97 protein-coding genes, 1 tRNA gene and 4 pseudogenes (1 of these 102 running past the window's edge) are annotated in these 115,343 nt (G+C 69.5%); 52 read left to right on the forward strand and 50 right to left on the reverse strand.

Annotated elements, in window-relative coordinates; genetic code table 11:
- On the reverse strand, nt 1-264 hold a 264-nt coding region (locus BJ998_RS48370; RefSeq protein ID WP_312890703.1), incomplete at its 3' end, for a helix-turn-helix domain-containing protein.
- A 175-nt stretch (nt 265-439) separates the two neighbouring features.
- Here BJ998_RS48370 and BJ998_RS45690 point away from each other — a divergent pair.
- From BJ998_RS45690 to BJ998_RS45715, 6 genes are all read left to right on the forward strand, one after another.
- Nucleotides 440-679, forward strand: a complete 240-nt coding sequence (locus tag BJ998_RS45690) for a hypothetical protein (protein WP_184870477.1) — start codon at nt 440-442, stop codon at nt 677-679.
- Between the two features lie 96 nt (nt 680-775).
- Nucleotides 776-1,450, forward strand: coding sequence for a TetR/AcrR family transcriptional regulator (locus BJ998_RS45695; RefSeq protein ID WP_184870478.1), 675 nt, complete (start codon nt 776-778; stop codon nt 1,448-1,450).
- A gap of 81 nt (nt 1,451-1,531) precedes the next feature.
- Nucleotides 1,532-2,785: an erythromycin esterase family protein gene (locus BJ998_RS45700; RefSeq protein WP_184870479.1), complete on the forward strand. Its 1,254-nt coding sequence runs from the start codon at nt 1,532-1,534 to the stop codon at nt 2,783-2,785.
- A gap of 146 nt (nt 2,786-2,931) precedes the next feature.
- Nucleotides 2,932-3,014, forward strand: a tRNA-Leu gene (locus tag BJ998_RS45705).
- A 353-nt stretch (nt 3,015-3,367) separates the two neighbouring features.
- A complete protein-coding gene (locus BJ998_RS45710; RefSeq protein ID WP_184870480.1) occupies nt 3,368-3,583 on the forward strand; it encodes a hypothetical protein in 216 nt (71 codons plus the stop codon).
- A 39-nt stretch (nt 3,584-3,622) separates the two neighbouring features.
- On the forward strand, nt 3,623-3,808 hold the full coding sequence (locus BJ998_RS45715) for a hypothetical protein (protein WP_184870481.1): 186 nt from the start codon (nt 3,623-3,625) through the stop codon (nt 3,806-3,808).
- Nucleotides 3,809-3,834: 26 nt separating this feature from the next.
- Here BJ998_RS45715 and BJ998_RS45720 read toward each other — a convergent pair whose 3' ends face one another.
- From BJ998_RS45720 to BJ998_RS45725, 3 genes are all read right to left on the reverse strand, one after another.
- Entirely contained in the window at nt 3,835-4,539 is a 705-nt protein-coding gene (locus BJ998_RS45720) for a class I SAM-dependent methyltransferase (protein ID WP_312890704.1), read from the reverse strand.
- A gap of 250 nt (nt 4,540-4,789) precedes the next feature.
- Nucleotides 4,790-5,227 carry a transposase gene (locus tag BJ998_RS48375; RefSeq protein WP_312890705.1) on the reverse strand — a complete coding sequence of 146 codons (438 nt, stop codon included), beginning with the start codon at nt 5,225-5,227 and terminating at the stop codon, nt 4,790-4,792.
- Nucleotides 5,160-5,879 (reverse strand): IS630 family transposase, encoded by a 720-nt coding sequence (locus BJ998_RS45725; RefSeq protein WP_246490246.1) that lies wholly within the window; start codon nt 5,877-5,879, stop codon nt 5,160-5,162. Before BJ998_RS45725 ends, BJ998_RS48375 begins: the two co-directional genes overlap by 68 nt.
- Nucleotides 5,880-6,055: 176 nt before the next feature.
- Here BJ998_RS45725 and BJ998_RS45730 point away from each other — a divergent pair.
- Nucleotides 6,056-6,352: pseudogene (locus tag BJ998_RS45730) on the forward strand (transposase); the annotation flags it as partial.
- 434 nt (nt 6,353-6,786) lie between these two features.
- On the opposite strand, the pseudogene BJ998_RS48380 reads toward BJ998_RS45730, so the two are convergent.
- Nucleotides 6,787-6,969: pseudogene (locus tag BJ998_RS48380) on the reverse strand (transposase); the annotation flags it as partial.
- A 212-nt stretch (nt 6,970-7,181) separates the two neighbouring features.
- Between BJ998_RS48380 and BJ998_RS45740 the strand changes: the two are divergent.
- Nucleotides 7,182-8,273, forward strand: coding sequence for an IS701 family transposase (locus BJ998_RS45740; protein WP_184860234.1), 1,092 nt, complete (start codon nt 7,182-7,184; stop codon nt 8,271-8,273).
- Nucleotides 8,274-8,492: 219 nt separating this feature from the next.
- Here the strand turns inward: BJ998_RS45740 and BJ998_RS45745 are convergent, their stop codons facing one another.
- From BJ998_RS45745 to BJ998_RS45800, 12 genes are all read right to left on the reverse strand, one after another.
- Complete coding sequence (locus tag BJ998_RS45745) at nt 8,493-10,121, reverse strand: hypothetical protein (protein ID WP_184870482.1); 1,629 nt, start codon at nt 10,119-10,121, stop codon at nt 8,493-8,495.
- A 155-nt stretch (nt 10,122-10,276) separates the two neighbouring features.
- The gene (locus tag BJ998_RS45750; RefSeq protein ID WP_221339774.1) at nt 10,277-11,455 is read right to left on the reverse strand and encodes a cytochrome P450; all 1,179 of its coding nucleotides are present in this window, start codon (nt 11,453-11,455) and stop codon (nt 10,277-10,279) included.
- Nucleotides 11,456-11,496: 41 nt separating this feature from the next.
- Nucleotides 11,497-12,774, reverse strand: coding sequence for a cation:proton antiporter (locus BJ998_RS45755; RefSeq protein WP_184870483.1), 1,278 nt, complete (start codon nt 12,772-12,774; stop codon nt 11,497-11,499).
- The gene (locus BJ998_RS45760; RefSeq protein WP_184870484.1) at nt 12,771-14,303 is read right to left on the reverse strand and encodes an NAD(P)-binding domain-containing protein; all 1,533 of its coding nucleotides are present in this window, start codon (nt 14,301-14,303) and stop codon (nt 12,771-12,773) included. The genes BJ998_RS45755 and BJ998_RS45760 overlap by 4 nt, the downstream gene beginning before the upstream one ends.
- A gap of 212 nt (nt 14,304-14,515) precedes the next feature.
- Nucleotides 14,516-16,351, reverse strand: a complete 1,836-nt coding sequence (locus tag BJ998_RS45765; protein WP_184870485.1) for a carbamoyltransferase family protein — start codon at nt 16,349-16,351, stop codon at nt 14,516-14,518.
- Nucleotides 16,352-16,515: 164 nt separating this feature from the next.
- The gene (gene pcp, locus BJ998_RS45770; protein ID WP_312890706.1) at nt 16,516-17,196 is read right to left on the reverse strand and encodes a pyroglutamyl-peptidase I; all 681 of its coding nucleotides are present in this window, start codon (nt 17,194-17,196) and stop codon (nt 16,516-16,518) included.
- 70 nt (nt 17,197-17,266) lie between these two features.
- Nucleotides 17,267-18,646 carry an LLM class flavin-dependent oxidoreductase gene (locus tag BJ998_RS45775; RefSeq protein WP_184870486.1) on the reverse strand — a complete coding sequence of 460 codons (1,380 nt, stop codon included), beginning with the start codon at nt 18,644-18,646 and terminating at the stop codon, nt 17,267-17,269.
- A complete protein-coding gene (locus BJ998_RS45780) occupies nt 18,576-20,510 on the reverse strand; it encodes an SGNH/GDSL hydrolase family protein (protein ID WP_184870487.1) in 1,935 nt (644 codons plus the stop codon). The genes BJ998_RS45775 and BJ998_RS45780 overlap by 71 nt, the downstream gene beginning before the upstream one ends.
- Before the next feature lie 39 nt (nt 20,511-20,549).
- Entirely contained in the window at nt 20,550-21,299 is a 750-nt protein-coding gene (locus BJ998_RS45785) for a TylF/MycF/NovP-related O-methyltransferase (protein ID WP_221339776.1), read from the reverse strand.
- Nucleotides 21,300-21,333: 34 nt separating this feature from the next.
- On the reverse strand, nt 21,334-22,536 hold the full coding sequence (locus tag BJ998_RS45790) for an ATP-grasp domain-containing protein (protein WP_184870488.1): 1,203 nt from the start codon (nt 22,534-22,536) through the stop codon (nt 21,334-21,336).
- A 140-nt stretch (nt 22,537-22,676) separates the two neighbouring features.
- The gene (locus tag BJ998_RS45795) at nt 22,677-23,516 is read right to left on the reverse strand and encodes a ParB/RepB/Spo0J family partition protein (protein WP_184870489.1); all 840 of its coding nucleotides are present in this window, start codon (nt 23,514-23,516) and stop codon (nt 22,677-22,679) included.
- 433 nt (nt 23,517-23,949) lie between these two features.
- Nucleotides 23,950-25,260, reverse strand: a complete 1,311-nt coding sequence (locus BJ998_RS45800; protein ID WP_184870490.1) for an MFS transporter — start codon at nt 25,258-25,260, stop codon at nt 23,950-23,952.
- Nucleotides 25,261-25,318: 58 nt separating this feature from the next.
- Between BJ998_RS45800 and BJ998_RS45805 the strand changes: the two genes are divergently transcribed.
- Nucleotides 25,319-26,293: an ArsR/SmtB family transcription factor gene (locus tag BJ998_RS45805; protein WP_184870491.1), complete on the forward strand. Its 975-nt coding sequence runs from the start codon at nt 25,319-25,321 to the stop codon at nt 26,291-26,293.
- A 1,224-nt stretch (nt 26,294-27,517) separates the two neighbouring features.
- Here BJ998_RS45805 and BJ998_RS45810 read toward each other — a convergent pair.
- The 3 genes from BJ998_RS45810 to BJ998_RS45820 all read right to left on the reverse strand — a co-directional run bounded on the left by BJ998_RS45810 (nt 27,518) and on the right by BJ998_RS45820 (nt 29,216).
- Nucleotides 27,518-28,051, reverse strand: coding sequence for a GNAT family N-acetyltransferase (locus tag BJ998_RS45810; RefSeq protein ID WP_184870492.1), 534 nt, complete (start codon nt 28,049-28,051; stop codon nt 27,518-27,520).
- Nucleotides 28,052-28,063: 12 nt separating this feature from the next.
- The gene (locus BJ998_RS45815; RefSeq protein ID WP_184870493.1) at nt 28,064-28,303 is read right to left on the reverse strand and encodes a hypothetical protein; all 240 of its coding nucleotides are present in this window, start codon (nt 28,301-28,303) and stop codon (nt 28,064-28,066) included.
- Nucleotides 28,304-28,631: 328 nt separating this feature from the next.
- Nucleotides 28,632-29,216: a TetR family transcriptional regulator gene (locus BJ998_RS45820; RefSeq protein ID WP_184870494.1), complete on the reverse strand. Its 585-nt coding sequence runs from the start codon at nt 29,214-29,216 to the stop codon at nt 28,632-28,634.
- A gap of 97 nt (nt 29,217-29,313) precedes the next feature.
- On the opposite strand from BJ998_RS45820, the gene BJ998_RS45825 reads away from it, so the two are divergent.
- Both BJ998_RS45825 and BJ998_RS45830 read left to right on the forward strand, forming a co-directional pair.
- Nucleotides 29,314-30,150, forward strand: coding sequence for an SDR family oxidoreductase (locus BJ998_RS45825; protein ID WP_184870495.1), 837 nt, complete (start codon nt 29,314-29,316; stop codon nt 30,148-30,150).
- Between the two features lie 34 nt (nt 30,151-30,184).
- Nucleotides 30,185-31,228 carry an aldo/keto reductase gene (locus tag BJ998_RS45830; protein WP_184870496.1) on the forward strand — a complete coding sequence of 348 codons (1,044 nt, stop codon included), beginning with the start codon at nt 30,185-30,187 and terminating at the stop codon, nt 31,226-31,228.
- Nucleotides 31,229-31,603: 375 nt separating this feature from the next.
- On the opposite strand, the gene BJ998_RS45835 is transcribed toward BJ998_RS45830, so the two are convergent.
- Complete coding sequence (locus BJ998_RS45835) at nt 31,604-32,995, reverse strand: alpha/beta hydrolase (protein WP_184870497.1); 1,392 nt, start codon at nt 32,993-32,995, stop codon at nt 31,604-31,606.
- Between the two features lie 44 nt (nt 32,996-33,039).
- On the opposite strand from BJ998_RS45835, the gene BJ998_RS45840 reads away from it, so the two are divergent.
- Complete coding sequence (locus tag BJ998_RS45840; protein ID WP_184870498.1) at nt 33,040-33,531, forward strand: MarR family winged helix-turn-helix transcriptional regulator; 492 nt, start codon at nt 33,040-33,042, stop codon at nt 33,529-33,531.
- Here BJ998_RS45840 and BJ998_RS45845 read toward each other — a convergent pair.
- Nucleotides 33,509-33,766, reverse strand: coding sequence for an MmoB/DmpM family protein (locus BJ998_RS45845; protein WP_312890708.1), 258 nt, complete (start codon nt 33,764-33,766; stop codon nt 33,509-33,511). The two genes, BJ998_RS45840 and BJ998_RS45845, sit on opposite strands and share 23 nt — an antisense overlap.
- Between BJ998_RS45845 and BJ998_RS45850 the strand changes: the two are divergent.
- Together BJ998_RS45850 and BJ998_RS45855 are read left to right on the forward strand one after the other, a co-directional pair.
- A pseudogene (locus tag BJ998_RS45850) lies at nt 33,728-33,973 on the forward strand (aromatic-ring hydroxylase C-terminal domain-containing protein); the annotation flags it as partial. The gene BJ998_RS45845 and the pseudogene BJ998_RS45850 sit on opposite strands and share 39 nt — an antisense overlap.
- Before the next feature lie 300 nt (nt 33,974-34,273).
- Complete coding sequence (locus BJ998_RS45855) at nt 34,274-36,616, forward strand: ATP-binding protein (protein WP_184870499.1); 2,343 nt, start codon at nt 34,274-34,276, stop codon at nt 36,614-36,616.
- A gap of 319 nt (nt 36,617-36,935) precedes the next feature.
- Here the strand turns inward: BJ998_RS45855 and BJ998_RS45860 are convergent, their stop codons facing one another.
- Nucleotides 36,936-37,973 (reverse strand): glycosyl hydrolase 53 family protein, encoded by a 1,038-nt coding sequence (locus tag BJ998_RS45860; RefSeq protein WP_184870500.1) that lies wholly within the window; start codon nt 37,971-37,973, stop codon nt 36,936-36,938.
- 633 nt (nt 37,974-38,606) lie between these two features.
- Between BJ998_RS45860 and BJ998_RS45865 the strand changes: the two genes are divergently transcribed.
- From BJ998_RS45865 to BJ998_RS45875, 3 genes are all read left to right on the forward strand, one after another.
- A complete protein-coding gene (locus BJ998_RS45865) occupies nt 38,607-39,500 on the forward strand; it encodes an alpha/beta hydrolase family protein (protein ID WP_184870501.1) in 894 nt (297 codons plus the stop codon).
- Between the two features lie 168 nt (nt 39,501-39,668).
- Nucleotides 39,669-41,708, forward strand: a complete 2,040-nt coding sequence (locus BJ998_RS45870; protein ID WP_184870502.1) for a galactosylceramidase — start codon at nt 39,669-39,671, stop codon at nt 41,706-41,708.
- Between the two features lie 55 nt (nt 41,709-41,763).
- Complete coding sequence (locus tag BJ998_RS45875) at nt 41,764-42,963, forward strand: SGNH/GDSL hydrolase family protein (RefSeq protein WP_221339777.1); 1,200 nt, start codon at nt 41,764-41,766, stop codon at nt 42,961-42,963.
- A gap of 183 nt (nt 42,964-43,146) precedes the next feature.
- On the opposite strand, the gene BJ998_RS45880 is transcribed toward BJ998_RS45875, so the two are convergent.
- Nucleotides 43,147-44,115 carry a PaaX family transcriptional regulator gene (locus BJ998_RS45880; RefSeq protein ID WP_221339778.1) on the reverse strand — a complete coding sequence of 323 codons (969 nt, stop codon included), beginning with the start codon at nt 44,113-44,115 and terminating at the stop codon, nt 43,147-43,149.
- Nucleotides 44,116-44,200: 85 nt separating this feature from the next.
- On the opposite strand from BJ998_RS45880, the gene BJ998_RS45885 reads away from it, so the two are divergent.
- The gene (locus BJ998_RS45885; RefSeq protein WP_184870503.1) at nt 44,201-44,419 is read left to right on the forward strand and encodes a DUF3631 domain-containing protein; all 219 of its coding nucleotides are present in this window, start codon (nt 44,201-44,203) and stop codon (nt 44,417-44,419) included.
- Between the two features lie 246 nt (nt 44,420-44,665).
- On the opposite strand, the gene BJ998_RS45890 is transcribed toward BJ998_RS45885, so the two are convergent.
- The 3 genes from BJ998_RS45890 to BJ998_RS45900 form a co-directional block, all read right to left on the reverse strand.
- The gene (locus tag BJ998_RS45890) at nt 44,666-45,922 is read right to left on the reverse strand and encodes an IS701 family transposase (protein ID WP_184857452.1); all 1,257 of its coding nucleotides are present in this window, start codon (nt 45,920-45,922) and stop codon (nt 44,666-44,668) included.
- A 15-nt stretch (nt 45,923-45,937) separates the two neighbouring features.
- Nucleotides 45,938-48,298, reverse strand: coding sequence for an ATP-binding protein (locus tag BJ998_RS45895; protein WP_184870504.1), 2,361 nt, complete (start codon nt 48,296-48,298; stop codon nt 45,938-45,940).
- 196 nt (nt 48,299-48,494) lie between these two features.
- Nucleotides 48,495-48,974 carry an ester cyclase gene (locus BJ998_RS45900; protein WP_184870505.1) on the reverse strand — a complete coding sequence of 160 codons (480 nt, stop codon included), beginning with the start codon at nt 48,972-48,974 and terminating at the stop codon, nt 48,495-48,497.
- Between the two features lie 636 nt (nt 48,975-49,610).
- Between BJ998_RS45900 and BJ998_RS45905 the strand changes: the two genes are divergently transcribed.
- From BJ998_RS45905 to BJ998_RS45920, 4 genes are all read left to right on the forward strand, one after another.
- Nucleotides 49,611-51,965: an ATP-binding protein gene (locus BJ998_RS45905; RefSeq protein WP_184870506.1), complete on the forward strand. Its 2,355-nt coding sequence runs from the start codon at nt 49,611-49,613 to the stop codon at nt 51,963-51,965.
- Nucleotides 51,962-54,088, forward strand: a complete 2,127-nt coding sequence (locus BJ998_RS45910) for an ATP-binding protein (protein ID WP_184870507.1) — start codon at nt 51,962-51,964, stop codon at nt 54,086-54,088. The genes BJ998_RS45905 and BJ998_RS45910 overlap by 4 nt, the downstream gene beginning before the upstream one ends.
- A gap of 273 nt (nt 54,089-54,361) precedes the next feature.
- On the forward strand, nt 54,362-54,877 hold the full coding sequence (locus tag BJ998_RS45915) for a hypothetical protein (protein ID WP_184870508.1): 516 nt from the start codon (nt 54,362-54,364) through the stop codon (nt 54,875-54,877).
- Between the two features lie 111 nt (nt 54,878-54,988).
- The gene (locus BJ998_RS45920; protein WP_184870509.1) at nt 54,989-55,333 is read left to right on the forward strand and encodes an MmcQ/YjbR family DNA-binding protein; all 345 of its coding nucleotides are present in this window, start codon (nt 54,989-54,991) and stop codon (nt 55,331-55,333) included.
- Between the two features lie 92 nt (nt 55,334-55,425).
- Here the strand turns inward: BJ998_RS45920 and BJ998_RS45925 are convergent, their stop codons facing one another.
- Complete coding sequence (locus BJ998_RS45925; RefSeq protein ID WP_184870510.1) at nt 55,426-56,259, reverse strand: PaaX family transcriptional regulator; 834 nt, start codon at nt 56,257-56,259, stop codon at nt 55,426-55,428.
- A gap of 213 nt (nt 56,260-56,472) precedes the next feature.
- Here BJ998_RS45925 and BJ998_RS45930 point away from each other — a divergent pair, with 213 nt between their 5' ends.
- Nucleotides 56,473-57,747: an extracellular catalytic domain type 1 short-chain-length polyhydroxyalkanoate depolymerase gene (locus BJ998_RS45930; protein ID WP_184870511.1), complete on the forward strand. Its 1,275-nt coding sequence runs from the start codon at nt 56,473-56,475 to the stop codon at nt 57,745-57,747.
- Nucleotides 57,748-57,916: 169 nt separating this feature from the next.
- Here the strand turns inward: BJ998_RS45930 and BJ998_RS45935 are convergent, their stop codons facing one another.
- The gene (locus BJ998_RS45935) at nt 57,917-58,639 is read right to left on the reverse strand and encodes a hypothetical protein (RefSeq protein WP_376776088.1); all 723 of its coding nucleotides are present in this window, start codon (nt 58,637-58,639) and stop codon (nt 57,917-57,919) included.
- A gap of 155 nt (nt 58,640-58,794) precedes the next feature.
- Here BJ998_RS45935 and BJ998_RS45940 point away from each other — a divergent pair, with 155 nt between their 5' ends.
- Nucleotides 58,795-59,673, forward strand: coding sequence for a helix-turn-helix domain-containing protein (locus BJ998_RS45940; RefSeq protein WP_184870512.1), 879 nt, complete (start codon nt 58,795-58,797; stop codon nt 59,671-59,673).
- A 145-nt stretch (nt 59,674-59,818) separates the two neighbouring features.
- Here the strand turns inward: BJ998_RS45940 and BJ998_RS45945 are convergent, their stop codons facing one another.
- Nucleotides 59,819-60,319, reverse strand: a complete 501-nt coding sequence (locus BJ998_RS45945; protein WP_184870513.1) for a DUF2231 domain-containing protein — start codon at nt 60,317-60,319, stop codon at nt 59,819-59,821.
- Nucleotides 60,320-60,519: 200 nt separating this feature from the next.
- Here BJ998_RS45945 and BJ998_RS45950 point away from each other — a divergent pair, with 200 nt between their 5' ends.
- From BJ998_RS45950 to BJ998_RS45970, 5 genes are all read left to right on the forward strand, one after another.
- Nucleotides 60,520-61,242, forward strand: coding sequence for a hypothetical protein (locus tag BJ998_RS45950; protein WP_184870514.1), 723 nt, complete (start codon nt 60,520-60,522; stop codon nt 61,240-61,242).
- A complete protein-coding gene (locus BJ998_RS45955; protein ID WP_312890709.1) occupies nt 61,239-61,913 on the forward strand; it encodes a response regulator transcription factor in 675 nt (224 codons plus the stop codon). The genes BJ998_RS45950 and BJ998_RS45955 overlap by 4 nt, the downstream gene beginning before the upstream one ends.
- The gene (locus tag BJ998_RS45960; RefSeq protein ID WP_184870515.1) at nt 61,910-63,097 is read left to right on the forward strand and encodes a sensor histidine kinase; all 1,188 of its coding nucleotides are present in this window, start codon (nt 61,910-61,912) and stop codon (nt 63,095-63,097) included. Before BJ998_RS45955 ends, BJ998_RS45960 begins: the two co-directional genes overlap by 4 nt.
- A gap of 130 nt (nt 63,098-63,227) precedes the next feature.
- Nucleotides 63,228-64,121: a universal stress protein gene (locus tag BJ998_RS48920; protein ID WP_312890710.1), complete on the forward strand. Its 894-nt coding sequence runs from the start codon at nt 63,228-63,230 to the stop codon at nt 64,119-64,121.
- Between the two features lie 6 nt (nt 64,122-64,127).
- Nucleotides 64,128-65,555, forward strand: coding sequence for a bifunctional aminoglycoside phosphotransferase/ATP-binding protein (locus BJ998_RS45970; protein ID WP_184870516.1), 1,428 nt, complete (start codon nt 64,128-64,130; stop codon nt 65,553-65,555).
- An 18-nt stretch (nt 65,556-65,573) separates the two neighbouring features.
- Here BJ998_RS45970 and BJ998_RS45975 read toward each other — a convergent pair whose 3' ends face one another.
- Nucleotides 65,574-65,732: a hypothetical protein gene (locus tag BJ998_RS45975; protein ID WP_184870517.1), complete on the reverse strand. Its 159-nt coding sequence runs from the start codon at nt 65,730-65,732 to the stop codon at nt 65,574-65,576.
- A gap of 175 nt (nt 65,733-65,907) precedes the next feature.
- Between BJ998_RS45975 and phoU the strand changes: the two genes are divergently transcribed.
- Nucleotides 65,908-66,540, forward strand: a complete 633-nt coding sequence (phoU, locus tag BJ998_RS45980) for a phosphate signaling complex protein PhoU (RefSeq protein WP_184870518.1) — start codon at nt 65,908-65,910, stop codon at nt 66,538-66,540.
- Nucleotides 66,541-66,568: 28 nt separating this feature from the next.
- Here phoU and BJ998_RS45985 read toward each other — a convergent pair whose 3' ends face one another.
- Entirely contained in the window at nt 66,569-67,558 is a 990-nt protein-coding gene (locus tag BJ998_RS45985) for a zinc-binding alcohol dehydrogenase family protein (protein ID WP_184870519.1), read from the reverse strand.
- A 77-nt stretch (nt 67,559-67,635) separates the two neighbouring features.
- Nucleotides 67,636-67,881 (reverse strand): DUF1918 domain-containing protein, encoded by a 246-nt coding sequence (locus BJ998_RS45990; RefSeq protein ID WP_184870520.1) that lies wholly within the window; start codon nt 67,879-67,881, stop codon nt 67,636-67,638.
- Nucleotides 67,882-68,149: 268 nt separating this feature from the next.
- On the opposite strand from BJ998_RS45990, the gene BJ998_RS45995 reads away from it, so the two are divergent.
- The 5 genes from BJ998_RS45995 (at nt 68,150) to BJ998_RS46015 (ending at nt 72,697) form a co-directional block, all read left to right on the forward strand.
- Entirely contained in the window at nt 68,150-68,893 is a 744-nt protein-coding gene (locus tag BJ998_RS45995) for a CBS domain-containing protein (RefSeq protein ID WP_184870521.1), read from the forward strand.
- The gene (locus BJ998_RS46000; protein WP_184870522.1) at nt 68,893-69,129 is read left to right on the forward strand and encodes an SHOCT domain-containing protein; all 237 of its coding nucleotides are present in this window, start codon (nt 68,893-68,895) and stop codon (nt 69,127-69,129) included. Before BJ998_RS45995 ends, BJ998_RS46000 begins: the two co-directional genes overlap by 1 nt.
- 10 nt (nt 69,130-69,139) lie before the next feature.
- Complete coding sequence (gene ppsA, locus BJ998_RS46005; RefSeq protein WP_184870523.1) at nt 69,140-71,395, forward strand: phosphoenolpyruvate synthase; 2,256 nt, start codon at nt 69,140-69,142, stop codon at nt 71,393-71,395.
- A 5-nt stretch (nt 71,396-71,400) separates the two neighbouring features.
- Nucleotides 71,401-72,390 carry an Acg family FMN-binding oxidoreductase gene (locus BJ998_RS46010; protein ID WP_184870524.1) on the forward strand — a complete coding sequence of 330 codons (990 nt, stop codon included), beginning with the start codon at nt 71,401-71,403 and terminating at the stop codon, nt 72,388-72,390.
- A gap of 94 nt (nt 72,391-72,484) precedes the next feature.
- Nucleotides 72,485-72,697 carry a hypothetical protein gene (locus BJ998_RS46015; RefSeq protein WP_184870525.1) on the forward strand — a complete coding sequence of 71 codons (213 nt, stop codon included), beginning with the start codon at nt 72,485-72,487 and terminating at the stop codon, nt 72,695-72,697.
- Here BJ998_RS46015 and BJ998_RS46020 read toward each other — a convergent pair.
- Nucleotides 72,658-73,062: a winged helix-turn-helix transcriptional regulator gene (locus BJ998_RS46020; RefSeq protein ID WP_184870526.1), complete on the reverse strand. Its 405-nt coding sequence runs from the start codon at nt 73,060-73,062 to the stop codon at nt 72,658-72,660. The two genes, BJ998_RS46015 and BJ998_RS46020, sit on opposite strands and share 40 nt — an antisense overlap.
- A gap of 99 nt (nt 73,063-73,161) precedes the next feature.
- Here BJ998_RS46020 and BJ998_RS46025 point away from each other — a divergent pair, with 99 nt between their 5' ends.
- A complete protein-coding gene (locus BJ998_RS46025) occupies nt 73,162-73,989 on the forward strand; it encodes an NAD(P)H-binding protein (protein ID WP_184870527.1) in 828 nt (275 codons plus the stop codon).
- 25 nt (nt 73,990-74,014) lie between these two features.
- Here the strand turns inward: BJ998_RS46025 and BJ998_RS46030 are convergent, their stop codons facing one another.
- Both BJ998_RS46030 and BJ998_RS46035 read right to left on the reverse strand, forming a co-directional pair.
- Nucleotides 74,015-76,270 (reverse strand): heavy metal translocating P-type ATPase, encoded by a 2,256-nt coding sequence (locus BJ998_RS46030; RefSeq protein WP_184870528.1) that lies wholly within the window; start codon nt 76,268-76,270, stop codon nt 74,015-74,017.
- A 1-nt stretch (nt 76,271) separates the two neighbouring features.
- Nucleotides 76,272-76,778, reverse strand: a complete 507-nt coding sequence (locus tag BJ998_RS46035) for a universal stress protein (RefSeq protein ID WP_184870529.1) — start codon at nt 76,776-76,778, stop codon at nt 76,272-76,274.
- Nucleotides 76,779-76,987: 209 nt separating this feature from the next.
- Between BJ998_RS46035 and BJ998_RS46040 the strand changes: the two genes are divergently transcribed.
- The 3 genes from BJ998_RS46040 to BJ998_RS46050 are packed head-to-tail and all read left to right on the forward strand — an operon-like array spanning nt 76,988 to nt 80,710.
- Nucleotides 76,988-77,401: a hypothetical protein gene (locus BJ998_RS46040; protein WP_184870530.1), complete on the forward strand. Its 414-nt coding sequence runs from the start codon at nt 76,988-76,990 to the stop codon at nt 77,399-77,401.
- Nucleotides 77,402-77,405: 4 nt separating this feature from the next.
- Nucleotides 77,406-78,110, forward strand: a complete 705-nt coding sequence (locus BJ998_RS46045) for a universal stress protein (protein ID WP_312890711.1) — start codon at nt 77,406-77,408, stop codon at nt 78,108-78,110.
- Complete coding sequence (locus tag BJ998_RS46050) at nt 78,107-80,710, forward strand: cation-translocating P-type ATPase (RefSeq protein WP_184870532.1); 2,604 nt, start codon at nt 78,107-78,109, stop codon at nt 80,708-80,710. The genes BJ998_RS46045 and BJ998_RS46050 overlap by 4 nt, the downstream gene beginning before the upstream one ends.
- Nucleotides 80,711-80,790: 80 nt before the next feature.
- Here BJ998_RS46050 and BJ998_RS46055 read toward each other — a convergent pair whose 3' ends face one another.
- The 5 genes from BJ998_RS46055 to BJ998_RS46075 are packed head-to-tail and all read right to left on the reverse strand — an operon-like array spanning nt 80,791 to nt 83,811.
- Nucleotides 80,791-81,174: a hypothetical protein gene (locus tag BJ998_RS46055; RefSeq protein ID WP_184870533.1), complete on the reverse strand. Its 384-nt coding sequence runs from the start codon at nt 81,172-81,174 to the stop codon at nt 80,791-80,793.
- Between the two features lie 5 nt (nt 81,175-81,179).
- Nucleotides 81,180-82,028: a universal stress protein gene (locus BJ998_RS46060; RefSeq protein ID WP_184870534.1), complete on the reverse strand. Its 849-nt coding sequence runs from the start codon at nt 82,026-82,028 to the stop codon at nt 81,180-81,182.
- Nucleotides 82,025-82,870, reverse strand: coding sequence for a hypothetical protein (locus BJ998_RS46065; protein ID WP_184870535.1), 846 nt, complete (start codon nt 82,868-82,870; stop codon nt 82,025-82,027). Before BJ998_RS46065 ends, BJ998_RS46060 begins: the two co-directional genes overlap by 4 nt.
- Nucleotides 82,867-83,205, reverse strand: coding sequence for a CBS domain-containing protein (locus BJ998_RS46070; RefSeq protein ID WP_184870536.1), 339 nt, complete (start codon nt 83,203-83,205; stop codon nt 82,867-82,869). Before BJ998_RS46070 ends, BJ998_RS46065 begins: the two co-directional genes overlap by 4 nt.
- Before the next feature lie 51 nt (nt 83,206-83,256).
- Complete coding sequence (locus BJ998_RS46075) at nt 83,257-83,811, reverse strand: Rv1733c family protein (protein WP_184870537.1); 555 nt, start codon at nt 83,809-83,811, stop codon at nt 83,257-83,259.
- A 160-nt stretch (nt 83,812-83,971) separates the two neighbouring features.
- Here BJ998_RS46075 and BJ998_RS46080 point away from each other — a divergent pair, with 160 nt between their 5' ends.
- Nucleotides 83,972-85,228 (forward strand): IS701 family transposase, encoded by a 1,257-nt coding sequence (locus tag BJ998_RS46080; protein ID WP_184857452.1) that lies wholly within the window; start codon nt 83,972-83,974, stop codon nt 85,226-85,228.
- Nucleotides 85,229-85,332: 104 nt separating this feature from the next.
- Here BJ998_RS46080 and BJ998_RS46085 read toward each other — a convergent pair whose 3' ends face one another.
- Complete coding sequence (locus tag BJ998_RS46085; protein ID WP_184870538.1) at nt 85,333-85,728, reverse strand: universal stress protein; 396 nt, start codon at nt 85,726-85,728, stop codon at nt 85,333-85,335.
- Nucleotides 85,725-88,265 (reverse strand): cation-translocating P-type ATPase, encoded by a 2,541-nt coding sequence (locus tag BJ998_RS46090; protein ID WP_184870539.1) that lies wholly within the window; start codon nt 88,263-88,265, stop codon nt 85,725-85,727. Before BJ998_RS46090 ends, BJ998_RS46085 begins: the two co-directional genes overlap by 4 nt.
- Before the next feature lie 110 nt (nt 88,266-88,375).
- Here BJ998_RS46090 and BJ998_RS46095 point away from each other — a divergent pair, with 110 nt between their 5' ends.
- The 7 genes from BJ998_RS46095 (at nt 88,376) to BJ998_RS46125 (ending at nt 95,527) form a co-directional block, all read left to right on the forward strand.
- Nucleotides 88,376-89,014 carry a CBS domain-containing protein gene (locus BJ998_RS46095; RefSeq protein ID WP_184870540.1) on the forward strand — a complete coding sequence of 213 codons (639 nt, stop codon included), beginning with the start codon at nt 88,376-88,378 and terminating at the stop codon, nt 89,012-89,014.
- Between the two features lie 44 nt (nt 89,015-89,058).
- Nucleotides 89,059-89,706: a response regulator gene (locus tag BJ998_RS46100; RefSeq protein WP_184870541.1), complete on the forward strand. Its 648-nt coding sequence runs from the start codon at nt 89,059-89,061 to the stop codon at nt 89,704-89,706.
- Between the two features lie 33 nt (nt 89,707-89,739).
- Nucleotides 89,740-90,720: a class I SAM-dependent methyltransferase gene (locus BJ998_RS48925; protein WP_184870542.1), complete on the forward strand. Its 981-nt coding sequence runs from the start codon at nt 89,740-89,742 to the stop codon at nt 90,718-90,720.
- Between the two features lie 163 nt (nt 90,721-90,883).
- Entirely contained in the window at nt 90,884-91,507 is a 624-nt protein-coding gene (locus BJ998_RS46110) for a nitroreductase family protein (protein ID WP_184870543.1), read from the forward strand.
- Nucleotides 91,504-92,280: a universal stress protein gene (locus tag BJ998_RS46115; protein ID WP_184870544.1), complete on the forward strand. Its 777-nt coding sequence runs from the start codon at nt 91,504-91,506 to the stop codon at nt 92,278-92,280. Before BJ998_RS46110 ends, BJ998_RS46115 begins: the two co-directional genes overlap by 4 nt.
- Nucleotides 92,281-92,282: 2 nt before the next feature.
- The gene (locus BJ998_RS46120) at nt 92,283-92,894 is read left to right on the forward strand and encodes a CBS domain-containing protein (RefSeq protein WP_184870545.1); all 612 of its coding nucleotides are present in this window, start codon (nt 92,283-92,285) and stop codon (nt 92,892-92,894) included.
- Nucleotides 92,891-95,527, forward strand: coding sequence for a bifunctional acetate--CoA ligase family protein/GNAT family N-acetyltransferase (locus BJ998_RS46125; protein ID WP_184870546.1), 2,637 nt, complete (start codon nt 92,891-92,893; stop codon nt 95,525-95,527). The genes BJ998_RS46120 and BJ998_RS46125 overlap by 4 nt, the downstream gene beginning before the upstream one ends.
- 210 nt (nt 95,528-95,737) lie before the next feature.
- On the opposite strand, the gene BJ998_RS46130 is transcribed toward BJ998_RS46125, so the two are convergent.
- From BJ998_RS46130 to BJ998_RS46145, 4 genes are all read right to left on the reverse strand, one after another.
- A complete protein-coding gene (locus tag BJ998_RS46130; RefSeq protein ID WP_184870547.1) occupies nt 95,738-96,304 on the reverse strand; it encodes a DoxX family membrane protein in 567 nt (188 codons plus the stop codon).
- 10 nt (nt 96,305-96,314) lie between these two features.
- Nucleotides 96,315-97,319 (reverse strand): acetate/propionate family kinase, encoded by a 1,005-nt coding sequence (locus BJ998_RS46135; protein WP_184870548.1) that lies wholly within the window; start codon nt 97,317-97,319, stop codon nt 96,315-96,317.
- Complete coding sequence (locus BJ998_RS46140; RefSeq protein WP_184870549.1) at nt 97,316-99,688, reverse strand: phosphoketolase family protein; 2,373 nt, start codon at nt 99,686-99,688, stop codon at nt 97,316-97,318. Before BJ998_RS46140 ends, BJ998_RS46135 begins: the two co-directional genes overlap by 4 nt.
- Nucleotides 99,689-99,982: 294 nt before the next feature.
- Entirely contained in the window at nt 99,983-101,887 is a 1,905-nt protein-coding gene (locus BJ998_RS46145; RefSeq protein WP_184870550.1) for a sialidase/neuraminidase family protein, read from the reverse strand.
- Nucleotides 101,888-102,170: 283 nt separating this feature from the next.
- On the opposite strand from BJ998_RS46145, the gene BJ998_RS46150 reads away from it, so the two are divergent.
- Nucleotides 102,171-103,049: a pentapeptide repeat-containing protein gene (locus BJ998_RS46150; RefSeq protein WP_184870551.1), complete on the forward strand. Its 879-nt coding sequence runs from the start codon at nt 102,171-102,173 to the stop codon at nt 103,047-103,049.
- Here BJ998_RS46150 and BJ998_RS46155 read toward each other — a convergent pair.
- Together BJ998_RS46155 and BJ998_RS46160 are read right to left on the reverse strand one after the other, a co-directional pair.
- The gene (locus BJ998_RS46155; protein WP_184870552.1) at nt 103,024-103,683 is read right to left on the reverse strand and encodes an HAD family hydrolase; all 660 of its coding nucleotides are present in this window, start codon (nt 103,681-103,683) and stop codon (nt 103,024-103,026) included. The two genes, BJ998_RS46150 and BJ998_RS46155, sit on opposite strands and share 26 nt — an antisense overlap.
- 88 nt (nt 103,684-103,771) lie before the next feature.
- Nucleotides 103,772-104,335 carry a DUF4232 domain-containing protein gene (locus BJ998_RS46160; protein WP_184870553.1) on the reverse strand — a complete coding sequence of 188 codons (564 nt, stop codon included), beginning with the start codon at nt 104,333-104,335 and terminating at the stop codon, nt 103,772-103,774.
- A gap of 279 nt (nt 104,336-104,614) precedes the next feature.
- Here BJ998_RS46160 and BJ998_RS46165 point away from each other — a divergent pair, with 279 nt between their 5' ends.
- From BJ998_RS46165 to BJ998_RS46175, 3 genes are all read left to right on the forward strand, one after another.
- A complete protein-coding gene (locus BJ998_RS46165) occupies nt 104,615-105,439 on the forward strand; it encodes an alpha/beta fold hydrolase (RefSeq protein ID WP_184870554.1) in 825 nt (274 codons plus the stop codon).
- 301 nt (nt 105,440-105,740) lie between these two features.
- Nucleotides 105,741-108,548: an AfsR/SARP family transcriptional regulator gene (locus tag BJ998_RS46170; RefSeq protein ID WP_184870555.1), complete on the forward strand. Its 2,808-nt coding sequence runs from the start codon at nt 105,741-105,743 to the stop codon at nt 108,546-108,548.
- A 301-nt stretch (nt 108,549-108,849) separates the two neighbouring features.
- Nucleotides 108,850-111,210, forward strand: a complete 2,361-nt coding sequence (locus BJ998_RS46175) for an ATP-binding protein (RefSeq protein WP_184870556.1) — start codon at nt 108,850-108,852, stop codon at nt 111,208-111,210.
- Nucleotides 111,211-111,245: 35 nt separating this feature from the next.
- On the opposite strand, the gene BJ998_RS46180 is transcribed toward BJ998_RS46175, so the two are convergent.
- Nucleotides 111,246-113,918, reverse strand: a complete 2,673-nt coding sequence (locus BJ998_RS46180; protein WP_221339780.1) for a glycoside hydrolase family 9 protein — start codon at nt 113,916-113,918, stop codon at nt 111,246-111,248.
- A 454-nt stretch (nt 113,919-114,372) separates the two neighbouring features.
- Between BJ998_RS46180 and BJ998_RS46185 the strand changes: the two are divergent.
- Nucleotides 114,373-115,343, forward strand: a pseudogene (locus BJ998_RS46185) (glycoside hydrolase family 3 protein); its annotated part runs 841 nt beyond the window's last position; the annotation flags it as partial.

Raw genomic sequence — 115,343 nt, forward strand, 5'->3', positions numbered from 1 at the left:
GTCCAGGAACTGCTCGGCCACCATGTTGGCCACCAGCCGCTGGCACGTGCTCGCCGGCAGCCCCGTCGCCTTGCGGATCTCCAGGAACGTCAGCTCCGGCCGGTCCGGCGCGAACACCTCGATGATCTGCCGGATCTTGCCCAGCACCAGCAGCGGCCGGATCCCCCTCGGCAGCGCCCGCGGCCCGTCGTCCTGCCCGGCCGACGCCAGCTCGTCACCGATGTCGTCGGCGATGTCGTCCTGGTCGTCGAACTCGCTGCTCACGCCGGGATAGTACCGGTTCGCCCGGACCAGCCCCGGCCGAAGTCGAGCGGCACCACCGTGATCGCGTCGCCGACGCCGCGACCCGCACACGCTCGACTTGCGCCCAAAACTCATGCCTGCACTAACAGTTGCTGAGTACAATGATTGCAGGCTCGAGCCGAAGGAGATGAGACGGATGATCTCGGAACGCGTCGTCGAGCAGTACCGATTCTCCTGCGCCCGCTGTGGGTCCAGCACCGTGGACAGCTATCAGGCCCTACTGATCACCGATTCCGAGGGCAACGTCCGCTCGTTCTACAGCCGCGGCGGCTTCCCGTGCGAAGCGCCGGCCGCGGCGGAGACGCTGTGCCCGAGCTGCCACCGCGGACCGGTGCACGTCACGCTCGCCCAGCAGACCATCCTGACCACGAAGTAGGTCGACAACACCTCTGCCATCACCCCACCTCCCCATCGAGGTCAACGCAACACCGTTCTCCCAAACAAGGCAACTGCGTTGCGTTAACCTGTCGAGGTGGCCACATCGAAGTTCCAGCGGGCACGCCGCCCCGAGCACAAGGAGCAGCGGCGCGACGCGATCCTGGCCGCGGCACGGGAGTTGGCCACCCGAGACGGCGTGCGGACGGTCAACCTCGGTGACATCGCCGCCGAGGTAGGCGTGCACAAGTCGGCGCTACTCCGCTACTTCGAGACCCGCGAGGAGATCTACCTCCAGCTGACCGCCGAGGGCTGGACCGAGTGGACCGAGGCACTGCGCAGCGCGTTGGCCGACGCGGACCCCACGCCGGCCGGCGTCTCGGCCGTGATCGCCGAGACACTGACGTCCCGCCCGCTCTTCTGCGACCTGCTCGCGCACGCCCCGCTCAACCTGGAGCGGAACGTCTCCCTCGACACCGTGCGGACGTTCAAGGTCCACACCCTGGGCAAGGTCGACGAGATCAGCCAACTGCTCGGTGACGCCCTGCCCGGACTGGGAAAGGCCGGCGGGTGGCAGGCCGTCGCCGCCATCACCTCGCTGGCCTCGACGTTCTGGCAGGTCTCACACCCGCCGGAGACCCTCGCCCAACTCTATGCGGAGCAGCCGGAGCTCAGCCATTCCCTGACGGACTTCCCCCGACGGCTCGAGGAGCTCACCATCGCCGTGCTCACGGGGCTGGTGGCGGTTCAGGGTGGATCGCCCGCAGCTTGAGGCCGAGATGGTCCTTCCATGCGACGATCGATCGTCAACCTTTGGTTGACTTCAGGTATTCGTCAACCTACGGTTGACGTCATGCCTCACGTACTCCGCACCCTCGATCCCGGCGACGAGGACTTCAGCGACCTGGAGCCCCTCCGGGAGATCATCGGCGACGCCCGTGTCGTCGCCATCGGCGAGAGCACCCACCGGGTTCACGAGTTCTACCAACTGCGGCACCGCTTGACCCGGTTCCTCGTGCGGGAGCTCGGTTTCGGCGCCTTCGTCATGGAGTCCGGCTTCCCCGAGGGGCTTGCCGTCAACGACTGGGTGCTCGGCGGCTCCGGCGACCTGGACTCGCTGCTGCACGACGGCATCACCTACCGCTTCGGCCGCTGCGCCGAGATGCGCGATCACCTGTCGTGGATGCGTTCTCATGGCGGCGTTCGCTTCTACGGCATGGACATTCCCGGTTCCAGTGGCTCCACCGTGCCCGCCATCGAGGCCTGCCTCCCCCTGCTCGACGAGGTCGACCCCGCCTACGCCCACGTCGTGCGTTCCACGCTCCTCCCCCTGTTTTCCTACCTACCCACCGACCGCTCCGGCCGTGCCTGGGTCGCCCCCGCCCTCCAGGCCTACATGGCCCTCGAACCCGCCGTCCGCTACGAGCTCACCGCTCGTATCGCTGCCTTCTCCGCCCGGCTCCACGCCATGCGCGTCGCCTACTCGTCCGCCTCTCGCATGGACTCTTCTCCCACTCGCTCCTCTCACATCGACGCCGCCCTCCACTGCGCCACCCTCGCTCGTCACATGGACGCGTTCCTCGCCGCCATGCCCGAGGGCGCCACCCGCACCTACCCCGGCGCCAACATCCGTGACGCCGCCATGGCCGAGACCATCGAGTGGATCCTCCGCCGGGAGTCCCGCATCATCGTCACCGCCGCCAACGGCCACATCCAGCGCTCGCCGCTTTGGGTTCCTCCCATCATCAACGACCCCCTCACCACCCTCGGGCAGCACCTCTCTGCTTCCCTCGGCCCTTCCCTGGTCGTCATCGGCACCGCTTTCGGCGGTGGGGTCCTCCAACTTCACCGCCCCCTCTTGGACGGCCCTCCCGGCCACACCGAGCTCTTCACCCAGTCCGTCGGCCCTTTCTCCCCTTCCACCCTCGACGGCGCCCTCTCCTCCTTCGGCCTTCCCCTGCACCTCACCGATCTGCGCTCCACCCCCGTTCCCGCCACCCACGTGATGAACGGCCCCCAACCCCAACCCCTCGACCCCAGCGCCGCCTTCGACGCCGTCGTCTACATCGACTCCGTCACCCCTTGGCACGCCTTCCCCACCGCCTAGCCCTCCCCCAGCCGCTCTGCCGATCCATCCCCACGCTTCCCTCCCGCACACCCCCTGACCTGCACAAACCTCGCACCCCACCCCCGATTTGGAATCCACCGAGACGATCATGTACTCTCTCTCCTGTCAGCAAGGCTGACAACCCAGTCCGGGTGGCGGAATGGCAGACGCGCTAGCTTGAGGTGCTAGTGCCCGCAAGGGCGTGGGGGTTCAAGTCCCCCCTCGGACACACGGTTTGCACATGGATCTTGTTCAGTAATTGTCAGTTCAGCTGACTTACCGACCAACGTCCATTTTTTGGGTGTAGCTAGTGCCTCATCAAGGAACGTTGACGTTGTAACCGTGTCGAGCAGGCCCACGTCGACGCCTGGCAGGCCGAGGGGCCTAGCACCCGCGGGATCGCCATCAAATTCCTGCGCTGGGCGATCAACACCAGGCTCGTCGACCCGACGTTGACAATGACACCGCACCGCCGAGGTACCAGCCGCCGCCTGTCCGCCGCTGAGCATGAGCGAGCCTACAGCAGGCCATCGAGCCCGGGAACTCGCTCCTCGTGAGCGCGCCGCGGCCACGCTGGTCCTCGTGTTCGGTCAGCAGATCGAAGACGTCGTGAAGCTGACCTGGCAGGACGTGGACGTGACCGACGAACTCGTCACGGTCCGCCTCGGCGGCGTCCAGATCGCGCTCCCTGATTCCCTCGACCAGCCCTGGCGCGAGCTCGCCGACTCCCCCGCCCACGACCTCACCGCCGCACATCCGAACAGCCCCTGGGTCTTCCGAGGCCGCTACCCCGGCTAGCACCTGAACGCCGCGAGCCCGAGGACCACGCTCCGGGCCGTGGTCGACACCCGAGCAGCCCGGCTGGGCACTCTGCACGAGCTCACGAAGCTCGTACCCGTCGCGATCTTTGCGGAGACGCTCGGCTATCACCCGACGACCATCGAACGCCACTCCATCGCGTCGGGCGCCACCTACGCCCAATACATCGGCGCGCTCACGGTCGGCGCGGATAGCGCGCCGTGATGCGTGTCCGACCGTGAGCCCGTTGTCTATACCTTGCTCGCCACCACCATGTAGTTCTCGGCCTCAGGGTTGAACGTGCTCATTTCCGTCCGAAGTCCGACCCGGTGCAACTCGACTTCGAGTTCGTCGTATCGGTAGGGCCAGCACGACAGCAGTTCCGAGCGGACAAGAACCGACCCAGCCGCATCAACTTGCGCGACCGCAATCTCGATGTGGTGCTCCTCCTCCCAAAGCGGTGCAATCTCCCAGCGGTAGACCACGACGGCATCACGACCGTTCCGGCGGACGAGTCGGTCACTGATGTCCAGTCGGGAACCTCTGGCCCTCACGAGTTCCCACGTGCGGGAAGTGAGCACCAAGCGCCCGCCACGGCGCAGAAGCCGTGACATCGACTCCAGAGCAGCAACCCTGCCTCTCGCGCCCACGGCATGGTGTAGCGAGTTGCCAACGCAGAACACCATGTCGAAGGTGGCGTCATCGAAATGGTCGGGCAACTCTTCCCAGTCCGCCCGCACTGTCCGGACAGATGCCCCGAACTCCCCAGACAACTCCGCAGTCCGACGAACCATCGCTTCGCTGGCGTCAGTTGCGACAACCTGCATACCAAGACCGGCGAGGCCAACCGCCAACTGCCCGGTTCCGCATGAACAATCGAGGACGTGAGCGTTGGACGGCAGGAGACTGAGGACGTCATCGAACGACGCAGCGAACTCGGCCGGAGTCAGCTTCACATCGGAGATGAGCTACTCGTACACCTCGGCAAGCGCGTCATAACCCGTCACAACTACTACCTCCGTCACGCGGCAGACTCACGGTGGCACATCAGTACATCAGCGGAGCAAGTCGGTCCACCAATGGTTTTCGCACGGGCAACCCGTCCGCTCATGCCGCGAACCGAGCGCTACTCCCGGCTGATCAACTCCTGCGCCTACCTTACAGATAGTAGAACACACGTTCGACAAGTGTCGGCCTAGTGCTTCATCAAGCGACGTTGGGTAGGTAATCCGGGCGATGGATCTTGGAGTTGACGGCAAAGCGGCGTTTCGGGTGGCAGTGACGGTTGCGCCAGCGGAGATAGCCGGCGATGGCAGCTTCCTGAGCAGCGTGATTGGGGTAGTCGCTGCCGTCGAGGGTGAAGTAACGGGCCGCGGTGAACTCGCACTCGATCCAGTTCAACCACGACGCGTGGGTGGGCGTGTAGACCAGCTCGATGCCGTTGGCCGCGCACCAGGCCCTGACCTCCACTTTGCCGTGGGGTCCGTAGTTGTCACAGACCAGGTCGAGCTTCCCGGCAGGGAAGCGGCGGCGCAGTTGCTTGCAGAAGTCGAGGAACTGCGGCCAGCGTTTGCGGTCACGGAACCCGGTAGAACATCTGCCCGGTGGCGAGGTCGAGCGCGGCGAACATCTGCCGGACCCCACTGGTGCGGGTGTAGGTAGCGCGCAATCGTGCCGGACAGCCGACGGGAAACCAGCCTCGACCGGGGCGGGGTTGCAGGTTCAGCGGCCCGAACTCGTCGACGCAGATCACCCGCCCGTCGGCGGGCGGGTGATCGTAGAGGTCGAGGATGCGGGTCTTCTTGGCCACGAAGTCCGGGTCCTCGCTGGCTTTCCAGGTCTTCGTCGCCTGCCAGGACACACCCGCCGTGCGCAGGATCTGCCGGACGGTTTCGGCGCTCACCACCAGCCGCGCGTGCTCGGCGAGATACTCGACCAGCTTTGTCAGGCTCCAGGTCGTCAACGGCAATCCGAGCTCGGTCGGTTTGCAGGCGGCGATGCGGCAGATCTGCTCGCGGGCGGCCGGCCCGAACTTACGAGGTCGGCCGCCGCTCCATTTTGGGGACAGTGCCGCGAACCTGGAGTCGTTGAACGCGTGGATCACCTCGCGCACATAGCCTTCGGTCGCGGCGAACATCGCCGCAATCTCCCCCGCGGACCGGCCCTGCATCGAGGCCAGCACAATCCCGGACCGCCGCAGCCGCACCCCGTCCTTCGCTGACCTGGTGATCTTGACCAGCCGCTGCGCTTCTTCGGGCTCCAACGACCGCGTGAACACCTCCGGCTGACGCGCCATCGGCCTCACCTCCGGGGTCAGCCTCGCGATCACTGGCCTGGATGTCACGCGACACGGTTACAACGTCAACGTTCCTTGATGAGGCACTAGTTCGCCAAATATGACAACCTTGTCTGCATGGCATACAAGGACTGCCTGGTTCGCATGAAGCCGTTCGACGATCACGCCAGGACGTCCGGCTCTGGGACAACGTCTGGGCTGAGTTCGTAGCGTTTTTGGCGTTCGATCCGGAGATCCGGCGGGTGATCTGCTCGACCAACGCCATCGAGAGCGTCAACGCCCGCATCCGCCGCGCGGTCAAGGCCCGTGGCCACTTCCCGAACGAGCAGGCCGCCCTGAAGTGTGTCTACATGGCGGTTATGAGCCTGGAGCCGACCGGGACCGGCCGCAAACGGTGGATGATGCGGTGGAAGCCGACCCTGAACGCGTACGAGATCGCCTTCGACGGCCGGCTGGCCGCCGGTCGTAAGTAAGTTCCTTCAACCCGAGTTACACCGCTCGTTTGACACACCCCGACCAGGCCGGCCACCGCCGAAGCGCTGCCATCCAGCGGCGCGTCTCGCGGCATTGCAGTGTCCTCCCTTCGTCGCACCGCTGTCGTCCTTCCCATGTGCCGGGCACCACGCTGGAGGCGCGAGTGGTGGGGAGGGGTGTCGGACGGTTCCCGTGTTCACTGTGTTCCGCTCGGTGGAGGAGGAGCCCGACTCTGCCCCAGCGGCGTCGCCACGAGTACGCCGCAGTCCTTCCTCGTGGCCTCCCGGGAGCTACCGCCTGTTCGCCCCGGAAGTTCCCGCCGCCACAGTCGGCGACGGTGCGCGCCGCGCCCGGCCCACGGTCGACCTGCCGCGACAGGCCAACGGCGAGGGGCTCTCACCCCCACTCGGACACACAACGCATCACGGCGCACGGGCAGGAATTCCCGGGGGATGCCGGTGTAGAGCACGAACAGGATGCCGCACAACACCTTGCGGTCATCCAGTCGAGGACGACCAGGGTGGCGAGGATCGTGCGGCACCACCGGCAACCGCGGCTCGATCCGTGCCCACAACTCGCCGGACACGATGCACGGTGGCTGCTGGCCCTTCCTCACACCTTTCGACAACCCAGGTGATCAACCTATTCCATGATCGGTTTTGTTAGTACTACAGCCGCACGGTGTGATACTTGTCGGCGTGTCGTGTTCACGGAGACCGCCGATGCGTGATCGACTTGGGTGTGCCGGACATGGAGCAGGACCTCACGGCCCTACCGGAGACGAACGCGGACGATCGCCTGGCGCGGTGGCGGGCAGGGTTCGAGGACATGTTCGCGCTGGTCGCAGGCCGGTTCGCACAGGCAGACTCACGCCACCGGGCCAGGATGTACCTGCTGGGCTTGCTGTCGGGCGCCGAGCGCAAGAACTCCTGGACGATCGCCGAGCAGGCCGGTGACCTGGCCCCTGACGGCATGCAGCGCCTGCTGAACTTCTACCGCTGGGACGCCGACGCGGTCCGAGACGACCTGCGGGACTACGTGCTGGACCAGATCACTGATCCCACCGGGGTCGTGGTCGCCGACGAGACCGGATTCCTCAAGAAAGGCACCAAATCCGCCGGTGTCCAACGGCAGTACTCCGGCACCGCCGGTCGGATCGAGAACTGCCAACTCGGCGTGTTCTTGACCTACGTGTCGGCCCGGGGGCGGGCGTTGATCGACCGCGAGCTCTACCTGCCCGCGTCCTGGACCGACGACCGCGAGCGCTGCGCGGAGGCCGGGATCGACGAGGATGTGGAGTTCGCGACCAAGCCCGTGCTGGCCCAACACATGCTGGCTCGCCTGCTGGAGGCGGGAAGGGACATCGACTGGTTCACCGCGGACGAGGCATACGGCGACAATCCCGGCCTGCGAACCTGGCTAGAAGACAACGACATCGACTACGTCATGGCCGTTTCCTGCGATCAGCGCTTCACCACCCCGAAAGGCGCTGTGCGGGCGGATGCGTTGGCTCGCAGCGCACCGCGCAAGGGCTGGCAACGCCTGTCGGCCGGTGAGGGCAGCAAGGGGCGCCGGCTGTATGACTGGCTGCTGCTGGACCCGGGCGCGGACGAGCACCTTCTCGTGGTGCGCCGGTCGATCAGCAAGCCGGACGAGTTGGCGTACTACATCTGCCACACCCGCCGTCCCGTGCCGTTGGCAGAACTTGTCCGGGTCGCCGGCAGTCGTTGGGGTGTCGAGGAAACCTTCCAGTTCGCCAAGAACGAGACCGGCTTGGACCACTACCAGGTCCGCAAGTATCAGGCGTGGTACCGACATGTCACGCTGTCGATGCTGGCCGCCGCGTTCCTGGCCGTGACCGCGTCCGCTGAACGCGACCGCGACGCAAAGGGGGCGTCACAGCCGGCCACGAGTGTTTGATCCCGTTGTCGTGCAACGAGATCAGACGTTTGTGGGCCATCCTGACGCGACCGACGCACCCCCGAGCGCACACTGATCGATGGTCGGACTGGCGGCGACTTCATCAGACCCACGCCCGGCGATGCCACTACCAGCGGCAACACCGCAAACATCACAGCCTGCGGCTGTAGTATTAGGAGCTCCTACAGGACCGTGGACTCGGCGCAGGATGAAAAAGGTTCACTGTCTCGAGGGCCACCTGTCGCGCCGACCGCGTGAAGCCACCTCTACGGTCAACACGGGCGTTTCGGATAGCCGCTCCCATACGCCAGATGCGCCGACGTACAGCTCCTCACGGAACCACACCGAAACCTGTGTGACCGGCCCTTCCGCACGGCGGTAACGGGGAGCATCACCCCACCGGTAGAGATGCCCGCTGGGTGCTCGGAGCCAGTGAAGTCCCCGGGGAAGCGGATTCTTCGGTAGGCCAGCATTCAGCGCGGCCATCATCGTCCGCAGGTAGGCAGCGTGCCGCGCAACGCGGTCCTCGTCCCGGTGCACGATGCCGTAGCGATGCTTGGCTTGGCGCAGGTCGGCCGGGCGCAGTGGCTCACGAAGGAGGACGTCACGGATTGCGACGTCCTCGACACCGCCCAGCGGAAAGGTGATCATCGGTTCGGGCACCAGGGCGTTGCCCACCACTCGCGCGTACTCACGGTCGTGAGGACCGAAGAAGTCGTTGTACAGCCCGAACACTCGACCGTCCGCGGTGTGCGCCCGCCACCAGACCTTCGCGGACAACGGCGTGTCCCACCAGCCAAGGACGTTGGGCCGCCACAACAACCCGGCCACCACCAACATCAGCACCGCCACGGCGCCGAGCCACGTCCAGCCGCCGAAGGCCACCCGTCCGGTGCCGGCGTCGGCGGCCATCGCGCCGGCCAACAGCAGGCCGGTGGCGATGTTCTCCCAGAACAGCAGGCCGGAAGTCAGCGCGACCACGCAGTTGAACAGCAGCGCACCAGCGATGCTGGCCAGGAAGCACCCCAGGTCGGCGAACGCGACCAGGCCGGCCAGCTCCACCACCATGGTGCCGAGGTTCAGCCACACCACGGCGGGCCGCAGGGCACGTACGATCCGGGCGGCCGTGCCTGCTGACAGGAAACGCGCCCACCCCCACGCGTACGCGGTGGCGACAAGCAGGTCGGTTCGGTTGGTCAGGGCCCACGACCACGGACGACGCCCCAGTTTCGCCTTGGCCCAGGCGGCCACCACGTAGTGCGACAGGTACACCGTACCGAGCACCAGGGCGAGACCCGTGGTGCCAGCCGCCGACGATCTGCCGACCAGCTCGGTCAGCGCCGAGTTCGCCAGCGAGAAGCAGTATGTGGCCTTGATCAGCCGGATGTCGACGTTGGCATGGTGCGTCCAGCCGCCGAGGCGTCCACAGACCAGCACGATCGCGGCGAGGCCGAGCGCCGGGAACACCAGCGCGGCCGCGCCGATGATCAACACGACCAGCCGGTCCCTCCGCTGCCAGCGCAGGTCTTGGCCCAGGTCGTAGTCCTGCGTCAGGTGCTTCCACAACATGAGCGCCAGCGCCCCCGTCGGCACCAGCGCCAGCCAGCCGTCCGGCATCCTGCCGAACACGGCGTCCACGGCGGTCAGCACGGCGAGCACCGTGCCGATCGAGAGCCCGCGGCCCAGGGGCACGCAGGCCTCGGGGTACACGCCGTTGAGCGCCTGGCGGGGATATCGGCCGGCGCCAAGGCGCACCGCGCACCAGGCGACCAGCGGGGAGAGCAGCCGGTACACCAGGGCGGTCAGTCCTAGCGCGAGCGCCCCCCACTCGGCGTCCGTCAGCGGCATCGTCTGCCTCCCGTCACGTCCGCGGGGATGGATCGGGGTGGGCCGGATCGCGTCCGGCCCACCCCGCGAGACACGTGTGGATCAACTGTTTCAGTGGTCGTAGCTCATATCGCTGCCCTCCTCTCGCGGATCGACACAACCACGGACGGCCTTGCTCAGTCCGCGGCGAACTCGGGGTGGAAGGTCACCGGCAGAATCCCGATGGTCCGCACGGTGGCCGTCGGCCTGCGGGTCGGCGTGCCGGCCAGGCGCAGCCGGCGCGGCGCACGCAGCAGCCCGACGATCAGTTCACGGATCGCCGCGCGCCCGAACAGCGCGCCGACACACGCATGAGGTCCCCAGCCGAAGCTCAGGTGCTGGTTCGGGGCGCGGTCCAACACGATCCGCTCCGGATCGGTGAACTGGTCGGGGTCACGGTTGGCCGCGGCGAGCAGCGTGAGCACGATGTCGCCGGGCTCGATCACAGTGTCGTCGACGACCATCCGGCACACCGCCACCCGGCTGGTGCCCTGGGCGGGCCCGTCGTAGCGGATGAGCTCATCGACGGCGGTGGGCAGCAACCGCGGGTCGGCACGGATGGCGTCCAACAGGTCGGGCCTGCGCAAGAGGGTGAGCACCACGTTGCCGGCGGTCGCGTAGATAGTGCCGTAGCTGGCGTTGAACATCATTCCGGTGGTGTTGCGGATGTAGTGCTCGGGAACCTGCGCCTGCTGCGCGCGGTTGCGCACGTCCGACAGCACACCCGGCCGGTCCTCGTCGCCCAGCCAGTTCTCCACCAGTTGGTTCAGTCGGTGACGGGCGCTGTCGCCGACCGCGGCGCGCTCGGGCGCCAACCCGGCATCCATCCGGTAGGCGATGCCCTCGGAGATCTCGGCGTACGTCGGCCCGTCCGGTTCGGCCACCCCGATCAGCTCGGAGGTGACGCTCAGCGCGATCGGGGCGGCGACCTCGGTCATCAGGTCGAACGTGTCCCGCTCAGCCAGCCGGTCGAACAGGGACTGCAGGCGGCCCTGCACCCGCTGCGCGATCTGCACCGGTTCCTGGTTGCGGAACGAGCTCATCAGCAGGCTGCGCAGCGGCGCCTGGTGCGGCGGGTCGAGCGACTGCAGGCTCTGCCGGAACTCCGGGACGTCCTCGCCGACCCGTCGCCGGTCCCGCGCGTAGTCCTGGTAGTTCTTCAGCACGTCCCGGCAGTCGCGATACCGCGTCAGCACCCAGGAACGCATGGTGTCGTGCCAGAAGATCGGGCGGTTGGCCCGCAGCTCGGCGTACAGTGGATACGGATCGACCAGCGTCTGGTGGTCCAGCGGGTCGTACACGGGTGCCAGGTCCACGCCTGCGGTCCCTTTCGGTGCGGGGAAACGGTGCGCGGCGGTCAGTTCGCCGAGTTCGTGGCGGTCAGCAGGAACTGGTCGACCTCGGTGGAGCCGCGGCGGGCGTCCCGCCGGTCGAGCCAGCTCAGCAGTGGCGCGGTCATCATGGTGGTGACCAGCGCGACCACCACCAGCACGGTGAACAACGCCGGTGAGACGATGCCGGCCTGGAGACCGACGTTCAGTGCGATCAGCTGCATCAGCCCCCTGGCGTTGATGAGGACGCCGATCCGCACGGCGATCGGCTGGGGCTCACCGACCAGCCGCGCCGCTGCCCAGCAGGCCCCGAACTTTCCCACCACCGCGACCGCGACGCACAACGCCGCGAACGCCAGCAGCGTCGGCTGGGCCAGCAGGGCAAACCGGCTGTTGAGTCCGGAGTAGACGAAGAACAGCGGCAGGAACACGATCCGGCCGACCGGCATGATCTTCGCCACCACCGCGTCGGCCATCTCGCCGCGCGGGAAGCACACGCCGAAGCAGAAGGCACCGAACACCGCGTACAGCCCGATCATGTCGGTGTACCAGGCCGCCGCGAACAGCAGCAGCACGGTGACCAGCACCCGTTTGTCCATGTCGAGCCGAGCGCTGCGCAGCAGCGAGTCGAGCCATCGGCGACCGACCAGCCACAACAACGACACGAGCAGGACACCACCGCCGACGGCCAGCGCAACTGGCGCCGCGCTGTTCGCCCGCAGGCTCACCACGACTGCCAGCAGCGTCCACGCCAGCACGTCGTCCAGTGCCCCGCAGGCGAGGGCGATCGAGCCGAACCTGGTGCCGGCCAGCCGCCGTTCGGTGATGATCCTGGCCATCATGGGAAACGCGGTGATCGCCAGCGCCACGCCGATGAACCCGACGGACACCACCGGCGACACACCCGGTGCGGTCACGTCCGCCCAGCCGGTGCCCAGAACGCCGACGCCGATGCCGAGCACCAGCGGCGCCACGGAGCCGGTGATCGAGATCGCACCGGCCACGCGGGCCGAACCGCGGACCTCGCGCAGGCTGAACTCGTGGCCGACACCGAACATGTAGATCACCAGGCCGATCTGGCCGCCCACGTAGAGCAGCGGCCGGATCGCGTCCGGGAACAGCACGGCCTGCGCGGCCGGCCAGACCAGCCCCAGCAGGGACGGGCCGAGCAGCACGCCGGCGATCATCTCCCCCACCACCGGCGGCTGCCCGAGCCGGCCGACGACCTGCGAAACCGCCCGGCAGGCCAGCAGAATCACGGTCACGGCCAGGAAGAACGCGGTGCCCGTGGCGGCCGTGCTCACGTCGCCACCCGCGTGCCGACCGCATCGGCCAGGAACGCGGTCAGCCCGTCGCCGTCCTGCCAGCGGTTCTCCATGTCGCTGTCCAGGTGGTGGGTCGCGACCAGTTCGCCGGCGCGGTACTGCCGGACCACCGGGTGGAAGAAGCTGGTGACCTCCCCCTCGCTGGCGTGCACGATGCTGCCGTCGAAGGGTTTCTTGCCGACCGGGTGCGGCCCGTACTCGAGGGTCACCGCGAACACCGTGTCGGTCGGTTCGAACGCGCGGTCGGCCAGGTGGCGCAGCGGCATCTCCTCGAAGTGCCGGACGGGGCCGTCGCCCGGCACGACCAGGACGTCGGCGAGTTCGCCGAACTGCTGCCACAGCCCGGACGAGCGGTTGATCCGGGCCAGGACCGACCTGGTCCACCCGGCCGGATCGGCGGCCAGCTCGGTGTGCGGCCAGGTCGTGCCGTGGTAGCGCTCGTCGAGCAGTCGGTACAGCGCCCGCGCGCCGTACCGGTACCCGTGGATGAACCCGTTGGTGGACACCCGATAGTCCAGCTGCTGGGTCAGTGTGCCCGCGAAGAACAGACCGTCCACGGACGTCGACTCGTAGCCGCTGGTCAGCTCCGGGAACCGGTCGTTGATGTCGAGCGCCGGCCGGCAGCCGTCGGCGAAGATCGTGGCGTCGAAACGGAATCCGGCACACACGATCACCCGGTCGTAGTCGACGACGCGAGGGCCCCGGCTGAAGCGGAACCGCACGTGGTAACCGGCGTCGTCCCGGTCTATCCGCTCGACGCCGACGTTGAGAACGGCGTTGCCGCTCTTGAGCTCGTAGGTGTCGAGGAAGTTGTTGTTCACCGCCCGGACATGGCCGACGAAGTGGGTGTCCCAGGCCAGTCGGACCGGCTTAGGACCCGCGATGTGCACGGCCGCGGTGGTGGACACCAGGTTGTCGGCCGTCTCGAAGGCGGAGTTGCCCTTGCCGATGATCAGCACTCGCTGGTTGGTGAACTCCGCGGGGTCGGTGGATACCGTCGAGTACTGCTCGGCGAGCTCGATCCCCCGGATCTCGGGCACGTTGGGCACGCTGAGCCCGGTGGCCACCACGACCCGCCGGCTGCGGCGCCGCGTGCCGTGCTGGTCGGTCAGCACGAATTCGTCGCCGTCGCGGGCGATCTCCCGCACCCGGCAGCCGAACTGGATGTTCAGGTCCAGCCGGCTCGCGTAGTCGGCGAGGTAGCGGACGTAGTCGTCGGCGGCCGGAAAGTATTCCTCGCTGTACTTGGTGAACACCAGGCTCGGGTCGTCGGACAGCAGCGAGTTCCAGTCCATCCGGAGGTTGACCTCAGGATCGTCGCTTCCGGTGAACCGCTTGTTGGAGGAGATCAGCTGCCGGTGCCGGGGGAATTTGGTGAAGAAACCGCCCGGCGCCGCGCCCTCGTCGAGCACCAGGTAGTCGTGCCCGCCGCGGTGCAGCAGATGAGCGAGTTGGAGCCCGGCCGGGCCGGCGCCGACCACAAGGTAGTCGGTCACGTGTTCAGGCATCGTCACTTCGTCCCCGTCCTGTGCCGCCTCGGGAAGATGCGGGAGTCCAGTGGTGGATCAGGTAGCTCGTGGCCCGGTCGTTCCAGGCCCGGTGCAGCGGATCGCGCACCAGTCGGCAAACCAGGCCGACCGGGGTGACCACGGCGTAGTACAGCAGGAAAAGTCCGACTCGAAGCATGTGGATGGTCCTTCGAGAACGAGCGGCGACCCGGTCAGTCCAGCGGAATCTTCGCGCGCCAGTCGGACTGCTCCCGCCACGCCGGCTGATCGGCCTTGCGCAACAGAAAGTCGCCGATTGCGAGTAGATCGATGTCGGTGCGCCGGAAACAGGTCACCGCGTCGTCCGGCGTGTTCACGATCGGTTCGCCGCGAACGTTGAACGAGGTGTTCACCAGCACCGGGCAGCCGGTGCGCTCCTTGAACGCCCTCAGTAGTCGATGATAACGGCCATGTGTCTGCCTGGCCACTGTCTGCACCCGGGCGGACATGTCCACATGCGTGACCGCCGGAAGCACCGACCGCTGCTGGCGCAGCAGATCCAGGCCCGTGCGGCGCGGACCGTCCGGGACCGCGACGCGTTTGTCCTCCGCGACGTCGGCCACCAGCAGCATGTACGGACTGTCCTGGGTGAGCCGGAAGTACGCCCGCGCGTCCTCGGCCGTCACCGACGGGGCGAACGGGCGGAACGACTCCCGAAACTTGATCTTGAGGTTCATCCTCGACTGCATGGTGGGGTCACGCGGGTCGCCGAGGATCGATCGGTTGCCCAGGGCGCGTGGCCCGAACTCCGTCCGCCCCTGGAACCAGCCCACCACCTGCCCGGCGGCCAGCGCGTCGGCCACCACGCGATCCAGCTCGTCCGGCGCGGCTGTCGTGTACACGAGGCCGTGCCCGTCCAGACAGGACCTGATCTCCTCGTCCGAATAGGACGGTCCGAGCAGGGCGCCGGACATCGCGTCCTGCCCGGTGCCCAGGTGCGGTCGGCCCGCACCCCGGCCGACCGCCAGGGCGAGAGCGGCGCCGAGCGCGCCGCCGGCGTCACCGGCGGCCGGCTGCACCCACAACTCGTCGGCGACCCCGAGCCGGGCCAGCCGGCCGTTGGCCACGCAGTTCAGCGCGACGCCACCGGCCAGGCACAGGCGCCGTTCCCCGGACAGCCGGAGCGCAGTTCTGGCCAGCCGCTCCACCACCTCCTCGGTCACCTGCTGAACGGACGCGGCCAGGTCGAACTCGCGTTCGGTGAGCGGGCCCTCGGGCTCCCGCCGCGCACCGCCGAACAGGCGCTCGAAGCCCCGTCCGGTCATCACGTGCCCGTGGAGGTACTCGAAGTACCGCAGGTCCAGCCGGAAGGAGCCGTCCGGCTTGATGTCGATCAGCCGGTCGCGGATCAGCCCAGCGAAGCGGGGTGTGCCGTAGGGCGCCAAGCCCATCAGCTTGTACTCGCCGGAGTCCACCTTGAACCCGCAGAAGTAGGTGAAGGCCGAGTACAACAGGCCAAGCGAGTGCGGGAACCGCAGCTCGGCCAGCGGCCGCAGCGCGCTGCCCCGGCCGTGCCACAACGTCGTGGTCGCCCATTCGCCGACCCCGTCCACGCAGAGCACCGCGGCGGACTCGTACGGACTGGGCAGGAAGGCGGACGCGGCGTGCGACTCGTGGTGACGACGGCAGCTGATGTCGGGCACCGGCCCCAGCCGCAGCGCGCCCAACTCCCGCCGAACCTCGTCGGCCGCCCGCCGCTTCCAGGCCAGCCACGCGGGCAAGGCCGCCCGGAACGGCCGGTAGCCGTGCGGGACGGCGCCCACGAACGTGCTCAGCACACGGCGGAACTTCAGTGCCGGGTCCTCGTAGTAGGCGACCGCCGAGACGTCCCCCAGCTTGGCGCCCGCCTCATCGAGGCAGTACCGCACCGCGCGAGCCGGAAACGCCGAGTCGTGCCGGACCCGGGTGAACCGCTCCTCCTGGGCGGCGGCGATCGGCACGCCGTCCTCGACCAGGGCAGCCGCACTGTCGTGGTAGTAGGCGGAGATGCCGAGAACCAGATCGGTCAACGTGAGCATCCCTCCCGGCCGGCGAGGGCCGTTGGTCGGTCAGTACAGCGGGTACATGGTGCCGTCGTCGTCAGGCGACCGCTTCTTCTTGCGTAGCGCGCGGTTCCGCAGCAGCGCACCGATGATCGGCAGCCTGCGCAGCAGTTTCGCCATGCCCGTCCCTCCTATTTCCGTATTTTCCGCGACAGCCAGGATTTCGACCCGTTCCCCGCGCCGGCCTCGACCGGCAGCCGGTCGTCCCGAAGGTCCTCCAGGGCAGCCGTGATGAGCACCCGCAACGCCTCCGCGGCCGTCGCACTGGCCATCGACGGCCGCTTCTCCCGCTCCGCGGCCTGTGCCGGAGTGAACGGAATATGCACGAAGCCGCCGCGCAGCCGGGGGAACTCGGTGGCGATCAGGTGGGCGAGGCCGTAGGCGATGTGGTTGCACAGAAATGTGCCGGCGGTATGGGAGATCGTCGCCGGAATGCCGGCCTCCTGGATCGCCGCGACACAGCGCTTGATCGGCAGGGTGGTGAAGTACGCGGTGGGGCCGTCCGGCACGATTGGCGTGTCGGTCCGCTGGTTGCCCGCGTTGTCCGCACCGATGGCGTCGTCCAGGTTGATCGCCACCCGCTCGACGGTGATGTCGGGACGGCTGCCGCCCTGGCCGGTGGCGACAACGAGATCGGGCTCCGTCCCCACGATCGCCCTCCGCAGCGCCGTGATGGCGTCACCGAAGACACAGGGCAGCTCGACGGTGTCCAGGTCCGCGCCCGGAGGTGGCTCGGCCACCACCAGCCGAACGGCTTCCAGCGAGGAGCTGAGCACGTTTCGACCGAACGGACCCACCGACGTCAGTAGCACACGAATGACGATCCCCTCCTCTGCTTTCCCTCCGAAGTCCTCATGGACTCCACCGCGGTGTCGCCGGCGATCAACGGATCCCGCTGAGCTCGTACCGGTTGGCCGGCCGTGCGAGCCCGTAGTGATCCCGCACGGTGCGGCCGGCGTACTCCGTCCGGAAGAGTCCACGCTGCTGGAGAACGGGCACTACGTCGTCCACGAAGGACTCCAGACCGGACGGCAGCACCGGCGGCATGACGTTGAACCCATCGGCCGCGCCGGCCGTGAACCATTCCGTGATCACGTCCGCGATCCGAGTCGGCGTGCCCGCGACGGTGAGATGCCCGCGGCCGCCTCCCAGCCTGCCGATCAGCCCGCGCACGGTCAACTTCTCCCGGCGGGCCATCTCGACGATCACCGTGAACCGGCTCTTGCCCCCCTCGACCTGATCCTCGGTCGCGATGTGGTCGGGCAGTTCCTCGTCCAGGCGCAGGTCCTCCGGCGCGACCTTGAGCATCCCTGACAGCTGCTCGATCGCGTACTCCGGACGGATCAGCCGATCGAGTTCGGCGTCCAACGCGTCGGCTTCGGCCTGGGTGCGGCCGATGGTGGGCACGATGCCGGGCAGGATCTTCACCGTGTCCGGGTCACGGCCGAAAGCCGCCGCCCGTGCCTTCATGTCCGCGTAGAACGCCTGCGCGTCGGTGAGCGTCTGCTGCACGGTGAACACCGCGTCCGCGTGCCGGGCCGCGAAATCCCGTCCGTCCTCGGAGGACCCGGCCTGCACCAGCAGTGGATGTCCCTGTGGGCACCGCGGCACGTTCAGCGCCCCCGCGACCTTCACGTACGGGCCCTCGTGCTCCGGCGGATGCAGCCGGCTGTTGTCACCCCAGACGCCGTTCTCCTTGTCGGCCACGATGGTGTCGTCCTGCCAGCTGTCCCACAGCTTCCTGGACACCTCGACGAAGTCGTCGGCGCGGGCGTACCGGACACGGTGACCCGGCAACTCGTCCAGGCCGAAGTTCCGCGCGGCGCCGACGGTGGCGGTGGTGACGATGTTCCAGCCGGCCCGCCCGCCGCTGATGTGGTCGAGCGAGGCGAACCGCCGCGCCAGGTTGAACGGCTCGTTGTACGTGGTCGACGCGGTGGCGATCAGCCCGATGCGTTCGGTCGCGCCGGCCAGCACGGTGAGCAGCAGCGTCGGTTCCAGCGCGCACGTCGGGCGGCGGCCGATGTCGGTCCACAGCCCCGGTTGGTCGGCGAGGAACAGCGAGTCCATCTTGCCCCGCTCCGCCACCCGGGCCAGATGCTTGTAGTGCTCGATGTCGGTGTCCGCGAACGGGTCGCTCTCGTCGAGACGCCAGGCCGCCTCGTGATGACCGACGCTGCTCAGGAACGCGTTAAGGTGCAGTTTCCGATTCACCGATCTCCTCCAGTAGCGCCAGTTCGGTGCGGTACTCGGCGGTGTCATCCGCGCCGCCCGGTTCCAGCGCCGCGTACTTCTCGTGCACCGCCCGCAACCGGGCCATCGTGTCGAGCAGGGCGAGGGCGTGCGTCTCGGTCGTGACGTCCCCGTGCCGCCGGGCGATCACCAGCGCGCAGAACAGCCCTTCGACGATCTTCTCCATCTCCCATTCCGGATAACACATGCCGGGACGGGAATGGGTGCCGAACCGGAAGGCCTCGCGGAGGTACCAGTACTTCACGGTGACGATGCGATCCGCCCGGCAGTCGTTGAAGATCTCCCGCTTCTCGGCCAGCTGGGCTCGCACCTTGGCCAGGATCCGCCGAGCGTGCTCGGGGTCGGTCGCCGGCACGCGCGGCGGGGGCACGGTGAGCCCCGGCAGCAGACGGTGCTGGTAGCGCGTGGAGTCCAGCGGCCACTGCCCGCGCACCGACTCGGGCAGCCCCCCGACGCCCCACTGCTCGGCGGCGTGGGCGTAGTCCCGCAGCAGCCGGTCGAGGTACAACTCGGGGAACCGGCCGACCTCCCAGCCGTGCTCGGGCAACCACGCGCGGAGGTCGTCCCGACAGGTCACCAGCGGATGCCTCGCGGCGAAGCGGAACAGGTTGCGCACGCCGGCCCGCACGCCCTGGTCGGCAGCGGGACGGCCCGGATCCTCCTCGCCGTCCAGCAACGCCGACGCTGCCTTGCGGACCTCCGCGGCGTCCACATCCTGGTCGATTGCGAAGTGCGCCAGCATGGTCGCGGGAAAGTCCAGGCTGGCGTCGGGGCTCGGATGCACGCACACGTAGCCGCTGTCCGGCTCGGCGGTGCCGGCTGCGGGGAGAAGCTGCACCAAGGGCCTGATCACCGAGGCAATCGCGCGATGGGCCGAGGGCGTCGGGTGGCAGTAGTCGACGAAGTCGGCCGCGGTGAGCACTGTGGCCAGATCGACCACGTCGACGTGCGAGTGCCGGGACAGCGCGGCGAGTTCGGCGCGGTAGGCGGACTTGACGCGGTACAGGTTGATGTCCCGCTCGGTGGCCAGCGTCGCATAGTCCTCGGCCTGGTCATGCCTGCCGCGGGCGGACAGCATCCTACCCAGGTTGTGGGCGGCCACCGCGCCGGCCGCGCCCGGGGAGTCGGCCAGTGCCTTGGCGAGGGCCAGCGGCTCCTCGCCTCCGACCGACTCGTCGAGCATCACCGCCAGGTTGTTCACGGCGACGGAGCGAACGGGATCGGACCGGTCCAGCAGTGCTCGGTACTGGCGGACGGCATCGTCGAGCCGGCCACCTTCATGGGCGGCGAGGGCGGCGACCAGTGCCCGCGACCGGTCGGTGGTCCCGGCGAGGCGGTCGGCCACCGCGGTGCGCAGGCCGACCATGCTGAAGAAGGGCCCGTTGGCCCCCATCAGCGCCGCCGGAAAACCGCGATTGGCAATGGGATTGACGACGATCACCCGTGCTCCCCGGCGGCCGGCGACGCGCACGATCGACTCGACGTTGGCGCGGAAGTCCCGTGGTGTGGTCGCCACGTCGGATTCCTCGGGGCGATCACTGAACAGGATGTGGTCGCCGCGCTCGATGGGGGTGAACAGGACCGGCCCTCTTCCCGCGCCGCGCCGGGCGGTGTCCAGCCACCGCCGATAGGTTCCCTTGTAGACGGAACGAGACGCGTCGGTGTTGCCCAGGTAGACGATGACCACGTCCCACCGCCGGCCGGCGAGGCCGCGTCGGTAGTACCTGGCCGCGTCGGCACTGGTGAAGCCGGGCACGGCATGGTTCTCGATCCGATGCTCGCCGCCGAGCAGCCGATGCAGCACGGACGGATACACCGCCTGTGCCGGCCCGAGCCCGGCACTGCACGAATCGCCCAACACCAGCAGCCGCACCACACACCTCCATGCCGTCAGTACCGTGGGACGCCGACCTCAGCCCTCCCAGCGGAGGTAGGTCGTCTTCGCCCGGCCGGGCAGGACGAATCGCACCGCGCCGCGATCCAGCCCCAGCGCGTCGCGCAGCGCCGCGGTCTCCCCCGGCCAGCCCCGGTGCGCGAGCTCGTCGAACGCCAGGATGCTGCCCTTCGTCAGGTAGGGCGTGATGGCGCTCAGCACCTCCTTGGTCGGCGCGTAGAGGTCGACGTCGAAGTAGGCCAGGGCAATCACTGTCTGCTCGTTGGCGTCCAGGTACTCCCGCACGGTCTTCGCGGCGTCACCCGCCACCAGGCGGACCGGCGGCTTGCCGGAACCGTCGCCGGTCCGCGCCGCCAGCACCTCTCGCAGATGGTCGAGGAAGGACGGCGGCAGCGCGAACTTGTCAGGATGCTCGGCCAGGTCCTGGCGGTCCATGTCGGTGGCGCCGGTGAAGCCGCTGAAGGTGTCGAAGCCGACGATCTCCCGATGCGTGTTGTGCGGCTCGTAGATCTCGCGCAGCTCGGCCAGGATCGCCAGGTGCCGCCCCTGCAGGACGCCGAACTCCAGCATCGCGCCGGGGATCTCCATCGCCATCCGGTACAGCGCGTCCATGGCCAGGATGTCCACCAGCGGCCGCCGCCGCAGGTACAGCGCCATCGTGTCGACCAGGTCCTCGGCGTCGATCGGGGAGTCGGCCAGCAACCGCGCCAGCCGGAGCCGAGTCCGCTGGTCGTGGTCCAGCTCGTCGATCGAGTCCATCGCGGTCATACCAGCTCCTCGTTCCGTCGCACCGAAATCCGGCTCACGCGGCGTCCGCCGTGAACGGCGCCCCGGCGTGCATCCGTTCCACCGCAGCCACTACATCGTCGATCGCCCGTTCGCAGTCCTCGACGGAATCGCCGTGCACCGCGGCGAACCCGACGCCGACGGTCGACGCCACCGCCATGTCGCGCATCGGCTCGCCCCGACCGACGCGCATGATCACTGTGTTGACGCCGGGAATCCGGCGGATCTCGTCCGGGTCGACCTGGTTCACCCGGCCCGGAGCAGTGGGCAGGAAGGTCCACCCGTGGGTGAGCTCGCGTTCTCCCGCGCCGCGCGGGATGCGATCGCCGGTGATGACGCGGGCGCTGGCCGCGTACATGTCCACACCGATCACACGCTCGCTCATCATCCCGACGATGCCGCCCGCCGGCCGGCACGCCAGTTCGCTGGCCACAAAGGCGCCGGGACCGCCGAACACCTCGAAGTGGAACACGCCCCGGTCGAGGCCCAACGCACGGAGCGCGCGGCGGGTGAGGTCTGCGGCCTCGGTGTACAGCTCCCGGTGGCGGGCCGGGGTGTAGGTGATGGAGCGGCTCGGCCGGCCGGACTTCGTGCACAGCAACGGCTCGCAGTACCGGGAGACCATGAAGGCCCACAGCTCGTCGCGCTCGACGACGCCGTCGAAGTGCCACTCCGGGCCGTCCACGAACTGCTCGACCAGCACCCTGCCACCGTCGTCCACCGCCGACGCCGCCCGGTGCAGCCCGCCGACGTCCCGTACCACCGAGACGGACTTGCTCGCGCCGCCGGCCAATGGCTTGACCACGAGCGGAAAGTGCAGGTCCGACGCGGCCAACACCCGTTCGGCGTCCAGTCGCGTGCCGATGCCCGTGGGCGCCACGTGCCAGTCGGCGGTGGGAATGCCGGCGAGGTTCCAGGCGGTCTTCTGGACGGCCTTGTCCCGGCAGGCCAGAGCCTGTCGCGGGGACACCGACCTGGCGCCGATCAGATGGCCGAGCACCGCGGTCGCGACCACCGCCCATTCGGTGGTGGTGACGACCGCGTCCACCGGTCGCGGCGGACTGAGGTGGTGCAGGGCCGACCACAGCGAGTCCACCTTCGTATAGGAATCCACCGCACATGCGCGGTCGATCTGGTCACCGAGGTCGAACACGCGCTGCCGGTGCGCGCTCTCGTAGAGCACAGTGATTTCGTGCCCGTCCGCGCGGAGTCCGCGCACCACCTCTTTTCGGGGTCCAACCAGCACGACATGCATGGGTCGCCTCCGATTCGGCCGGATGCCGCGTTCAGCTTGGATTCGATCCAGACTTCGCCGGAAACCGATACTGGCGCAAAGAACCGCCGACCGCCACTGCCCGGTCAGCCGCCCGCCGGCATTTCCCGCGGTGTCTCGTCCGCGTGTTCCGCGATCCTTTCAGCGAACTCCCACCAGGTGTGCGCACAGTGCCGCGCCAGATCGGCCACGGAGTCCGCGCTGTGCCTCGGAACGGTCTCGATCAGTCGGTCCCACTCACGCACCTGAATTGAATGCAGGTCGAGCAGCCGCAGCAGGAATCGCCCGGTCTCGGTCATCCGGAACGACGGATCGTGCCGAAGCATCCGGTAGGTCGCCAGGTAGTCCACATCGACGCGATCCTGGCGCGGCCCGCCGGCCGGGCGGCGTTGCCGGGGCACGAACGGCTGTTCGGCGACGGCGGCGGCCGGCCGGGGAGCCGTGGACTCGCGCCGGGCCGCCCCGGCGGCCGGCATCCGCCTTGGCCGACCGTCGCGGCCGACACGGACCCGGGACTGAGGAATTTCCTCAGTCAGGCGTGCCCGCGCCGCGCCGACGGTCTTCGGGGACAGCCCGACCAGGCCGGCGATCCGCCGGTCCGACCACTCGGGGTGGGCCCGCACCAGCCGGGCGGCCGCCGCCGTGCGGTCGGCCAGGCTGAGCGGACGGCCGTGGGCGATGTTGGCCTGCACCCCCGCGAGGAACGCGGCCTCGTCGTCGCCGTCGAAGAACCGCGCGTCGATCGTCGTGCGCCCCAACTGCCTGGCCGTGTGGAGCCGGTGCAGGCCGTCGATCACCCGCATGGTCCGCCGGTGCACCAGGATCGGCGGCAGCGTGCCGTCCACCTCGGCCAGTGTGCGCGCGTGGTCCGCGTTGATCCCGTCAAGGCGGACGGATTCGCCGACGACCAGCATATCGATTGGCACCACTTGGATGGAATCGCTGTCGAACACCGTCGCAGCACCGTCGGTCAGCCCAAACACACTACGCCCCCCATCCACAGTCCCCCATGTTCGAGAAGATTCCTACGGTGGGACGTCGACCGCCCCACGCATCAGTCGCCGGTGAATTACACCAGCCTTGCCTCCTCGATGTTAATCAACTACCGGTGCATGTCAACCCCATTGTCGGCGCCCACGAATGCGAAACTGTCTACATCATGAAATAGGCTCATTTCGGACCCGAGATCGACGCGGCATCGGATTGCCGCTTAGTCCGGTTTGTCAGTACTACGGCGGGCGCCTTTCGCTGGACCGCACGCACTTCACCCCAGTTCGGCGAGCCGCGGTCGACCGATCGGGGATTTCCGGCCCACCGAGCGGAGCGATCGCCTCGACGGCGTCTTCCCCGTCGAAGCAGTCACGGTCTGCCACCGGATTCGCCGCTCGGGGCCACCGCCGTGGCCGAGGACGGTTCGGGAACGGCCGTCGTGGCCGGCGCGGGCGTGCCCTTTTTCAACTTCTGGCGATCGGTCACGCTGTGCGGCAGCCGCCGGACGGCGGACGATGCAAGCGGCGCCAGTGCCGCCACCGCGTAGAACAAGCCGGCAAACAGTGCCAGCTGGAATCCGCCGAACACGGCGGACAGTGGGCCGACCAGCAGCTGGCCGACCGGAATCGCAATGTAGGACAACAAGTTGTCGAAGGAGGCGACTCGGGACAGCGTCTGTGTCGGCACGTGCTCCTGCAGGGACGTTTCCCAGCTGACGCCCAGAGCGGAGGAGCCGAGACCGCCGACGAAGGCGGCGGCTATCAGCCAGGGGGCGTTCAGCTGCAGGCCGAGTGCGATCAGCGGCAACGCGCCGATGACGCCCGCCAGCAGTCCGAAGCGGAGCAGCCGGCGGACGACCAGCCGGTACATGAGCACACCCATCAGCAGCAGGCCGACACCGCGGGCGCTGAGCACGAAACCCCAGGTCTGCACCCCGCTGAGCTGTTTGGTCAGGTCCGGGCCGAGGATCTGCCAGCTGCCGGTCTGCACCATGTTGACGAAGCAGAACGCGACGGCCACCGCCCACAGCCACGGCGTGCCGCGGAATTGAGTCCAGCCCTCGTGGATGTCCTTGAGGACGTTCGTCTTCCGCCGCGCGGCGACGTGTCCGGACAGCGGGAGCCGCGCCATGCAGACCGCGGCGACCAGGAAGCTCGCCGCGTCGCAGGCGATGGCCGGACCGCTGCCCAGAGCGACCACCAGGAGCCCGGACACGCTCGGGCCGAAGACCTTGGTCGCGTTGCGCATCGTGCCGAGCACCGAGTTCGCCTGCTGCATCTGGCTCTTCTCGACCAGTTCGGGCACGACGCCGCGCAGCGCGGGCTGGGTAAACGCGCTGAGCACGCCGTTGAGCAGCTCCAGCACGGAGACGGCGGCCAGTGAGTAGTGGCCGGTCAGCAGGATCACGGCGACCGCGCCCTGGGTCAGCGCCGAGCCGGCGTTGCTCAGGACGAGGACGGTCCGTCGGGAGAAGCGGTCCGCGGTCACGCCGCCGATGAGCAGGAACACCAGCAGCGGAACCATCCGGGCGACCAGCACGACGCCGAGTTGGGTGGTGCTGTTCGACGCGTCGAGCACGGCGAACGCGAGCGCGACGGGCGCCATGGAACTGCCCAGCAGCGACACCGCCTGCCCGGTGAAGAACCAGAGGAAGGCCGGTCGTTTGAGAGGGGAACTCACTCGAGCGAGTCTGAGGATCACTCGCGGTGAACGCTATGCTTTCGCCTGGAGGCGAAAGATGGTGCTGCTTCGGCTGAGCTCGCAGGCCCTGTCCCGGTCGCGGTTCGCCCTGTCGCCGCTGGCCGAGACGGTGGCGTCGATGATTCTGCTGGCCAAGGCCCAGATGGCCAACCCGTGGCTGGCCGAGTGGCACGACCGGCACCACGCCGACTTCGCCTCCGCCGTCGCCGCCGATCCCTTCGCCGCCGGCCTGGTGCGCCTGCTCAGCTCCACCCGGTGGCTGCCGGCGTTCGCGACCGTTCCGCCGCCGGGCTCCATGCGCACCACCCTGGCCGACGAGCTGCCCGCGGTCGCCGCGGTCGACGACGAGATGGTGCTCGCCGAACTGACCCGCTCGGTCGAGCACAGCTGGGCGACACACGACCTAGCCTGGCTGACCGGGAAGGGCTGGGCGCCCCGGGTCGCGGAGTTGCTGGCCTGGGGCTGGCGGACCTACATCGAGCCCGAGTGGCCGCAGCGGCGGGCGATGCTCGAACGGGACATCACCTACCGTGCCGGACTGCTGGCGACCCACGGCTGGCCGCGCGCGCTGAAACGGATGGGCCGACGCATCGCTTGGGTGGGCCCGGACGCGATCCGGTTCAACACCCAGGACGGCCCGGACCGGGTGGTCGGCGACGACGGCATGCTGTTCGTGCCGGTCAGCCGGTCCAGTGGATCATGGCTGTGCGTGGCGCCGCCGGACCGGCACGCGCTGGTTTACCCGATCCGCGGCTACGCGGCCGAGCAGGCCCAACCCCAGGGCGACGCGCTGGACCGGCTGGTGGGCGCCAACCGGGCCGCCATCCTGCGCAGCCTGGACCAGCCGGCCACCAGCAGTGAGCTGGCCACGAACCTGGAGTTGTCGCTGGGCACCGTCGGCGGCCACATCGCGGTGCTGCGTGATGCCAACCTGATCGCCGGTACCCGAATCGGCAGGTGGGTGATCTATCGGCGCACCGAGACGGGCGACGATCTGGTGGGCAACGCCTGACGGCGCGGTGCACGGTTGAAGCCACTCACGAACATCGCTTCGCTGGCGACCACCCCACCGTGAAACATGCTGTTGCTGGTCAGGAGTGGCCGCCGGGCACTTTCACCCTCATGCCCGCGCGGTGGACCACACGATCAAAGACGACTCAGCGGGCTCTCGGTACCACCCCCGATACCCCCGCGAACTGGCCCAGCACCTCGACCCATCCCTGCGATTCGAACGCCGCAGAGGCGGCGCCCGAGCAGACTGTTCATGGCGCTACGTAGTCACACGCGACCCCAGTTTTGCTGGCTGAGCTGGGAAACGTGCTCGCACCCCCGGCAAGGTATGACCTACGCCCGTCCGGGTGCCGTGCGGTCTGGTTCAGCTTGGATCGAACGCGCAGACTCGCATCTACCGACCCGAGTAGCAGGCGAGCCAATATCAGCCATGAGGTGCAGAAATTGGTCTGGAGTACGCTGTAGTCGACCAAGTTCTCCAACGCTGCTAAGGCAAGCGCGGTTCCAATGGTCGACTCAGCCAAGGTCTCAAAGGCGCCGCTCTTCTACACGGTCGCTGAAGCAGCGCAGGTTCTGTGATGTGACGCAGCCACGCTGTAACGCCGCCCGCCCTGTACGCAGCGAGAACGTCCTTCTGATCGATCGGCTGGTCGACCGATCGATGGTCGCTACTCATCGGAGATCCCCGTGATCTTCGCTCGGCCCAGTCAACCGGGCAGACGAGTTGCTGGTGATCAACGCGACCGCCCCGGCAGGCAGGCCGTGGACGAGTAGCGCGCAGCGGTCACGGTGGAAGTCGTGCAGCGGCCGGCTTCCCTGTACGTCACGGTCGATCGCGGCGAGGTACTCGGCGCCTTTGGCATTGGTGAGACCGTCGATGTGGCTGTGACGGGCCGCGTTGGCGTAGCACAGTCGCTCCGGTCCGCGGGTGATTGCAGCGAGACTCGTCAACCACTGGCGCACAGTTACTTCGGGCGTTGTTCGCCGGAGGTCGGCGCATCGCTTGACGCATGGCGGCCAGCCTACTCAGCATCGGTTGTTCATCCGCGGCATGTGCTCGCGGCCGAAGATGCGGTACGCGCCGGCATTTCAGGTGAGCCGACGAGACGGGTGTTGCAACCGATCGGGTAAACGAAGCCCTGTCACGACCGACTGGGCGTTCTGTCATGCGTGATCGATGGTGCGGTGCCGACGTTGGCGTGCGATCGGCATGTCGGTGGTGTGATCAGCGGTGGATGCGCTCGTCCTGGTCGACGTCGAGATGAATGAAGGTGAAGGTGGCGCCGTCTGGCCTGTGACGACGTTTCTCGGTCCAGTTCTCGCCGACGACCTCGGCCGCGACTTGCTTCCAGAAGCGCGCCGCCGGTGCGTTCTGCTCCAGGAAGGCAATGGCCCAGCGTCCCCGACGTGACCGCAGCAGATCGGTAGCAGCTGCCAACCCTACGCCCTGGCGCCGCAGGGCACGAACGACGAAGAACGCGTGAATGAAGGTGGCCCCGCCATCGAAGGGGCGGACCAGACTGAAACCGGCGAGCTGACCGTCGGAGTAGATCAGGTAGGCATCGTGGTCAGCGTCTGTGAAGAATCGCGACAGTCGCGGGTAGTCGAACAGTCCTGCGTATCCCGGCAGATCTCCCGTCCAGGGTGACAGGTCGTGCCGTTCCAACTGGCCCAGCCGCTCAACCACCGGGCGCGAGGTGGTGTCAGCCAATCGCAGGGTGACGCGGCCGGGCTGAGTCTGGTCGTTGCCGTTCTGCATGCTGCGACCTTGTCAGGTCGCAGCGCTGCTGCCACCCCTTCGCCGCGCCCGCTCATGCCGCTTGGCGTGAGCGAGCACCGCGACTTTGTGTTCGACGAGATCAAGTGCAGGCTCGCCACCAGCCACTTCGAAAAGACCTGGCTGGCCGAGTTGTGGCTGACCTGACAGGAACTGCTGGCGGAAGCCCAGCACGCCACGCGCGGGCAGCTGGAACAGCTCGTCGATGCGCTGCGCCGACGCGGTGCCGCCCACCGGCCCGGTCGTCGCGCTCAGCGCGAACCACGGTCCCCTGCATGGAGACCTGGTTGATGAATCCCGACTGCGAGGCCCGTTCGTGCGGGCGTGGACCCGTGAACTCGGCGTCGGCGACGCGACCGTCAACACGGTGCAAGCTGGCGTCCTTCTCGGTCAGCGGACAGCAGCAGCGTGGTGTCCAGAAGGTTCAACTGGCGACCGCCATTCAGCCGGGGTCGGTGTGCGTGATGAGACCTGCAGGCGGTGAGGCGTGCCGTGATCCGGCCGCTTGTTTCGGCCGTCATCGACGGCCCCGCCTCTCCCGTGACCAGTCGGACGCTGCTGCTCACGATGTCGCGTCGGCCGCCTGGCCGGCGAGCGCGTCGGTCATTGCCGCGACCGCGGTGACGACCGACCGCCGATGCGCGGCGAGCCGGCGGTCGTCGTCCTCGCCCTTGGGATTGCGAATCCTGGGCGAGGTGGTGTTCCAGGCCAGCACGGCGCCCAGGGCGATCATCATCAGATCGGTAGCCACGGTCAGGTCGACGCCGTGGTGCCGGGCGATCTCGGCGGCCTTGGCGACGTGCGAATCCACCTCGGCGTCGGAGGCGTCCGGAAACTCCAGCATCCGCCACTGGCTCAGGCGTTGCAGGCCCGGGTCTGCGACCAGGGCGTCGAACAGGGCGCCGGCATAGCCGGGCAGGTCGTCGGCGGTTATCGGGGCGACGTCGGCCAGCACCCGCAGCCGATCGGCCATCACGGCGTCGAACAACCCTTCCTTGGAGCCGAAGTAGGCGTAGATCCCCTGCTTGTTGGCCGCGGCGGCGGCGGCGATGCGGTCGACCCGCGCGCCGGCCAGACCGACCCGGACGAACTCGTCGTAGGCCGCGGCCAGCAGCCGGGCACGGGTGGCGGCGGAGTCGTAGGTCATGCCAGCAGTTTAAACCAACTAGATGGTTGACATCGAGCTCGGCGACGCCTAGCTTCAGCGTCGTCAAATAAAACAACTAGTTGGATTGAAGGACGACATGGCAGCCAAGACATGGTTCGTCACTGGCGCCTCGGCCGGCATCGGCCGCATGGTCACCGAACAGCTCCTCGCCTCGGGCCACCGGGTCGCCGCCACCGCCCGGCGGCCCGAGGCACTGGACGACCTGGCCGAGAAGTACCCCGAGCAGCTGTGGACGGCGGCCCTGGACGTCACCGACACCGCGGCCCTGCGCGCCGTGGTGGGCCGCGCGGTGGCCGAACTCGGCCGGCTCGACGTCGTCTACTCCAACGCCGGCCGAGGCTCGCTCGGCGCCGCCGAGGAGATGACCGACGAGGCGATCGACGAACAGATCGCCCTCAACATGACCGCGCCGATCCACCTGCTGCGCGCCGTGCTGCCCCAGCTGCGCGCCCAGGGCGGGGGCCGCTTCATCCAGATGTCCACCATGGGCGCGCACATCTCCACGCCCGGCGCGAGCATGTACCACGCCTCGAAGTGGGGCGTCGAAGGCTTCTTCGAGTCGGTGGCGCCCGAGGTCGCCTCGTTCGGTGTCGGCATCACCATGGTCGAGCCCGGCGTCATCCGCACCGCCTTCGGGGCGAACCTGGACATCGCCCCGGCGATGCCCGAGTACGCCGGCACCGCCGCCGGCCGGATGCGCAGCTACGTGGACTCCGTCGACAACGTGACCGCCGACGCCCCCGGCGACCCGGAGAAGGTGGCGGCCGCGATCATCGCCTCCGCCGACGTCTCGCCCGCCCCGCGCCGCCTGGCACTGGGCAGCGACGCCTACTCCGCGATCCGCGCCGCCCTTGCCGCCCGTATCGCCGAACTCGACGCCGGCAAGGCGATCGCCACCTCCGTCGACTTCTGACGACCCGCACCCATCACAATCCGGAGAACAAGCCATGTCCCTGACCGACTTCCGCACGCTGGGCCGCACCGGACTGCGCGTCAGCCCCCTCACCCTTGGCACGATGACCTTCGGCGACCCGTCCTGGGGCGCCGACGAGGCCACCTCGATCGAGATCCTCGATCGCTACCTCGACGCGGGCGGCAACTTCATCGACACCGCCAACCGCTACATGAACGGCGAGTCCGAGCGCGTCATCGGCACTTACCTCGGCAAGCACCCCGGCCTTCGCGACCGGCTCGTCATCGCGACCAAGTTCGCGCTCACCATGGACCCCGACGACCCCAACAACGGTGGCACCGGACGCAAGGCCATCCGCCGGCACGTGGAGGAGTCGCTGGCCCGGCTCGATACCGACTACCTCGACCTGTACTGGCAGCACAACTGGGACCGGCACACCCCGCTCGAGGAGACCATGTCCACATTGGACGACCTGGTGCGCGAGGGCAAGGTGCGCTACGTCGGCCTGTCCGACACCCCGGCGTGGGCAGTCGCGCGCATGGCCACGCTGGCCGAATGGCGGGGCTGGACCCGGATCGCCGCCATCCAGGTCGAGTACAACCTGCTGGAGCGCACCTCCGAGGGCGAACTGTTCGAGGCCGCAAGGGAACTCGGGCTGGGCGTGCTGCCGTGGAGCCCACTGGCCAACGGCATGCTCACCGGCAAGTACACCCGCGACAACCCCAGCCCCGCGGGCTCCGGACGGGGAATGTTCGTCGGCCGGCACCTCAACGACCGCACCTGGAACCTGCTCGACGCGCTCGGTCGGATCGCCGCCGCCCACGACACCACCGTCGCCGCGACGGCACTCGCCTGGGTGCGCCAGCAGCCCATGATCACCTCCACCATCATCGGCGCCCGTACCGTCGACCAGCTCACCGCGAACCTCGCCTCGCTCGACGTCGCGCTGTCACCCGAGGAACTCAGCGAGCTCGACGGCCTGACCGTCCCGGTCCTGAACTTCCCGATGCCGTTCCTGCGCGAACTCGGCATTCCGGCCCAACAAGGCAACACGACGATCAACGGGGTGACCGCGTAACCACGAGACCTGCCGACGGCACGTCTTCCTCGCTGGCGGACATCCGCTCAGCAACCCCAGTTTGGGTTCCCGTTGGGCGAATCGATCGGAAGTGTCGGCAAGCAGACCTCCATGGCAGGCCATCACAAATCGACGGGTACCTGCCCAGGCACGCCACCAGCGGCATGACAGCGCCGGCGCGACCCGGAGTCGGGCAAGATCCTCGAACGAATCCTCGCCTGGCGTCAGCACATCCAATGGCAGTCGGTGAAGCCGTTCAGGGTCGCGATCTTGGCGCTGGTGAGCTCGGCGGGGGTCGGATGCAGCCCGAGGGCGCCGGTGTCGAGCTCGATGCGCAGGCCGATGCCGGCCGTCGGCGAACTGCCATTGCAGTACCTAGGCGATCTGACATTCCTCTTTGGACGGTAACGTGCCGGCCGCGAGATAGGCGTCGATCGCGTTCGCGGCGCACGGCGCGTTGTCCAGCGCGCCATGCCCGTCGGCCGGCGCGACCAGCACCTGGGAGCCAGCGATCCGGGCCGCGAGGTCGGTGGCCCACGAGGACGGATTGATCGGGTCGTCGGCGGTCGCGGTGATGAGCACGGGCGAGGCCGGGGCGAGGTGGCCGGGCACTCGTTCGGCCAGCCCTGCCCCGTCGGGCCAGCCGGTGCAGGACAGCAGTGCGTCCCAGGTCAGGGAAATGCCGCCGGTGTGCGGGGCCGCCGCACGGACCTTCTGGGCGAGGCCAGCCAGCAGGGCGGGATCGCTCGGGTGGTCCGCGCACGTCTGGGCGTGGCTGGCTGTGTACTCGGGGTCGGTGTACGTCAGTGCGACGTAGGGGGCGAGCTCACCGGCGTCGCCGTCCCGCGCGGTGGCGAGTGCGTGCCCGAGGCCGGGCCACGCGAACGGGTAGCCGAGCAGGAACTGCCCGACGGCGATGCGCACCTCGTCACCGGTCAGGCCGGGCGCGCCATGTGCGCCCAGCTCGTCGAGCACGGCTCCGACGTCTCGGCCGGCCAGTGGGCACTGCTCAGGCGTGTGGTCGCACCAGGTGGCGAACCGGCCGAACGCCGCTTCTTCGGCGTGCGCTGTGTCGAGCATCCGTTGCGCGGTCGGCACGAACGGATCGACGGCGGTGTCGAGCACCAACCGACCGGCGTGGGCCGGGTGGCGGGCGGCGTACACGACGCCCAGTTCGGCACCGGTCGCTTGGCCGAGGAAGTCCAGCCGCGGAGCGCCGAGCGCCACGCGCACGGCGTCGAGGTCGTCGGCCTGCTCGACGAGGCCGGTGTGGGCGATCAGCGGGCCGGTGGCGGCGGCGCAACGGAAGTACACCGACGCCCCGTGCGCGGTGATCCGCGCGGTATCCGCTGATGTCGCGGGCAACTCGGGCACCGCGGGGTCGTGTGCGGGCAGGGGGCAGCGCACCGGTGTGCTCCCGCCGAGCCCTCGCGGGTCGGCCAGAACGATGTCGTGCGTGCGGTGGGTCTGCGGCAGCCGGCTCAGATAGTTGTCGCCGTGCCGGAGGAAGAAGTCGATCTGGCTGCCGCCGTAGCCGTCCATCTCTTGGGAGTCGGCGAACACCGGCCCCTGCGAAGACTCGGTGGCGGGAATCCGCAGCAGCGCGAGCGTCGCGCCGGAGGTGGCGATCGTGGCGCACTCGGCGTGGTACTTCAGCGCCTGCGGTTGTGGGCAGGGCACCCAGCTGACATTCGGCGCGGCGGACGCGGGCGCGGGCACCGTGACCAGGGCAAACACGGCTATCGCAACAGTGATCTTTCGGCGCATCGAGGCCTCCATAATGTTTGACGATCAAACACTATACTGGTCGCATGCCCGCCCGCGAAGCGCTGGCCACCGCACTCGGCGCGGCCATGGCCGACCTGCAGGCCGCCATCGACGCCGATGACCAGGCGCTGGCCGACCACCTCGGCGTGCACCGCACCGACCTGCGCTGCCTGGACCTGGTATTCCGGCACGGACCACTGCCGGCCGGTCGGCTGGCGCGGCTGCTCGGGTTGACGCCCGGTTCGGTGACCGCGCTGGTCGACCGGCTGATCAAAGCGGACTACGTGCGCCGGGCCCCGGACCCGACGCACGGCCGACGGGTGCTGATCGTGCCGACCGACCGGGCCGCCCGGGTCGTCACCGAACTGCTGAGGGAGCGGCTCGCTGAGGCCCACGCCGATCTCGTGCACTTCAGCGACGCCGAACTCGACGCCATCGTGCGGTTCCTGCGCTCGGCGACCGAACGGCACGAGCGATCCGCGGCCCATCTGCGCGGGACGGCGATCACCGGTCCTAGTGCTCCCACTTCACGATGATCCGGTCGTCGTCCCACTGCGAGAAGTTGCCCGCGTAGGAGACGATGGCCAGCTGGAACTCGCCGGTCTCCCAGTCGCGGCCGAGCTGCCGCTCCACGGTCTCCCGGTTGATCACGATCTGCCCGGCGGCCTGGAGCTTGACCAGCCCCGGCGGGTGCCGGACGGTGAGCTCGGGGTTGTCCGCGCGAATCGCGGCGACCAGCTGAAGCGGGGGCGCCTCTACGAGCTGATGCACGGCGGCCGCGGGCTGCTGCTCGACCAGACCGGCCGGCTCTCGGTCGCGGGCTGGGCGGATCGGGTCGACCACGTCGTCGACGTGAGCGAGGAACTGGACGTGCCCGCGGCGCTGTTGCGGCCGGACGGCCACGTGGCGTGGGTCGGTGAAGACCAGCAGGACCTGCTTGCCCAGCTGCCACGGGGGTTCGGCGCCGCCGCCAGCTGAACGCGCAGTTGTGGCTCCACATGGCCACGTGCGGCAGTCACAGCAACTCCGCACTGCGGCGCCGAGCAACTCACTGTCTCGCTGGCGTTTAGCGGTCATTGTCGCGACTGCGCCTACCGCTGCCGTTCCCCATACCGGATTGCTGCCACATTCTTGCCTGCAGTTTGTCGGCAGCCATGGCACTTCGTCACGCGCGGAGGTGCGTGCGGAAGGTACGGGTAACGCGACGTGGCCGCAGGTGGACCCGGTGACCGGGTCCGGCTCGCGGCCTGGATGACACCTGCGAACGTGGGATCTGTGATGTCGGGCATCAGGCCGCGGCGGCACGCGGGCAACCTTCCCGCCGAGGCGACGAGTTTCGTGGACCGCCGCCGGGAGATCTCCGAGACGAAACGGCTGCTGTCCGCGGCCCGGCTGTTGACGTTGACCGGGGCGGGTGGGGTGGGCAAGACCCGGCTGGCGCTGCGGGTGGCGGCCGGGGTGCGGCGGGCCTTCGTCGATGGCGTGTGGCTGGTCGAGCTGGCCGCCCTGCAGGACCACACGCTGGTGGAGCAGACGGTCGCGGACAGCGTGGGGCTGCAGGATCAGTCCGCGCGGTCGCCACTGGACGTGTTGGTGGGCTACCTGCGGGACAGGCAGGTGCTGCTGGTGCTGGACAACTGCGAGCACCTGGCGGACCGCTGCGCGGGGCTGGCGGACGAGCTGCTTGCGGCGGCTCCGGGACTGCGGATCCTGGCCACCAGCCGCCACGCGCTGTCCACGCCGGGCGAACACATCCTGGCGGTGCCGCCGCTGCCGGTGCCGGACCCACAACGCTCACCCCACCCTCGGAAACTGCTTCAGAACGAGGCAATCCGCCTGTTCGCCGAGCGCGCGGCGGCGGTGCGGCCCGAGTTCAGGGTCACCGCTGACAACCACGAGACGATCGCGCGGATCTGCCGTCGGCTGGACGGACTGCCGTTGGCGATCGAGTTGGCCGCCGCAAGGCTGCGGGTGCTCTCCCCCGAGCAGATCCAGCACCGGCTGGACGACCGCTTCCGTCTCCTGCGCGTCAACACCGGCTCGGTGCCGCCCCGTCACCAGACGTTACGAGCCGTGGTCGACTGGAGCTACGAGCTGTGCTCGCCGGCCGAGCAGACGCTGTGGGCTCGGGTGTCGGTGTTCGCCGGCGGGTTCGACCTGGAAGCGGTGGAAGCGGTGTGCGCCGGGAACGGCGTCGACTCCGACCAGGTACTCGATCTGCTGGCCGGGTTGGTGGACAAGTCGATCCTGATCCGGCAGGGCCAGGATGACGCTGCCCGGGCGCGGTATCAGCTGTTGGACACCCTCCGCCACTACGGGCGGGACGTGCTGCGGGCGGCCGGGGCGGAGGCCGTGCTGCGTCGGCGGCACCGGGACTACTACCTGGGGCTGGCCGAACGGGGCGAGGCCGAGTGGTTCGGCCCGACCCAGCTGGAAGTGGCCGCCCGGACCCGGCGCGAGCACGCGAACCTGCGGCTGGCCCTGGCGTACTGCCTGGCCACCCCGGGCGAGTCCCGGGTCGGGCTGCGGCTGGCCGCGGCCCTGCATTTCTACTGGCGTTGTGGCTTCGTGGCCGAGGGCCGCCACTGGCTGGACCGAGCACTGGCCCTGCACGCCCAGCCGGACAGAGCGCGGGCCGCCGCGCTGTGGAGCAACACCAGCGTCGCTCTCCGGCAGGGAAACCTCCCAGCCGCCACGGCGATGGCGCAGGAGTGTCAGGACTGGGCCCAGCTGCACGGTGACCAAGCCATGCTGGCGTACGCCGTCTCGATGCTGGGAAACGCCGCATGGCTGGGCGGTGACCTACCGCGTGGGCGAGTGCTGTTGGAGGATGCGATGGCACGCTTCGACGCCCTTGGTGAACTGAACAGCACGGTGGTCATGGCCCATGTCATGCTGTCCGCGCTAGCCGTTTTCCAGGGGGACCTCGCCCGCGCCGTCGAGGTCTGCCGGCGGGGCCTGGAACTCTGTGAACGGCAGGGCGAACAGTGGGTGCGGGCCTACACACTCGGCGTTCTGGCTCTCGTCGAATGGACACGGGGCGAGCTGACGCGGGCGAGCACGCTCGCACGAGAAGCCCTGCGGGTCATGCACATCTTCAACGACATCTTCGGCACGGCGTTGCTGGTGGAGCAGCTGGCCTGGATCGCCGGCACAGCCGGCGAGGGCGAGCGAGCCGCCGTGCTGCTCGGCGCGGCGCGGCAACTGTGGCCCCTGCTCGGCGGCCAACCCCTGCACGGCTCTACCCAGCATCTTGCCGCGCACAAGGCGTGCGAGCGGCAGGCCCGCCGCGCCCTTGGCGACCGTGCCTTCCAGACCGCCTTCAACCGTGGCACCGACCTCGACCTGGATCAGACCATCGCCTACGCCCTCGGCGAGAAATCCACATCCTCGGACCCAGCCCCCACGCATACCGTGGAGACACCGTTGACCCGCCGGGAGCAGCAGGTCGCCGAACTCGTCGCCGAGGGACTGTCCAACAAGGACATCGCCGCCCGATTGGTGATCGCCCAACGCACCGCCGAAGGCCACGTCGAACACATCCTGGCCAAACTCGGCTTCACCACACGCATCCAACTCGCCGCATGGGTCATCCACCAGCGAGAAACCCGAGACCAGTGATGGCCGGGACCGGACCGGGTCGGCCGGTGGGCAACCTGCCGGAGTTCTCCTTGCCCCGGGCGAGGTGGCGCGCGCCTACGCCCACGTCAACATTCCGGAGGTCAGTGACGCCGTCGTGCACGGTCCGGAGGAATTCCCGGTCGGAAGCCACGTGCACGCACGAAGTTTCCGACCGGGCGGCCACTCGCGATGACACTTCGCTGCGTGTCGAAGCAGCAGTGACCAACGACTGGCCGCATCAGCGGCTAGCCAGGCGCGCAGCACGTGTACCGCGCCAAAAGTCGAGGAGATGTCGCCGAAACACGCTATCGACGTTGCTTCACCCGGCTGCGAAACCGTTCATGATCGCGGTGGGTTCGCGATTGGTGGAGTTCCAGGCGCCCATGTTGTAGCCGTTGAACGGCGAGTAGCTCTGGGGCTCCCAGTACAGCAACCCCTGTCCGCCGCTGCTTTTCAGCGCGGTCAGGAAGTTCTTCAGCGTGGTCTCGGTGCCCGACGGATTGCTCACCGGCCCGCCGAACTCCACCTGCATGTACGGCTTGCCGTAGGCGTTCGAGACCGACTTCATGTCGTTCACCAGTCCGGCCGCGGCACTGGCACTGCCGTAGGAGGAGAAGCCGTTCATGTCCCACTTGCCGCCGTGGGAGCTGTAGGCCTTGAAGAAGCTGGCCACCGACGAGTGCTGCGGTGAGGCCAAGTGGATCATCACGATGGCGTTGGGGAAGACCTGTTTCACCGCGTCGTGCGCGGCGTTGAGCAAGCCGGTCATCTGCGCGGGGTTGGAGACGCTGCCGACCGGGTGGCAGATTCCCGAGTTGATCTCGTTGCCGATCTGCACCCAGGTGGGGGTCACGCCCCTGCTCTTGATGACGTTCATGCTGCTGTCGACGTAGCTGGCGATGGCGCTGCGCAGCTGGCTGTAGCTCATCCGCGCCCACGCCGCCGGCGTAGGCTGATGTCCCTCGTCCGCCCAGGTGTCGCTGAAGTGGTAGTCGATGCTCAGCGCCATGCCGGCGTCCCGCACGCGCACCGCCATCGCAGCGGTCTCGCTGATGCTGCAATGCCCGCTGACCGGATCGGACGACGGGTTCACAAACGTGCGCAGCCGGATCGCCGACAGGCCGTAGCCCTTGAGGATGGTGAGGATGTCCTGGCGCACACCGCTGGCGTTGCGCCAGTAGTAACCGTGGGCCTCCATCTGCGGCACCCAGCTGATGTCCGCGCCCTTGTGGAAAGCGCTTTCCGCCTCGGCTGCGCCGGCCGACTGCCCTGCGGTCAGGGCGCCGAGTGCCAGCGCACCCGCGCCCGCCGCGGTGGTCCGGAGAAAGGATCGCCTGCTAACCGGCAGCTCGCCCATGAGTGCTCCTCACTGTGAAAGCACCAGGGAGTACAGCAAGCTGTCCACCAACACGGCAAAGGTCCCGGCAGCAATCAGCGTTCACCACCACGCAGGCGCTCCTCGCCTCACGCCCATGAGCTGCGGCAACGCCGGTGCATGCACATACGGTTCCCCAGCCCGCCAACGACTGAAACTTTCAACCAGCCGCACTCTGGACCGAAAGCGATCCGTCGACGGCGGCAACCACGTGCTCAACCCCAGCATCGAAGCTGACCGGGTCTCGCGGAGTTCGATGGCCGGCTGGACCAACTCGTCCAACGTCGCCAACCACTCCGGCGGGCACACCAGCCGCTGGTCGAAGGCGGTTTACAGCACCCAGGGCGGTCTGTACCCTCGGTCACCGCAGATAACCGCACATAGACCGATCGTCTTGGCAATTGATATATCTTGTTGGCGGTGCCTCGGGTCCTCAGGCCGGCAGGCAGCGTCACCGACCGTCGCCGGCCCGGCCCGCGACACCGCGCCTCGCGGGTCGTTCGCAGGACGGCCGACACCACCTCCCGCATCACCAGCGTGCCCGCACGCGGCCGTGGTCGGGAGGAACCCTGACGTTCAGGAAAGCCTTAGCCTTGCGATTTCAAGGAGATCATCATGGCGATGAGCCGACGTGCCCTCCTGAGGGCGAGCCTGGCCGGAGCGGCGGCCGTGGGAGGCCTCTCCCTCGTCAGGCCCTGGGAAGCGGGCGCCGCCACCGTCAGTGGCCAGCAAAGCGCGCCGACCACACCGTTCGCGGTGGGCGTGCGTCAGTACAACTGGACGCGCGGCTCCCGCCGGATAACGACCTACGTGTACTACCCGGCCACCGGCAAACCAGGCGGCAACCCGGTCACCAACGCACCGGTCGCCCCGGGTGTCTTCCCGATCTACAACTTCACCCACGGCTGGAACAGCAGCCCGCAGAACTCCCTCTTCCTCATCAAGCCTCTCGCCGCGGCGGGCTTCATCGTCCCGGCGCCGTACTTCCAGCACAACTTCGCCGACGTCAACAACGGCAACGAGTCCAGGGACGTCTCGGAGATCCTCACCCGGACTCTCGCGCTCAACACCGCCAGCGACCCCCTCGCCGGCCACATCAACACCACGGTCGGTGTCGGCGTATCGGGCCACTCCCTGGGTGGCATGATCACCGATGGCCTCCTGACCTCCTGGCCGGACAGCCGCATCGTCTCCGCCAACCCGCAGTCGTGCCAGCGAATGGGCGCACCGAGCAGCACGGTCCATGCCAAGGTCCTGTTCGTCCACGGCGACAAGGACACGACCGTCAGCTACTCGTCAGCTCGGCAGGCGTACGGCGAGATGCCCGCGCCCAAAGCCTTCCTCACCTTCCTCGGCGGGACCCACACCAGCTTCTGGAGCGACAACCGGTTCCCCACCACCGTCGTGGACTGGGCGCGCTGGGGCATGTACGGCGACACCGCCGCCCTCAACCGCCTGCCCAGCGACGCGATGTCCGCCAAGACGAAGTGGGAGTTCGTCCCTCGCTAGGACGAGCAGCTACGCCGAGGGCGCGCGAGGACGCCTCGGTAACCCCGATGGCCTCAGTGCGGATCCCCGGCATCGGCGGCGCGCTGGTCACCACCAACGGCGACCGGCGCGCCGCCGTACACATCTGGAGTACCGCTCACCAATCCAACCTCACGCCAGGAGCACAGCATGGATCGGTTCTACGGGCGGCGTAGGCGCTGGCACCGCCGCCTCGTCCTATCGACCGTTCTCACCCTCGTCGCGTCGGTACTCGCGGTGGCCTCCGCCACGCCCGCTCAGGCCGCCACGACGACAACGATCGACGGCAGGGCGACCGGCCGGGTGTTCGACGGCGTCGGCGCGATCAGCGGTGGGGGCGGCAACAGCCGACTGCTGTTCGACTACCCGGAGCCACAGCGCAGCCAGGTCCTCGACTACCTGTTCGCCCCGGGCTACGGCGCCGCGGTGCAGTTGCTGAAGGTGGAGGTCGGTGGGGACACGAACTCCACGAGCGGCGCGGAGCCAAGCCACGAGCACACCCGGGGCGTGATCGACTGTAACCGCGGCTACGAGTGGTGGCTGATGGAGCAGGCCAAGGCGCGTAACCCGAACATCAGGCTGGCGGCGTTGTCCTGGGGCGCGCCGGGCTGGGTCGGCAACGGCAACTTCTGGTCCACTGACATGATCGATTACCTGACCGCGTGGCTGAACTGCGCCAAGGGCCATGGATTGACCATTGACTACCTGGGCGGGTGGAACGAACGCGGCTACGTCAAGAGCTGGTACGAGAACCTGAAGAACACGTTGAACGCCAAAGGGTACGGCAACGTGAAGGTGGTCGCCGACGACGCGTCCAACAACTGGAACGTGGCCAACGATGTGGTCTCCGACGCTGCCTTCGCCCGCTCGGTGGACGTCATCGGCATCCACTACATCTGCGGGTACCGGTCGGCGCAGACCACCTGCCCCAGCTCCAGCAACGCCCGTGCGTCCGGCAAGGTCATCTGGGCCAGTGAGAACGGATCGGACGACTACAACACCGGCGCCCAGGCGCTGGCGCGGGGCATCAACCGTGGCTACATCGACGGGAAGGCGACCGCGTACCTCAACTGGCCGCTCATCGCGGCGATCACCCCGAACCTGCCGTACCCGACGATGGGGGTCGCGCACGCGCCGCAGCCGTGGTCGGGGTGGTACTCGATCGGCAAGAACGCCTGGGTGATGGCGCACACCACACAGTTCACCGCGCCCGGCTGGCGCTACATCGACTCGGCCAGCGGGTTCCTGGGCGGGAACCGGGCCAACGGCAGCTACGTGACGCTCAAGTCGACGAACAGCACCGACTACAGCACGATCATCGAGACGACGCAGGCCACGGCGAGCCAGACGTTCACCGCGACGGTCACCGGTGGCCTGTCCACCGGCGCGGTGCATGTGTGGGCCACGAACGTCAACTCGAACAATCCGAGCGCCTACCTCGTCCGTAACCTCGACATCACGCCCTCCGCCAACGGCACGTTCTCGCTGACCCTGCAGCCGGGCTACGTCTACACGCTGACCACCACGACCAGGGGCGGCAAGGGCACGGCGACCAGCCCGGGCCAGTCGGTCATGGCCCTGCCGTACGCGGACAACTTCGACGGCTACGACGTGGGTCGAGAGGCCAAATACCTGCAGGACCAGCAGGGCGCCTTCGAAATCACCGCGTGCGGCGCCAGCCGTTCCGGGCGGTGCGTGCGGCAGATGGCCGCCCAGGCGCCCATCAACTGGGCCAACCGGTCCACCCCGTACGCGTTGATCGGCGACATCGCCTGGCGGAATTACGCGATCAGCACCGACGCACTGCTCGAAAAGCCCGGATCCGTCGAACTGATCGGGCGCGCCGGCACCCAGAAGAGCTTCAGCCCCAACGCGATCAACGCCTACTACCTGCGCGTCTCCGACACCGGTGTTTGGTCGATCCTGCGCAACAACAGCAACGACGGGAACAGGGTCACGCTGGCCAGCGGCACGGTGTCCGCGCTGGGCACCAACCGGTGGCACACCCTCGGCCTGTCCTTCTCCGGCAACTCGATCAGCGCTGTCATCGACGGCCGGACCGTGCGTACGGTCACCGACGGCAGTTACACCGCCGGAATGGCTGGATACGGCACGAGCGAGGGCGAGACCGCCCAGTTCGACAACCTCTTCATCACCGCCGGGCCGGGCGCCTCGACGCCAACGACGTAGTACAGCGCGGTCCCCCAACGGCAAACGGCCATCGTCGGCAAACCAAGGAGAAACCGTGCGACCGGTACAGGTGATTTCAGCACTGACCGCGTTGGTGGTCGTCGGCGTCGTCGCGACGACCTTCAACGCCAGCGCCGCGGCACATGGGTGCGCGGTGGCATATGAGTCCAGCTCGCAGTGGCCCAATGGCGTCACGTGCACTGGCGGCGTCACTGCCACGCCGACCGTGCCGTCGTCCAGTTCTCCGACGCCGACCGGCGTGCTGTCCCAGGTTCAGACCGCCGGACGGGTCAAGGTTGCCAATGACGCGGTGCAGTACAGCTGGCCAGGCGTGTATTTCGAGGGCCGCTTCCGCGGCACCGGCGTCGGGCTGGTTCTCAACGACTCGGCCAGCGACTACGACATCCAAGTGGACGGCGCCACCGTGGCCACGCTGGTGAAGCCGGGGCGCACCACCCGTTGGATCACCAATCTGCCCAATGGTGAGCACAGCGTGCGACTGGTGAAGCGCAACGACAGCCCGTGGGCCACGAGCGCGTTCGGTGGCCTCGTCGCCGCCCCGGGCGGCTCGATCCTTTCGCCACCGGCCGCACGCCGCCGGCAGATCGAGTTCATCGGCGACTCACTGACCGTGGGTTACGGCAATCTCTCCACGACCCGAACCTGCACCGGCGATCAGCTTGCCCTGCGCACCAACACCGATGTGAGCTACGGCGCCCTCGCCGCCCGGCACCTGGACGCCGACTACCAGGTCAACGCGTACTCGGGGCTGGGCATGGTCCGGAACTACAACGGCGGCTCACCCAGTGTCAACTACCGTACGTACTACGATCGCGCGCTGTTGAACGTGAACGGCGACGTCTGGCAGAAGCCGGCCACCTGGCAGCCCCAGGTCGTCGTGATCCACTTGGGCACGAACGACTTCTCGACCCCTGTCAACGGCTCCGAGCAGTGGACGCCGGACAGCCTCGCCGCGGCGTACCGGGCCGCGTACATCGCCTTCATCGGCAAGCTCCGTGCCCGGTACGATCCCACCACGATGATCGTGGTTGCCGGCACCAAGCTGTTCGGCGACCAAACCCGGCAGGTCGTCCAGGCTGTCAACAGCCGGGGCGACAGCCGAGTCCGCCACTGGCAGCTGGACGAGGCCGGCCTGGACCTCCGCGGCTGCGACTGGCACTACTCCGCGCACGACGACCAGCTCATCGCGACCCAGCTCGGCACGTTCCTCGGCACGCTGCCATTGACCTGGTAGGTGCAGACGCAGCAGGCGGACACGCCGGGCGACCCCACTCTCGCGGGGCGCCTGGCTGTCGCGCCACGATTCGCCCAGGCCTCGACGGCGACATCAGCCGCGCCGGCCGGCACCGGTCGGGCAACCGGAACAGATACCGCCAACACACGATGGCCCGGGTCGACAGCCCGTGCCACGGCGGCCTCAGTGCGTGGGCACGTCGATACCCGCGGTCAACTCAGCCACGGTGTGAGCCTGGATGCCCCGGCTCGATCCGTCATCCACGCCGGCCACAACCTCACGGACGTACTGCTGAGCCGGATCGGCGAGTCCGTCGTACACCGCCACGAACAGATCCCTGGCCTGTGCGCGCGGCCAGTCCGACTGCATCACCTCGGCGGGAAGTCGCGGATCGATCATCAGGAAGCCCCGGTACGCGTCCACCATCTCGGTACGTGCCCGCAACGCCGCCGCACCCGTGACCGCGCCATCCTTGATCGTGGATACGATCCCGTCCCAATGCCGGATGAACTGCTCATACCGCTCGACGATGCCCGTGAGGTCCCAAGCCTCGACGGGATTGCGGGTGACCCCCGTCTGGAGGTCGCAATGCTGTGCGCGGAGAACCGTCAACGCACCGAGCGTCGCCGTCGACAGGTGGGTCCGGGTCTCCGCGGTCATCGGGTGCGGTGACACCCACACCCCGTCATAGAGCGGCGCGTACCCCCGCCACCGCAACTCGCCGCGCAGTGCCCGCCGCTGCGCGACCGCCTCCTCCGGCACGGTGAACATGACGACCGTCCACGATCCATCCCAGGGCTCGGTTTCGGCACCGAACGTCGCGATCGCGGACCCGCCGATCGACAAATCGGCGGCGGCGGACCGGGTCAGACGGTAGAAACTGTGTCGGCCCTGCCGTCTGCCCTCCAGAAGTCCCCGCCGGGCCAGCCTGCTGATCGTCATGCGAGCGGCCGCGCTGGTAACGTCGAACTGGGCGAGCAGCGCCACGATCGCCGCCGTAGGCAGCCAGGCCCGGGTGCTGGCCGTGTAGTCCGCCACCACAATCGTCGCCAGATCCTGCGGAGACCGACCCTCCCGCCGACGCGGAAACCGCACCCGTTCCTCGACCGCGTCGGGAAACATCTCCCGCAATCCCGTGCTCGGCGCGACCACGACCCGACTGTACACCAGGTGTCATGGCGAGTTGCGTTAAGCACACCGAGCCTTGCTTGGCACAGTGAGACGTGAATGGCGTACGGTGAAGCGGTCACCGCGCTGCACGGATCGGTTGGCCACCAAAGACCTGCTCGCGGAACTGTGGGAGGTTGATGACCGCCCATGGATCGACCTGGCCGGAAAGGCGCTGACCGACCGGCGAATGTCCAAGGAACTACGCAAGTACCTGGTCGCCCCGAACGCGTTAACTACGGCACAGGTAGTGCTGACCGACGCGTGGTCCCTGTACCTGCCTCTGTAGCACCGCGAGTTGATGACGCAGCACGAGGATTTCCGCGTCCGTGGCGTTCTTGGACCGCGAGCACAGCAACAGCCGAGTAGCCCGCGCACCAGCTGGTCAGCCTCTCTGTTCGCACGTCGACCATTCCGCAGTCAGCCACTAGTAGGACTTTGTTAGGTCGTCATGGTGGCCGCTGATGACATGTGGGGCATCGACCTGTCCAGGTCGCGAGCAACACCTGGAGGACGTGCAGGATCTTGTAGAAAGTCAAGCCGCCCCAACAGCTTTTGGGTCGCTCAGACGCAACTCGGTCAGGAACAGGTGTGCGGTCGAGACCAGGGTGACGTGACGGTGCCACCCGATCCAGGACCGGCCCTCGAAGTGGGTCAGGCCGAGCCCGGTTTTGAGTTCGCGGTAGTCATGCTCGATGCGCCACCGGATCTTGGCCAACCGCGCCAAGGTCTTGACCGGCGTGCGCTCGGGCAGGGTGGACAGCCAATAGTCGGTCGGCTCGGACTCGCCGACCGGCCATTCGGCCAGCAACCAACACTGCGGCAGGCTGCCATCCTCGGCCCGAGGGATGTCCCGGTTGGCCGGCCGGACCCGCAGCGCGATAAACCTCGACCGCATACGCGCGGTCGGGTTGCCCGGCGTCTTCTTGCTGCCGTGGCGCCAGGTGACCTGGCGCAGCCGGCCGCGCCCGGCCGCCTGGACCAGCTCCGCCACGGTGCTGGCCTGGTCGGGGTAACCGGGCCGCGGTGGGCGTCCCCGTCCGGAGTAGGGCGCGGTGACCGGCATCGCGTCGCCGGGGTAGGCCGAGGTGCTGCCCTTGACCGCCACCACGTAGCCGATGCCCCGGTAGTCCAGTTCGAGTCGGAAGGTGGTGTTGTCGCCGTAGCCGGCGTCAGCGCACAGCAGTGGCGGGGTGTGGCCCCACTCGGCGAGTTCGTCGAGCATCTCCAAGGCCTGTTGCCACTTCGGGATGTGCCGCTGGTCCTCGCCGATGCCGCACCGACGGCGGCGGGCGGCGATCTGGGCGGCCTGGCCCGGATCGTCGGTCTTCTGGTCGTCCCAGCTCTCGGGCAGGAACAGGCGCCAGTCCAGCGGGGCCGAGCAGGTGTCGGTGACGGCGTGCACGCTGACCGCGATCTGGCAGTTGGTGATCTTGCCGGCGGTGCCGGTGTATTGGCGGGACACGCACGGTGAGGCGTCGCCGTCCTTGACGTGGCCGGTGTCATCCAGCACCCAGGCGTCCGGGGCCACCGTGGTGATGGCCCGGTCGGCCAGGCGACGGCGCACGGCGATGTGGTCCCAGGTGGAGGAGGTGATGAACTGCTGCAGCCGTTGATGGTCCACGCCGAGGCGTTCGGCCATGGGCTGCATGGACTTGCGTCGCCCGTCCAGCATCAGCCCTCGCAGGTACAGCCCGCCGTTGAGTCGCTGCTCCCGCCGCGAGAACGGCGCGAACACCTCACCGGCGAACTCCTCCAGGCGGTCACGCACAGCGTCCAACTCGGCGGGCATCACTCCAAGATCATCTCACACTCCATCCCGAAGTAACAAAGTCCTACTAGTGTCCTGTCGTTCGAAGACCCAGGCGACGACCTGGGTGCGTGAAGTCACACCAAGCTTGACCAGAATGCGTTCCACGAGTGCCTCTGCAGAGCGCTGGGTGATGACCAGTCTGGCGGCGATGGCTTTGTTCGACAGACCTTCGGCGATCAGCAGGGCCGCGTCTCGCTCCCGGCATGTCAATGGCGACCACAGCTGGCCGTCCCGCTTCGGTGAAAATCCTTGCTCGCTGGCACCTGTGCCCAACACCTGGCCGAGTGCCTGGTACGGACCCATACCTGCGACCTTTCCGAACGCGGTGTCGAAAGCCTTTCCACCGAGGGCGGCACGGGTATTCGCTTCGTTCTCCTCGTGGTGCTCGGCGAGCGGCTGGATCCCCATCAAAGGGACGCCGACCAACGGCCAGATGCGCTCGAGGGCGCCGAACAGCCGTGCCGCGTCTTCGTGGCGGCCGGTACAGGTCAGCGACCAGGCAAGGAATTCCGTCGCCATGCCGAGACCGAACAGGTCGTGGAGGGTGCGTTTGATCGCGATGCTCTCCCGCAGTGGCGGGATCGCCTGCTGATAGTCGCCCCGGCGCCACAGGGCGAGGCCGAGCACGACGAGACCCCACGAGCGGGTCCACTGCTCGCCGTGTGCCCTGGTGATGCTTACGCACTCCTCGGCGTACTCGACGGCCTGGTCGAAATCTCCCTGCAGCGACGCGGCGAAACCCTGCTGCATCAGTGCCATGACCGCGGGGCTGGCCATCTGACCGAGGGCGAGATGGCGGCGCCACGCCTCGGCACAGAACGCCCGCGTGCCCGCGAGATCGCCGCTGCTCAGCGCACTCAGCCCGGCCACCTGCAGGCCGTAAGCCGCCATCTGTGCGTCCCCCAACTGCTCGGCCAGCGCGCGGCACTGCTCGGCGCTGGCGTGGCTGGCGGCCGGTTCGCCCTGATGGGAGGCCGCCCAGCTGTAGACCCACAGCGCGGTGCCGCGCGCCCTGGTCGGTTCGGGGGCCAGCGGGAGCAGACGGTCGATCCACTGCCGCCCTTCCGACAGGACTCCGCACGGCATCCAGTAGCACCACAGCGCTCCGGCTATGCGCAACCCGGACTGGGCGCGAGTCCGTTCGGCGAGGCAGAACTCGATGGCTGTCCGCAGGTTGGTGTGCTCGCTGCGCAGCCGAGTGACCCACTGCTCCTGGTTCGGGCCGAACCAGTCCTGCGCGGCCTGCTCGGCGAGGCGCTGGTACCAATCGCAGTGCCGCTGCCGCACTCGTTGCTCCTCGCCGGCGGCACGGAGCCTTTCTTGTCCGTACTGACGAATCGTCTCGAGCATGTGGTACCGCGCGCGTCGGCTGTATGGGGGGTCGGACCGGGTCAGGATGGACTTGTCCACCAGGTTCTCCACGAGATCGACGACGTCCGCAGGGGCGATGCCGTCACCAGAGCAGACGCTCTCGACGCCGTCGATGTCGAACTCCCCGGCGAACACCGATGTCCGGGCCCACAACTGTCGTTCCGCGGGTAGACAGAGCTCGAAGCTCCAGTCAATGGTCGCACGCAGGGTTTGGTGGCGGGGCAGGGCGGTGCAGCTTCCGCCGGCGAGCAGATGATGATGGTGTTCCAGCCCGGCGACCAGTTGTTCGATCGACAGCGTCCTCAATCGCACGGCGGCGAGCTCGATGGCCAACGGGATCCCGTCCAGTCGCCGGCAGAGCCGGACGGCGAGCGGGATGGTGTCAGGAGTGAGGATGAAGCGGCGACCCCCGGCGCCCGCTCGCTGGCTCAGCAGGGTGATCGCCTCGTACTGGTCGAGTTCATCCGGTAATGGCACGCGGTCGGAGTCCGGTAGCGACAGCGGCGGCACCAGCAGGAGCTGTTCGCCCTGGACCTGCAGCGACTGCCGGCTGGTGGCCAGTACTCGCAGTTCGGGGGCTACGCGCAGCACGGCTTGCACGAAGTTCGCGCAGGCGTCGATCAGGTGCTCGCAGTTGTCCAGCACCAGCAGAATCTGTTTGTCCGTCAGGTAGTCCAGGAGCACTTCACGGGTCGGTCGGGACGACCAGTCCCGGATTCCCAGTGTCATGGCGACGGCTTGCACCAGCAGGTCTGGTTCCTCCAGCGTGGCCAGCTCAACCAGCCAGACGCCGTCCCGGAACGCGCTACCCACCTTGGCGGCCATACGCAGCGCCAGCCGTGTCTTGCCCACCCCACCGGGACCGCTCAAGGTCAACAGCCGAGTTCCCGACAACCACCGCCTCGCCGAGGCGACCTCCAGGGTGCGGCCGACGAAACTCGACGCCTCATAGGGCAGGTTGCCCCGCGGCTGCTTCACAACCATGTCCTAACCCCACTGCCGGTTCAAGTCGGGGGCCATTGTCCTCACCGTCCAGGCCCTGAGGAACAGCGTCACCTGGCGTGCTCTCGTCAGTGGCCGCTGGCTGCCAGCGTTACCGGGGGCGAGGATCAGCCTCGTCACGACGTGACGGCGGGGTGATCGTCGTCGGGCGGCGGAACTGATGGAGGAGCCTGCGCCTTCACCGCCTGGTGGACGATCCAGTCACCGCGTTCTCCTCACCCTGCATCTGCCGGAGCAGGGTCTCGTTGTCGTAGTAGATGCGCTCGCCGACGAGTTTTGCCGACTCGTCCCCGTCTCCGAAGAGATAGAACGCGGCCACCTGCACCGAAACCGGCCGGCCCTGCGGCGCGAGCCCGCAGTACTCGCCGCGGTGTGTCCCCGTGATCGTCACCTCACGAACGGATACCCCAGGGGTGTCGTATTCACCGGCGACGACGATGCGAAAGTCCGGGATGGCCGCTTCGATGATCTGATAGAAGTCCTGGACACCCTGAAATCCAGGGTAACGGGTGCTAAAGGGGACGACGTCGTAGTACGCACGCTCGTCCTTGAGGAAGGTGTCGTACACACGTGCCCAGTCGTGAGCGTTCTCGCCTTGGAGGTGCTCGTCGATCGTCCGGCGTTGGGCGGCTATCCGCTCCTGGTCGGTCATGGCCATTATCGATCTCCTAGTTTGCCAATGTTTTCAGTGTTTCACCGCCGGACTTTGCTGGCAACCCGGCTGCGAACTCGCAGTGTCCGCACTGGGAGCCGGGCGAATATGCGACATTGTCCAGAACGCGACAGAGCCGGACAGGAGGACGGCCGCTGTGTACGGGGATGTCCCGCTGGTGACCCGGTTCGACGAGACGCCTGCGGGCTTCCTTCGGGACCCGACGGCCACTGAAGCCCCAATGAAAAGACAGCGCAAAGACAATACAAAGATCGCACCCACACCCGGAGTGAAAGTGGGGAATACCGGGTCCACCACGAGCGGCATGTCCGGCCGTGGGCCTGTCCGATCAGTCCGCTAATGGCCATTGACGATACTGCGTCAGCTCGTGCGGTTCTGGTGGCGCGTTACCGGTATATTCTCTGCTGGTGTCGTATTCTCTTGCGCAGCAAGAGTTGAAGCCCTCGGAGTGCTCTTGACGGGAATGGTGATATTTCGTTGCCTACCGAGGGTGTTCTCGTTGATATGGCGGGTTGTGTAGCGTGATGTCGATGGCCGCAGTGAGCGTATCGTGGTCGCTGCGGACCGTTCAGCATGCGCCCGGCTCGCGGCCCGTTTCGAAGTCAAACGAACGAGAGGTCCATGTCGGGCATCAGGTCGCCGCAATGTGGTGGCAATCTTCCCGCGGAGGCCACGAGTTTCGTGGACCGTCGCAGGGAGGTCGCCGAGGCGAAGCGACTACTGACGGCCAGCCGGCTCCTGACGTTGACCGGGGTTGGTGGGGTGGGCAAGACTCGCCTGGCGTTGCGGGTGGCGGCCAGGGTGCGGCGTGCGTTCACCGACGGAGTGTGGCTGGTCGAGCTGGCCGCGTTGCAGGACCGCACGCTGTTGGAGCAGACGGTCGCGGACACCGTCGGGCTCCGGGACCAGTCCGCGCGGTCGCCGCGAGAGGTCGTGGTGGACTACCTGCGGGACAAGCAGCTGCTGTTGGTGTTGGACAACTGTGAGCATCTGGTGGACCGGTGCGGGGGGCTGGCGGCCGACCTGCTGGCGGTGGCGCCGGGGCTGCGGATCCTGGCCACCAGCCGGCACGCGCTGTCGACACTGGGCGAACACGTTCTCGCCGTGCCACCACTGCCCTTGCCGGACTTGGCCCCCGAACGTCCGCGGCAGCCGGGGACACTGGTCGGCAACGAGGCGATCCGCCTGTTCACCGAGCGCGCGGTGGCGGTGTGGCCCGACTTCGCGATCACCGCCGGCAATCACACGACGATTGCCCGGATCTGCCGCCGGCTGGACGGGCTGCCGCTGGCGATCGAACTGGCCGCGGCGCGGCTACGGGTGCTCTCGCCAGAACAGATCCTGCACCGGCTGGACGACCGTTTCCGGCTCCTGCGCGCGGGCTGCCGGGCGGTGCTGCCCCGTCACCGGACGCTGCAGGCAGTGGTCGACTGGAGTTACCACCTGTGCTCGCCACTGGAGCAGATGCTGTGGGCGCGGGTGTCGGTGTTCGCCGGCGGGTTCGACCTGGACGCGGCCGAGGAGGTGTGCGCCGGGGACGATATCGCCCGGGACCGGGTGCTGGATCTGGTGACGGGATTGGTGGACAAGTCGATCCTGATCCGGGAGAACCAGGATCACGGTCACCGAGTGCGGTACCGGTTGCTGGACACCATCGCCCACTATGGGCACGACGCCTTGAAGGCGACCGGGCAGGAGGCGGTGCTGCGCCGACGGCATCGAGACTACTACCTGGCGTTGGCCGAGCGAGGCGAGGCCGAGTGGTTCGGTCCCACCCAGTTGGAGGTGCTCGCCCGGACCCGGTGTGAGCATGCGAATCTGCGCCTCGCCCTGGGGTTCTGCCTGGCTGTGCCCGGCGAATCCGAGAACGGGTTGCGGCTGGCCGCGGCCCTGCACTTCTACTGGCACTGCGGCTTCCTGTCCGAGGGCCGGCACTGGCTGGACCGGGCACTGGCAATGCACGTCAAGCCGGACAGGGGGTGGGCTACGGCTCTGTGGATCAACGCCCACCTCGCCGTTCTGCAGGGGGATGCGGCCACTGCCGCGGACATGGCCGAGGAATGTCGGGCCTGGGCCCAGCCCCGAGGCGAAGACAACCTGCTGGCGTACGCCCTGTTCATCCTGGGAGCCGCCGCACGGTTCCGCGACGACCTACCACGCGCACAGGCTCTGCTGGAGGATGCCCTGGCACGCTTCGAGGCCCTCGGCGAACTGAACACCACCGTGATCATCGCCTACGTCACGCTGGTCGGGGTCGCTGTTCTGCAGGGAGACCTCGCCCGCGCCGACGAGCTCTGCCAGCAGGGTCTTGCGCTCAGTGAGCGGCACGGCGAGCAATGGACGCGGGCGTACATGCTCTACGCTCTGTCCTTCGCCGAATGGACACGACGCGAGGTGGCGCTAGCAAGCGCGCATGCCAAGGACAGCCTGCGGGCCATGCACACCTTTCGCGACACGTTTGGCACGGTGTTGCTGGTTGAGCGGCTGGCGTGGATCGCGGGGACGGCTGGCGAAGGCGAGCGGGCCGCGGTCCTGCTTGGCGTGGCCAGCATGATCTGGCCCCTGGTCGGAGGCCAGCCCTTGTTCGGCTCCCGGTACTACCTGGCCGCGCGCGAGGCGTGCGAGCGACAGGCCCGCTGCGCCCTGGGCGACCGCGCGTTCCAGATCGCGTTCGACCGTGGCACGGCACTCGACCTCGACCAGGCCGTCTCCTACGCGCTCGGCGAGACACCAGAACGCGCCACTCCGGCCACCACCACAACGGACACCACGGGCACGTCGTTGACTCGCCGGGAGCGGCAGGTCGCCGAGTTGGTCGCGGAGGGACTGTCCAACAAGGAGATCGCGGCCCGGCTGGTGATCGCTCAGCGCACCGCCGAGGGTCACGTGGAGCGCGTCCTGGCCAAGCTCGGCTTCACCAAGCGCACCCAGCTCGCCGCCTGGATCGTCGAAGAGCGAAAGGGCCGGGGCCGGTGAGGACCGGCGTCGGATCACCGCGGCCGGTGGGCAACCTGCCGGGCGAGGTGACCAGTTTCGTGGGCCGCCGCAGGGAGGTCGCCCAGGCTGTGCGGCTGCTGCGGCGGGCGCGGCTGCTCACGCTGACCGGGGTCGCCGGGGTTGGCAAGACCCGCCTGGCCCTGCGAGTGGCCGTTCGGACGCGCGAGGCGTTCCCGGACGGGGTGTGGCTGGTCGAGCTGGCCGCGCTCACCGACGAGAAACTGTTGGCCCCAACGGTGGCCGACGCCCTGGGCATCCACCATCAGCAGGGCCAGCGGTCCACCACGCAGACGCTGGCCGACTACCTGGCCGACAAACGGCTGCTGCTGGTGCTGGACAACTGCGAGCACCTCCTCGACCCGTGCGCGGTGCTGACCAGCCGGCTGCTGCGGGCGACCACGGGAGTGCGGATTCTGGCCACCAGCCGGCAAGCTCTGGGCACGGCCGGGGAGCACCTGCTGGAGGTGCCTCCGCTGCCCGTGCCGGATCTCGGACAGCCCGTGATCCCGCGCGCCCTCACACGGGGGGAGGCGGTGCGGCTGTTCGCCGAACGGGCCGCGCTGGCCCGGCCGGGGTTCGCGGTCGATGCCGGTAACCGGGCGACGGTGGTGCGGATCTGCCACCGGCTGGACGGTATCCCGCTGGCCATCGAACTGGCGGCGCTGCGGGTTCGGGCCATGCCGGTCGCCGAGATCCTGATCGGGCTGGACGACTACCTGGGGTTCCTGAGCACCGGCAGCCGGGTCGCGGTCCCGCGGGCGCAGACGCTGCGGGCCGCGATCGACTGGAGCTTCGCCCTGTGCTCCTCGCTGGAGCAGCAGCTGTGGGCCCGGGCCTCGGTGTTCGCCGGCGGGTTCGACCTGGACGCGGCCGAGGTGGTCTGCGGCGGGATGGGCATCGCCTGCGAGGACGTTTTCGATCTGGTGGCCGGGCTGGTGGACAAGTCCGTGCTGACCGTGGTCCCCGACGAGACCGACGTCCGCGCGCGGTACCGGATGCTGGAGGCCATCCGCCAGCACGGCCAGGAACGGCTGGCCTCCTCCGGCCACCTGATGGTGGTGCGCGCGCGGCACCGCGACCACTACCGCCAGTTGGTCATGCGGGCGAGGCCTGAGTGGCTGGGCCCGAACGAGCTGCCATGGATCACCGTTCTGCGGCGCGAGCACGCCAACCTGCGGGCCGCGTTGGAGTTCTGCCTGACCGAACCCGGCCAGGCCCGGGCCGGGCTGGAGATCACCGCCGCCCTGCGGCATCACTGGGTCCGCTTCTGCACGCACGGGGAGGGCCGCTACTGGCTCGACCGGGCCCTGGAACTGGACCCGGAGCCGAGCCCGCAACGGGCCAACGCCTTGTGGGTCGACGGCCACCTCGCCCTGCTGCAGGCCGACCTGGTCACCGCGCGGTCGCTGCTGGAGCAGGCTCGTGTGCTGGCACACCGGCTGGGGGACGAGTCCGTCCTCGCGTACACCACGCTGTGTTTTGGAGTGGCCGCGTTCTTCCAGAACGACCTGCACCACGCGGTCACGCTCCTCGAAGACGCCCTCGCTCGCCATCAGGAGCTCGACGACCCGCCCGGCGTCTGGCTCGGCTTGATCTATCTGACCCTGGCCACCGCGGTCCTCGGCGACCCGGATCGCGCGGTCGCCCTTGGCGAGAAATGCCTGGCCCTGTGCGACAGTCGGGGTGCGTCCTCGTCCAGGACCTACGCGTTGGCAGTGCTCAGTCTCGGTCGGTGGCTGTCCGGTGACCGGCAGGAGGCCTGCCGGCTGATCCGGGACGGCATCCCCGCCGCACTGCGCATCGGTGACTGGTGGGTTGTCGCGCACTACCTGGAGACGCTGGCCTGGATCGCGGGAGCCGACGGCCTGCACACCCGCGCCGCGCGGCTGCTCGGCGCGGCCCACGCGATCTGGCGCTCCGCCGGGACGCCGTCATCCGGCCCGAGGTACCTTGCCTCCATTCACGACCGCTGCCAACAGCACGCCCTCAGCGTGCTGGGGAATGAGCAGTTCACCGCGGCCTTCCGGCACGGCGCCCGCTTCACCCTCGACCAGGCCATCGAGTACGCCCTCGAGGACACCAGCGACCGAACGGCCACGTGAACCAGCCCGCACCGGTACCTGCCGACCGACCTCTCTAGCTTTCAGGGAACACCGGGTCGCCGCACCCGCCGGCCTCGGACTGTCCACTCAGGACATCACTATCCACCGCCCCCGACGCCGACGTCCTCCGCGCACGACTGACCCAGCACTCACCGACCCCACAGGGAACCCGCCGGGTACCGAGCGGGTACCGAGCACCGACAAGGTGACAGCTGTCGGCCGACATCGAGACATCCACGCTGAGAATTGGGGAAATCAGTGAAGAGTCCTTCCATGCTGGCGCGTCGGGTCGCGACGGCAATCGGCGTCGTGGCGGTCGCCGTGGCCGTCACCGCGGGCTCCGCGAACGCCACCGCAGGGCAGACCCACCAGACCCAGGACGTCACCGCTGCCACCGGCGACGTCCTCGTCAAGACGGTCACCACCGCGAACGGCACGCTCAAGATCTTCAAGGAGTCCGCACAGCACGACAGCGCGGCGACCACGCTGGCGCCCAACTCGTCCATCGGCTGCTCCGGATCCAACCCTCGAGTCTGCCTCTCCATCCACGGCTCCGGGCTCTACGTCCAGTACATGGAGAACAAGACGGACTTCCTTTCGTCCGGCAACGCCGACATGCAGATCAACGGTCCTTCCGGCGTCATCGCCGACAGCGGGTGGTTCTACGAGACGGGCGGCGGGTATTTCTTCGATTGGTCGCCCTACAACTACGTCGCCGCCGGGTACTACTGCGCCACCACCTTCGTCGGCGGAGGCCGTCAAGGCGCCTGCGAGACCGTGCACAACTGAACGAGTCACGAACTGACGAGGGCCGCGGCCACGCCGCGGCCCTCGCGGTTGCGCTACCGGGTTGAATGGTGGGATTCACCTACCCCGCGTTCACGCAGTCGAGGAGGAGCCGTGGCCACAGTGGCGGACATTCGTGCGGTGACGGCGTCGCTGCCGCGCAGTGAGGAGCGAGTGGTGCGCGACCGGGTGAAGTTCCGGGTGGGACGGCTGGTCTACATCGCGCTGTCGCCGGACGAGACGACGATGGGCTTCGCGTACCCGAAGGAGTACCGGGAGGCACTCGTCGCCGCGGAGCCGCACAAGTTCCAGCTGCCGCGGCCGTCGGACATGCGCTACAACTGGATACACGCGACGCTCGACGAACTCGACGCCGACGAGCTCACCGAGCTGGTGATCAACGCTTGGACGATGTGCGTGCCCAAGCGGGTGGCTGCGGCGTACCTCGACGCCGGCTGAACCGTCAGCCGACGCCCCAGCGCGACGGCGTCAGGGTCGAGGTCGGCAACGAGGCAAAGGCACCTCAGTTCGCGGCGCACAGCCTGGCGACATCATTCGTCCACTATGGACGTCAGTATCTCTCGGGCCGACCTGTCAGCCGGACCCGCCCACTGCTGGCGCAGGGTGCGGAACAAGGCCGCGGCACGCACTCCCGGCCAGTCCGCGGGCAGCAAAGCCGCTGGCAGCACCGGATCGCGCCGGATCAGCAGCAACCACTCCGCGCCCAGCTGGACCCGTCGAGCCAGTTCGTCGAACCCGTCGGAAGCCGTGTCGGTCCACCGCTGGCGGAACTGGTCGTATCCGGCGGCGATCTCGGGCAGGTCCCAGGCTTCCCGGGCGATCCGGGCCGGATCGGTCCACATGGACGCCTCCGCCCGGAACACCTCGGCGTGCTCCAGGAGGTCAAGCTCGGCCAGCGCCCCTGAGACGTCCTTGGCCGAGGGCGAGACCCACAGGCCGCTGCGCAACGGTCCGAAGCCGAACCAGCCCAGCCGGGTCCGCAGGGCATGCCGATCGGCGCGGCGGCTTTCCGGCACCGAGAACGTCAGCAGGGTCCACCGGCTGTCCCAGTGCCGCTCGACGATGTCGCCGTCGAGCTTGCGCTGCCCGTCGCGCAGCACCGTGGTTCCGTGCGCGGTCAGGCCGAGAAACGCTTGCCGCCCTTGACGAAGCGTACGAAGCAAGCCACGTCGGCTCATCCGGCTCAACGTCGCACGAGTCGCGTGTTCGCTCACGCCGAGATGCTCGAGCACGGCGATGACGCCGCCGGTCGACACGGCGATGCCACGGTCCAGCACGTAGTCACCGAACAAGGTGAGCAGCAGTGTCTCCGGCCGCACGGCCGCTGCGGTCACGCCGCCGGAAGGAACAACGGCTGGCAGCATCACCACTCCTCTCGACGGCGGAGCCTGCCCGTAGCCTACCGTTCGTCATCGAGCTGGCGATCATCACTTGGCCGGGTAATGAAAGTTACAGCGCACAACCGGCGGCTTCTCGGGGAAATGCCTGCCGAACAAGGCCGACATTCGGCACTTCGTTGACGGTCGTCAACACCGTGCCTACCTTCCTCGAAGACGGGTCCCCGACGGAGGTCGACGATGACTGGAATCAGAACCGCGCTCGTGACGCTCGTCAGTACCCTGCTGATCACTCTCAGCGGCGTTGCCTTCGCACCCCAGGCGGCCGCCGCGTCACTGGTGGAGGTGACCAACTTCGGCAGCAATCCGGGCGGGATGCGCATGCACGTCTACGTGCCGAACTCCCACCCGGCCACGCCGGCGGTCGTGGTCGCCATGCACGGTTGCGGCGGCTCCGGGCCCGGCTTCTACGCCAGCAGCGAATTCGCCGCGCTGGCCGACCGGTACGGCTTCATCGTCATCTACCCGAGCGCCGAGCAGCAGGCCGGCTTCGGGAACTGCTTCGACACCTGGTCGGACGCCGCCAAGCACCGCGGCGGCGGCAGCGACCCGGTCTCCATCGTCTCGATGGTGACCTACGTCGAGCAGCACTACGGCGGCGACCCGAACCGGGTCTTCGCCACCGGATCGTCCTCCGGCGGCATGATGACCAACGAGATGCTCGCCCTCTACCCAGACGTGTTCAAGGCCGGCGCCGCGTTCATGGGCGTGCCCTTCAACTGCTTCGCCAACGCCGCCGACTATCCGCCCGGCAGCAGCAAGTGCACCGGCGGAAGCATGAACCGAACCCCGCAGCAGTGGGGAGACGCGGTCCGGCAGGCGTATCCCGGATACAGCGGCCCCCGGCCGCGGATGCAGCTGTGGCACGGCACCGCCGACCCGCTCGTGCCGTACTCGCTGCTGCAGGAGGAAATCAAGCAGTGGACCAATGTGTTCGGGCTGAGCCAGACACCGACGTCCACGGACAGCCCGCAGCCCGGCTGGGACCGTCGTCGCTACGCCGACTCCGCCGGCACCGTCCAGGTGGAGGCGTACAGCATCCAAGGCGCCGGGCACAGCCTGCCGGCAACCGGGATGGCGGCCTACGCCGTGGCGTTCTTCGGTCTGACCGGTTCCGACAACCCGCCACCCGGGTCGGGCTCGTGCCGCGTCACGGACACGGTGAACGCTTGGAACAACGGCCTGACCGAGAGCATCACCATCACGAACACCGGCACCAGCGTGATCAACGGCTGGTCCCTGGTCTTCACGCTGCCCAACGGACAGGCCATCACATCCGGCTGGAACGCCACCTACTCGCCATCGTCGGGCCAGGTGACGGCGCGTGACGCCACACACAACGCCATGATCGCGCCGAACGCCTCGATCACCATCGGCTTCCAAGCCACCCACACCGGCAACACCGGCAAGCCCACTTCCTTCACCCTCAACGGCATGTCCTGCGCCGCCGTCTGAATCGCGAATCGGCCGGCAGTTGCAGTACGCAGAAGCTGATCGTCGATACCGCGCCGCACGCGGATGGCCTGGCCGCGTGCGGCGTCCTGCCAGGAGTTCTTCGCCGCACCTCCGGGCTGAGTCGATCCGGTTGAACGCTCACCTCGTTGCTGGTCTGACCTGGACCTGATCAGGCGGTTTTCGCAGCGCGGCCGAGACGCAGGGCGGAGACGAGGAAGAATATGCCGCCGAGGGCGGCGTAACCGGCCAGTGTGGACAGTCCGGTGCCTTGCTGGCCGGCCTGGAGGATGAACGAGGTGCCGGCTACGGTGGAGATGGCGCCACTGATGATCATGGGCCACTGGCCGCCGAGCTTGCGGCGGGTGAGGCCGACGGCGAGTTGGACGAGGCCGGACAGGATGGCCCAGGCGCCCCAGACGCGAAGCACGCCGGGAATACCGGACGAAACGACGACGGCCAAACCGACGGCGGCTAGCAGGCTGATCGCGATGTTGACGTACAGGCCCGACACCGGCTTGGTGCTCCTGGACGAGCGGGCGTCGACGATGGCTGCGGCCACGTCGAACACCGGGTAGAGCACGAGCAGCGCCACGCTGAGTGGATTGATGGTCGACGCGGTCGCGACCAGTAACCCGGCCCAGATGATCGCGAAGCCGAAACGGGTGAAGTACAGCTGTCTCAGGGAAGGCGCGATGCCCCCGTCGACAGCAGCCGTGCCGGTGTTCACAGGTTCTCCTTCTGGTTCGGTTTCTGCTGGCGCAGCTGCGGGAAAGACCGGTGTCGTGGCGTCGATGAGCAGCTTGTCGGTGATGCCCTGCGGCGACGAGCCGGCATCCGCGGGCGGTCCCCCGGGGCCGAGGCCACCGGCGCGCGCGTCGTCACCGAATCGCATCGCCCACCCCTTTTCCACGGATCGCCGACCGCCTCGTTGCCGAGACTGACACCGGCCGCGGATCCCCTGAAAGGGCCGTTTCCGTCCCCCGACAGAGTTGTCCAGGGACAATCCAGGCCCACCCTGGACGGTATCGGCGCTGTTAGATTCCTGGTATGACCGGCGACGCGCATCGCAGCGAACTGGGCGATTTCCTCCAGGCGCGGCGCAGCGAGCTGAGCCCCGACATGGTCGGGCTGCCCGACACCGGCAACCGACGGCGTGTCCGAGGACTGCGCCGGGAGGAGGTGGCCGCCCTCGCGTCAATCAGCACGGATTTCTACACGCGACTCGAGCAGGGACGGCGCCGGGCGTCCGAGGAAGTCCTGTCGGCCCTCGCGCGGGTGCTCCGGCTCAGTGCGGACGAACGGAACTACGTGTTCGAGCTGTCGGGCCGGGAACAGCGGCCGGAGCGGCCGGCACCGCAGCAGGCCCAGCCGCAGCTGCGGCGACTGCTCAGTGACCTCACCACCACCCCGGCGGTGGTCCTGGGCCGGCGCACGGACATCCTGGCCTGGAACCCCATGGCCGCCGCGCTGTTCACGGACTTCGGGCGTCTTCCGGAGAAGAAACGGAACTTCGTGCGGCTGGTCTTCTGCGACCAGAGCGTGCGGGGGCTGTATCCGCACTGGGAATATGCGGCCCGTAACGGGGTCGCGCAGTTGCGGCGGGAGGCCGCGCAGGATCCCGACGATCCCGAACTGGCGGCTCTCGTCGAAGAGCTCTCGGCGCAGGACAAGGACTTCCAGCGATGGTGGACCGCACACCAGGTCGCGGTCCGCGGCGCCGGCACCAACCAGGTGCGGCATCCGGTCGTCGGCGATCTCACCCTAGACTGGGCGGCGCTCGTCTGCACCGCCGATCCGGACCAACAGTTGTTCACCTGGACCGCCCAACCCGGTACGCCGTCCCACGACGCACTGCGCGAACTCGCCTCGCGGGTCAGCACGGGAGTCCATGACCGGGTCGTCGTGGGAATGGGCGACGAACAATGAATCGAGATGCTCGATACCTCGTGAAGAAGCCGTCGATGACCACGCCGTTCAGCTCGCGCGTCGACCCGCCGAAGTCAATATCGAACATCCACTTCGGACGATGGACGACCGCGCCCCGCGGGCGGCGGCCCCCAGCCTCCGGCGGTCACTTGTGGTTCGTGGACACCGGGTTCGCGGAGAAGTTGTCGTGCCAGGCGGCCTGGGCGCCGGAGTCGCCGATCCGGTAGACCTCGACCACGGAACCGACGGAGACGGCGACCGACAGGACGGCGATGACGATGGTGGTCACCGGCAGCCAGCGCAGGCGGGCCAGCCGGTCGCGGTAGTGGTGCAGTGCCCAGACCACGGCGGTGAGAAGGAACAGGCCGCCGGCCCAGGGCAGCAAGCCGTCGCCGAGGTGGGCATGGGCGCGGACGAGGGGATCCATCTGCACCCGGCGGATCAGCCACGAACCGGCGCTGGTGGTGAGCGGCACGGAGATCAGCGCCACCAGCGCGACGACGGGTGTGATGATGCCGAGCCGGCGGCGGGCGGCCGGCCACACGGCGCTGCATACGAGCAGCAGCGCGGCCAGCGGCACGAACACGACGACGATGTGCACGAGCAGCACGTGCGCGGGCAGGTCGTTGATGGTGGTGGGCCCCATCGGTGTCCTCCAGGATCGTCTTCACGGTGCGCGGCGGCTCGCGGACGGACCGTAAGCAGGTGATCTTGGAACTTTCTCGGAGCAAGACCCCGGCCGCGACGGAAAGCGCAGTTGGCAGCTGTCGGCACGGACAGGTTCGACCAAGAATTCACAAAGATTCAGGCGTGAAACTGGGGTCTCGATCATCGAGAGAGGCACCGATGTCCCTACGGATCTGGGCGGACGACACCGTCGCGGAGGCAACCGGCCGCCACCGCCGCCGCGACCCCGTCCGCCCGGTCACCGGCGGCCCGGCCGGGAACGCCCGCCTCACGGCGTGGCTCGGCGCGCTGCTGCTGACGCTGTTCCTGGCGGAACTGGCCACGCTGCTGGCCGTCGAGGACCTGCTGAGCTGGCACATCGTGATCGGCGTGCTGCTCGTGCCGCCGGCGCTGGTCAAGACCGGCAGCACGGCCTGGCGCGTCGTCCGCTACTACGTGGGCCATCCGGCCTACCGCAAGTCGGGGCCGCCACCGATGCTGCTGCGGGTGCTCGGGCCACTGGTCGTCCTCTCGACGCTGGCAGTGCTCGGCACCGGACTCGCGTTGATCGCGCTGGGACCGGACGCCGGTCGCGTGCCGCTGCTGGTGCTCATCGGCTACCGGGTCAGCGCGCTGACCCTGCACCAGGGGACGTTCATCGTCTGGGCGACGGTCACGGGGCTGCACACGGTGGGCCGCCTGGTGCCGGCGCTGCGCATCCTCAGTGGACCGACGGCGGCCGGCGACGCGGTGCCGGGTCGCCGGCAACGCGGCGTGCTGCTGCTGGCGACGGTGCTGGTCGCCGTGCTCGCCGCGGTGCTCGTGCTCAACGCCAGCAGTGCCTGGCTGACCGCGGACCTGCACCGGCACCACGCGCCCCGAGAGACGACAATCGGCCCGTGACCGAGGACCGCAAACGGGTGTTGCTCGTCGAGGACGACGGCGAACTCGCGGTGATGCTGGACCGCCTGTTGACGTCCGAGGGCTACGACGTGGACGTCGCCCGGGACGGCCACACCGGCCTGCACCGCGCGCTCACCGATCGCTACGACGTCATGGTCATCGACCGGGGCCTGCCCGGCGTGACCGGCCTGGACCTGATCACCAGGCTGCGCCGGCGCGGCACCGTCACGCCGATTCTCGTGCTGTCCGCGATGGGCACGCCCCGAGACCGCGTGGCCGGTCTGGACGCCGGCGCCGAGGACTACCTGGCCAAGCCGTTCGACATCGACGAGTTGCTGGCCCGCCTCCGCGCCCTGCTGCGCCGGCACCTCCACCACGCGGAGACGTTGCCGCTCGGCCCGGACACGGTGCTGGACGTCGCCTCCCGCACGGTCTTCCGCGGTGAGCGGGCGCTGGAGGTGTTGTCGGAGCGGGAATGCGAGCTGCTGGCGTTGCTGGCGTCCCGACCGGGTGTCGTGTTCACCCGGACGCAGTTGCTGCAGCTGGTGTTCGCCGACGCGATCACCGACACCACGGTCGACACGTACGTGTACTACCTGCGGCGCAAGCTGGGCCGGAAGGTGATCGGCACGGTGCGCGGCATCGGCTACCGGCTGGGGACGACCTCGTGACGCCGACCAGCGAGGCGGTCGTCCGGCGGGCCGCCCGCCGGCTCGGGCTCCAGGCGGCGGGCATGGTCGCGGTCGTCGTGCTGGCGGTCGCCGGTTTCGGCGCGCTGATCACCGTGCGCCAGGAGGCCGCGGACGCGCGGATGGTGGTCGTGGCGGCGGCCAACAACGCAGATGACGTGATCGATCCGCCGGCCGGGATGTGGCTGGCGATGCGGGACGCGGACGGCACAACGCACGTCACGAAGGGCATGCCCACCGGCCTTCCCGACCTGTCCGCATTGGACGATCACAGCTCACCGCCCGACACCACTGTCGAGCTGCCCACCGGGCACTTCCTCGTGCACACGGCACAACCGCCTGACGGCAAGACCGTACAAGCCGTGCTCAACCTGCAACCCTGGGAAGCGCAGCGGGACAGGCTCCTGCTCGGACTGCTCGCCGCGGCGGTCGTGGGTCTGGCGTTCGCGGCCGTCGCCGGCATCCTGCTCGCCCGCCGTGCACTCACGCCGTTGCAGCGAACCCTTCGGCTGCAACGACAGTTCGTCGCCGACGCCTCCCACGAGCTGCGTACCCCGCTGACGCTGCTGCACACCCGCGCCCAGCTGCTCAACCGCGCCCTGCGGGACGCCCCGGACCATCTTCGCGACGAAGCCGCCGGCGTGGTGCGCGACAGCAGCCGGCTCACGGAACTCGTCGAGGACCTGCTGCTGGCGGCCGAGGGAGACGGCACCTCCGACAACGTAGAACTCGGGCCGCTCGCGGTGGACGTGATCGGCGCGATCAGACCGTACGCGGAGGAACGCGGCATCACGATCGAGTCCAGCTTCGCCGCGGCGGCGACCCGCGCGTCCCCGTCGGCGTTGCGGCGGGCGCTGACCGCCTTGGTGGACAATGCCATCGAACACACACCGACGGGCGGCAGGGTCACGATCAGCGTCGAGCCCGCCGGGCACGAGGTGCGCCTGCGGGTCAGCGACACGGGTTCCGGTTTCTCGCCGGATCAGGCCGCCGCGCTGATGACCCGGTTCCACTCCGGCGGCCAACGCTCCGGCCGCCGCCGCTACGGCCTGGGCCTCGCGCTGGTCAACGACATCGCCGATCGGTACGGCGGCCGCCTGGAAGCCGACAGCCGGCCCGGCCACGGGGCGACCTTCACGCTGGTGCTCCCCCGCGTCGTGAAGTGAATCCAGCGGCCGTCGGCCCTTCAGGGTCTTTCGGCCGTGAGCGGCCGTGTCCTGCTTCCCTTCACCGGTCATCCCGGTTCTTCCTAGCGTCGATGTGCACGAGTCGTGCCCTGACGCCGAGGAGAGCGAAGTGACCAGCAACGTGGTGGGCCGCCAAATCGTGGCCGCCGTGGACGGATCCCAGTCCGCGCTCGACGCCGTCCGCTGGGCGGCGGACGAGGCGGCGCGCCGAGGAATGGCGCTGCAGTTGACGCACGCGATGAGCTTCGGAGCCATCGCCTACGGCGGCGCCTACGCGTGGCCGAAGGGGTACTTCGAGGCCGTGGAGCATGCCGGCCGTGTCTTCCTCGCGGACGCCGAGTCACTGGTCCACAAGTCGCACCCGGGCCTGTCCGTCACGACCCAGCTGGTCGAGGGCTCACCGGTCCCGGTGCTGGTGGACGCCTCCGAGCACGCCGCGTTGATCGTGCTCGGCTCCCGTGGGCTGGGTGGCTTCACCGGCATCCTGATCGGTTCCACCGCCACCGCCACGATCGCGCGGGCGCACTGCCCGGTCGTGGTGGTCCGTGGTGACCAGCCCGCCCCGGACGGACCGGTCGTTGTCGGCGTCGACGGGTCGCCCACCAGTGAAGACGCCCTGGCTTGGGCGTACGAGGAGGCGTCGTCGCGGGGTGTCGAGCTGGTGGCCGTGCACGGCTGGACCGAGTTCGCCTCCGAGAGCTCCTACGCCTTCGCGCGGCAGTTCATCGTCGACTGGGACGCCGTGCAGACGCGGCAGGAGCAGCACCTGGCCGAGCGGCTCGCCGGCTACGCCGAGAAGTATCCGGACGTGACCGTTCGCCGGGTCGTCGAGGGCTGCCGGGCCCGCCAGCTCCTGCTGGACCAGGCCCGCGGCGCCCAGCTGGTGGTTGTCGGCAGCCGCGGCCGCGCCGAGCTCGGTGGCCTGCTGCTCGGTTCCACCAGCCAGGCTCTCATCCGCCATGCGCCCTGCCCGGTGCTGGTCGTCCGCGCCCACCAGGGCTGACGTCAGATGAGCAAGGGCCACGCCGTGACGCAGGCAGCGGTCCGGGAGACCCATTGCGCCACGGTCTTCTTCACCGGCGACCGTGCCTACAAGGTGAAGAAGCCGGTGAATCTCGGATTCCTCGACTTCACCACGCCGCAGGCCCGGCGGGACGCGTGCCACCGCGAGGTGCGGCTCAACCGCCGAATCGCGCCGGACGTCTACCTCGGCGTCGCGGAGGTTCGCGATCCGGCCGGCGTGCCGTGCGAATGGATCGTCGTGATGCGGCGGATGCCGGCGGAGCGGTCGCTGACCCGGTTGCTGGCCGACGGCGTGGACGTGCACGACGAACTGCGCCAGGTGGCACGCCAGATCGCCGCCTTCCACGCCGAGGCCGACCGCGGACCACTGATCGATCAGGTCGCGCTGATCGAGGGACTGCGCGAGCGCTGGACCGCCAACCTGAGCGAGCTGGTCCCGTTCCGCGACGGCCCGCTGGACGCCGACGTGCTGGCCGAGATCACCGACCTGGTCGATCGCTACCTCGCCGGGCGGCGGCCGCTGTTGGAGGCCCGCGCACACGCCGGCGCCGCCTGCGACGGGCACGGCGACCTCATCGCCGACGACATCTTCTGCCTGCCGGACGGCCCTCGGGTGCTGGACTGCCTGGAGTTCGACGACCGGTTGCGCTGGGTCGACGCCCTGGACGACACCGCGTTCCTCGCAATGGACCTGGAGCGGCTGGGGCGGCCCGACCTCGGCGCCTGGTTCCTCGACTGCTACGCGGAGTTCTCCGGCGCCGACCGCTGCGCGACGCTGGCGCACCATTACATCGCCTATCGCGCTGTGGTTCGGTCCAAGGTCGCCTGCCTGCGGCACGCCCAAGGTGTGGCGGGCCAGGACGACCAGGCGCGGCAACTGGCCGCCCTGGCGCTGCGGCACCTGCGAACGGCCGAGCCGAGGCTGGTGCTCGTCGGCGGGCGACCAGGCACCGGAAAGTCCACAGTAGCCGGTCGGCTGGCCGACGAACTCGGCGCCGTCCTCGTCCAATCCGATCGAGTGCGCAAGGAAATGGCCGGTATCACCCCGGAAGCCGGCGCCGCGGCGGCCTGGGAGGAGGGCATCTACGGCGTCGCGAGCACCGAGCGCACGTACCGGGAGATGGTGCGACGCGCCGAACTCCTGCTCGGCCGGGGCGAGACCGTGGTGCTCGACGCCAGCTGGCGGACGGCCGCGCATCGGGAGATGGCCCGCGTGGTGGCCACCGGGACGTCGAGCCGGATCGTCGAGCTGGTGTGCCAAGCGCCGGACGACGTCGCCGACGCCCGGATCAGGACCCGGGCCACCACCGCGCACGCGTCCGACGCGACCCCTGAGATCGCCGCCCTGGTGGCCCGGAAGTTCGACCCGTGGCCGGAGGCGGACGCCGTGGACACCGGTTCGCCGGCCCACTGAGCGGGCCGGCGAAGTGGGTCACTTCTTGTCCTTCTTCCGGGTTTCGTTGTACGCCACCGCGCCGAGATAGCGGGCGAGCGGATCGCCGTGCCTCGCCGTCGCCTTCGCTTCGTTCTTCATGTGCTCGCGGGCCTCCGCGGCTGCCTTGCCGGATTCGACATTCGTCACGTCGTCCACCTCCTTCGCACTCGATCATCCCGCTCGCGGAGGGGCTGGCACTGGTGCCGAAAGCCCTGCTCCCCCACGTACTTGCGGCCCTTCGACCCCCGTGTCCACCTCCCTAGCGTGTACACCATGAGAATCGTCCAGTTGGCCTCCATCCCCGAATGCCTTGAGCCGTAAGGAGTCCATCATGCGTACGACGTTCCACCAGGAGCTGGAGAGCATCGACGGGAAGCTGATCGGCATGACGCAGCTGGTGCAGTCGGCCATGGGGCGGGCCACCACAGCGCTGCTGGAGGCCGACCGGACCACCGCCGGCGAGGTCATCGACGACGACGCCACGATCGACGCGCTGCGCCGCGAGATCGACGAGCACGTGCTCCGGGTGCTGGCCACCCAGCAGCCCGTCGCCGGCGACCTGCGGGTGCTGGTCGCCGGGCTGCGGATCGACCGCGACCTCGAACGCATGGGCGACCTTGCCCGGCACATCGCCGAGGTCGCGGCCGAGGACTTCCCGCACGTCGCCGTACCGGTGAAGCTGCGCGGCATCGTCCACTCGATGAACCGCGTCGCGCTGCGGATGGCCGAGCAGGCCAAGGAGGCCATCGGCTACCGCGACAAGAACTCCGCCGCCGAGCTCGACCGTGAGGACGACGAGATGGACTCCCTGCAGGCGGCCCTCTACCGCGAACTGCTCACCACCGACGTCCCCGTCCACACGGCCCTCGAACTCGCCCTGCTCGGCCGCTACTACGAGCGCTACGCCGACCACGCCGTCTCCGTCGCCGAGAGCGTCCGCTTCGAGACGGGGGCAACGGCATGAGCCGCCATCGGCCCTCTGCGCTGAGCCCTTACGGCACCAGGACGGCGGCACCGTCGACGCGGTCGCCGGCGAGGTCGGTCAAGGCGCGGTCAGCGTGGTCCAGGGGGTACGGCGTCGTCGTCACGTGCAACCGGTGCTGCGCGGCGAAGGCCATGAAGTCGGCGCCGTCCTGACGGGTGTTGGCCGTGACGCTGCGCAGTTGGCGTTCCTGGAACAGGTGGCGCTGGTAGTTCAACACGGGAATGTCGGACAGGTGGATGCCGGCGATCGACAGCGTGCCGCCTCGGTCCAGGGCCGCGAGAGCCGGCAGCACGAGGTCGCCGACGGGGGCGAAGAGGATGGCGGCGTCGAGCGGCTCGGGCGGCATGGCGTCGGCGGGGCCGGCGGAGGCGGCCCCGAGGCTCAGGGCCAGTTCGCGGGCGGCGGCGCTGCGGGTGAGCACGTGTACGGTGGCTCCCCGCGCCAGGGCGACCTGTGCGGCGAGGTGGGCGCTGGCGCCGAAGCCGTAGACGCCGAGACGACCGCCGTCGGGCAGGTCGGCACGTTCCAGCGCGCGGTAGCCGATGATGCCGGCGCACAGCAGCGGCGCCAGCTCCGCGTTCGAGTAACCGGTGGGTAGGCGGTACGCGTACGCCTCGGGCACCACGGTGTAGTCGGCGTAGCCGCCGTCGGCGTCCCAGCCGGTGTACCGGGAGTTCGGGCAGAGGTTCTCCGCGCCACGGCGGCAGTAGCGGCACTCGCCGCAGGTGTGCCGCAGCCACGCGATGCCGACCCGCTCCCCCACGGCGAACCGCGAGCCGGGTGACACCACCTCCCCGACGACCTCGTGCCCGGGCACCACCGAAGCGCGGTGCACCTCCAAGTCCCCTTCGGACACGTGCAGGTCGGTACGACAAACGCCGCAGGCCAGCACGCGGACCAGGACCTCACCGGCGCCGGGCACGGGCCTTGGTTCGTCCGACAGCCGAAGCGGTCCGGACGCCATCGGTCCAGGCCGGACCACACGCCAAGCCCTCATCGCTGCCTCCTCACCGCGCACGGTCAGTCTCCCAGGGCGTCGGCGCAGGACTGCGAAGGGCCGACGTGTGCACGCCGTCATGTGCGTTTCGTCCACCGCGGCACGGACGCCGGGCGGTCCTCGCCGACGTCGGTCGGGGCGGACGCCTCGATGTGGGCATCAGGGCCCGGGAAGACGAGGGCCTCGTGGTCGTTGTGGGTCCAGCGCACGACGTACGGCGGCGCACCGTCCGCGCCGTGCACCTCGGTGATCAGACCGCGCCGGGACGGCTTGTCCAGCACGGCCGACTTGATCACCAGCCAGTCACCGGGTTTCGCGTGCACAGCTCCTCCTGAGGGTCAGCGGGCCGGCGCAGCGAGCTACGGCCCCAGCCGATTCGCCGGGTCGATCCCGGCAACGGATCCTGCCTGCCCATCGTCGGCGTCCCTTCTCGATCGCATCGAGCATCGCCGTCACGCGGAAGGCGATCCAGAGTCGTTGGCCGCTCTCCAGGTCCCGTGCCGACAGGGACTTCCGACCCCCTGCGGCGCGCCGGATGGCGGCCAGCGCAGGGCCTTCTCCTCTGCGCCGGCCGCCGCTCCGAGGAGTCCGATGAAGAGGCAGATCGTGACCGGGGAGGAGAAGACGGTGAAACACCGGGAGATCAACACTGTGATGGCCACCGATGTCGCCGTCGTGCACGGCGACACTCCGTTCAAGGACGTCGTGGCGCTGCTGGCCGAACGGCACATCAGCGGCGTGCCCGTGCTCGGCCCGGAGCAACGCGTGGTGGGCATCGTGTCCGAGAGCGACCTGCTGCACGGCACGACTGAACACCACAAGACGTTCTTCGGCCGGCACGAGCACCAGCCGCACAGTGTCGCCGCCGACGTGATGAGCTCGCCCGCGGTCTGCGTGCACCCGGACACGACCGTCGCGCACGCGGCGAAACTCCTTGCCGAGGAAGGTGTTCGTCGGCTGCCGGTGGTGGACGCCGACGGCCGCCTGGTCGGCATCGTCAGCCGCCGGGACGTGCTCAGCGTGTTCCTGCGCTCGGACAAGGACCTGCGCGAGGAGATCCTCGACGAGGTCTTCGGACGCACGCTGTGGATGGACCCCGGTGAGGTGTCCGTCGAGGTGCACTCCGGCGTCGCGACGCTGCGCGGCCAGGTGGAGACGAAGGCGCTCGTGGACATCGCCGGCTCGCTGACCCGCGGCGTCGACGGCGTGGTGGACGTGCACAACCACCTGACCCACGCCCGTGACGACGCCCGGATCGACCGGGCGCACGGCAAGTTCGTGGAGTTCGACCACGAGCCGCTCAAGCCCATGCCGCACCGCGGAGGCTCGCTGTGATGCCTTGGTACTACTACGGATCCGACGCCGGCTGGCTGATGCCGCTGACGATGGTGATCGGCATGGCCCTGTTCTGGGGCGGAATGCTTTTCATGGTCGTCCTGGTGCTGCGGCACTACGGCTCCGCCGCACAACGCCACCGCAACGCCGAGCAGGTGCTGGCCGAGCGGCTGGCCCGCGGCGAGATCGACGAGAACGAGTACACCCGGCTGCGTGACGTCCTGCGCGCCCACTGAAGGAGCTGGCATGTCGCGCTACGTGAAGAACTTCGGCGAACTGGGCCGGGACGACACCGCGATCGCCGGCGGCAAGGGGGCCAACCTGGGCGAGCTGACCCGGGCCGGGCTGCCGGTGCCGGCGGGCTTCGTGGTGACGGCGCAGGCGTATCTGGACTCCCTGGACCGCTCGGGCCTGCGCGGCGAGATCGCCGAGGCCTTCCGCACGGCGCTGGACGTGTCACGGACACCCGACCTGCCGGCGGCGTGCGAGCGGATCCAGACGCTGGTGCGCAAGGCCGGCATCGCCGACGACATCCGGGCGGAGATCGAGGCCGCCTACCACCAGCTCGGTGACAATGCCGAGGTGGCCGTCCGGTCGTCCGCGACTTCCGAGGACACCGCCGGCACCTCGTTCGCCGGCATGAACGCCACGTACACCAACACCCTCGGCATCCACGACGTGCTGACCCGCCTGATCGACTGCTGGGCCTCGCTGTTCGGCCCACGTGTGGTCGCCTACCGCGCCAGCACGGGGCTGGACGAGGAGCCGGCGATCGCCGTCGTCGTGCAGCTGATGGTCGACTCGGCCCGGTCCGGCGTGGCGTTCACCGCCGACCCGTCCACCGGCGACCGCGGCCGCATCGTCATCGAGGGCGCGTACGGCCTGGGCGAGGTGGTGGTCAGCGGCGCGGTCGAGCCGGACACCTACGTCGTCGCCAAGCGGGGTCCCCGTCTGCTGCACGCCCGCACGGGACACCAGACGCACAAGATCGTGCGCGGCCCGGACGGCCATGACCTGCGCATCGACCTCGACGAGCAGACCGGCGCGAGCCGGGTGCTGACCGACGACGAGGCGATCGAGCTGGCCCGGCTGGCGCTGCAGGTGGAGGAGCACTACGGCAGCCCGCAGGACATGGAGTGGGCGATCGCCGACGGCCAGACCTGGCTCGTGCAGTCCCGCCCCATCACCACGCTCCACGAGGACCAGGCCGCCGGTTCCGAGCTGGTCACCGGCCTGGCCGCGTCGCCGGGCCGCGCCGTGGGCCGGGTACACCGGCTGGCCGGTCCCGCCGAGGGCGACCGGTTCCGGGACGGCGAGATCCTCGTCGCGGTCATGACCACCCCGGACTGGGTACCGACGATGCGCCGCGCCGCCGCGCTGGTCACCGACGGCGGCGGCATGACCTGCCACGCCGCGATCGTGGCCCGCGAGCTGGGCGTGCCGTGTGTGGTGGGCACGCGCAACGCCATGGAGGTGCTGCGCGACGGCGAGACTGTGACCGTCGACGGCGCGGCGGGCAAGGTCTTCGCCGGCCGGCTCGAGCCCGCCGCGCACACCGTTCCGCGGATCGCGCCGATGGCCGCACCGGCCGTGGAGACGTTGGGCACCAAGGTGTACGTCAACCTCGCCATGCCGGAACACGCCGAGGAGGTCGCCGCGATGCCGGTCGACGGCGTCGGCCTGCTGCGGGCGGAGTTCATGGTCACCGAGGCCCTGGATGGTGAGCACCCACGCAAGTTGACGTCCCGGCCGGGCGGCAGCGAGAAGTTCACCGCTCGGATGACCGAGTCGCTGCTGCGGGTCACCCGCGCCTTTGCGCCGCGGCCGGTGATCTACCGGGCGATCGACTTCCGTACCAACGAGTTCCGCAACCTGGCTGGCGGCGACGCCTTCGAGCCGGTCGAGGACAACCCGATGATCGGCTACCGCGGCTGCTACCGTTACGTCCGCGAGCCCAAGTTGTTCGCGTTGGAACTGGCTGTGCTGGCCAAGGTCCGCGAGCAGACACCGAACCTGCACCTGATGATCCCGTTCGTGCGCACGCTGTGGGAGCTGCGCGCCTGCCTGGCCGCGATCGACGCCAGCCCGCTGGGGCACGACCGCCGGCTGCACCGCTGGGTGATGGCCGAGGTGCCGTCGGTGGCGTACTGGATCCCGCAGTACGGGCGGCTCGGCATCGACGGGATCTCCATCGGCAGCAACGACCTCACCCAACTCGTGCTGGGCGTGGACCGCGACTCGGAGATCTGCGCCAACCTGTTCGACGAGGCCGACCCGGCGGTGCTGGACACCATCGAGCGCATCATCACCGCCGCCCGCGAGAACGGCATGACCACCTCGCTGTGCGGTCAGGCGCCGTCCACCAAGCCGGGGTTCGCCGAGGAGCTGGTGCGGATGGGCATCACGTCGGTGTCGGTCAACCGGGACGCGATCGCCGCCACGCGGTCCGAAATCGGCTCGGCCGAGCGCCGCCTGCTGCTGCGAACGGCCCGAGAAAGGTGATCACCATGCTCACGAGCCCTGACGTGCGGACGTTGCGGAGCGCCGTGTCGCTGGCCGCACGTGCGCCGTCCATCCACAACTCCCAGCCGTGGCGTTGGCTGCTCGGCGCCACCTCGCTGCACCTCTACGCCGACGCCTCGCGCCTGTTGCCGGCGACCGACCCCGACGGGCGGGACCTGATGCTGTCCTGTGGGGCCGCGCTGCACCACCTCCAGGTGGCGCTGGCGGCCTCCGGCTGGGGCACGCACGTGCACCGGTTCCCCAACCCGAACGAGCCCGACCACCTGGCCGCCGTGGAGTTCCTGCCTCGGGACGCCAGCCGGAACGACGTCGCGCTGGCGGCCGCGATCCAGCTTCGCCGCACCGACCGCCGCCGCTACACCTCGTGGCCGGTGCCGTCGGAGCTGATCGACGACCTGGCCCGGACTGCCGGTGCGTTCGGCACCGTGCTCATGCCCGCGACCGACCCCGACGACCGTTACCAATTGGTCGTCGCCCTGAGCGAGGCCTCGACGCAGCAGGAGGCCGATGAAGCCTACGCCGCCGAGTTGGCGACGTGGACCGGGCGCAGCCCGTTCGTCACGGAAGGCGTGCCGGCGACCAACATCCCAGCCGGTGAGCGCCGGCACGGCGACACCACGATGCGGGCCTTCCCGAACGGCCAGCTCACCGAATCGGGCGACCGGTGGGAGGACGACGCCGGCGAGTTGCTGGTGCTGGCCACGTCGACGGACGACGTCGGGGCGCGGCTGCGGGCCGGCGAGGCGATGAGCGCGGTTCTGTTGTGGGCCACGGACTTCCGCATGGCCACCTGCCCGCTCAGCCAGGTCCTGGAGATCGAGGCGACCCGGAACGTGGTCCGCGACCGGGTGCTGGACGGCTTCGGCGTGCCGCAGATCGTGCTGCGGGTCGGCTGGGCCCCTGTCAACGCCGCGCCACTGCCCGCGACACCGCGGCGGCCGTTGGACGACATCCTCGGGAGGCAGGGACGATGAACGCGAAGGTCGGCACCAACGGGTTCGGCCGCTCGGGCGGGGCCTCCTGCGTAACGCCTCCACCTACGGCCCGCTCAGCCAGGAGAGGTACCGGGTGATCGGCCCGCGCCTGCGCGACAACGCGATCGTGCTGGACGAGGTGACCGGCGCGGCCGACCTGCCGTCCGGCTGGGGCGTCGACGTGAGTCTGGGCACCGGTTTGAGCGACGCAGTCGCACAAGCGCTCCCCGGACTCGTCGATCGGGTGCTCGGCGAGCTCGACCTCGATCAGGCCCGGCGAGACCGGCTGCGCTGGGCGGCGTCGTAGCTGTTGCGGGCCTGTTCGACCTTGTCCATGTTGGGCGTCCACTCGGACAGCGCGGCGAACAGCGGCGCAAGGCTGCGGCCGAGGTCGGTGATCTCGTACTCGACCCGGGGCGGCACCTCGGCGTAGTAGGCCCGGGTGACCAGACCGTCGCGCTCCAGTTGCCGCAACCGCTGGGTGAGCACCTTGGGGGTGATCGTGGTGATGCGGCGCTCCAACTCGACGAACCGCATGCGCCCGGACTGGTGCAGCGTCCACAAGATCGGCGTGGTCCAGCGACTGAACACGAGGTCGACCACCGGGGAGACCGGGCAGGCGTTCTCGGGGTCGGCCGCGGGTTCCGGCGTCCGGGCTGTGTCCTCGGCCACAACCGCCCCTCTCACCCAATACTTTCCTCTAGGTACCTACTAGTCCCACGACAGTACCGTCACCGGGTCCACACAGGAACTCGGAACGGGAGACAGGACATGATCGTGGTGACCGGAGCGACCGGAAACGTGGGACGGCCGCTCGTAGCGGCGCTGGCGGCGGCCGGCGAGCAGGTGACGGCGGTCTCGCGGGGAATCTCCGCGGCGGACCTGCCCGCGGGCGTGCGCCGTCATCGGGCGGACCTCACCGACCCGCGGGGCCTCAAACCCGCCCTGGACGGGGCGCGGGCGCTGTTCTTGCTGACGGCCGGGGACTTCGCCGCATCCGGCGGTGATCTCGACGAGGTCCTGGACGTCGCCCGGGCCGCTGGGGTGGACCGGGTGGTTCTGTTGTCCTCCCAGGGCGTGGGCACCGGACGCCATCCGGCCGGCCACGAAGACGCCGTCGCCCGGTCCGGTCTGGAGTGGACCGTGCTGCGGCCGGCCGGCTTCCACTCCAACACGCTGCACTGGGCCGGCACGGTCCACGCGGAGCGGATGGTCGCGGCGCCGTTCGGCGACGTGGCGCTGCCGACCATCGACCCGTTGGACATCGCCGAGGTCGCCGCCGCCACGCTGCGCGAACAGGGCCATGCCGGCCGCACCTACACGCTGACCGGGCCGGCGGCGATCTCGCCCCGCCAACAAGCCGCGGCAATCGGGGACGCGCTGGGCGAGCCGGTGCGGTTCGTCGAGCAGAGCCGGGCCGAAGCCAAGGCCCAGCTGACGGTGTTCATGCCCGAGCCGGTCGCCGAGCACACCCTCGACATCCTCGGCGATCCGACTCCGGCGGAGCAGCAGGTCAGCCCGGACGTGCTTGACGTCCTCGGCCGCTCACCCCGTCCGTTCGCCGAGTGGGCCGCACACAACGTCGCCGCCTTCAGGTAACGCGGAGGGTGGCACCGCTGGTCGGTCAGGTGCTCGGTGTCAGGCTGAAATAGCCCTGTTCCTCCTGGGCGAAGTGCAGCGTGAGCACGGCATCGAGGCCGTAGAGCGTCGCACGCAGGTCGTCGACCTGGCCCGGCCGCACCGGGCCCTCCGACAGGTGACGGGCCAGTCGGCGCACCAGGCGTTCGATCTCGGCGTGCCCACGGCTCATCGTCGTTGTGGACTCGCTGCTGCCGAGGATCTCCCCCACCGCCGGATACAGCTCGTGTTCCTCCGCCCGCTCGTGCGGCAAGAGGTGGTCGACGAGCAGCCGGTAGGCACGGCGCGTCTCGGCGTCGGCGTGCTCGGTGGCGCCGTCGGAGAGTGAGTCGGCGGCCGCACGAACGGCGGCGCGCACCGGCACCAGCAGCTCGTGCTCGTCGGCGAAGCGCCGCAACAGCTCCTGATCGTGTTCGCCGACGCGTTGCCGACGCTTGGGCAGCAGGGCCCGCAGGCTGTTCAGGATGACGGCGACGTCGATGAGCTCCTGCACGAGCGCACCGGCAACGGGTATCAGCAGCCCGAACGCGGCGACTCCCATGGCCGCCACGGACAGCCCGAGGCCGGTCGCCGCGCTCTGCACGGCGATCCGCCGAGCGCGGGACGCCGTCTCGACGGCGGCGGCCAGCGGGTCGATCCGGTCGCTCAACACCACCGCGTCCGCGGCCTGTGCGGCGGCGGTGGCTCCGCGGGCGCTCAGCGCGACGCCGACATCGGCCGTGGCCAGCGCCGGCGCGTCATTGAGACCGTCGCCGACCATGACCGTGACGGCACGGCGATGTTCCGCCGCCACCCGCTCGACCTTCGTCGCCGGGGTGGACTCGGCCTGCACATCATCGAAACCCAGCAGTCCGCCGACATCCACCGCGGTCTCAGTGCGGTCACCGGTCAGCAGCACGATGCGGCGGAGGCCGACCGACCGCAGTCGACGCAGCGTCCGTGCCGCATCGGGCCGGATCTCGTCCTTGGCCAGCACCGCGCCGACCGCCTCGCCGCCGACGGTCACCCAGATCGGGATCGCACCGTCGAGACCGGCACGGCGCAGTGCGGACGCCGCCCACCCGGTCTCGGGCGGAACGTCCCACAGCGGTTTCCCCACCGCGACAACCTCGCCGTCGACGATGCCGACGGCTCCACGGCCCGGCTCCTCGCGCACCTCGGTGGCCTTCAGGATGCCCAGCGGCCGTGCCGCATCGACAACCGCGGCCGCCAGCACATGGGATGACAGCGCCTCCACGGCGGCCGCTGTGCGGAGCACCACCTCGCGTTGGTGACCGGGAGCGGTCAGCACGTCCGTCACCCTCGGCGCGCCCCGGGTGACCGTACCCGTCTTGTCCAGGACGGCGGTTTCCGCTCGTCCCAACGCTTCCAATGCTCGCCCGTCACGGACCACGACACCCTGCCGGCTTGCGCGGGACATGCCGGCAGTGACCGCGATCGGCACGGCCAGCAGCAGTGGACACGGCGTCGCGGTCACCAACACCGCCACCGCTCGCACCGGATCGCCGGTCAGCGCCCACGCGATCGCGGCAATGCCAACCGCAAACGGCAGGAACACCGCCGCGAACCGGTCGGCCAGGCGGGCCACCGGGGCGGACTTCGCGGTCGCCGCGCCGGCCATCCGGACGATGCCCGCGTACGTGCTCTCGGTTGCCCGCCGTGCAGCGACGATGTCGACCGCACCGCCGGCGTTGACGACGCCGCTGCTCACGTGCTCGCCGGGCTGCCGCTCCACCGGCAGCGGCTCGCCGGTGAGCGCCGACTCGTCGAACGTGCCGGCCATGGCCAAGCGGCCGTCGACCGGCACGATCTCGCCGGGCAGCACCACGATCGTGTTACCCGGCACCACCTCGTCAACATCCACGGGTGTCAATTCGTCGTCGACACGCACCCGTGTCCGGGTGGGCGACCGGTCCAGCAGTGCGCTCAAGTCGCGGCCTGCACGACGTTCCGCGTACAGCTCCAGGACGCGACCGGTCGCGAGCATCACGCCGATCACCGCGCCGGCGAGGTATTCGCCAACCGCCAGCGTGCCACCCAGCGCGAGTACGGCGAGGACGTCCGCGCCGAGGCGACCGGCACGCAGATCCACGGCGGCCCACCACACGGCCGGCAGCAGCGCGGCCGCCGCACCGGCACCCCACGCGAGGTCGGCCCAGCCAGCGCCAAGCGCCCACAGGGCCAGGCCTGCGGCCACTGCGGCGGCCGTGAGCGCCAGCAACGCTACGGCGAAACGTTCCATGTCAGTACAGCGGTCCGGGCGTCGCAGGTGCCTCGACCAGATGAGGAGCCTGCTCCTTCGCCGTCCGACGGGCCGGCGTGATGACGACCGGGCAGGCGGCGTGCCGCACGCAGTACGCGGTCACCGAGCCGAGCAGCTTCTCCGTCAGCCAGGAGTGACCGTGCCGGCCGAGCACCAGCAGGTCCGCGTCGGCGCACATCTGCACGAGTGCCCGCGGCGGCCACTGCTCGACCATGTGCCGGTGCACGGTGACGCCATCGCCCTGCGCCTCGGCCATCACCCGATCCTGCTGCGCCTGTTGCTCGGCGAGCGCGGACTCCCTGGCACGGTAGGGAATGCCGACCATCGGCGGCGGCCCCTCCATCGGCGGCGGATCCGTGTGCCACGCGGTCACCACGTGCACCTCCGCACCACGCTTGCGTGCTTCCTCCAGTGCCCAGCGCACGGCGTCCACACTCGAGGCCGAGCCGTCCACACCCACCACGATCGTTCCGTTGCCAGCCATCATCGCTCACTCCCTTCCAGGTTCACGCTCGTCCATCCGCCGAGCAGCCACCACCGGCTGTCGGCCTGTGGCGGCCGGGACCTTCGTCCTGTCTGACCGGGGCCCTGCCGTTCGACCGGGTCCACGGGGGGCTTTGTGCTCTGCTGGAGCGCTTTGGGCGAGGAGTGCCATGGAGGTGGAAGACCTCCCGGCACACGGTGAGAGGTGATCACATGGCCATCACGGGTGTGAGGGTCTGGTTGTCGCGGCACGGCGAACCGATCCTGGCGGCGCTCGTGGCACACGAGCTCGCGGCCGGCGCGGCGTTCACGGTCGCCGGTCTGCCCGGCGTGGGCTCGTTCCTGTGGGCGGTGGGCACCGGACTGGCTTTGGCCTACCTGCTCGTCAACCTCCCGATGCGGATACGAGTCGGTCGACGGCCCCAACTGTTCGTGGTGACGACCGTGCTGCTGGCGTCCGCGACGGCCGCCGCCGTCGGCGGCGTCTACGGGCTGGGCAACGCGCTGGGACTGCTGGGGATGCTGGCGGTGATGATCCCGCCACGTCGTCCGGGCCCTCGCGTGGCTTCTGTGGGCCACACCGCGAATGCGAGGACCTGTGATGAGCAATCACGCGACCGCGCCTGATCCCGTGGTCGTCGGCTTCGACGGCTCCGACTCGGCGATGCATGCCGTGCGCTGGGCGGCGAGGGAAGCCGAACTCAGCGGCGTTCCACTGTCCATTGTGTACGCCTGCGCGCTCGACGTGGTGCGTGTGCCCGCGGGCGTTCCGTTGCCACGGCCCTATCACGAGGCTGTGCTGGAGATAGGTCAGCAGTACCTCGCCGAGGCCACGGCGGCAGCCGAAGCGGTGGCACCCGAGGTGGAGATCACCGCACGGCTCAGCCATGGATGCGCGGCGCCCACACTGGTCGAGTTGTCGTCGGCGGCACAGGCGGTTGTCGTGGGGTCCCGCGGGCTCGGCGGGTTCACGGGCTTGCTCGTCGGCTCCACGGCGGTGACTGTCGCCGCGCATGGGCACTGTCCACTCGTTGTTGTACGGGGCCCACGCCAGGACGCCACGCAGGGTCCCGTGGTGGTGGGAGTCAACGGCTCGCCGGAGAACGATACCGTGACCGCCTTCGCGTCCCGGGCGGCCGCGCTGCGCGAAGCGCCGGTGGTGGTTGTCCATCACGCTACTACTCGGGCTTTGCTCCACGAGGCCGTCGGTGCCCAGCTGGTGGTGGTCGGGTCACACGGTCGTGGCGGACTCCGGGGTTTGCTCCTCGGCTCCACCAGCCAGGCCCTGATCCAGCACTCCCCCTGCCCCGTCGCCGTCGTCCCCACCCGCCGATGATCGACGCGGCGTGGTGTGCCGAGCCCGACGAAATCGCTCGGAGGCTCGACGTGGATCCGACCCGCGGGCTGGATCCCGACGAGGCCCGCCGTCGGCTGCGGCAGACCGGTCCGAACCGGTTGGCCGAGCCTGCGGCCCGGCCGTGGTGGCGGCTGCTGCTCGCGCAGTTCGCCAACCCGCTGGCCGTCACGCTCGGCGCGGCCGCGGCGGTTGCCGGCGTCGTGGAGCGCTCCTACCGGGAGGCGATCGCCATCGGCATCGCGCTCGCCCTCAACGGTGTGCTCGGCTTCCTGCAAGAGCGGAGGTCCGAACGCGCGGTCGCCGAGCTCAGACACATGCTCAGCCCCTCGGCCCGCGTCCGGCGCGGCGGCGCCGTTCTCGCCGTGCCCGCCGCCGAGCTCGTCCCCGGCGACGTCGTGCTGGTCCGGGCCGGCGACCGCGTCCCGGCGGACGGCCGCGTGCTGCGGGCGGCGAACCTGGAGGTCGACGAGTCCGGGCTGACCGGCGAGACCCTTCCCGTGTCGAAGTCGGCCGTCTCCCTCGACGGCGAGGCCGGACTGGCCGACCGGACCTCGATGTGCCACATGACCAGCACGGTCACCAGGGGCAGCGGGGAGCTGCTGGTCACCACGACCGGCACGCGCACCGAGGTGGGCAAGGTCGCCGACCTGCTGGCCCACACGAGCACCGAACCCACTCCGCTCCAGCGCCAGCTCGACCGGCTGGGGTTGCGGCTGGCGCTGCTCGCCGGGGTGGCGGTGGTGGTCGTGGCAGCCGTGCTGTGGCTGGCGGGTGGGTCGCTCGGAGAGGTGATCACGGTCGCCGTCGCGCTGGGTGTGGCGGCCATTCCCGAGGGCCTGCCGGCGGCCGTGGCCGTCACGCTGACGTTGGGCATGCGGAAGATGGCGCGGCAGCGGGCGATCGTCAAACGCCTGCCGGCGGTCGAGACACTCGGTGCGACGACGGTCATCTGCACCGACAAGACCGGCACGCTCACCGTCAACCGGATGACCGCCCGGTCGGTCTGGTACGCGGGCCGCGGCCGGACGGTCGCCTCCCTCGACGGCGGCCTGGATCTGCGCGACCTGCTCGTGCCCGCCGTGTTGTGCGGTGACGCTGTCGTCCGGGACGGAGCCGTGGTCGGGGACCCGATCGAGGGCGCGCTGGTGGTGCTCGCGGCGAAGGCCGGCCTGGATGTCGCGAGTGAACGGGCGGCCGCGCCCCGGATCGCCGAGATCCCGTTCGACCCGGGCCTGCGGTACATGGCCACCTTCCATCGGACCGTCGCCGGGACAAGAGCCTGCGTGAAGGGCGCCGCCGACGTGCTGCTCGACCTCGCCACGCGCGTTCGCACGGAACTGGGCGACGTCGAACTCACCCGGCCCGTGCGCACGCGCCTGACGGCCGAGATCGACCGGCTCGCACACCGCGGCGAGCGCGTGCTGGCCGTCGCGATCGGTGACGCCTCCGTCGCTCCGGAGCTGCCGGCCGACCTGCTGCTGCTCGGCCTGATCGGCGTGACGGACCCGCCGCGGCCGGAGGCGGCCGACGCCATCGCGGAGTGCAAAGCCGCGGGCATCGACGTGAAGATGATCACCGGGGACCATCCGACGACCGCGACCGCGGTTGCCAACGCCGTCGGCATCGACGGCAGTGCCCTGTCCGGCACGGACATCGAACGCCTCGGCGACGAGTCCCTGACGCAGGCGGCCGTGTTCGCCCGCGTCACCCCCGAGCACAAGATCCGCATCGTGCGGGCGCTGCGGCGGAGCGGCCATGTGGTGGCCATGACCGGCGACGGCGTCAACGACGCGCCGGCGCTCAAGGGAGCCGACATCGGCGTGGCGATGGGTCGTACCGGCTCGGACGTGGCCAAGGAAGCGGCCGCCATGATCCTCACCGACGACAACTTCGCCACCATCGTCACGGCCGTCCGGCACGGGCGGACCATCCGTGACAACATCGTCAAGTTCGTGCGCTTCCAGGTCAGCACCAACGTCGCGGCGATTCTCGCGATGGCCGCGGGCTCGGTGCTGCTGGCCGGCGCCAGCCTGATGACGCCGCTGATGCTGTTGTGGGTCAACGTGATCGCCGACGGCCCACCGGCACTGGCGCTCGGGCTGGAGCCGGCCCGTCCGGGTGTGATGCGGGAACCGCCCCAGCGCGCCGGCGCCCAGATCCTCACCGGTCGTCGCCTCGGCTGGATCACGGCCGCCGGCGCCGTGATGGCCGTGGGCACGCTCGCCGCCTTCGGGCTCGGGTCGCCCCGCGGCGTGCCCACCGCGCGGACCCTGGCGTTCACCACCTTCGTGCTGTTCCAACTGGTCAACCTGCTCAATGTCCGTGACGAGCGCGGGAGCGCCTTCGGGCCGCTGCTGGTGCGGAACTGGCGGCTGTGGGCGGCGATGGCCAGCGTCGTCGTCCTCCAGGCGGCCGCCGTTCACCTGCCGGCCGCGCAGGGCCTGTTCGGGACCACCGCCCTCAGGCCAGTCGACTGGTTGGTGGCCCTGGCCATCGCGTCCTCGGTGCTGTGGCTGGAGGAACTGCGCAAGGGCTTCCTGCGGATCACCCGACGACGGCGTACGCGGCCATGCCGCTGAGCACGAGTCCGACGCCCATCGCCGCCACCCACGAGCACTGGAAGATCACGGTGCCCCGGATCGCGAGATGTCCAGTACGTTCACCGGTTCTCCCTGTCGTCGCGGAGCGCGTCGACACAGCCGTTCAGCAGGGCGCTGCGGCGGACGGACGAGACGCGCGGCCGCAGTCCGTCCGGCACCGGCGGCTTGTCCTTCCAGTCCAGGCCGGTCAGCACGACCGGCAGCCCGGCGCGCAGGCCGCACACCGCGCCGTACTCATGGGCGGTCAGCTCGCGTTCCCCACGAACGCCAACCACGAGATCGGCGGGCCGGCGGCCCTCCAGCGGACAACCGCCGGCCACAACGCCCCTGCAGATATCGGCGCTGCCGTCGTGGCACGTGCTCACCGTGCAACCGAGGTAGCGCAGCCGCTGGGCCAGATCCTCGCCCTGGCCGGGATTCTGTTCCGTCACCAGTATGTGCATCGCACTCACTCCGGCTTCACGACGGCGACCGGACACGGGGCGTGGTGCAGCAGGGTGTGGCTCACGGAGCCCAGCAGCGCGTTCGCCAGCGCGCCGCGCCCCAGCGAACCGACCACGAGCAGTTGCGCGCCCTCGGCCTGGTGGATCAGCCGCTGCACCGGCCGGTTCTCGTGCACGTACTGGCGCACGGTGGTGTCCGGGTAGCGCTCCCGCCAGCCGGCCAGCCGTTCGGACAGCACGATCCGCTCGTCGGTCGCGACCGCGTCCCAGTCGAGGTCCGGGATCGGCACGGAGCCGCCCCACACCGAGATCACGTCGCTCCACACGTGCACGGCCTCCAGATCGGCGTTCCGCCGTGAGGCCATGTCGTACGCGAACGCCAGGGCCGCCTCGCTCGCGGGTGATCCGTCGACTCCGACGACCACCGGCCCACCGGCCGTCTCCTTCCCACGCATCACGATGACCGGGCAGTGCGCACGGGCGGTCAGCGCCACGGCCGTGGACCCCACGACCAGCTCGGCGAAGCCGCCACGGCCACGTACGCCGACCACGACCATGTCGGCCTTCTCGGACTCGTCGGTCAGCAGGTCGACGCCGGGCTTGAGCTCCAGCACCGGCTCGACCTCGAGCTCCGGATGCGCGTCGAGGGCCAGCTTCACGCCGTCGCGAAGACAGTGCTGGGCGGCGGCCCTGGCCTCGACCAGGAACCCGTACGGCAGTCTCGGCGTCGTGATCGAGTGCCCGTGCACGACCCGCAGCACGGTGTGCCGGCGATGAGCCTCCTCGGCCGCCCAGCGGACGGCGTTCATCGACGGCTCGGAACCGTCGACGCCTACGGCGATGGTGTTCGTCATGTCTGGCTCCAGGGGGTCAGCTCGGCCGGGGTGAGGCCGAGCAGGGCTTGCGGGATGCCGCTCAGCGCGAAGTCGTTCATCAGCCGCCGGCGGGTGTCGGGCAGGTGCATCGGGCGCACCACCGGGTGCGGGATGAAGCCGAGGCCGGGCGCGGCGAGCATGGCGATCTGCAACACCGCGCCGGCCAGCACGTGATCCGCCCGGGTGTCACTGTCGGTGACGACCGCGAGCATCGGTCGGGTGGCCAGGCGGTCCGCCAGCCCGCGAATCGACTGCCGCCGGGTCATCGGGCCGGGTGTGCGTTGCGTGGGCACGAGCTGCCGCCGCCACGGGACGAGCTCGGCCGCGCACCGCCGGTCGCCGTCCAGCTGGCGGCTCGCGTCGTGCAGGATGGCCGCGAACGCGACGCCGCCGACCGGTTCCAGCCGGGCGGTGCGGAAGTGCGAGATCGCCATCAAACGGTGCAGTTCCTCCGCGCCGCCGTGACCTCGGTTCACGACGTCCGGTGCGCTGATCGCGCGGTAGAGCTCCAGTTCCCGCTTGGAGGGCGGTTCGGACCGCACGGCCGTGATGCGGGCGATCAGGTCCGGTCGGCCGTCCAGGTCGACGGCGATGTCCCAGCCCAGGGCGCGGACCGCCAGCACGACATTGGCCAGCGCGGTGCCGCAGGACAGCAGCCGGTCGATACCGGCGGTGTCGTACCGCTCGCCGCCGAGCACCTCGCGAAGCTCGACGTCGTGCCCCTTCAGCTCCAGCACCCACGGCTGCTCGTGGCACAGCACCGGCGCGCCGCGGGCGGCCCGCACGATCGCCGCGGTCTCCTCGACCGTCCACTCGGTCACAGCACGTCTCCCTCGATCAGGCCAACGAGGTGCACGCCGTCGATCACGCTGAGTGCATCGGTGTGGTCGCGACGCAACTGCTCGTCGATGCGGCGGCGGTCCGCGTCCGGCGGGACGCACGGGGCGGGTCGTCGGCACAGCAGGCCGATGATGTCGTCGGGGCCGGTGGCGCCGGCCAGTTCCTCTTCCCCCACCAGGCCGACGCACTGGCGCTGCTCGACCACCGGCAGGTGACGCACCCGCAGCCGGCGCATCAGGCGGGTCGCGGTCGCCACATCCGTCTCGGGCCCGACCGCCGGCACGTGTCGCATCAAGGTTCTTGCCGTGTCAGCCATGTCGCGCCCCCCCGGCGAACTCCACGGCGCCCCAGAGGGCGAGCAGCGCGATCATCGCCACTGCCTCCACTGGGGCGCGGTCCGAGCCCAGTCCGCCTCCCAGGTCCGGGCGCCCCACCGCTGGATCGGCAACCGCACCAGGTGCACGAGGGCCCGCAGCACGATGAACGCCACGGTCAGACCGGCGACGAGCGTCACGAAAACCATCAGCACGACATCGAGCACGGTGATCGGGCGGCTCACGACAGCGCCGGCGGGGTCGGTCCAGATCTGGATCGACGCCCCTGCACTCTGCTGGGAGAAGGCATCGACGGGTCCGGTGTGGACGGTTCCGTCCCGCGTCGTCCAGCGGGCCGGCGCGGTCAGCGAGGGGCCGGAATCCTTCAGCAGCACCGCGGTCGTCGCAGTCCTGGTGGCCTGTTGCCGGGCCGCGACGCCGGCCTCGTAGGCGCCCAGCCGCAGTCCTGCCAGGACACCGGCGACGACGAGCGCCACCCCGACCAGAACGGCGAAGCCGACGATCAGCCCGTCGACCCGGTCCACGGGGCGGCGCAGGTCGTTGCGTCCGAACCCTATCTGCCGGGCCAGCCGCAGCACGGGGTTCATCGTCACCACTCTCCCGCTGTGTAGCCGAATCCGTCCTGTTCAGCGTCGCGGGAGCGGCCGGCCGGCCCCAGGGCCGTTGGCCACGGTCGAGGTCCCGATCTGGCCGGGACCTAGTAGGACTTTGTTACTTCGGGATGGAGTGTGAGATGATCTTGGAGTGATGCCCGCCGAGTTGGACGCTGTGCGTGACCGCCTGGAGGAGTTCGCCGGTGAGGTGTTCGCGCCGTTCTCGCGGCGGGAGCAGCGACTCAACGGCGGGCTGTACCTGCGAGGGCTGATGCTGGACGGGCGACGCAAGTCCATGCAGCCCATGGCCGAACGCCTCGGCGTGGACCATCAACGGCTGCAGCAGTTCATCACCTCCTCCACCTGGGACCACATCGCCGTGCGCCGTCGCCTGGCCGACCGGGCCATCACCACGGTGGCCCCGGACGCCTGGGTGCTGGATGACACCGGCCACGTCAAGGACGGCGACGCCTCACCGTGCGTGTCCCGCCAATACACCGGCACCGCCGGCAAGATCACCAACTGCCAGATCGCGGTCAGCGTGCACGCCGTCACCGACACCTGCTCGGCCCCGCTGGACTGGCGCCTGTTCCTGCCCGAGAGCTGGGACGACCAGAAGACCGACGATCCGGGCCAGGCCGCCCAGATCGCCGCCCGCCGCCGTCGGTGCGGCATCGGCGAGGACCAGCGGCACATCCCGAAGTGGCAACAGGCCTTGGAGATGCTCGACGAACTCGCCGAGTGGGGCCACACCCCGCCACTGCTGTGCGCTGACGCCGGCTACGGCGACAACACCACCTTCCGACTCGAACTGGACTACCGGGGCATCGGCTACGTGGTGGCGGTCAAGGGCAGCACCTCGGCCTACCCCGGCGACGCGATGCCGGTCACCGCGCCCTACTCCGGACGGGGACGCCCACCGCGGCCCGGTTACCCCGACCAGGCCAGCACCGTGGCGGAGCTGGTCCAGGCGGCCGGGCGCGGCCGGCTGCGCCAGGTCACCTGGCGCCACGGCAGCAAGAAGACGCCGGGCAACCCGACCGCGCGTATGCGGTCGAGGTTTATCGCGCTGCGGGTCCGGCCGGCCAACCGGGACATCCCTCGGGCCGAGGATGGCAGCCTGCCGCAGTGTTGGTTGCTGGCCGAATGGCCGGTCGGCGAGTCCGAGCCGACCGACTATTGGCTGTCCACCCTGCCCGAGCGCACGCCGGTCAAGACCTTGGCGCGGTTGGCCAAGATCCGGTGGCGCATCGAGCATGACTACCGCGAACTCAAAACCGGGCTCGGCCTGACCCACTTCGAGGGCCGGTCCTGGATCGGGTGGCACCGTCACGTCACCCTGGTCTCGACCGCACACCTGTTCCTGACCGAGTTGCGTCTGAGCGACCCAAAAGCTGTTGGGGCGGCTTGACTTTCTACAAGATCCTGCACGTCCTCCAGGTGTTGCTCGCGACCTGGACAGGTCGATGCCCCACATGTCATCAGCGGCCACCATGACGACCTAACAAAGTCCTACTAGGACCCTGCGGGCACGACCACCACCGGGACGGTCGCGTACCGCAGGCATTCCCGGCTCACCGAGCCGAACAGCAGCTCGCCGACGGAGTTCCGTCGGTGGCTACCCAGCACGAGCATGTCCTCGCCCTCGCTGACCTCGTGCAGCACGCGGGCGGCGTCACCCTGCACGCTGGAGTAGCTCACGTGCTCCGAGTCGGCCAGGCCGGCGATCTCGCGCGCCAACAGCCCGGCGGAGTCCTCCTTGATCTGCTCCCTCGGCAGCAGATCGGTCATCGGGTCGAAGCGCCACGCGTGCACCACGTGCACCGGCGTGTGCCGGACCCTGCCCTCGTTGACGGCCCACTCCAGGGCCTTCTGCGACACCTCGGTGCCGTCGACACCCACAACGATCATGTTGTCCTCACTTGTCCGGACCGGCGGCGCCGACGCCACCGGTCGAGTTCGTCCACGCCCCACACCGCGATGGGGAAGGGCAGCAGCATCAGCACGACCCAGGGCGGCAGCGCGGCCGTGCCGAAGACGTCCTGCAGCAGCGGCACGTACACCAACGCCCCGGTGAACGCGAGTTCGAACGCGATGCCGGCCAGCAACAGCCGGTTCGTCGTCAGCCCGATCGCGCGCAGTGACGCCCGTTCGGTCCGTGCCGCGAACGCCGTGCCGACCTGGCACGCGACGACCCCGACGAAGGTCGCCGTCGTCGCCTGCAGGTACACGTGATGCAGCGGTGCGCCGAGGCCGACCGGGTCGCCGAGATGCCAGCCGCCGACCAGCAGGACCGTGAAGAAGGCCAGCAGCGCCAGCACGGCCGACACCGACCCCATCACGCCCCAGGCCCGCCACAGCAGCCGTTTGGTGATCACGCCCTCGCCGCGTTTGCGCGGATCTCGTTGCATGAGGCCGGGTTCGGCCGGCTCGCGGCCCAGCGCCAGCGCCGGCAGGGTCTCCGTGCCCAGGTCGATCGCCAGGATCTGCAACACCGTCAGCGGCAGCGGGATCGCGCCACCGGCCAGGGCGAACAGCAGGAACGGGACAACCTCCGGGATGGCGTGCGCGAAGATGTAGAGGATGAACTTGCGCACGTTGTCGAACACGCGCCGGCCTTCCTCGATGCCGGCGGCGATGGTGGCGAAGTTGTCGTCGGTCAGCACCAGCGTGGCGGCCTCGCGGGCGACGTCGGTGCCGGCCGCGCCCATCGCGACGCCGATGTCCGCGCGGCGCAGCGCCGGCGCGTCGTTCACGCCGTCGCCGGTCATCGCCACGACCTCGCCCTTGTGCCGCAACGCGTCCGCGATGCGCAGCTTCGTCTCCGGGGTGGAGCGGGCGAACACGATCTCACCCTCGCCGGCGAGCAGCCGATCCAGCTCGTCCTCCGGCATGCGGTCCACGACCGCGCCCTCGATCACGCGGTCGGCGTCGAGACCGACCTGCCGTGCGATCTCGGCGGCGGTGTGGCCGTTGTCGCCGGTGACGACGTGAACCTTGATCCCGGCGGTGTGCACGGCCCGTACCGCGGCCGCCACCTCCGGCCGTGGCGGATCGAGCAGCCCGACCACACCGATCGCCGTCAACCCGGACTCGGCGTCTTGCTGCGTAGGCACGTCCTGGCCGGATAGGGGTTTCGTGGCCACCGCGAGCACACGCAGGCCACGGCTTTCCAGTTCCTCGGCATCCCGGCGCAGCTTCGAAACGTCACCGACGCACCGGGCCAGCACGGTCTCCGGCGCGCCCTTCACGTGAATGCCGTTGGCGTCCACCGTGGACATCATCTTGCGTCTGGGGTCGAACCTGTTGAGCGCCAGCCGCTCCCGCTCGCGATCACCCACATCGGCCGTCACGCCGGCCTCTCGGGCGTAGCGGAGCAGCGCGACTTCCGTCGGGTCGCCGGTGGTGTCGTCCGCGGTGCCGCAGCGGAACAACGCATCGGCCAGCTCGGGCGAGGCCGGCCACGCCTCCACGACGCGCATCTTGTTCGCTGTCAGCGTTCCGGTCTTGTCAGTGCAGATCACCGTTGTCGAGCCGAGCGTCTCGACCGCCGACAGCCGCTTGACGACCGCACCCCGGCGCGCCATCGACCGCACGCCGACGGCCAGCGCCAGCGTGATCGTCGGCAACAGGCCCTCCGGCACGTTCGCCACCAGCAAGCCGATGGCGAACAGCAACGCCGCCGCGAGCGACAGTCCGGCGACCAGGCCCAGCGGCAGGAACACCACGCCCGCACCGACCGCGACGAGCGCGATCAGCCACGCGACACGGCGCACCTGGCGTTCCAGCGGGCTCTGGTCGACGTGCACCCGCTGCGACAGCGCCGCGATGCGTCCCAGCTCCGTGTGCGCGCCGGTGCCGACCACCACTGCCTTCGCCGAGCCTTCGGTGCACACCGTGCCGCTGAAGACTCTGGTCGGGGAGTCCAGCGGGTTCTCCCGGTCGTCGTCCAGCGACGCATCCCGCACGACGGGCGCCGACTCGCCCGTCAGGGCCGAGTTGTCCACTTCCACCACGCCCTCGACCAGGCGTGCGTCGGCGGAGACCCGGTCGCCCTCTTCGACCAGCAGCACGTCGTCCGGCACGAGGTCGGTCGCCGGCACCTGCTGGCGGTGGCCGTCGCGGAGCACCCAGGCGTGCTGCGGCAGGTAGCGTCCGAGCGCCTCGACGGCGTGTTCGGCCTGTTGCTCCTGCACGAAGGCCAGCAGCGCGTTCAGGACGATCACGACCAGGATCGCGATCCCCAGCTCCGTCGAGCCGGACACCGCCGACAGCGCTGCCGCCATCCACAGCAGTAGCGCCAGCGGGTGCGTGAACTGCTTGACCAGCTCCCGCCACCACCGGCGGGTCGACCGCTGCGGCAGCGCGTTCGGGCCGTACTGCTGGAGCCGGCGCTGTGCCTCCCGGGTGGACAGTCCAGCCGGAGTCGAGCTCACCGTCACGGTCATGTTCTCGAGGCTCGCGCCAGCTGCTTCGCGGCAACCAGGGCCACACGTCCCCAGGGTCCCGGGCGCGATGGCACTGTCAGGGTGGGCCGTGCGTCCGGTCTGCTTGTGCCATGACGTACCCGACCGTTCGATCGGTGATGACGACTCCGGTGATCGCCGTGACAACCGACGCCCCGTTCAAGGAGATCGCCCGCACGCTGGCCGAGTACCGGATCAGCGCGGTCCCGGTGATCGACGACAGCGGGCGTGTCACCGGCGTGGTGTCCGAGGCCGACCTCATTCGCAAGGAAGAGATGCGGGGCGGACTCGACCACCTGCTGTCCACCACGCACCGGGCGCGGAGCCGCAAGGCGCACGCCGCCACCGCCGCCCGGCTCATGACCTCGCCCGTGATCACCATCGGCCCGGACGCGACCGCGGAGGACGCCGCGAGCAAGCTCGGCCGTGCCGACGTGCGCCGGCTGTTCGTGGTCGAGGGTGACGGTCGGCTCGCCGGAGTGCTGTCCCGCGCGGATGTGCTGCGCCTGTTCCTCGTCCCCGACGAGGTCGTGCGGGAGCGGGTGCTCCGGGCCGTGCCCGCGGGTGTGACGGCCACCGTCAGCGAGGGCGTCGTGACGCTCGGCGGCCGTGTCGAGCGCCGCAGCCAGGCCCTCTCCGCCATCCGCGTCGCATGGGCGCTGCCCGGCGTTGTCGGCGTCGCCGGCGCCGTCGAGCACGAGGTCGACGACGTGGATCCGGGTGTGGCGTGACCGGCAGCCAGGAACGTGGAACGCTCTGTCCGGAGGTGGCTGCGATGACCATTGGCGTGTTCCTCGTCGACGACCACGAGATCGTCCGGCGGGGGATCTCCGACCTGCTGGAGGGCGAGCAGGACCTGCAGGTCGTGGGTGAGGCGGGCACGGTCGCCGAGGCCCTGGTCCGGGTCCCCGCCGCGCAACCCCAGGTCGCCGTGCTCGACGTGCGGCTGCCCGACGGCAACGGCGTCGAACTCTGCCGCGAGCTGCGCTCCGCCATGCCACAACTGCAGTGCCTCATGCTCACGTCGTTCTCCGACGACGACGCCCTGTTCGACGCCATCATGGCCGGCGCCGCCGGCTTCCTGCTCAAACAGGTGTTGGGCAGCGACCTGGTCAACGCCATCCGCACCATCGCCGGCGGCCAGTCCCTGCTCGACACCCACACCACCTCCGCCCTGCTCGCCCGCCTGCGCCGCGACCAGGAACAACGCACCGACCCCCTGGCCGTGCTGTCCGACCAGGAACGCGTCGTGCTGGAGCTCATCGGCGAAGGCCTGACCAACCGCCAGATCGCCGAACGCATGTACCTGGCCGAGAAGACCGTCAAGAACTACGTCTCCCACCTGCTGGCCAAACTCGGCATGCAACGCCGCACCCAGGCGGCGGTGTTGGCCACCGAGCTGAAGGACAAGCGCGGTTCCTGACCGCCTATCCTCAAGCTCGTCATGGGAGGGCACGTGCGCAAGCCTTCGGCGGTCGTCTTCTACACGCTGAGCATCCTGGCGTCTCCACTGATCCTGATCGGTTACATCGTGTGGGTCGGCAAGACCATCGCCACGGGCCGCTCGGGTGTGTCCGGGACGGCTCAGGGGCCGCTGTCGGCCCGGTTCTCCGAACACAACTTCGGGACGAGACGGGACGAGGCAGCGGACCGGCTGATCCGGGTGCTGCCCGGCATCCCGCGCCTGGGCCTGCGGCTGGCGACCGGTCCGGTGCTGTTGGCGCACCGGCTGTCCGGGTACGTGCCGCGGGCGTTCAGATATCCCTTCGAGGGCGAGGTCTCCCCGCAGTACGAGGCCTCCGCGCGCATCTGGTTCTTCGACGCGGCCGTCGACCGGCATCTGCCCGACATGGCGCAGTTCGTCATACTCGGCGCGGGTTTCGACACGCGCGCCTATCGGCTTCCGGCCGATGCGCGGGTGCGGGTGTTCGAGGTGGATTCTCCACGAACCCAGCTGGTCAAGCGCGAGACGCTGGCGAAGGCCGGCATCGATGCCAGCGCGGTGACGTTCGTGCCGGCGGACTTCGAGAAGCAGGACTGGCTCGGCTGCCTCACCTCGGCGGGATTCGATCCGGGTGAGCCGGCACTGTTCCTGTGGGAGGGCGTGACCATGTACCTCGAACGGGCGGCCGTCGAGGACACCCTGCGCAAGATCGCTTCGACGGCGCTCGGAAGCGTCGTCGCGTTCGACTACTTCACCAGCGAAGCGCTCGACTCGCGCGCGCTGTACTGGCGTTTTGCCAGGGCCACGACGAAGGCAACGGGAGAGGTGCTGAAGTTCGGTGTCGACAGCACCCCGCCCTCCCGTGAACGCCTGGCCGAACTGCTCGCATCCTGCGGGCTTTCGCTGTCCGATCACCGCACCCTCGGCGCCGACACGCCCAGTCGCCGGGCCTGGGGCGGGTTCGCGACCGCGACGGTGGACAAGCCGTCCTAACCCACGACGACCAGGTCGGCCGCGGCCTGCACGATCCGGGTCAGCGTGGAGTCGCAACGGCCGGTCACGTCCAAGGGTCCTGTGAATCTCCTGGACGACGGCCCTGGTCCCACATGACTTTGGGCCGTGTCAGCGGCGCACCCCCGACGCGCACCGTGAAGCCATGACCAGTCCAGTCCCCGCCAGCCTCGGGCTCAGCCCGGCCGAGGTGACCACCGTGCTCGAAGCGGCGGCCATGGCCCCGTCGGTGCACAACAGCCAACCCTGGCGATTCCGGGTCCTGCCCGACCGCATCGAGCTGCACGCCGACCTCACGCGCCGGCTACCGGCCACCGACCCGGGCGACAAGGAACTGCGGCTGGCATGCGGCGCCGCCCTGACCAACCTCCGCATCGCGCTGGAAGCCCTGGGCATCCGCCCAATGGTGACGCTGCTGCCACACGGCCAGGCACGAGACCGGCTGCCAGGCAAGGACTTCGAGCGCGAACCACTGATCGCCGTCGTCTGCTCCTACTACGAGGGCCTGCTGGCCGAGCTGCACGCCGGCCAAGCCATGCAGCGCGTACTGCTCACCGCCACCACCCTCGGCCTGTCCGCCTCGTTCATCGCCCAACCGATCGAAGTGCCCGAATGCCGCAAGCAGCTGCGCCACCTGCTGGGCGCCGGCATCACCCCCCAAACCATCCTGCGAATCGGTCACGGCAGCCCGGTCGCGCCCACACCCCGACGTCCCATCGCCGACCTGCTCATGGACGGCGAACCCGCGCTGCCGGGAGGCACCTCATGACCATCAAGGCCGTCCTGGCCGGGTTCTCGCCCATCATCGACTCACTGGCCACCATCACCTGGGCCGCCGACTACGCCGGTCGCCTACACGCCCCGCTGCGGGTCGTGCTCGCCGACGGCGGCAGCCTGCCCGCGCTCTACAACGCGACCGCGACCGTCCGCACCCGTTACCCACAGCTGTCGCTGTCGGCGATGACGGCCAATGACAGTCTTGTCGACGCGCTGTTGGATCGCGCCACCGACGCGCACCTGATCGTCGTCGACCGTGCCGCCGCCAAGGCCGGCATGGCCGCGACCGTGGCGGCGCAGGCGAGCTGCCCGGTCGCCACCGTCGCCCCCGGAACGGCCTGGGACGGCGAGAACCGGCCGATCCTGGTCGGAGCGGACGGGACCGAGCACTCCGAGCAGGCGCTGCGCTGGGCGTTCACCGAGGCCGACCGGCTCGGCCGCGGCGTCCGCGTCGTGCACTGCCAGCCACACCGGACGAGCACCGAGCAGCGCAACTCGGTGTTCGACCTGGTCTCGTTGTTCGCCGGCCGCTACCCCGCGATGGCCATGCAGCTACACACGCTGGTATGCGCACCCGCGGATGCCCTGGCGTGGCACTCCCAGTTCGCAGCGATGGTCCTCATCGGCCACCACGAACACGGCATAGGCGGCCGGATCTACCGCAGGGTGCTGCGCGAGGCGGCCTGCCCCGTCGTCATCGCCGGCCCCGACACCATCCTCGACGCCGCAATCGCGGCGCCGGCCCTCGACACCGTGAGGAGCTGACAATGAGGGCACAGGACGTCATGAGCAGCCCGGTGATCACCGCCCGGCCCGAGCAGCCCGTCAAGGAAATCGCCGCACTGCTGGCCAGGCGCGGTTTCACCTCCGCCCCCGTGGTCGACGACGGCCGGCTGGTCGGCATGGTCACCGAGGCCGACGTGCTACGCGACCGCATCCCGGTCGATGCCCGCACCCGTATCTGGCAGGACGACGATGTCGAAACGCACCCTGCACAGACCGTCGCTGAGGTGATGAGCACACCAGCCGTAGCCATCACGCCTGGTACCGACGCCAGCGTGATCGCACGGATGATGCTCGACGACAACGTGCGCGCGGTGCCCGTGGTCGACGGCGGCAGCGGCGTGGTCGGCATCGTCACCCGCCGCGACCTGCTACGCGTCATCGCCACCGACGACACGACCGTGTTGATCGCCGTGCGGTCGCGGCTGGCCGCGTACGGCGGCGCCGACCGCTGGTCGGTCACCGTGCACGACGGCGTGGTCGACATCGTCGACGACTTCGACGACGCCACCGACCGGCACGTCGCACAGGTCATCGCCGAATCCGTCCCCGGGACCACCGAGGTCCGGGTGCGCAGCCGGGCAGCCGTGCGATGACCGCCGTGCGAGCGCTCCTGGCCGACGGGAGGGTGGCGCTCGTACGTCGCCTCACGCCGGCGGACACCGAGGCCGTCCGGCTGCTCCACCAGGAACTGCCGGAGCGGGACACCTACCTGCGCTTCTTCACCATCCGGCCGCCCCGCCTGGGCGCCTTCGCCGAGCACCTGACGGCGGAGGACGCTCGGCACGCAACGCTTGGCGCCTACGTCGACGGCGTCCTCACCGGCGTCGCCACGTACGAGGTCGTCGCCGATCCGGAAGAGGCGGAGGTGGCGCTCGCCGTCGACCATCGCCAGCAGGCGCACGGCGTCGGCACGCTGCTGCTGGAGCACCTGGGATCGCTCGCCCGGGCACGCGGCGTCCGGAGGTTCGTCGCAGACGTGCTGGCGGAGAACGCCGGCATGCTCCGCGTGTTCCACGACTTCGGACTGCCGTGCCGCGTCGAGAGCAGCGGCCCCGAGATCCACCTCGTGCTGCCGCTCGACCCCGACGACTGCTACCTGGACACCGTCACGGACCGAGAGGTCCGTGCCGACGTCGCAAGCTTGACCAGACTGCTCCGGCCACGCAGCGTCGCGGTGGTCGGCGCCGGCCGCGCGGCCGGCACTGTCGGCCACGCGATCCTTCAGCGCCTGATCGAGGCCGGGTTCACCGGCCAACTCGCGGCCGTCAATCCACACGCCGCCGAGATCGCCGGAATTCGCTGCTACGGATCCTTGCTGGAGCTGCCCGCAGTCCCCGACCTGGTCATGGTCGCAGTACCGGCCGCCGCCGTGCCGTCAGTGCTCGGCGACTGCGCCGCGCGCAGGGTCCCGGCGGTGGTCGTGATCACGTCCGGCATCACCGGCGACGAGAAGCTGCATGGCGAGGTGCTCAAGGCCGTGCGCGGCGGCGGTTTCCGCATGGTCGGGCCGAACTGCCTCGGCGTGGTGAACACCGATCCGCGGATCCGGCTGGACGCGTCGTTCTCCGACCGGCCGTCCCGCGCCGGTGACATCGGGGTGGTCACCCAGTCCGGCGGCGCCGGCATCGCCCTCGCCGACCAGCTTTCCGCGGCCGGCCTCGGAGTGTCCACAATGGTCTCCACCGGCGACAAGTACGACGTCAGCGGCAACGACATGCTCCGGTGGTGGGAGTGTGACGAGGCGACCCGGGTGGCCGTGCTCTACCTGGAGTCGTTCGGCAATCCCCGCAAGTTCTCCCGGTTGGCGCGCCGGCTCGCCCGGCACAAACCGGTCGTCGCGCTGCGCACCGGCACCAGCGAGGTCGCCCGCCGGGCCGCCGCCTCGCACACCGCCGCGAGCGCCACCCCCGCCGTCACGCGCGACGCGCTGTACCGACAGGCCGGCGTCATCGCCGTCGACACGCTCACGGAGCTGACCGCCACGGTTGCCGTGCTCAGCAAGCAATCGGTGCCCCGTGGCCTCCGCACCATGGTCCTCACGAACGCCGGTGGCGGCGGCGTGCTCGCCGCCGACGCGTGTGCCGTCGCGGGTCTGCACCTGCAGCCGCCGTCGTCGACGCTTCGCGCCATACTCGGCCATTCGTTGCCGGCGACCGCCAGCCTCGGCAACCCGATCGACACCACTGCCGCCGTGCCCGCGGCGACGTTCGCCCGCTGTCTCCGCGCCGCCATGGACGACGTCGAGGTCGACGCCGTGGTAGTGATCACCGTGCCGACCGCGCTCGGCGACCCGTCGGCCGACATCGCCCAAGCCGTCGCCAAGGCCCGCGCTGGCGGCCGGGAGACGCCGGTCGTCGCAGTGGACCTGACGCAACGGGAGAACCTACGCCTGCTCGGCGACACCGTGCCTAGCTTCGCCGAACCCGCCGTCGCCGTGTCGGCCCTCGCCCACGCCGCCCACTACGGCCAGTGGCTGCGCCGCTCCCCCGGCCGGGTGCCCGCACTCCCGGACATCGACGTCACTGCCGCCCGTGCACTCGTCGACAGCTTCCTCACCGAGCACTCCGACGGCTGGCTGCCCGCGCCCGAAGTGACAAAGTTGCTGCGCTGCTTCGGGATCCCCGTTCTCGACATCATCCCCGCCATCGACGAGGACGACGCCGTCGCCGCCTTCCGGACGCTTGGAGGCCCCGTCGCCCTCAAGGCCGTCGCGCAGGGCCTGCTACACAAGAGCGCCGGCGGTGGCGTCGCCCTCGACATCGCCGACGAGCCCTCGCTGCGCGTCCAGGCCCGGTTGATGCGTGACCGCTTCGGCGCCGACCTGCTCGGCTACCTCGTGCAGCCGATGGCTTCCCCCGGCCGTGAACTGCTCGTCGGCGTCGTCGGCGACGCCTCCTTCGGCCCGCTGGTCGTCTTCGGCCTCGGCGGCACCGACACCGACGTCATCGACAAGCGTGTCACCTGTCTGGTGCCCGTCACCGACACCGACAGCCACGACCTGCTCCAGAGCTTCCCGGCTCCGAAGGCACTCGCCGGCATCGACGTCGGTGCCGTGCGGGACACCGTGCTCCGGGTCGGCCGCCTGGCCGAGCTACTGCCCGAGGTCGTCGAGATGGACCTCAATCCGCTCATCGCGTACGAGACCGGCTGCGTCGTCGCCGACGCCCGGATCCTGCTCCGCCCCGTCGCACGGACCGACGCTGCCTTGCGCGCGCTGCGGGCGTAACCGTCACCGGTCCTCGGTGACCTCGACGCGGAGCGAATCCGTGTCGCGCAGCCGCGGCGACCAGCGCCGGCGGGAAGTCGATGAGCCGATCCCGCCAGGCACTCGGCCCGGTCGAGGACATCGAGGCCCGCAGCGTCGAACACGGCTTCCCGCTCTCGTCCGGACATGGCTGTGTGACCAGGGCATCGGCCCTGGTCACACACATGGTTGTCAGCGCAGCCAGGGGTTGTTCCGCACGACGGCGAGTCGTTCCCACCGCCCGCCCAGCCCCCAGGTCACGCCGGCACCGAACAGCGCGGCGACGATGAGCACGAGGGCGTACACGATGTGGTAGTCGATCAGGGGGTTGGTCGAGCCGCTCGGCGCGCCGGCGGCGGTCGTGGTGCTCAGCGGCCACTCGGCCGCCCACATCAGGACCAGCAGGATGGTGCCGGCCACCGCGGAGATCCGCAGCGCGACGCCGAGCGTGACGGCGAGGCCGATGCCCAGCAGGGCCAGCATGAACAGCCAGTCCGCCCAGCCGGCGCCGGCCCAGGCGTGGAACATCGACCGGAACGGGCCGACGCCGACGTTGCCCAGGAAGCCCTTGGTGGGTGAACCGCCGCTCAGCCACGACTTGGCGGCCGGGGTGGCGTAGCCGAGCCCGACCAGCTTGTCCACGAAGGCCCACAGGAAGATCAGGCCGACGGCGATGCGCAGCACGGCCAGCCACTGCCAGGCCGCCGGTCTGGCACTCACCGGGTTCGGACCAGTGGCGGGACGCTCCTTGACGGACATGGTTTCCTCCTCAGTTCAGGGTTTCTTCGGTCTGTCGTGCCATCTCCAGGTCCTCACGGGCCGGCGTCACGATCGGGTCGACGCCGAGGAACTCCAGTCCGGTGGCCAACTCGTCGAGCAGGCCGGGCTGGTGCTCCGCGACGCCGCCGGTCAGGACCAGCGCGTCCAGTCGAGGCAGGGACGTTCGGGCGGCCGCGATCTCCCGACGCAACCGGTGCAGGTAGACACGGACGGCCACGTCCGCGTCGGCGCTGCCCTGTGCGCGGGCGGCGAGCACCTCGCGCAGATCGCCGTTCGTGCCCGACAATCCGGCGAGTCCACTGTGGTGGTTCAGCCCGTCTTCCAGCGCCTCCAACGGGATTTCCCGCGCCAGGTACAGCAGCAGGCCCGGGTCGAGCGCACCGGGACGGGTCGCCATCGGGACTCCGTCCAGCGGCGTGAACCCCATCGAGGTGTCGACGCTGCGCCCGCCGTCGATCGCCGTGACGGAGACGCCGGAGCCGAGGTGGCAGCAGATCATCGCCACCTCCCCCGCCCTCCGCCCCAGCGTCTCCGCTGTCGTGCGCAGCGCGTTGGCGCACGACAGACCGTGGAAGCCGTACCGCCGGACGCCGAACTTCCGCGTCCACTCCACCGGGATCGGATATGTCGACGCCGCCGGCGGCAGGCCGGTGTGGAAGCTGGTGTCGAAGCACGCGACGATCGGCACGTCCGGCCACCAGTTTCGCAGCGCCCGCACCATCGACAGGGATCGTGGCTGGTGGATCGGAGCCATCGGCACCAATCTCCGCAGGTCCTGCGCCACTGCCTCGTCCAGCACGACCGGACCGGTGCGATCGCCGCCGTGTACGAACCGCACCGCTATCGCGTCGACCGGGCCGACGGCCTCGACCTCGGCGGGATCAGGCATGCCGTCCCAGTCCGACTCGGCCCACTCGCCGAGTGTCGTCCCAGCGTCCACAACGGACACCTTGAGACTGGACGACCCCGGGTTGACGGTCAGCACGCGGCTCATTGCGTCCACGTCCACTCACGGATCTCCGGCAGGTCCTCGCCGGTGCGCCGAATGTGGTCGTGGTGCACCGCCAGCCGGTCCAGCAGCTGCTGCCGCACGTGCCCGAGCCGGCCGGTGACCCGCGGCACGCGTTCCAGTGCGGCCAGCGCGAGGTGGTAGCGGTCCAGCTCGTTCAGCACGCACATGTCGAACGGCGTCGTGGTCGTGCCGTTCTCGTGGAAACCATGCACATGCAGGTCGTCGTGGCCCGGCCGCCGGTAGGTCAACCGGTGGATCAGCCACGGATAGCCGTGATAGGCGAAGATCACCGGCGCGTCGGTGAAGATCTCCCGGTACGCCTTGTCGTCGATGCCGTGCGGATGCTGCTCCGGCGAAGCCAGCCGGGCCAGGTCGACCACGTTGACCACGCGGATCCGCAGGTCCGGCACGAACTCCCGGAGCACCTGCACCGCCGCCAGCGTCTCCTGGGTCGGCACGTCCCCGGCGCACGCCATCACGACGTCGGTGTCACCCTCGGCGTCGGTGCTGGCCCAGCGCCACACGCCCAGGCCCTGCTCGCAGTGCGCCGCCGCCTCGTCGGCCGTCAGGTACTGCAAGGCCGGCTGCTTGCCCGAGACGATCACGTTGACCAGGCCGTGGCTGCGCAGGCAGTGATCGGCGACGGACAGCAGGCAGTTGGCGTCCGGCGGCAGGTACACCCGGACGAGCTCGGGCCGCTTGTTCAGCACGTGGTCGACGAAACCGGGGTCCTGGTGCGAGGCGCCGTTGTGGTCCTGCCGCCACACGTGCGAGGTCAGCAGGTAGTTCAGGCTCGGAATCGGCCGCCGCCACGGGATCCGCGCCGCGGTGTGCAGCCACTTCGCGTGCTGCGCCACCATCGAGTCCACCACGTGCGCGAACGCCTCGTAGCTGGACAGCAGCCCGTGCCGGCCGGTCAGCAGGTAGCCCTCCAGCCAACCCTGGCACAAATGCTCGGACAGCACCTCCAACACCCGGCCGTCCGGGGCGAGGTGGTCGTCGCCGGGCTCCGTGGCCAGCTGCCAGCGTCGGCCGGTCACCTCGAACACGGCGTCCAGGCGGTTGGAGGCGTGCTCGTCGGGGGCGAACAGCAGCAGGTTGTGCTGCTCCTCGTTGAGCCGCATGGCATCCCGCAGGTAGGTGCCCAGCCGTTTGGTCGACTCCGCGACGACCGTTCCCGGCATCGGCACCTCGACGGCGTGCTCCGCGGGATCGGGCAGCCGCAGATCACGCTGGACCTGCCCGTGGGTGACGGGTTTCGCGCTGATCCTGTCCGTCCCCAGTGGACGGTGATCACACACCATCGGCACCGGTGCGCCATCCCGCTCGAACAACTCCTCCGGACGGTAGGACAGCATCCACTGCTCCAGACACGCCAAGTGGTGCGCGTCCTCACGAATGGCGGCGAACGGCACCTGGTGCGAGCGCCAACTGCCCTCGACCTGTTTGCCGTCGATCTCGTGCGGGCCGGTCCAGCCCTTCGGCGTGCGCAACACGATCATCGGCCACTTGCGGTCGCGGCTGCCGTAACCACGACGAGCCGCGCCCTGGATCTCCCGGATCCCCAGCACGCACTTCTCCACCGCGTCCGCGTAACTCTCATGCACCTCGGTCGGATCGCTCCCGGCGACCTCGATCGGCCGCCAACCATGCCCGATCAGCAACGAGTTCAGCTCGTGCCGTGGAATCCGGGCCAACACCGTCGGGTTGGCGATCTTGTAGCCGTTCAGGTGCAGGATCGGCAGCACCGCACCGTCCCGCTCCGGCGACAGGAAAGCCGTTGCCTGCCAACTGGTCGCCAGCGGACCGGTCTCCGCCTCGCCGTCACCGATCACGCACGCCGCGATCAGACCCGGATTGTCCAGCACCGCACCGGTCGCGTGCGCCAACGAGTAACCCAGCTCGCCACCCTCGTGGATGGAACCGGGCAGGTGCGCCGAGGCGTGACTCGGGACGCCGCCGGGGAAGGAGAACTGCCGGAACAGCCGCCGCATGCCGTCCTCGTCCTGCGAGATCTCCGGATAGCACTCCGAATACGTGCCCTCCAGCCACGCCGCCGCGTTCAGGCCGGCCGCGCCGTGACCGGGGCCGGTCACCAACATCAGGTCCAGCTTGTGCAACATGATCATGCGGGACAGGTGGGCGTAGGTCAGGGTCAGGCCGGGCACGGTCCCCCAATGCCCGAGCAGCCGCGGCTTCACATGCCGTGGCTGCAGCGGCTCGCGCAGCAAGGGGTTGTCCAGCAGGTAGATCTGCCCGACCGACAGGTAGTTGGCCGCGCGCCACCACGCGTCCAGTCGCTGCACCCAACGCGTCGTCGGTTGCTGCCCGATCGAGCCTGCGGTGATCATCCAACGCTCCCGTGGTCGCTGCTCCCGATTCAGCTCCCACAGTCGCTGGTGGTCGAGGTCCCCGGCCGCAGGCGGCCGACCCGAACCGCCGGAGTCTTTCGGCCCCGTGCCGTCGTTCCGACAGGCCCTGCCGCAGGCCAGCGCCGTCGTGCAGCACGCCGACGACACCGACCTCCTCGACGGGTAGGCTCCGCGCCGGCATCGAGCCCGTCTGCCCAACGGCCGGCTGACCAACGGACGGCAGCGTGAGCCATCGGTAGGGCCGCGCGGCGCGGCCCTACCGATGACCAGGCGCTAACGGAGTGAGGTTCCTGTGGTGTAGGTGTCCTGGTCGTTGGCGACCGAGGCGTTGGCGGCCCCACCCTCGCACACCGCCGGCGGGGTGGTCGGGGTGCCCGTACCGGGACAGAGGAACTGGTCCACGGGCCGGGTGTCCGACCAGATCGGGTAGACGGTCCTCGGCGTGACCGCGACTCCCGTGTAGTCGCCCATGAAGGTGCCACTGAACTGGGTCGGCGGCGGCATGCTGGTGGACGTCGCCCGCGTGTGCCGGAAGGCGGCCAGGTCAGTGCTGGTCGAGGCGGTGATGTCGGAATAGCCGATGTTCTCGTCGGCCCCGTACTGCCGGTCGTAGTAGCTGACGGCGAGAATCCCGTTGGGGGAGAATGCGGCTGCCTGCCAGAACTGGTCACTGCGCGCCTGCCCCGCGGCCGTGGTGACGACAGCGAGCGCACGGGGGTCGGCGCTGCCGCCGGTGAAGCCGGCGCCGAAGTTCGTGGAAGTGGACAGCAGGATGTCGTTGTTGCAGCTGCCGTCCTTCACACCGGTGTACAGGTTGCCGCCGGTCGCCGCCGAGAGGCCGGCGGGGGTGCATCCGTTGCTCTCGTTGGAGTTCCGGTTGATGTACGACCCATAGGTGACCACCACCCGGTTGGCGTGGGTGGGGTCGACCGCGCCGATCGGGTAGTTGCTGGCGCGGAAGATCGAGTTCGCCGACGGGCCCTTCTCCGGCACGCAGGCGCGCCCGGCGTCCTGGCCGTTCTGGTAGGCGGCGCAGTCGGGCAGCTCGTAGAAGTAGCCGACCCGCACCGGCGCGGAGAAGCTCTGGCCGCCGTCGGTGGATCGGGCCAACAGCACCTGGCTGCGGTTCTCGCTGCCGGTGACCGCGTTGTTGAAGTTGTTGAACACCACGTACAACGCGCCGTCGGGGCCGGTGAACGGCTGGGAGTCCTGGTTCTGGTTGCAGGTGCCGCCCGGCGTCGGCAGGCCTAAGGTGTTGTCGCACAAGGAGCTCGTCGTGCTCACCAACACAGGGGCCGAGAACGTTTCGCCGTAGTCGGCCGAGTGCGACTCGTAGATGTAGCCGGTGCCGTCGGCGGCAAACGTGGTCCACGTGACGTAGACGCGGTCGGCGAACGGGCTGTCGGGATGGTTGTCGACGGTGATCAGTTGCTTGTCCAGCAGGAAATCCCCGGCGCCGACGGTGTCGTCGTGCTCGGCGACGGGCCTGCCGGTGAAGTTGAACGAGGCGCCGTTGGTGCCGGTCGAGCGGAACACGTAGAACGCGCTGGACTGGTCGGGGCTGGCCGACGTGCCCGCGCCGCGGTTGAAAACCTGGCAGGACAGGTAGGCGTTGCCCTTGGTGTCCCATGCTGTGGAGGTGTCGCCGCCGGCCTGCCAGTACTGGCGCGCGGCGCCGCCGAACGCGGTGCCGCGGGTGAAACCGTCGGGCACGGTCGAATCGGCCCAGGTGCTGCCGCCGTCCAGCGAGTACGACACGCCACAGTTGCCGTCGCCGCGACGGTAGTCGTTGTAGCTGGCCACCAAGTGGGAGGCGTTGTTCGGATCCGCGGACAGCCAGCTCTCGTTCTGCGCCTGGCCTCGACCTTGCAGGTCGGTGTCGCCGATGTTGAGGCAGTTCTGGTTGACCTTCACGTTGTCGCCGAAACGGTTCGCGCAGGACGCGGGCGGCGTCGCCCGGCGCACGTCGCGGGGCGCCAGGGTCCGGGCATGGCCGGCGGGGTCCGCGGCGTTGAGGACGCTGGCGAGCAGGCCGGACACATGGTGGCGCTGGATCGGGTTCAGGCTCGCGTAGCCGAACGGTGTCGCGGCGGCGTCGGGCATCGCCACAACGCCCAGTCCCGCGGCGGCGAGCGCGACGGTCGCAATCAGTGACAGGGTGCGTCTAACTCTGTGCATGCGGACTCCTTCATCCGTAGGTGCCCACGATTTCTGCCCCTGGTCGCGCAGAAATCACCCGAAACTAGTTCCGCACCCGACAGCCCGGCAATAATCCATCCGGCCCAGACCCTGATGTCGTCAATTGTGGATTCGCGGCGAACGGCCAAGACGGAAAGCGATCACGATGACCAGCCCGGCAAGAGCAACGACTGCAGCCGCGTCGCTTCTTGCCAACCACCGCACCGTGCCTACCCCGGTCACGGATACCCACGGGGCCCTGCGCACGACAGAATCAACCGCCATGAGCACCAGACAGCAGGTGGTCTTGCGACCGCTCCGGCGGTGGGTGATCGTCTTGTGCGCGATCCTGGTGGTCGTGCTCACCGCCGCGGTGCTCGTCTGGCTGCTGCACGAGGCGGGCGACGACCCCGGCCGGCGCATGGAGGCGATCAAAACCGGCTTCACCGTCGGACTCGCCGGCGGCGGCAGCATCGTGCTGTTCCTCGCGGTCCGCAGGCAGTGGCACCAGGAGGTGGTCGCCGTCGTCACGACCCGTGACGCCGACGAACGCCGCCTCACCGACCTCTACGTCAAGGCCACCGAACACCTTGGCTCTCCGCTGGCGCAGGTGCGCGTCGCGGGCCTCTACGCGTTGGAACGCCTCGCGCAGGAGAACCCTCACCAGCGCCAGGTGGTCGCCGACGTCATCAGCGCCTACCTGCGCATGCCGTGGGACCGCAGCGGCCCCGACCTGGAGACGCAGCAGGAGCTGCACGTCCGCCGGGCCGCGGGCAAGATCCTCACCACCCACCTGCGCGCCGAGCCGGAGTTCTGGCAGATCACCCTCGACCTCACCGGAGCCACGCTGGTCGACTTCAACGCCCGCCAGTGCGTCTTCTCCGGCGGACTGAACTGTCCGTCCGCCACCTTCATCGGCATCGCCCGGTTCACCGACGCGCGCTTCCAGGGCGAAGCCCGCTTCGCCGAGGCGGACTTCCAGGGCACAGTTCGCTTCACCGGCGCAACCTTCGACGGCGACGTGTTGTTCGCGGGCGCCCGCTCATCCGGCCCATGGTGGTTCACCGGCGCGAAACTGACCAACCACAAGGCTGTGCTGGAGATCCCCGGCTTCCACGTCGCGCCCGACGGAACGATCAGGCCGGACGCGCCAGCCCGATGAGGTGGTCGACCGCCGCGCCCAGATCGGCGGGCCCGTCCACAGCGATACCCGACCCGCCGAGCCTGCGCAGCGGGTCGATGTCGATGTCCACCCGGTCCCCGACACTCCACACGTCGCCCGCCGCGACCCCGAACCGGTCGAGCACCACACGGAAGGCGCCCGGATCGGGCTTCGGCGTGTGCCCGGTGTCCTCGGCGCTGAACACCTCGGTGAAGCCACCGACCCCGACCTTGTCCAGAATGGCCTTCATCGACGCCCTGGTGTTGTTGGTGAGCAACGCGATCGGCACCACCTCACGCAACCGCGCCAGCTCCCGCTCCACGTTCTCGTCCGGCTCCAGTCCGTCCGCAATGGACAGATGCGTCTCCCGGTAGCCGAGCCACTGCCCGACGTCGAAACCGTTGGCCCGCACGAACGACGTCGTCGACGTTCCGGACCAGTTCGTCCGCATCGCCTCGCGCAGCTCGGCCACCTTCGCCCCGGCCTGGTCCGGCGTGGCACCGCGCAGCTCCACGAACATCCGACCGATCACTGCGAGCACCTGCTCGGCGTACGCCTCCCTCGGGTACAGCGTGCCGTCGAGGTCGAACACGACGAGCCGCGGCGCGGACCCGTTTCCCAGAACGTCGATCACCCCGTCAGCATGCCAGCCTCGCGGCCGCGTTTGTGGCTTTGGAACGGTAGAGGGGCCAGCCAGGCCGCTGCGGGAAGCCACCCTCGGTCTACTCAGACGCCTGACACTTGCCCTTGTCGGAGCTGGCCGTCCAGGGGCTGACCCCGAGCTTGCCGGTGTTGCCGAGGTCGATCGGGCCGTCGGGCTTGCGGGTCTGCCAGGGTTGGCCGCTCGCCGGAGCGACGTCGAAGTACGTGCCGCTCGTGGCGACCACGGTCGAGTCGGTCACGGTGTTCTTCCACAGCACGGCGGCTTCGGCCTGCTGCCCCGGCTCCAGGGTGAACGTGGTCGGCGGGTGCTGCAGGCTCGGCACCAGCGCCACCGAGTCGGCGCCGTTGTCCACCTTGACGTCGATGGGCTGGTGGTCGTCGTCGAGCACCCGCAGGGCCGGGTAGCCGTTCACGGTCAAGGGGGCGCTGCCGCAGTTGGCGAGTCGGATCGGGACCACCCGCAGTCCCGTTGCCGCGTCGGTCGCGCCCAGGGAGATCAGCGGCCCGTGCGGCGGCTCCGCCGTGGTGGTAGTGGTCGTTGTGGGCTGGGGCGTCGGCGCGGGTGCTGAGCAGCCCACGAGGAGTACGCCCGTGCCGAGCAGGAAAAGGTGGCGGAGCTTCACCTGGTCGACTCTGCCATGATCACCGGGCCGATGACCGCGTTATGCCTCGAACTCGAACCGGCGGCACGGGCCACGCACGGCGACCGGACGCCGCCAGCGCAACGCGTACCGGTGACGAACAACGCCAATGGCGAGTACTCGCCACCGCGAATATTCGACCGCCATATTGCCACCGGCTGGATCTGTCGATACATCCAACCCTGGGTGGGTCCGGAAGTACGAGGCGGTGTCGAACCGCGCACACCGCGATGCCGCTGCTGCGGAGAGGAGACCAATCCCGTGAGCGCGATCACCACCAAGGACGGCGTCGAGATCTACTACAAGGACTGGGGCGAAGGCCCGACCGTGGTGTTCTCGCACGGCTGGCCGCTGAACGCCGATGCCTGGGACGGCCAGCTGCTGTTCCTGGCGCAACGGGGCTACCGCGTCATCGCCCACGACCGGCGCGGTCACGGCCGGTCCAGCCAGGTCTCGTTCGGGAACGACATGGACGGCTATGCCGACGACCTCGCGGCCGTGGTCGACACGCTCGACCTGCACGACGTCGCGCTGGTCGGGCACTCCACCGGCGGCGGGGAGGTCACGCGGTACATCGGGCGGCACGGGACCGGGCGGGTCGCCAAGGCGGCGCTGATCGCCGCGGTCCCGCCGATCATGCTGAAGTCCGACGTGAACCCCGAAGGCCTGCCGATGGAGGTCTTCGACAGCCTGCGCGCTGGCGTGGCCGGCGACCGCTCCCAGTTCTACCGGGAGCTCGCGATCAAGTTCTACGGCGCGAACCGACCAGGCGCGGAGGTCTCCCAGGGGATCCTGGACCAGTTCTGGCTGTGGAGCATGCAGGCCGGCGCCATCAACGCCTACGAGAGCGTCAAGGCCTTCTCCGAGACGGACTTCACCGACGATCTGCGCAGGATCGACGTGCCGACGCTCGTCATGCACGGCGAGGACGACCAGATCGTCCCCGTCCAGGACTCGGCCCGCAGGTCGGCTCGGCTCATCGCCGGCGCCCAGGAGATCTACTACCCCGGCGCGCCGCACGGCCTCACCGCCACGCTTCAGGATCAGGTCAACGCCGACCTGCTGGCCTTCCTCCGCAACCATTGAGCGCCCCCCTTTGCCGGGACCGACACCCGGGCGCTCCGTCGCGGGACTTCTCAGCCCGAGCCCGAGACGGGGACACTCGATCGTCATAAGATCGATTCGTCACATGGGCGGTGACGCTGTGGCGGGAAGGGGGCCGTCACAGCGCGGCACAGGCGTCACCAGATTCACCCGGATGGATCATATCTGGTTGCCGATCAACCGCTCCTGCTGATCGCCGGTTTCGTTGCGGACGGTTGTCTTCGGCACCTGTTCGGATCGCCGGCGCAGGGGGAGGCTCAGGTATGCGCAACGAGGGGGAGCGTTGGGCGTCGCCGATCGTCTGGAGTTTCGGCTGTTGGGGCCGGTGGAGGTCTGGCGCGGACCGGAGCGGCTGGCGATTTCCAGCCGGCACCAGCGTTCCGTGCTGGCCGCGCTGGCGCTGTGTCCGGGGCGCGTGGTGTCCGTCAGCGCGCTCGTCGACGCGGTGTGGGAAGAGGATTCGCCGCCGTCGGCGCGCCGTCAGGTGATCAAGCTGGTGTCCCGCCTGCGTGGCACGCTCGGTGACGCGATCACCACCAGATCGGGCGACTACATGCTGAATGCCGAGCCTGACCAGGTTGACGTCGGTGTTTTCGACTCGTCGGTGGCCGGTGCCCGGCAACTCTCGGTCACGGACCCGGAGGCTGCGGCCAGAGCGGCGCGGGAGGCGCTTCGGCTGTGGCGGGGCCCGGCGCTGAGCGGAGTCACGCCGGGGCTCGCGGCGCAGGCGACGCGGCTGGAGGAGCGCCGCCTCAGTGCGCTGGAGGACGGCTTCGACTGGGAACTGGCCACCGGCGGACACGCGGCCCTGGTGGCCGAGTTGACGATACTGGTCGCCGAACATCCGCTGCGGGAACGGCTGGTCGGCCAGCTCATGCTGGCCCTGCACCGGTCGGGGCGCACCACCGAGGCACTGGAGGTCTACCGGCGCACCCACGAACGGCTGGCCGACGATCTCGCGCTGGCACCCGGTGCGGAGCTGCAACAACTGCACGTGGCGATCCTGCGCAACGATGCGACCCCGACCGCACCGATCTCGCCTCCGGCACCGGCTCCGCGATCCGCCACCCGGACGAGCGTCGCGGTCCCCCGGCAGCTGCCCTGTGCGGTGGCCGGCTTCACCGGACGGGCGTCCCAGCTCAAGGAACTCACCGGCTTGCTGGATCGGAACGACACCGTGGTGATCTCGGCGATCAACGGCACCGCGGGCGTCGGCAAGACGGCTCTCGCCGTGCACTGGTCGCACCAGGTCGCGGACCGGTTTTCCGATGGGCAGCTCTACGTGAACCTCCGGGGTTTCGACCCCAGCGGTCAGCCGGTCCAACCCGCCGACGCGATCCGGGGTTTCCTCGACGCGCTCGGAGTGCCGGCCCAACGGATACCGGCCGGCCTGGCCGAGCAGGCGGCGCTCTACCGATCCCAGCTGGCCGACCGGCGGATACTCGTGGTGTTGGACAATGCCCGCGACACCGACCAGGTCCGGCCGCTGCTGCCCGGCTCGGCCCAGTGCCTGACCGTCATCACCAGTCGTGACCCCCTCGGCGGTCTGATCGTCAGCGCGGGGGCGCGCGCTGTCCCCCTGGACCTGATGACCACCGCCGAAGCCTATGACCTGCTGGCGAGCAGGCTGGGCCCGGAACGGCTGGCCGTCGAACCGCACGCCGTCAGCGACCTGATCGAGTTGTGCGCACACCTGCCACTGGCGCTGACCATCGTCGCCGCGCGAGTCACACTCGCTCCCACCCTGTCGCTGGCCGAGCTGGCCAAGCAGCTACGCGATGTCCGCGATCGCCTGCGCGCCCTGGACATCGGTGATGCCAGCGTCGATCTCAGTGCGGTGTTCTCCTGGTCCTACCGGACGCTGAGCGCCGCGGCAGCACGAATGTTCCGGCTGCTGAGCCTGCACCCCGGCCCGGTCATATCGGTGTCCGCCGCCGCCAGCCTCGTCGGAACCGAACGCGATCAGGCCCACGCGGCGCTGTCCGAGCTGACGAGAGCGCAGTTGCTCACCGAGCACAGCGCCGGCCGATTCGCCTACCACGACCTGCTGCGGGCGTACTCGGCAGGGAAGGCACGCGAGGACGAGGACGAGCAGACGCGCCACGCCGCCATGCACCGCATGCTCGATCACTACCTTCACACCGCGCACGCCGCGACGCTGCTGCTCAACCCACCCAACGACCGGCTGTCCCTGGTCGAATCCCAGCCAGGGGCCTGCGTCGACGAACTCGCCGACGACGAGCAGGCATGGCAGTGGTTCACGGCCGAGCGCCAGGTGTTTCCGGCCGCCATCGAACGCGCCGCCGATGCCGGCTTCGACACCCACGCCTGGCAACTCGCCTGGAGCGTGGCCAGTTTCTGCATCCGCGCCGGGCACTGGACACAGATGGTCACCAGCCAACTCGTCGCGATCGCCGCAGCTGAACGCGCAGGTGAACCGCACGGGCAGGCATGGTCCCTACGTGAACTGGGCCGGGTGTACATCCGGCTCGGTCGTTATGCGGACGCGCGGGCCAGCTTGTGCCGCGCGCTCGACCTGGACGAGCGGCTCGGCGACCTGGTCGGGCAGGCACGCAGCTACAACACCCTCGGCATCGTGTCCTACGCGCAGGGCGCCAACCCGGAGGCACTGGAACAGGGCAAGGCGGCCTACGCGTTGTTCCACGCGGCTGGCCACCGGGCGGGCCAGGCGGACGCACTCAACGCGATCGGCTGGATGCAGACCCAACTGGGCCAGCACGCCGAAGCGCTGCGTTACTGCGCCCAGGCGCTTGAGCTGCACCGAGCGGTCGGCAGCAGGCACGGCGAAGCCGACACCTGGGACAGCCTCGGCTGCGCCCACCACAATCTCGGCGAGCACCAGCGGGCCGTCGTCTGCTACCACAACGCACTGGAGCTGTACCAGAAGTTGGGCGCGCGCCATCCACAGGCCGACACACTCATCCGTCTCGGCGAGACCTACCAGGACGCGGGCGACTTCCACGCCGCGCACCGTTCCTGGCAGCAGGCGCTGCCCATCCTCGACGACCTGCACCACCCCGACGCCGACGTCCTCCGCGCACGGCTGGCCGAGCGCACGCCGGCCCCATAAGCGCACGCGGCCGGGCCGGGCAACCCGTCGGATCCCGACCCGGTACGGAGCGCGGACAAGCTGCCGGTTGATCGAACCTCGCGGCTGCCCGTGACCACCCGCGCAATCGTCGGCCGATGCAGGCTCAGTTCCAGAGCCCAGGTGTCAAAGCGATTCTTTTCTCCGTCTTCTGGCGTTGGGATGACAGGTGGCGAAAACTCGCCGACCCGCACCCTTACGGCGGAACACAGCGGTTGCCATAATCGCCTCCTCGCTGTTCAGGTATCTGCTAGGTGAAACGGGCGACGTGAGCGGTCTTGGTATGACGCCTGCGGTGAGGGACAACTTGCCGACTGACGTCTCGAGTTTCGTAGGGCGTCGGCAGGAGTTACGCACTGCGCGGAACCTCCTGACCCGGACCCGGTTACTGACGTTGACCGGTGTCGGTGGGGTGGGCAAGACGCGGTTGGCGCTGCGGCTCGCCGCCGAGGTGCGGCGGGCGTTCCGGAACGGCGTGTGGCTGGTGGAGCTGGCGACGCTGCAGGACCCGGCCCTGGTGGCGCACGCGGTGGCCGCGACAGTAGGGATGCAGGACAATACGATCGCCTTCGGGATGCGGGAGTGGCCGCCCCGATCCCCGACCGAGGTGGTGCTGGACTACCTGCGGGACAAGCAGATCCTGCTGGTGCTGGACAACTGTGAACACCTGGCCGAGGCATGCGCCGACCTCGTCGCCACGCTGTTGGCCAACGCCCCCGAACTGCGGATACTGACCACCAGCCGCCAACGACTGGGTATCAGCGGCGAGCATCTTTTCACTGTGCCGCCGTTGTCCCTGCCGAAACCCGACCTGACACCCCGACCAGACGAACTCCACCGTTACGAGGCGGTCAGCCTGCTGACCGAGCGCGCTACGGCGGTCCACCCCGACTTCGCCATCACACCGGAGAACGCGGCATCAGTGGTCCGGCTCTGCCGACGACTGGACGGCATCCCGCTCGCCATCGAACTCGCGGCGGTCCAGCTCCGTGCGCTGTCGGTGCGGCAGGTGCTGGAGCGGCTGGACAACCGGTTCCACCTGCTCACGGCGCCCAGACGGGGTGTGGTCGCCCGCCACCAGACGCTGCGGGCGGCGGTGGACTGGAGCTACGAGCTGTGCTCGCCGCAGGAACGGCTGCTGTGGGCCCGCGTGGCGGTGTTCGCCGGCGGGTGTGACCTCGAGGCGGTGGAGGAGGTCTGCTGCGGCGACGGGATCGCGCGCGCCGACATCGTCGACCTGGTGGCGGGGCTGGTGGACAAGTCGATCCTGGCGCGATGCGATGACCCGCGCGGGCAGCGAACCCGCTATCGCATGCTCGACATCCTGCGGCGGCACGGCGTGGAGAAGCTGTGTGCGGCCGGTGAGGACAGCCGGGTGCACGGCCGTCACCGCGACTGGTTCCTGCGGTTGGCCGAGCAGGCCGCGGCCAGCTGGTTCGGCCCCGACGAGCGGACGTGGATGGTCCGGCTGCGCAGCGAGCACGACAACGTCCGGGCGGCGTTGGAGTTCTGCCTGTCCGACCCGGACAGCGCCCAGGCGGGGCTGCGGACAGCCGGGGCGCTGTGGTGTTTCTGGGTGCCCGGCGGATTGCTGGGCGAGGGTCGACAGTGGCTCGACCGGTTGGCGGCGCTGGCGCCTGAGCCGACCCCGGCCCTCGGGGTGGCGTTGTGGGTCTCCGGGTGGGCCGCCTCGCATCAGGGGGATCTGACCGCCGCGGAGGCCAACGCCGAGCGGTGCCAGCGGTTGGCCGAGCGCTTGGGTGACGCGCGGTTGGAGGCCTACGGCCTGCAGGTGGCTGGGCTGTGTGCGCTGCTCAAGGGGAAGTTGACGCAGGCGCGCATGCTGTGTGAGCAGTCATGGGAGCGGCACCGTGCCCTCGGCGAGCTCACCAGCCCGGCGGTGAAGGTCCTGACGAAGCTGAGCTTGGTGGCGTCGCTGCAGGGCGAGGTCGACCAAGCGGTCGGTTACGCCGAGGAGTGCGTGGCGCTCGCCCGGCAACACAGCGCTCACTGGACCTACTCGTGGGGGTTGGTGTTGCTCGGCCTGGCGCTGTGGCGCCGCGGCGACCCCGAGCGGGCGATTCCACCGCTGCGCGAGAGCATCGCGATCAAGCGGGAACTGGACGACCTGTTCGGGCTCGGCATGGCCGGGGATTTCCTGGCGTGGGCGCTGACCGCTACCGGCGACCACCACCAGGCCGCCCGGCTGTTCGGCGTGCTGGAGCGGCTGTGGCCGCTGGTGGGCCTCCCGCTGATGGGACTCAAACCCCTGATCGAATACCACGAGAAGAGCGCGGCCGCCGCCCGCGCGGCCCTCGGCGAAGCCGCCTACGCCACCGCACACGAGGGCACTGCGCTCGATCCGCGCCAGGAGCTCGACTGCGTGCTGGGCGACAACGCCGCACCACACCCCCGCAAAGGGACGCCCGGGCGGGACGACCAGCCGTGGGTGTCGTTGACCCGACGCGAACGGGAGGTCGCCGCGCTCATCGCCCAGGGACTGTCCAACCGGGACATCGCCAACAGGCTGGTCATCGCCCAACGCACCGCCGAAGGCCACGTCGAACGCGTCCTGGTCAAGCTCGGTCTCACCTCCCGCACCCAGGTCGCCGCCTGGGTCTCCGAGCGCCGGCGGACCAGCTGACGCGATGCTGGTGTTGGCGCGAGATCCCTGAGGGGTCAGGGCTCGGTGCCCCAACTGAGGGTGCCGGACTGGTAGGCGGTCGCGGTGGCGAGGTCGGTGAACGACGCCGCCGTGCGGTAGCTGTAGTCGTCGGTCTGGTTGAAGGCGGACCAGTCGGCCTTGGCGACCCGCACCTGGATCTCGCCGGTGCTGGCGCCGGCGGCGAGGGTGCCGCCGCTGAAGCTGATCTCGACGTAGGCGTCGGCCCCCGGGCGCGGCGTACTGAGCTTCACGACGCGCAGGGTGACGTTCCCGCAGCCGAGAACCGCGTAGTCGCACCAGATCTGGTAGCTCGGATTGGTGGCGTCGCCCGTGAACCAGTAGCGCGCGGTGACGCTGTTGAGGGCGACGGCCGTGCTGCCCCGGTTGACGATCTGGAGGCCGGTGCGAATCTGGTTGTCGGTGGCGCCGCTGCCGCCGCGCTGCTGCACGGCGAGCGAGCCGGAGCCGGGGTTGCCGCCGCTGGTCGTGGTGGTCACCGACACCGGACTGCTGGCCGGTGACAGGTTGCCGGCGGCGTCGCGGGCGCGCACCGAGAAGGTGTACGGAGTGCCGGGGGTGAGGCCGGTGACCTGGTAGCTGGTGCTCGTGGTGCTGCCGATCGTCGCGCCCGCCGAGTTGAGCACGTCGTAGCCGGCGACGCCGACGTTGTCGGTGGCGGCGATCCAGGTGAGGCTGACGCTGGTGCTGCCCGGGGTGGCGGCGACTCCCGTGGGCGCGGTCGGCGGAATGGTGTCTACTGTGGACTGTCCAGGTTGGCTGCCCCACAGCACCGCGGAGCCCTGCGCGAGCACGAGCTGCGGGTCGTCCACGGGCGAGGTCCCACTCGGGGCGAGACCGGTGTGCGACCAGTCGTTGCTGGGGTCCCAGGTGCCGGTGCTGGTGATCCGGAACTGCACCTCCTTGCGATAGCGGGACTGGCCGCCGGGGGCGACGCCGCCGGAGCACGCCACCTCGACGTAGTACACCGGGCCGGAGAACTGGTGCAAGGTCGGCGAATCGCACTGGTTGTACGCGGAGGTGACCGAGATCTGGCTGGACGTGGTGCCGCCGTCGAGCGTGAAGTAGTAGCGCAGCGAGCCGGTGAACGTGCGCGCCGGCCACGCCGACTTGTTGATCACGTAGGCCTTGACCTCGGTGAACGTGCTGCCGTCGGGCTGGTTGAGTGCGCCCTGCGCCAGGATCTCCGGCCCGTCCGGGGTTTCCTTCGGCGGGAAGCCGGCCAGCGGGGTGCCGCCGTACTCGCCGTACAGCCGGGCCAGCGCGCCGGTGAAGCCGGCGTTGTAGTCGAGCGCCACCTCGTTCATGGTGTAGTTGGTGCGGTCGTCGGTGTACGCGTCGTTGGTCGAGGTGGGGCCGCCGACGAGCGCGCCGTACAGGATGTGTCGGCTCACCGTGGGATCGAGGATGTTGTCGTCCCACGAACCGTGCGCCGTGCGGTGGTGCGGGTTACGGGGCGGATTGACGCCGAACCCGACCTCGAAGCTCGCGCCACGTGGGTTGTCACCGAGCGCGTAGTTGATCTGCCGCACTGCGAAGTCGTGATAGGTGGTGGCGCGGGCGGGATCGGTGGTCCGCAGCCAGTCCGAGTAGGTGAGGGCGACGAACGCGGTGTTGGCGGCGTACCGCAGCGAGCCCCACTGGTCGAGCACGGCCTCGCCGCCCGGCGAGTAGGGCACGTGCTGGCCGTTGACGCCGGTGGTCCACCAGTCGAGCCAGCGGTCGGCGTCGGCCACGTACTCGGCGTCGCCGGTGAGCTGGGCGAGCAGGACGTACGCGCCGTAGGACTTGTCGTCCCAGGCCAGCGTCCAGCGGTAGGAGCGGGTGGTGGTCTGCGGCTCGGTGGACAGCTTCTCGTACGCGGCGCGCGCCTTGGTCAGGTAGCTGGTGTCACCGGTGGCCTTGTAGAGCCAGATCGCGCCCCACACCAGCTCGTCCTGGTAGCCACTCCAGGACTTGTAGAAGTTCTGGGCGTCGGTGATGCAGTCGGAGTAGACGCCGCGGTAGTTGTCGGCGAACGAGTAGAGCTGCTTGGCGTGGGTGAGCAGGGTGGCCGCGTAGGCGGGATCGCCGGCCTGGAACACCAGCGAGCTGGCGGCCATCTGCGCGGCGGCCTCGCCGGCGAGATCGGAACCGGGGCAGGAGGTGTCGATGCGGTAGGCGGGCCGGGCCATGGCCATCGTCTCGGCCGGGCCCCACCACTTGTGGTCGTCGTCGCCCTTGCCGACCTGGCCGTAGAGCACGTTGGGCTGCGGGTGCGCCTTGATCAGCCAGTCGTCGCCCCAGCGCAGGTTCGAGAGCAGGTACTGCCACTGGCCGGAACCCTGGTAGGCGGCGCGGTTCTCCAGCGCGCCCCAGGCGAGCATGGTCATGCTGAACTCGAACGGCAGGCCGAACTTGACGTGGTCGCCGGCGTCGTAGAAACCGCCGGTGAGGTCCACGCCGACGTCCTTGCCGTCGTCGAGGGCGGACGGGCCCCGCCAGGAGACGCGGTTGTCGGCGGGCAGCACACCGGAGCGCTGCGCGTCGTAGAACCAGACGGCCTTCTGGAGGGCCTCGGCGTAGTTGAACTTGCCGGTGGCGGCGCGGACGGTCGGGGACAGCCCGGGGATCACCACCGTCAGACCGAGCACGAGCAGCGCCACGAGCGCTCGGGGCACCGCCTTCATCGTTGAAGCGTGCACTCCGCCTCCTCAGCTCTGGGAGCGCTTCCAGAACGAGAAGGTAGGGAGTGGGATCGGGACGTGTAAAGCATCAGCGCCGCCGATAGGCGGTTCGGCGGTGTCGCGCAGGGCCATCCGTTGTAATAGCGCGGCGGGGAGCACGACACGAGCCGCGGAACACGCTATTCACACAACGGATGGAGCGCGTTACAGTGGCCAGACTGGAAGCGCTCCCAGAGATCCTGTAGCCGTCCGGGCGGCCCACCCTGCTCCCCCGAGGTCACCCAGCCGAGTTGGTTCTCGCGTCGCGGCGTGCCCGTCACACCGTTTCGCGCGGCCGACGCTCGCGGCGTGATGACGAAGCCCGGCAGCCGAATGTTCCGCGCCACCCGGAGGTGTGCCCGTGACCCGACGTCCGCCCCGCGCCCTGCTCGCGCTGGCCGCCGCCGCGCTCGCCACCGTGTCGATCACCGTCACCGTCACCGTGGCCGCCGGCCACCCCGCTCCGGTGACGGTGACGCTGCCGACCGGCGGCCTGCCCTACCAGGATCCGTCACTGCCGGTCGCCGACCGGGTGAACGACCTGATGTCCCGGATGACGCTCGACGACGAGATCGGCCAGATGACCCAGGCTGAGCGCAGCGCGCTGAACCCGCAGAGCGACCTCGCCACCTACCGGCTCGGCTCGGTGCTGTCCGGCGGCGGTTCCGCGCCCAGCCCGAACACCGCCCAGTCCTGGGCCGACATGTACGACAGCTTCCAGCGGACCGCGCTGTCCACCCCGCTGGGCATCCCGATGATCTACGGGGTGGACGCCGTGCACGGGCACAACAACGTGTACGGCGCGACGATCTTCCCGCACAACATCGGCCTGGGCGCGACCCGCGACGCCGACCTCGTGCAGCGGATCGGCCGGGCCACCGCCGAGGAGGTGTCCGGCACCGGCATCGACTGGGACTTCGCGCCCTGCCTGTGTGTGGCACGCGACGACCGGTGGGGGCGGACCTACGAGTCGTTCGGCGAGGTGCCGAGCATCCCGAGCGCCATGACGTCCATCATCACCGGCCTCCAGGGCACCACGCTGGGCGGCCCCGCGTCGGTGTTGGCGACCGCCAAGCACTACGTGGGCGACGGCGGCACGACCGGCGGTGTCAACGAGGGGAACACCCAACTGTCCGAAGCGGACCTGCGCGCCATCCACCTGCCGCCGTTCAAGGCAGCCGTGGACCGGGGCGTCGGCGCGGTGATGATCTCCTACAGCAGTTGGAACGGCGTCAAGATGCACGGCAACCACTACCTCATCACCGACGTGCTCAAGGGAGAGCTGGGCTTCAGCGGATTCGTCGTGTCCGACTGGGCCGGCATCGACCAGATCGACGGCCAGTCCGGGTTCTCCGCCGCCGACGTCGACGCCGCCGTCAACGCCGGCAT

The sequence above is a fragment of the Kutzneria kofuensis genome (genome assembly GCF_014203355.1).
GTDB lineage: Bacteria > Actinomycetota > Actinomycetes > Mycobacteriales > Pseudonocardiaceae > Kutzneria > Kutzneria kofuensis.

What these genes read in the sequence shown, in the direction of transcription:
- BJ998_RS45690 (WP_184870477.1), top strand. Translation starts at nt 440, where the DNA reads ATGATCTCGGAACGCGTCGTCGAGCAGTACCGATTCTCCTGCGCCCGC.
- BJ998_RS45700 (WP_184870479.1), top strand. Translation starts at nt 1,532, where the DNA reads ATGCCTCACGTACTCCGCACCCTCGATCCCGGCGACGAGGACTTCAGC.
- BJ998_RS45725 (WP_246490246.1), bottom strand. Translation starts at nt 5,879, where the DNA reads ATGGCGCGTCAGCCGGAGGTGTTCACGCGGTCGTTGGAGCCCGAAGAA.
- BJ998_RS45740 (WP_184860234.1), top strand. Translation starts at nt 7,182, where the DNA reads ATGTTCGCGCTGGTCGCAGGCCGGTTCGCACAGGCAGACTCACGCCAC.
- BJ998_RS45745 (WP_184870482.1), bottom strand. Translation starts at nt 10,121, where the DNA reads ATGCCGCTGACGGACGCCGAGTGGGGGGCGCTCGCGCTAGGACTGACC.
- BJ998_RS45760 (WP_184870484.1), bottom strand. Translation starts at nt 14,303, where the DNA reads ATGCCTGAACACGTGACCGACTACCTTGTGGTCGGCGCCGGCCCGGCC.
- BJ998_RS45775 (WP_184870486.1), bottom strand. Translation starts at nt 18,646, where the DNA reads ATGACACCGCCGAGTACCGCACCGAACTGGCGCTACTGGAGGAGATCG.
- BJ998_RS45785 (WP_221339776.1), bottom strand. Translation starts at nt 21,299, where the DNA reads ATGACCGCGATGGACTCGATCGACGAGCTGGACCACGACCAGCGGACT.
- BJ998_RS45805 (WP_184870491.1), top strand. Translation starts at nt 25,319, where the DNA reads ATGGTGCTGCTTCGGCTGAGCTCGCAGGCCCTGTCCCGGTCGCGGTTC.
- BJ998_RS45810 (WP_184870492.1), bottom strand. Translation starts at nt 28,051, where the DNA reads ATGCAGAACGGCAACGACCAGACTCAGCCCGGCCGCGTCACCCTGCGA.
- BJ998_RS45820 (WP_184870494.1), bottom strand. Translation starts at nt 29,216, where the DNA reads ATGACCTACGACTCCGCCGCCACCCGTGCCCGGCTGCTGGCCGCGGCC.
- BJ998_RS45825 (WP_184870495.1), top strand. Translation starts at nt 29,314, where the DNA reads ATGGCAGCCAAGACATGGTTCGTCACTGGCGCCTCGGCCGGCATCGGC.
- BJ998_RS45830 (WP_184870496.1), top strand. Translation starts at nt 30,185, where the DNA reads ATGTCCCTGACCGACTTCCGCACGCTGGGCCGCACCGGACTGCGCGTC.
- BJ998_RS45835 (WP_184870497.1), bottom strand. Translation starts at nt 32,995, where the DNA reads ATGCGCCGAAAGATCACTGTTGCGATAGCCGTGTTTGCCCTGGTCACG.
- BJ998_RS45840 (WP_184870498.1), top strand. Translation starts at nt 33,040, where the DNA reads ATGCCCGCCCGCGAAGCGCTGGCCACCGCACTCGGCGCGGCCATGGCC.
- BJ998_RS45855 (WP_184870499.1), top strand. Translation starts at nt 34,274, where the DNA reads ATGTCGGGCATCAGGCCGCGGCGGCACGCGGGCAACCTTCCCGCCGAG.
- BJ998_RS45860 (WP_184870500.1), bottom strand. Translation starts at nt 37,973, where the DNA reads ATGGGCGAGCTGCCGGTTAGCAGGCGATCCTTTCTCCGGACCACCGCG.
- BJ998_RS45865 (WP_184870501.1), top strand. Translation starts at nt 38,607, where the DNA reads ATGGCGATGAGCCGACGTGCCCTCCTGAGGGCGAGCCTGGCCGGAGCG.
- BJ998_RS45870 (WP_184870502.1), top strand. Translation starts at nt 39,669, where the DNA reads ATGGATCGGTTCTACGGGCGGCGTAGGCGCTGGCACCGCCGCCTCGTC.
- BJ998_RS45890 (WP_184857452.1), bottom strand. Translation starts at nt 45,922, where the DNA reads ATGCCCGCCGAGTTGGACGCTGTGCGTGACCGCCTGGAGGAGTTCGCC.
- BJ998_RS45895 (WP_184870504.1), bottom strand. Translation starts at nt 48,298, where the DNA reads ATGGTTGTGAAGCAGCCGCGGGGCAACCTGCCCTATGAGGCGTCGAGT.
- BJ998_RS45900 (WP_184870505.1), bottom strand. Translation starts at nt 48,974, where the DNA reads ATGGCCATGACCGACCAGGAGCGGATAGCCGCCCAACGCCGGACGATC.
- BJ998_RS45905 (WP_184870506.1), top strand. Translation starts at nt 49,611, where the DNA reads ATGTCGGGCATCAGGTCGCCGCAATGTGGTGGCAATCTTCCCGCGGAG.
- BJ998_RS45915 (WP_184870508.1), top strand. Translation starts at nt 54,362, where the DNA reads ATGCTGGCGCGTCGGGTCGCGACGGCAATCGGCGTCGTGGCGGTCGCC.
- BJ998_RS45925 (WP_184870510.1), bottom strand. Translation starts at nt 56,259, where the DNA reads ATGCTGCCAGCCGTTGTTCCTTCCGGCGGCGTGACCGCAGCGGCCGTG.
- BJ998_RS45930 (WP_184870511.1), top strand. Translation starts at nt 56,473, where the DNA reads ATGACTGGAATCAGAACCGCGCTCGTGACGCTCGTCAGTACCCTGCTG.
- BJ998_RS45935 (WP_376776088.1), bottom strand. Translation starts at nt 58,639, where the DNA reads ATGCGATTCGGTGACGACGCGCGCGCCGGTGGCCTCGGCCCCGGGGGA.
- BJ998_RS45940 (WP_184870512.1), top strand. Translation starts at nt 58,795, where the DNA reads ATGACCGGCGACGCGCATCGCAGCGAACTGGGCGATTTCCTCCAGGCG.
- BJ998_RS45945 (WP_184870513.1), bottom strand. Translation starts at nt 60,319, where the DNA reads ATGGGGCCCACCACCATCAACGACCTGCCCGCGCACGTGCTGCTCGTG.
- BJ998_RS45950 (WP_184870514.1), top strand. Translation starts at nt 60,520, where the DNA reads ATGTCCCTACGGATCTGGGCGGACGACACCGTCGCGGAGGCAACCGGC.
- BJ998_RS45970 (WP_184870516.1), top strand. Translation starts at nt 64,128, where the DNA reads ATGAGCAAGGGCCACGCCGTGACGCAGGCAGCGGTCCGGGAGACCCAT.
- phoU (WP_184870518.1), top strand. Translation starts at nt 65,908, where the DNA reads ATGCGTACGACGTTCCACCAGGAGCTGGAGAGCATCGACGGGAAGCTG.
- BJ998_RS45985 (WP_184870519.1), bottom strand. Translation starts at nt 67,558, where the DNA reads ATGAGGGCTTGGCGTGTGGTCCGGCCTGGACCGATGGCGTCCGGACCG.
- BJ998_RS45995 (WP_184870521.1), top strand. Translation starts at nt 68,150, where the DNA reads ATGAAGAGGCAGATCGTGACCGGGGAGGAGAAGACGGTGAAACACCGG.
- BJ998_RS46000 (WP_184870522.1), top strand. Translation starts at nt 68,893, where the DNA reads ATGCCTTGGTACTACTACGGATCCGACGCCGGCTGGCTGATGCCGCTG.
- ppsA (WP_184870523.1), top strand. Translation starts at nt 69,140, where the DNA reads ATGTCGCGCTACGTGAAGAACTTCGGCGAACTGGGCCGGGACGACACC.
- BJ998_RS46010 (WP_184870524.1), top strand. Translation starts at nt 71,401, where the DNA reads ATGCTCACGAGCCCTGACGTGCGGACGTTGCGGAGCGCCGTGTCGCTG.
- BJ998_RS46025 (WP_184870527.1), top strand. Translation starts at nt 73,162, where the DNA reads ATGATCGTGGTGACCGGAGCGACCGGAAACGTGGGACGGCCGCTCGTA.
- BJ998_RS46030 (WP_184870528.1), bottom strand. Translation starts at nt 76,270, where the DNA reads ATGGAACGTTTCGCCGTAGCGTTGCTGGCGCTCACGGCCGCCGCAGTG.
- BJ998_RS46035 (WP_184870529.1), bottom strand. Translation starts at nt 76,778, where the DNA reads ATGATGGCTGGCAACGGAACGATCGTGGTGGGTGTGGACGGCTCGGCC.
- BJ998_RS46040 (WP_184870530.1), top strand. Translation starts at nt 76,988, where the DNA reads ATGGCCATCACGGGTGTGAGGGTCTGGTTGTCGCGGCACGGCGAACCG.
- BJ998_RS46050 (WP_184870532.1), top strand. Translation starts at nt 78,107, where the DNA reads ATGATCGACGCGGCGTGGTGTGCCGAGCCCGACGAAATCGCTCGGAGG.
- BJ998_RS46055 (WP_184870533.1), bottom strand. Translation starts at nt 81,174, where the DNA reads ATGCACATACTGGTGACGGAACAGAATCCCGGCCAGGGCGAGGATCTG.
- BJ998_RS46060 (WP_184870534.1), bottom strand. Translation starts at nt 82,028, where the DNA reads ATGACGAACACCATCGCCGTAGGCGTCGACGGTTCCGAGCCGTCGATG.
- BJ998_RS46070 (WP_184870536.1), bottom strand. Translation starts at nt 83,205, where the DNA reads ATGGCTGACACGGCAAGAACCTTGATGCGACACGTGCCGGCGGTCGGG.
- BJ998_RS46075 (WP_184870537.1), bottom strand. Translation starts at nt 83,811, where the DNA reads ATGAACCCCGTGCTGCGGCTGGCCCGGCAGATAGGGTTCGGACGCAAC.
- BJ998_RS46080 (WP_184857452.1), top strand. Translation starts at nt 83,972, where the DNA reads ATGCCCGCCGAGTTGGACGCTGTGCGTGACCGCCTGGAGGAGTTCGCC.
- BJ998_RS46085 (WP_184870538.1), bottom strand. Translation starts at nt 85,728, where the DNA reads ATGATCGTTGTGGGTGTCGACGGCACCGAGGTGTCGCAGAAGGCCCTG.
- BJ998_RS46090 (WP_184870539.1), bottom strand. Translation starts at nt 88,265, where the DNA reads ATGACCGTGACGGTGAGCTCGACTCCGGCTGGACTGTCCACCCGGGAG.
- BJ998_RS46095 (WP_184870540.1), top strand. Translation starts at nt 88,376, where the DNA reads ATGACGTACCCGACCGTTCGATCGGTGATGACGACTCCGGTGATCGCC.
- BJ998_RS46100 (WP_184870541.1), top strand. Translation starts at nt 89,059, where the DNA reads ATGACCATTGGCGTGTTCCTCGTCGACGACCACGAGATCGTCCGGCGG.
- BJ998_RS46110 (WP_184870543.1), top strand. Translation starts at nt 90,884, where the DNA reads ATGACCAGTCCAGTCCCCGCCAGCCTCGGGCTCAGCCCGGCCGAGGTG.
- BJ998_RS46115 (WP_184870544.1), top strand. Translation starts at nt 91,504, where the DNA reads ATGACCATCAAGGCCGTCCTGGCCGGGTTCTCGCCCATCATCGACTCA.
- BJ998_RS46120 (WP_184870545.1), top strand. Translation starts at nt 92,283, where the DNA reads ATGAGGGCACAGGACGTCATGAGCAGCCCGGTGATCACCGCCCGGCCC.
- BJ998_RS46125 (WP_184870546.1), top strand. Translation starts at nt 92,891, where the DNA reads ATGACCGCCGTGCGAGCGCTCCTGGCCGACGGGAGGGTGGCGCTCGTA.
- BJ998_RS46130 (WP_184870547.1), bottom strand. Translation starts at nt 96,304, where the DNA reads ATGTCCGTCAAGGAGCGTCCCGCCACTGGTCCGAACCCGGTGAGTGCC.
- BJ998_RS46135 (WP_184870548.1), bottom strand. Translation starts at nt 97,319, where the DNA reads ATGAGCCGCGTGCTGACCGTCAACCCGGGGTCGTCCAGTCTCAAGGTG.
- BJ998_RS46140 (WP_184870549.1), bottom strand. Translation starts at nt 99,688, where the DNA reads ATGATCACCGCAGGCTCGATCGGGCAGCAACCGACGACGCGTTGGGTG.
- BJ998_RS46145 (WP_184870550.1), bottom strand. Translation starts at nt 101,887, where the DNA reads ATGCACAGAGTTAGACGCACCCTGTCACTGATTGCGACCGTCGCGCTC.
- BJ998_RS46150 (WP_184870551.1), top strand. Translation starts at nt 102,171, where the DNA reads ATGAGCACCAGACAGCAGGTGGTCTTGCGACCGCTCCGGCGGTGGGTG.
- BJ998_RS46175 (WP_184870556.1), top strand. Translation starts at nt 108,850, where the DNA reads ATGACGCCTGCGGTGAGGGACAACTTGCCGACTGACGTCTCGAGTTTC.
- BJ998_RS46180 (WP_221339780.1), bottom strand. Translation starts at nt 113,918, where the DNA reads ATGAAGGCGGTGCCCCGAGCGCTCGTGGCGCTGCTCGTGCTCGGTCTG.